The sequence below is a fragment of the Rhizobium indicum genome, from assembly GCF_005862305.2.
Classification (GTDB): Bacteria; Pseudomonadota; Alphaproteobacteria; order Rhizobiales; family Rhizobiaceae; genus Rhizobium; species Rhizobium indicum.
Map to the genome: position 1 here is coordinate 4,153,178 of NZ_CP054021.1, position 108,538 is coordinate 4,261,715.

General features: G+C 59.8%; 129 protein-coding genes, 1 tRNA gene and 1 pseudogene (2 of these 131 cut by a window edge). 88 read left to right on the forward strand and 43 right to left on the reverse strand.

Features of this window, described 5'->3' with window-relative positions:
* The 14 genes from FFM53_RS20045 to FFM53_RS20110 form a co-directional block, all read left to right on the forward strand.
* On the forward strand, window positions 1–986 hold the 3' portion of the coding sequence (locus tag FFM53_RS20045) for a glycine C-acetyltransferase (RefSeq protein WP_138386968.1). It extends 202 nt beyond the left edge of the window; 986 of the gene's 1,188 nt are visible here — the last part of the coding sequence; its start codon lies beyond the left edge, outside the window; its stop codon occupies window positions 984–986.
* A gap of 221 nt (window positions 987–1,207) precedes the next feature.
* A complete protein-coding gene (gene tdh / locus FFM53_RS20050; protein ID WP_138330444.1) occupies window positions 1,208–2,245 on the forward strand; it encodes an L-threonine 3-dehydrogenase in 1,038 nt (345 codons plus the stop codon).
* Between the two features lie 9 nt (window positions 2,246–2,254).
* Window positions 2,255–2,602: a GFA family protein gene (locus FFM53_RS20055; protein WP_138386969.1), complete on the forward strand. Its 348-nt coding sequence runs from the start codon at window positions 2,255–2,257 to the stop codon at window positions 2,600–2,602.
* Between the two features lie 468 nt (window positions 2,603–3,070).
* Window positions 3,071–5,128, forward strand: coding sequence for an RNA polymerase sigma factor RpoD (rpoD, locus tag FFM53_RS20060; protein ID WP_018074040.1), 2,058 nt, complete (start codon window positions 3,071–3,073; stop codon window positions 5,126–5,128).
* A 319-nt stretch (window positions 5,129–5,447) separates the two neighbouring features.
* The gene (locus FFM53_RS20065) at window positions 5,448–5,741 is read left to right on the forward strand and encodes a GYD domain-containing protein (protein ID WP_003541605.1); all 294 of its coding nucleotides are present in this window, start codon (window positions 5,448–5,450) and stop codon (window positions 5,739–5,741) included.
* A gap of 175 nt (window positions 5,742–5,916) precedes the next feature.
* Window positions 5,917–6,654, forward strand: coding sequence for a DUF930 domain-containing protein (locus FFM53_RS20070; RefSeq protein WP_138386970.1), 738 nt, complete (start codon window positions 5,917–5,919; stop codon window positions 6,652–6,654).
* A 35-nt stretch (window positions 6,655–6,689) separates the two neighbouring features.
* Window positions 6,690–7,784, forward strand: a complete 1,095-nt coding sequence (locus FFM53_RS20075; RefSeq protein ID WP_138386971.1) for a DUF930 domain-containing protein — start codon at window positions 6,690–6,692, stop codon at window positions 7,782–7,784.
* Window positions 7,785–7,893: 109 nt separating this feature from the next.
* On the forward strand, window positions 7,894–8,055 hold the full coding sequence (locus FFM53_RS20080; protein WP_173883608.1) for a hypothetical protein: 162 nt from the start codon (window positions 7,894–7,896) through the stop codon (window positions 8,053–8,055).
* Between the two features lie 106 nt (window positions 8,056–8,161).
* Window positions 8,162–8,959: an APH(3') family aminoglycoside O-phosphotransferase gene (locus FFM53_RS20085; protein WP_138386972.1), complete on the forward strand. Its 798-nt coding sequence runs from the start codon at window positions 8,162–8,164 to the stop codon at window positions 8,957–8,959.
* A gap of 77 nt (window positions 8,960–9,036) precedes the next feature.
* Window positions 9,037–9,843, forward strand: coding sequence for an AraC family transcriptional regulator (locus FFM53_RS20090; RefSeq protein WP_138386973.1), 807 nt, complete (start codon window positions 9,037–9,039; stop codon window positions 9,841–9,843).
* Between the two features lie 79 nt (window positions 9,844–9,922).
* Window positions 9,923–10,819, forward strand: coding sequence for a DMT family transporter (locus FFM53_RS20095; protein ID WP_138386974.1), 897 nt, complete (start codon window positions 9,923–9,925; stop codon window positions 10,817–10,819).
* Window positions 10,820–10,822: 3 nt separating this feature from the next.
* Window positions 10,823–11,515 carry a B3/B4 domain-containing protein gene (locus tag FFM53_RS20100; RefSeq protein WP_138386975.1) on the forward strand — a complete coding sequence of 231 codons (693 nt, stop codon included), beginning with the start codon at window positions 10,823–10,825 and terminating at the stop codon, window positions 11,513–11,515.
* Window positions 11,516–11,598: 83 nt separating this feature from the next.
* Window positions 11,599–11,997, forward strand: a complete 399-nt coding sequence (locus tag FFM53_RS20105) for a DUF427 domain-containing protein (protein WP_138386976.1) — start codon at window positions 11,599–11,601, stop codon at window positions 11,995–11,997.
* A gap of 75 nt (window positions 11,998–12,072) precedes the next feature.
* The gene (locus FFM53_RS20110; protein ID WP_129419781.1) at window positions 12,073–12,306 is read left to right on the forward strand and encodes a DUF6894 family protein; all 234 of its coding nucleotides are present in this window, start codon (window positions 12,073–12,075) and stop codon (window positions 12,304–12,306) included.
* Between the two features lie 164 nt (window positions 12,307–12,470).
* On the opposite strand, the gene FFM53_RS20115 is transcribed toward FFM53_RS20110, so the two are convergent.
* Window positions 12,471–12,716 (reverse strand): DUF6894 family protein, encoded by a 246-nt coding sequence (locus FFM53_RS20115; protein WP_129419782.1) that lies wholly within the window; start codon window positions 12,714–12,716, stop codon window positions 12,471–12,473.
* Between the two features lie 133 nt (window positions 12,717–12,849).
* Between FFM53_RS20115 and FFM53_RS20120 the strand changes: the two genes are divergently transcribed.
* The 3 genes from FFM53_RS20120 (at window position 12,850) to FFM53_RS20130 (ending at window position 15,602) form a co-directional block, all read left to right on the forward strand.
* Window positions 12,850–13,569: a Crp/Fnr family transcriptional regulator gene (locus FFM53_RS20120; RefSeq protein ID WP_138330689.1), complete on the forward strand. Its 720-nt coding sequence runs from the start codon at window positions 12,850–12,852 to the stop codon at window positions 13,567–13,569.
* Between the two features lie 137 nt (window positions 13,570–13,706).
* Window positions 13,707–14,927 carry an MFS transporter gene (locus tag FFM53_RS20125; protein ID WP_138386977.1) on the forward strand — a complete coding sequence of 407 codons (1,221 nt, stop codon included), beginning with the start codon at window positions 13,707–13,709 and terminating at the stop codon, window positions 14,925–14,927.
* A gap of 3 nt (window positions 14,928–14,930) precedes the next feature.
* On the forward strand, window positions 14,931–15,602 hold the full coding sequence (locus tag FFM53_RS20130) for a DUF922 domain-containing Zn-dependent protease (RefSeq protein WP_171598429.1): 672 nt from the start codon (window positions 14,931–14,933) through the stop codon (window positions 15,600–15,602).
* 122 nt (window positions 15,603–15,724) lie between these two features.
* On the opposite strand, the gene FFM53_RS20135 is transcribed toward FFM53_RS20130, so the two are convergent.
* A complete protein-coding gene (locus FFM53_RS20135; protein WP_138386978.1) occupies window positions 15,725–16,411 on the reverse strand; it encodes an HAD family hydrolase in 687 nt (228 codons plus the stop codon).
* A gap of 213 nt (window positions 16,412–16,624) precedes the next feature.
* Here FFM53_RS20135 and FFM53_RS20140 point away from each other — a divergent pair, with 213 nt between their 5' ends.
* The 4 genes from FFM53_RS20140 to FFM53_RS20155 all read left to right on the forward strand — a co-directional run bounded on the left by FFM53_RS20140 (window position 16,625) and on the right by FFM53_RS20155 (window position 18,469).
* Window positions 16,625–16,978, forward strand: a complete 354-nt coding sequence (locus FFM53_RS20140; protein WP_138330456.1) for a DUF1428 domain-containing protein — start codon at window positions 16,625–16,627, stop codon at window positions 16,976–16,978.
* A gap of 117 nt (window positions 16,979–17,095) precedes the next feature.
* Window positions 17,096–17,518: a secondary thiamine-phosphate synthase enzyme YjbQ gene (locus tag FFM53_RS20145; protein WP_138386979.1), complete on the forward strand. Its 423-nt coding sequence runs from the start codon at window positions 17,096–17,098 to the stop codon at window positions 17,516–17,518.
* Between the two features lie 124 nt (window positions 17,519–17,642).
* Window positions 17,643–17,948 (forward strand): hypothetical protein, encoded by a 306-nt coding sequence (locus tag FFM53_RS20150; RefSeq protein WP_105006826.1) that lies wholly within the window; start codon window positions 17,643–17,645, stop codon window positions 17,946–17,948.
* Window positions 17,949–18,124: 176 nt separating this feature from the next.
* A complete protein-coding gene (locus FFM53_RS20155) occupies window positions 18,125–18,469 on the forward strand; it encodes a hypothetical protein (protein WP_138330690.1) in 345 nt (114 codons plus the stop codon).
* Window positions 18,470–18,615: 146 nt separating this feature from the next.
* Here FFM53_RS20155 and FFM53_RS20160 read toward each other — a convergent pair whose 3' ends face one another.
* The gene (locus FFM53_RS20160) at window positions 18,616–19,356 is read right to left on the reverse strand and encodes an SIMPL domain-containing protein (RefSeq protein WP_138330458.1); all 741 of its coding nucleotides are present in this window, start codon (window positions 19,354–19,356) and stop codon (window positions 18,616–18,618) included.
* Window positions 19,357–19,552: 196 nt separating this feature from the next.
* On the opposite strand from FFM53_RS20160, the gene FFM53_RS20165 reads away from it, so the two are divergent.
* Window positions 19,553–19,999 carry a GNAT family N-acetyltransferase gene (locus tag FFM53_RS20165; RefSeq protein WP_138386980.1) on the forward strand — a complete coding sequence of 149 codons (447 nt, stop codon included), beginning with the start codon at window positions 19,553–19,555 and terminating at the stop codon, window positions 19,997–19,999.
* A gap of 100 nt (window positions 20,000–20,099) precedes the next feature.
* Here the strand turns inward: FFM53_RS20165 and FFM53_RS20170 are convergent, their stop codons facing one another.
* A complete protein-coding gene (locus tag FFM53_RS20170) occupies window positions 20,100–20,246 on the reverse strand; it encodes a hypothetical protein (RefSeq protein ID WP_171598428.1) in 147 nt (48 codons plus the stop codon).
* A gap of 254 nt (window positions 20,247–20,500) precedes the next feature.
* Here FFM53_RS20170 and FFM53_RS20175 point away from each other — a divergent pair, with 254 nt between their 5' ends.
* Window positions 20,501–20,698 carry a hypothetical protein gene (locus FFM53_RS20175; protein ID WP_138330460.1) on the forward strand — a complete coding sequence of 66 codons (198 nt, stop codon included), beginning with the start codon at window positions 20,501–20,503 and terminating at the stop codon, window positions 20,696–20,698.
* A 103-nt stretch (window positions 20,699–20,801) separates the two neighbouring features.
* On the opposite strand, the gene FFM53_RS36385 is transcribed toward FFM53_RS20175, so the two are convergent.
* The gene (locus FFM53_RS36385; protein ID WP_138386981.1) at window positions 20,802–20,996 is read right to left on the reverse strand and encodes a hypothetical protein; all 195 of its coding nucleotides are present in this window, start codon (window positions 20,994–20,996) and stop codon (window positions 20,802–20,804) included.
* A gap of 732 nt (window positions 20,997–21,728) precedes the next feature.
* Here FFM53_RS36385 and FFM53_RS20180 point away from each other — a divergent pair.
* Together FFM53_RS20180 and FFM53_RS20185 are read left to right on the forward strand one after the other, a co-directional pair.
* Entirely contained in the window at window positions 21,729–21,962 is a 234-nt protein-coding gene (locus tag FFM53_RS20180) for a hypothetical protein (RefSeq protein WP_173883609.1), read from the forward strand.
* Window positions 21,959–22,753, forward strand: a complete 795-nt coding sequence (locus FFM53_RS20185) for a hypothetical protein (RefSeq protein WP_138386983.1) — start codon at window positions 21,959–21,961, stop codon at window positions 22,751–22,753. The genes FFM53_RS20180 and FFM53_RS20185 overlap by 4 nt, the downstream gene beginning before the upstream one ends.
* Window positions 22,754–23,030: 277 nt before the next feature.
* Here the strand turns inward: FFM53_RS20185 and FFM53_RS20190 are convergent, their stop codons facing one another.
* A complete protein-coding gene (locus tag FFM53_RS20190) occupies window positions 23,031–24,131 on the reverse strand; it encodes a TIR domain-containing protein (RefSeq protein WP_138386984.1) in 1,101 nt (366 codons plus the stop codon).
* 735 nt (window positions 24,132–24,866) lie between these two features.
* On the opposite strand from FFM53_RS20190, the gene FFM53_RS20195 reads away from it, so the two are divergent.
* The 4 genes from FFM53_RS20195 (at window position 24,867) to FFM53_RS20210 (ending at window position 30,587) form a co-directional block, all read left to right on the forward strand.
* Window positions 24,867–27,260, forward strand: coding sequence for a bifunctional DNA primase/polymerase (locus FFM53_RS20195; protein ID WP_173883610.1), 2,394 nt, complete (start codon window positions 24,867–24,869; stop codon window positions 27,258–27,260).
* A gap of 267 nt (window positions 27,261–27,527) precedes the next feature.
* A complete protein-coding gene (locus FFM53_RS20200; protein ID WP_138386986.1) occupies window positions 27,528–28,904 on the forward strand; it encodes an ATP-dependent DNA helicase in 1,377 nt (458 codons plus the stop codon).
* Between the two features lie 112 nt (window positions 28,905–29,016).
* Window positions 29,017–29,418, forward strand: coding sequence for a hypothetical protein (locus tag FFM53_RS20205; protein WP_138386987.1), 402 nt, complete (start codon window positions 29,017–29,019; stop codon window positions 29,416–29,418).
* A complete protein-coding gene (locus tag FFM53_RS20210) occupies window positions 29,418–30,587 on the forward strand; it encodes a hypothetical protein (RefSeq protein ID WP_138386988.1) in 1,170 nt (389 codons plus the stop codon). The genes FFM53_RS20205 and FFM53_RS20210 overlap by 1 nt, the downstream gene beginning before the upstream one ends.
* A gap of 227 nt (window positions 30,588–30,814) precedes the next feature.
* Here the strand turns inward: FFM53_RS20210 and FFM53_RS20215 are convergent, their stop codons facing one another.
* Together FFM53_RS20215 and FFM53_RS20220 are read right to left on the reverse strand one after the other, a co-directional pair.
* A complete protein-coding gene (locus FFM53_RS20215; protein WP_165422119.1) occupies window positions 30,815–30,976 on the reverse strand; it encodes a hypothetical protein in 162 nt (53 codons plus the stop codon).
* Window positions 30,977–31,088: 112 nt separating this feature from the next.
* Complete coding sequence (locus tag FFM53_RS20220) at window positions 31,089–31,271, reverse strand: DUF3606 domain-containing protein (protein ID WP_128459975.1); 183 nt, start codon at window positions 31,269–31,271, stop codon at window positions 31,089–31,091.
* Between the two features lie 857 nt (window positions 31,272–32,128).
* Between FFM53_RS20220 and FFM53_RS20230 the strand changes: the two genes are divergently transcribed.
* The 14 genes from FFM53_RS20230 to FFM53_RS20295 all read left to right on the forward strand — a co-directional run bounded on the left by FFM53_RS20230 (window position 32,129) and on the right by FFM53_RS20295 (window position 41,521).
* The gene (locus FFM53_RS20230) at window positions 32,129–34,033 is read left to right on the forward strand and encodes a terminase large subunit (RefSeq protein WP_246413011.1); all 1,905 of its coding nucleotides are present in this window, start codon (window positions 32,129–32,131) and stop codon (window positions 34,031–34,033) included.
* A 37-nt stretch (window positions 34,034–34,070) separates the two neighbouring features.
* Window positions 34,071–35,324 (forward strand): phage portal protein, encoded by a 1,254-nt coding sequence (locus FFM53_RS20235; protein WP_138386991.1) that lies wholly within the window; start codon window positions 34,071–34,073, stop codon window positions 35,322–35,324.
* On the forward strand, window positions 35,254–36,051 hold the full coding sequence (locus FFM53_RS20240; RefSeq protein WP_246413013.1) for an HK97 family phage prohead protease: 798 nt from the start codon (window positions 35,254–35,256) through the stop codon (window positions 36,049–36,051). Before FFM53_RS20235 ends, FFM53_RS20240 begins: the two co-directional genes overlap by 71 nt.
* A 54-nt stretch (window positions 36,052–36,105) precedes the next feature.
* On the forward strand, window positions 36,106–37,392 hold the full coding sequence (locus tag FFM53_RS20245) for a phage major capsid protein (protein ID WP_138386992.1): 1,287 nt from the start codon (window positions 36,106–36,108) through the stop codon (window positions 37,390–37,392).
* Window positions 37,393–37,448: 56 nt separating this feature from the next.
* Window positions 37,449–37,844 carry a hypothetical protein gene (locus tag FFM53_RS20250; RefSeq protein ID WP_138386993.1) on the forward strand — a complete coding sequence of 132 codons (396 nt, stop codon included), beginning with the start codon at window positions 37,449–37,451 and terminating at the stop codon, window positions 37,842–37,844.
* Between the two features lie 199 nt (window positions 37,845–38,043).
* Entirely contained in the window at window positions 38,044–38,613 is a 570-nt protein-coding gene (locus tag FFM53_RS20255; RefSeq protein WP_138386994.1) for a head-tail connector protein, read from the forward strand.
* 16 nt (window positions 38,614–38,629) lie between these two features.
* Window positions 38,630–39,040, forward strand: a complete 411-nt coding sequence (locus tag FFM53_RS20260; RefSeq protein WP_138386995.1) for a hypothetical protein — start codon at window positions 38,630–38,632, stop codon at window positions 39,038–39,040.
* Window positions 39,040–39,204, forward strand: a complete 165-nt coding sequence (locus FFM53_RS20265; RefSeq protein ID WP_173883611.1) for a hypothetical protein — start codon at window positions 39,040–39,042, stop codon at window positions 39,202–39,204. The genes FFM53_RS20260 and FFM53_RS20265 overlap by 1 nt, the downstream gene beginning before the upstream one ends.
* Entirely contained in the window at window positions 39,201–39,554 is a 354-nt protein-coding gene (locus tag FFM53_RS20270; protein ID WP_138386996.1) for a head-tail adaptor protein, read from the forward strand. The genes FFM53_RS20265 and FFM53_RS20270 overlap by 4 nt, the downstream gene beginning before the upstream one ends.
* Window positions 39,554–40,048 carry an HK97 gp10 family phage protein gene (locus FFM53_RS20275; protein ID WP_138386997.1) on the forward strand — a complete coding sequence of 165 codons (495 nt, stop codon included), beginning with the start codon at window positions 39,554–39,556 and terminating at the stop codon, window positions 40,046–40,048. The genes FFM53_RS20270 and FFM53_RS20275 overlap by 1 nt, the downstream gene beginning before the upstream one ends.
* Window positions 40,049–40,051: 3 nt before the next feature.
* Complete coding sequence (locus FFM53_RS20280) at window positions 40,052–40,456, forward strand: DUF3168 domain-containing protein (RefSeq protein ID WP_138386998.1); 405 nt, start codon at window positions 40,052–40,054, stop codon at window positions 40,454–40,456.
* Between the two features lie 47 nt (window positions 40,457–40,503).
* Complete coding sequence (locus FFM53_RS20285; protein ID WP_138386999.1) at window positions 40,504–40,938, forward strand: phage tail tube protein; 435 nt, start codon at window positions 40,504–40,506, stop codon at window positions 40,936–40,938.
* Window positions 40,939–40,961: 23 nt separating this feature from the next.
* Entirely contained in the window at window positions 40,962–41,312 is a 351-nt protein-coding gene (locus tag FFM53_RS20290; protein WP_138387000.1) for a hypothetical protein, read from the forward strand.
* Window positions 41,313–41,350: 38 nt separating this feature from the next.
* A complete protein-coding gene (locus FFM53_RS20295; protein WP_246413160.1) occupies window positions 41,351–41,521 on the forward strand; it encodes a phage tail assembly chaperone in 171 nt (56 codons plus the stop codon).
* Here the strand turns inward: FFM53_RS20295 and FFM53_RS20300 are convergent.
* Window positions 41,518–41,844, reverse strand: a complete 327-nt coding sequence (locus FFM53_RS20300) for a YbjQ family protein (protein WP_245372535.1) — start codon at window positions 41,842–41,844, stop codon at window positions 41,518–41,520. The genes FFM53_RS20295 and FFM53_RS20300 overlap by 4 nt on opposite strands.
* 186 nt (window positions 41,845–42,030) lie before the next feature.
* Between FFM53_RS20300 and FFM53_RS20305 the strand changes: the two genes are divergently transcribed.
* The 8 genes from FFM53_RS20305 to FFM53_RS20340 are packed head-to-tail and all read left to right on the forward strand — an operon-like array spanning window position 42,031 to window position 51,979.
* Window positions 42,031–45,177, forward strand: coding sequence for a phage tail length tape measure family protein (locus FFM53_RS20305; RefSeq protein ID WP_138387003.1), 3,147 nt, complete (start codon window positions 42,031–42,033; stop codon window positions 45,175–45,177).
* A complete protein-coding gene (locus FFM53_RS20310; RefSeq protein ID WP_138387004.1) occupies window positions 45,174–45,524 on the forward strand; it encodes a hypothetical protein in 351 nt (116 codons plus the stop codon). The genes FFM53_RS20305 and FFM53_RS20310 overlap by 4 nt, the downstream gene beginning before the upstream one ends.
* Window positions 45,521–46,024: a DUF1833 family protein gene (locus tag FFM53_RS20315; RefSeq protein WP_138387005.1), complete on the forward strand. Its 504-nt coding sequence runs from the start codon at window positions 45,521–45,523 to the stop codon at window positions 46,022–46,024. The genes FFM53_RS20310 and FFM53_RS20315 overlap by 4 nt, the downstream gene beginning before the upstream one ends.
* Window positions 46,024–46,494, forward strand: a complete 471-nt coding sequence (locus tag FFM53_RS20320) for a C40 family peptidase (RefSeq protein ID WP_138387006.1) — start codon at window positions 46,024–46,026, stop codon at window positions 46,492–46,494. Before FFM53_RS20315 ends, FFM53_RS20320 begins: the two co-directional genes overlap by 1 nt.
* On the forward strand, window positions 46,409–50,050 hold the full coding sequence (locus FFM53_RS20325) for a host specificity factor TipJ family phage tail protein (RefSeq protein ID WP_138387007.1): 3,642 nt from the start codon (window positions 46,409–46,411) through the stop codon (window positions 50,048–50,050). The genes FFM53_RS20320 and FFM53_RS20325 overlap by 86 nt, the downstream gene beginning before the upstream one ends.
* Window positions 50,047–51,189, forward strand: coding sequence for a hypothetical protein (locus FFM53_RS20330; RefSeq protein WP_138387008.1), 1,143 nt, complete (start codon window positions 50,047–50,049; stop codon window positions 51,187–51,189). Before FFM53_RS20325 ends, FFM53_RS20330 begins: the two co-directional genes overlap by 4 nt.
* A complete protein-coding gene (locus tag FFM53_RS20335; RefSeq protein ID WP_138387009.1) occupies window positions 51,189–51,545 on the forward strand; it encodes a hypothetical protein in 357 nt (118 codons plus the stop codon). The genes FFM53_RS20330 and FFM53_RS20335 overlap by 1 nt, the downstream gene beginning before the upstream one ends.
* Window positions 51,542–51,979 carry a DUF7338 family protein gene (locus tag FFM53_RS20340; protein WP_138387010.1) on the forward strand — a complete coding sequence of 146 codons (438 nt, stop codon included), beginning with the start codon at window positions 51,542–51,544 and terminating at the stop codon, window positions 51,977–51,979. Before FFM53_RS20335 ends, FFM53_RS20340 begins: the two co-directional genes overlap by 4 nt.
* A gap of 14 nt (window positions 51,980–51,993) precedes the next feature.
* Here FFM53_RS20340 and FFM53_RS20345 read toward each other — a convergent pair whose 3' ends face one another.
* Complete coding sequence (locus FFM53_RS20345) at window positions 51,994–52,359, reverse strand: hypothetical protein (protein WP_138387011.1); 366 nt, start codon at window positions 52,357–52,359, stop codon at window positions 51,994–51,996.
* A gap of 23 nt (window positions 52,360–52,382) precedes the next feature.
* Here FFM53_RS20345 and FFM53_RS20350 point away from each other — a divergent pair, with 23 nt between their 5' ends.
* From FFM53_RS20350 to FFM53_RS20380, 7 genes are all read left to right on the forward strand, one after another.
* Window positions 52,383–52,580 carry a DUF7940 domain-containing protein gene (locus FFM53_RS20350; RefSeq protein WP_130657160.1) on the forward strand — a complete coding sequence of 66 codons (198 nt, stop codon included), beginning with the start codon at window positions 52,383–52,385 and terminating at the stop codon, window positions 52,578–52,580.
* Window positions 52,570–53,049 carry a lysozyme gene (locus FFM53_RS20355; RefSeq protein WP_138387012.1) on the forward strand — a complete coding sequence of 160 codons (480 nt, stop codon included), beginning with the start codon at window positions 52,570–52,572 and terminating at the stop codon, window positions 53,047–53,049. The genes FFM53_RS20350 and FFM53_RS20355 overlap by 11 nt, the downstream gene beginning before the upstream one ends.
* Window positions 53,046–53,417, forward strand: coding sequence for a hypothetical protein (locus tag FFM53_RS20360; RefSeq protein ID WP_138387013.1), 372 nt, complete (start codon window positions 53,046–53,048; stop codon window positions 53,415–53,417). Before FFM53_RS20355 ends, FFM53_RS20360 begins: the two co-directional genes overlap by 4 nt.
* A gap of 46 nt (window positions 53,418–53,463) precedes the next feature.
* Window positions 53,464–53,655 carry an anaerobic dehydrogenase gene (locus tag FFM53_RS36390; RefSeq protein ID WP_246413015.1) on the forward strand — a complete coding sequence of 64 codons (192 nt, stop codon included), beginning with the start codon at window positions 53,464–53,466 and terminating at the stop codon, window positions 53,653–53,655.
* Complete coding sequence (locus FFM53_RS20370) at window positions 53,655–53,957, forward strand: hypothetical protein (protein ID WP_138387015.1); 303 nt, start codon at window positions 53,655–53,657, stop codon at window positions 53,955–53,957. Before FFM53_RS36390 ends, FFM53_RS20370 begins: the two co-directional genes overlap by 1 nt.
* 44 nt (window positions 53,958–54,001) lie before the next feature.
* Window positions 54,002–54,265 (forward strand): hypothetical protein, encoded by a 264-nt coding sequence (locus tag FFM53_RS20375; protein WP_138387016.1) that lies wholly within the window; start codon window positions 54,002–54,004, stop codon window positions 54,263–54,265.
* An 88-nt stretch (window positions 54,266–54,353) separates the two neighbouring features.
* On the forward strand, window positions 54,354–56,138 hold the full coding sequence (locus FFM53_RS20380; RefSeq protein ID WP_246413017.1) for a hypothetical protein: 1,785 nt from the start codon (window positions 54,354–54,356) through the stop codon (window positions 56,136–56,138).
* Window positions 56,139–56,589: 451 nt separating this feature from the next.
* Here FFM53_RS20380 and FFM53_RS36395 read toward each other — a convergent pair whose 3' ends face one another.
* From FFM53_RS36395 to FFM53_RS20400, 5 genes are all read right to left on the reverse strand, one after another.
* Complete coding sequence (locus tag FFM53_RS36395) at window positions 56,590–56,826, reverse strand: DUF6894 family protein (protein ID WP_138387018.1); 237 nt, start codon at window positions 56,824–56,826, stop codon at window positions 56,590–56,592.
* A 381-nt stretch (window positions 56,827–57,207) separates the two neighbouring features.
* Window positions 57,208–57,411: a hypothetical protein gene (locus tag FFM53_RS20385; protein ID WP_138387019.1), complete on the reverse strand. Its 204-nt coding sequence runs from the start codon at window positions 57,409–57,411 to the stop codon at window positions 57,208–57,210.
* A 97-nt stretch (window positions 57,412–57,508) separates the two neighbouring features.
* A complete protein-coding gene (locus FFM53_RS20390) occupies window positions 57,509–57,883 on the reverse strand; it encodes a thermonuclease family protein (RefSeq protein ID WP_138387020.1) in 375 nt (124 codons plus the stop codon).
* Window positions 57,880–58,104 (reverse strand): hypothetical protein, encoded by a 225-nt coding sequence (locus FFM53_RS20395; protein WP_138387021.1) that lies wholly within the window; start codon window positions 58,102–58,104, stop codon window positions 57,880–57,882. The genes FFM53_RS20390 and FFM53_RS20395 overlap by 4 nt, the downstream gene beginning before the upstream one ends.
* Window positions 58,105–58,320: 216 nt before the next feature.
* Window positions 58,321–58,608: a hypothetical protein gene (locus FFM53_RS20400; protein WP_138387022.1), complete on the reverse strand. Its 288-nt coding sequence runs from the start codon at window positions 58,606–58,608 to the stop codon at window positions 58,321–58,323.
* 134 nt (window positions 58,609–58,742) lie between these two features.
* Here FFM53_RS20400 and ligD point away from each other — a divergent pair, with 134 nt between their 5' ends.
* Window positions 58,743–59,786: a non-homologous end-joining DNA ligase gene (ligD, locus tag FFM53_RS20405; RefSeq protein ID WP_138387023.1), complete on the forward strand. Its 1,044-nt coding sequence runs from the start codon at window positions 58,743–58,745 to the stop codon at window positions 59,784–59,786.
* Between the two features lie 15 nt (window positions 59,787–59,801).
* Here ligD and FFM53_RS20410 read toward each other — a convergent pair whose 3' ends face one another.
* The 10 genes from FFM53_RS20410 to FFM53_RS20455 all read right to left on the reverse strand — a co-directional run bounded on the left by FFM53_RS20410 (window position 59,802) and on the right by FFM53_RS20455 (window position 63,302).
* Window positions 59,802–60,002 (reverse strand): hypothetical protein, encoded by a 201-nt coding sequence (locus FFM53_RS20410; RefSeq protein WP_138387024.1) that lies wholly within the window; start codon window positions 60,000–60,002, stop codon window positions 59,802–59,804.
* An 89-nt stretch (window positions 60,003–60,091) separates the two neighbouring features.
* A complete protein-coding gene (locus tag FFM53_RS20415) occupies window positions 60,092–60,382 on the reverse strand; it encodes a CopG family transcriptional regulator (protein ID WP_138387025.1) in 291 nt (96 codons plus the stop codon).
* Complete coding sequence (locus tag FFM53_RS20420; protein WP_138387026.1) at window positions 60,382–60,567, reverse strand: hypothetical protein; 186 nt, start codon at window positions 60,565–60,567, stop codon at window positions 60,382–60,384. The genes FFM53_RS20415 and FFM53_RS20420 overlap by 1 nt, the downstream gene beginning before the upstream one ends.
* Before the next feature lie 150 nt (window positions 60,568–60,717).
* A complete protein-coding gene (locus tag FFM53_RS20425) occupies window positions 60,718–61,071 on the reverse strand; it encodes a hypothetical protein (protein ID WP_138387027.1) in 354 nt (117 codons plus the stop codon).
* Between the two features lie 172 nt (window positions 61,072–61,243).
* On the reverse strand, window positions 61,244–61,432 hold the full coding sequence (locus FFM53_RS20430) for a helix-turn-helix transcriptional regulator (RefSeq protein ID WP_138387028.1): 189 nt from the start codon (window positions 61,430–61,432) through the stop codon (window positions 61,244–61,246).
* The gene (locus tag FFM53_RS20435) at window positions 61,429–61,974 is read right to left on the reverse strand and encodes a hypothetical protein (protein WP_173883612.1); all 546 of its coding nucleotides are present in this window, start codon (window positions 61,972–61,974) and stop codon (window positions 61,429–61,431) included. Before FFM53_RS20435 ends, FFM53_RS20430 begins: the two co-directional genes overlap by 4 nt.
* Window positions 61,971–62,273, reverse strand: a complete 303-nt coding sequence (locus tag FFM53_RS20440; RefSeq protein ID WP_138387029.1) for a hypothetical protein — start codon at window positions 62,271–62,273, stop codon at window positions 61,971–61,973. The genes FFM53_RS20435 and FFM53_RS20440 overlap by 4 nt, the downstream gene beginning before the upstream one ends.
* Window positions 62,270–62,734, reverse strand: a complete 465-nt coding sequence (locus FFM53_RS20445) for a helix-turn-helix domain-containing protein (protein WP_138387030.1) — start codon at window positions 62,732–62,734, stop codon at window positions 62,270–62,272. The genes FFM53_RS20440 and FFM53_RS20445 overlap by 4 nt, the downstream gene beginning before the upstream one ends.
* Window positions 62,735–62,880: 146 nt before the next feature.
* On the reverse strand, window positions 62,881–63,135 hold the full coding sequence (locus FFM53_RS20450) for a hypothetical protein (RefSeq protein ID WP_138387031.1): 255 nt from the start codon (window positions 63,133–63,135) through the stop codon (window positions 62,881–62,883).
* Window positions 63,132–63,302: a type II toxin-antitoxin system antitoxin gene (locus FFM53_RS20455; protein WP_173883613.1), complete on the reverse strand. Its 171-nt coding sequence runs from the start codon at window positions 63,300–63,302 to the stop codon at window positions 63,132–63,134. The genes FFM53_RS20450 and FFM53_RS20455 overlap by 4 nt, the downstream gene beginning before the upstream one ends.
* Before the next feature lie 402 nt (window positions 63,303–63,704).
* On the opposite strand from FFM53_RS20455, the gene FFM53_RS20460 reads away from it, so the two are divergent.
* The 3 genes from FFM53_RS20460 (at window position 63,705) to FFM53_RS20470 (ending at window position 64,672) form a co-directional block, all read left to right on the forward strand.
* Window positions 63,705–64,025 (forward strand): HNH endonuclease, encoded by a 321-nt coding sequence (locus FFM53_RS20460; protein ID WP_138387033.1) that lies wholly within the window; start codon window positions 63,705–63,707, stop codon window positions 64,023–64,025.
* Between the two features lie 217 nt (window positions 64,026–64,242).
* Complete coding sequence (locus tag FFM53_RS20465) at window positions 64,243–64,404, forward strand: hypothetical protein (RefSeq protein WP_165421703.1); 162 nt, start codon at window positions 64,243–64,245, stop codon at window positions 64,402–64,404.
* Between the two features lies 1 nt (window position 64,405).
* Window positions 64,406–64,672: a hypothetical protein gene (locus tag FFM53_RS20470; RefSeq protein WP_138387034.1), complete on the forward strand. Its 267-nt coding sequence runs from the start codon at window positions 64,406–64,408 to the stop codon at window positions 64,670–64,672.
* Window positions 64,673–64,854: 182 nt separating this feature from the next.
* Here the strand turns inward: FFM53_RS20470 and FFM53_RS20475 are convergent, their stop codons facing one another.
* Entirely contained in the window at window positions 64,855–65,022 is a 168-nt protein-coding gene (locus FFM53_RS20475) for a hypothetical protein (RefSeq protein WP_173883614.1), read from the reverse strand.
* A 240-nt stretch (window positions 65,023–65,262) separates the two neighbouring features.
* Here FFM53_RS20475 and FFM53_RS36400 point away from each other — a divergent pair.
* A pseudogene (locus FFM53_RS36400) lies at window positions 65,263–65,598 on the forward strand (tyrosine-type recombinase/integrase); the annotation flags it as partial.
* Between the two features lie 209 nt (window positions 65,599–65,807).
* Here FFM53_RS36400 and FFM53_RS20485 read toward each other — a convergent pair.
* Window positions 65,808–65,883: transfer RNA gene (locus tag FFM53_RS20485), tRNA-Ile, on the reverse strand.
* A 200-nt stretch (window positions 65,884–66,083) separates the two neighbouring features.
* Here FFM53_RS20485 and FFM53_RS20490 point away from each other — a divergent pair.
* Window positions 66,084–66,452 carry a response regulator gene (locus FFM53_RS20490; RefSeq protein ID WP_064651861.1) on the forward strand — a complete coding sequence of 123 codons (369 nt, stop codon included), beginning with the start codon at window positions 66,084–66,086 and terminating at the stop codon, window positions 66,450–66,452.
* 119 nt (window positions 66,453–66,571) lie between these two features.
* Here the strand turns inward: FFM53_RS20490 and FFM53_RS20495 are convergent, their stop codons facing one another.
* From FFM53_RS20495 to FFM53_RS20505, 3 genes are all read right to left on the reverse strand, one after another.
* Complete coding sequence (locus tag FFM53_RS20495; RefSeq protein ID WP_138330462.1) at window positions 66,572–66,775, reverse strand: hypothetical protein; 204 nt, start codon at window positions 66,773–66,775, stop codon at window positions 66,572–66,574.
* A complete protein-coding gene (locus FFM53_RS20500; RefSeq protein WP_003541559.1) occupies window positions 66,772–67,437 on the reverse strand; it encodes an acyl-homoserine-lactone synthase in 666 nt (221 codons plus the stop codon). The genes FFM53_RS20495 and FFM53_RS20500 overlap by 4 nt, the downstream gene beginning before the upstream one ends.
* Window positions 67,438–67,635: 198 nt before the next feature.
* On the reverse strand, window positions 67,636–68,361 hold the full coding sequence (locus FFM53_RS20505) for a LuxR family transcriptional regulator (protein WP_138330463.1): 726 nt from the start codon (window positions 68,359–68,361) through the stop codon (window positions 67,636–67,638).
* A gap of 123 nt (window positions 68,362–68,484) precedes the next feature.
* Between FFM53_RS20505 and FFM53_RS20510 the strand changes: the two genes are divergently transcribed.
* Both FFM53_RS20510 and FFM53_RS20515 read left to right on the forward strand, forming a co-directional pair.
* Window positions 68,485–68,679: a hypothetical protein gene (locus FFM53_RS20510; RefSeq protein WP_018242928.1), complete on the forward strand. Its 195-nt coding sequence runs from the start codon at window positions 68,485–68,487 to the stop codon at window positions 68,677–68,679.
* A gap of 357 nt (window positions 68,680–69,036) precedes the next feature.
* Window positions 69,037–70,962 (forward strand): DUF5054 domain-containing protein, encoded by a 1,926-nt coding sequence (locus FFM53_RS20515; protein ID WP_138387035.1) that lies wholly within the window; start codon window positions 69,037–69,039, stop codon window positions 70,960–70,962.
* 42 nt (window positions 70,963–71,004) lie between these two features.
* Here FFM53_RS20515 and FFM53_RS20520 read toward each other — a convergent pair whose 3' ends face one another.
* Together FFM53_RS20520 and FFM53_RS20525 are read right to left on the reverse strand one after the other, a co-directional pair.
* Window positions 71,005–71,244, reverse strand: a complete 240-nt coding sequence (locus FFM53_RS20520) for a DUF2934 domain-containing protein (RefSeq protein ID WP_138387036.1) — start codon at window positions 71,242–71,244, stop codon at window positions 71,005–71,007.
* A 25-nt stretch (window positions 71,245–71,269) separates the two neighbouring features.
* Entirely contained in the window at window positions 71,270–71,476 is a 207-nt protein-coding gene (locus tag FFM53_RS20525; RefSeq protein ID WP_012758351.1) for a hypothetical protein, read from the reverse strand.
* A 362-nt stretch (window positions 71,477–71,838) separates the two neighbouring features.
* On the opposite strand from FFM53_RS20525, the gene FFM53_RS20530 reads away from it, so the two are divergent.
* Both FFM53_RS20530 and FFM53_RS20535 read left to right on the forward strand, forming a co-directional pair.
* The gene (locus tag FFM53_RS20530) at window positions 71,839–72,222 is read left to right on the forward strand and encodes a BRA0787 family protein (protein WP_012758350.1); all 384 of its coding nucleotides are present in this window, start codon (window positions 71,839–71,841) and stop codon (window positions 72,220–72,222) included.
* 121 nt (window positions 72,223–72,343) lie between these two features.
* Window positions 72,344–72,757: a DUF4174 domain-containing protein gene (locus FFM53_RS20535; protein ID WP_138387485.1), complete on the forward strand. Its 414-nt coding sequence runs from the start codon at window positions 72,344–72,346 to the stop codon at window positions 72,755–72,757.
* A gap of 63 nt (window positions 72,758–72,820) precedes the next feature.
* Here the strand turns inward: FFM53_RS20535 and FFM53_RS20540 are convergent, their stop codons facing one another.
* On the reverse strand, window positions 72,821–73,531 hold the full coding sequence (locus FFM53_RS20540; protein ID WP_138387037.1) for a GntR family transcriptional regulator: 711 nt from the start codon (window positions 73,529–73,531) through the stop codon (window positions 72,821–72,823).
* A 266-nt stretch (window positions 73,532–73,797) separates the two neighbouring features.
* On the opposite strand from FFM53_RS20540, the gene FFM53_RS20545 reads away from it, so the two are divergent.
* The 8 genes from FFM53_RS20545 (at window position 73,798) to FFM53_RS20580 (ending at window position 80,988) form a co-directional block, all read left to right on the forward strand.
* Window positions 73,798–74,886 (forward strand): ABC transporter ATP-binding protein, encoded by a 1,089-nt coding sequence (locus FFM53_RS20545; RefSeq protein WP_138387038.1) that lies wholly within the window; start codon window positions 73,798–73,800, stop codon window positions 74,884–74,886.
* A gap of 54 nt (window positions 74,887–74,940) precedes the next feature.
* Entirely contained in the window at window positions 74,941–76,239 is a 1,299-nt protein-coding gene (locus FFM53_RS20550; RefSeq protein WP_138330469.1) for an ABC transporter substrate-binding protein, read from the forward strand.
* A gap of 307 nt (window positions 76,240–76,546) precedes the next feature.
* Window positions 76,547–77,461, forward strand: a complete 915-nt coding sequence (locus FFM53_RS20555; RefSeq protein ID WP_027664196.1) for an ABC transporter permease — start codon at window positions 76,547–76,549, stop codon at window positions 77,459–77,461.
* Window position 77,462: 1 nt separating this feature from the next.
* A complete protein-coding gene (locus FFM53_RS20560; RefSeq protein WP_138387039.1) occupies window positions 77,463–78,284 on the forward strand; it encodes an ABC transporter permease in 822 nt (273 codons plus the stop codon).
* A gap of 1 nt (window position 78,285) precedes the next feature.
* The gene (locus tag FFM53_RS20565) at window positions 78,286–79,029 is read left to right on the forward strand and encodes an aspartate/glutamate racemase family protein (RefSeq protein ID WP_138387040.1); all 744 of its coding nucleotides are present in this window, start codon (window positions 78,286–78,288) and stop codon (window positions 79,027–79,029) included.
* Window positions 79,030–79,033: 4 nt separating this feature from the next.
* On the forward strand, window positions 79,034–79,645 hold the full coding sequence (locus FFM53_RS20570) for a flavin reductase family protein (protein WP_138387041.1): 612 nt from the start codon (window positions 79,034–79,036) through the stop codon (window positions 79,643–79,645).
* 88 nt (window positions 79,646–79,733) lie between these two features.
* Window positions 79,734–80,231, forward strand: a complete 498-nt coding sequence (locus FFM53_RS20575) for a heme-degrading domain-containing protein (protein ID WP_138330473.1) — start codon at window positions 79,734–79,736, stop codon at window positions 80,229–80,231.
* Between the two features lie 133 nt (window positions 80,232–80,364).
* A complete protein-coding gene (locus FFM53_RS20580; protein WP_138387042.1) occupies window positions 80,365–80,988 on the forward strand; it encodes a DUF2799 domain-containing protein in 624 nt (207 codons plus the stop codon).
* A gap of 9 nt (window positions 80,989–80,997) precedes the next feature.
* Here FFM53_RS20580 and FFM53_RS20585 read toward each other — a convergent pair whose 3' ends face one another.
* Window positions 80,998–82,257 (reverse strand): AGE family epimerase/isomerase, encoded by a 1,260-nt coding sequence (locus FFM53_RS20585; RefSeq protein WP_138387043.1) that lies wholly within the window; start codon window positions 82,255–82,257, stop codon window positions 80,998–81,000.
* 170 nt (window positions 82,258–82,427) lie between these two features.
* On the opposite strand from FFM53_RS20585, the gene metH reads away from it, so the two are divergent.
* Window positions 82,428–86,201, forward strand: coding sequence for a methionine synthase (metH, locus tag FFM53_RS20590; RefSeq protein WP_138387044.1), 3,774 nt, complete (start codon window positions 82,428–82,430; stop codon window positions 86,199–86,201).
* A 133-nt stretch (window positions 86,202–86,334) separates the two neighbouring features.
* Here the strand turns inward: metH and FFM53_RS20595 are convergent, their stop codons facing one another.
* Window positions 86,335–87,099 carry a GntR family transcriptional regulator gene (locus FFM53_RS20595; protein ID WP_011652849.1) on the reverse strand — a complete coding sequence of 255 codons (765 nt, stop codon included), beginning with the start codon at window positions 87,097–87,099 and terminating at the stop codon, window positions 86,335–86,337.
* A complete protein-coding gene (locus FFM53_RS20600; protein ID WP_138387045.1) occupies window positions 87,096–87,980 on the reverse strand; it encodes a glucosamine kinase nucleotide-binding domain-containing protein in 885 nt (294 codons plus the stop codon). Before FFM53_RS20600 ends, FFM53_RS20595 begins: the two co-directional genes overlap by 4 nt.
* 525 nt (window positions 87,981–88,505) lie before the next feature.
* Between FFM53_RS20600 and FFM53_RS20605 the strand changes: the two genes are divergently transcribed.
* The 5 genes from FFM53_RS20605 (at window position 88,506) to FFM53_RS20625 (ending at window position 93,846) form a co-directional block, all read left to right on the forward strand.
* Window positions 88,506–89,765, forward strand: a complete 1,260-nt coding sequence (locus FFM53_RS20605; protein WP_128438203.1) for an ABC transporter substrate-binding protein — start codon at window positions 88,506–88,508, stop codon at window positions 89,763–89,765.
* Between the two features lie 217 nt (window positions 89,766–89,982).
* Window positions 89,983–90,930 carry a carbohydrate ABC transporter permease gene (locus FFM53_RS20610; protein ID WP_138387046.1) on the forward strand — a complete coding sequence of 316 codons (948 nt, stop codon included), beginning with the start codon at window positions 89,983–89,985 and terminating at the stop codon, window positions 90,928–90,930.
* A 9-nt stretch (window positions 90,931–90,939) separates the two neighbouring features.
* Window positions 90,940–91,779 carry a carbohydrate ABC transporter permease gene (locus tag FFM53_RS20615; RefSeq protein ID WP_138330479.1) on the forward strand — a complete coding sequence of 280 codons (840 nt, stop codon included), beginning with the start codon at window positions 90,940–90,942 and terminating at the stop codon, window positions 91,777–91,779.
* Between the two features lie 41 nt (window positions 91,780–91,820).
* Entirely contained in the window at window positions 91,821–92,834 is a 1,014-nt protein-coding gene (locus FFM53_RS20620) for a Gfo/Idh/MocA family protein (protein WP_210273059.1), read from the forward strand.
* Window positions 92,835–92,844: 10 nt separating this feature from the next.
* Window positions 92,845–93,846, forward strand: coding sequence for an ABC transporter ATP-binding protein (locus tag FFM53_RS20625; protein ID WP_138387048.1), 1,002 nt, complete (start codon window positions 92,845–92,847; stop codon window positions 93,844–93,846).
* A gap of 75 nt (window positions 93,847–93,921) precedes the next feature.
* Here FFM53_RS20625 and FFM53_RS20630 read toward each other — a convergent pair whose 3' ends face one another.
* The 6 genes from FFM53_RS20630 to FFM53_RS20655 form a co-directional block, all read right to left on the reverse strand.
* Window positions 93,922–94,227, reverse strand: a complete 306-nt coding sequence (locus tag FFM53_RS20630) for an NIPSNAP family protein (protein WP_012758329.1) — start codon at window positions 94,225–94,227, stop codon at window positions 93,922–93,924.
* Window positions 94,228–94,423: 196 nt separating this feature from the next.
* Complete coding sequence (locus FFM53_RS20635) at window positions 94,424–95,485, reverse strand: ABC transporter ATP-binding protein (RefSeq protein ID WP_138330483.1); 1,062 nt, start codon at window positions 95,483–95,485, stop codon at window positions 94,424–94,426.
* Between the two features lie 12 nt (window positions 95,486–95,497).
* The gene (locus FFM53_RS20640; protein WP_026158775.1) at window positions 95,498–96,286 is read right to left on the reverse strand and encodes an ABC transporter permease; all 789 of its coding nucleotides are present in this window, start codon (window positions 96,284–96,286) and stop codon (window positions 95,498–95,500) included.
* Window positions 96,283–97,176: an ABC transporter permease gene (locus tag FFM53_RS20645; RefSeq protein ID WP_138330484.1), complete on the reverse strand. Its 894-nt coding sequence runs from the start codon at window positions 97,174–97,176 to the stop codon at window positions 96,283–96,285. Before FFM53_RS20645 ends, FFM53_RS20640 begins: the two co-directional genes overlap by 4 nt.
* A 70-nt stretch (window positions 97,177–97,246) precedes the next feature.
* Complete coding sequence (locus tag FFM53_RS20650; RefSeq protein ID WP_138330485.1) at window positions 97,247–98,350, reverse strand: ABC transporter substrate-binding protein; 1,104 nt, start codon at window positions 98,348–98,350, stop codon at window positions 97,247–97,249.
* 191 nt (window positions 98,351–98,541) lie between these two features.
* Entirely contained in the window at window positions 98,542–99,414 is an 873-nt protein-coding gene (locus FFM53_RS20655) for a MurR/RpiR family transcriptional regulator (protein WP_138387049.1), read from the reverse strand.
* Window positions 99,415–99,592: 178 nt separating this feature from the next.
* Here FFM53_RS20655 and FFM53_RS20660 point away from each other — a divergent pair, with 178 nt between their 5' ends.
* The 6 genes from FFM53_RS20660 (at window position 99,593) to FFM53_RS20685 (ending at window position 107,233) form a co-directional block, all read left to right on the forward strand.
* Window positions 99,593–100,363: an N-formylglutamate amidohydrolase gene (locus tag FFM53_RS20660; RefSeq protein ID WP_138387486.1), complete on the forward strand. Its 771-nt coding sequence runs from the start codon at window positions 99,593–99,595 to the stop codon at window positions 100,361–100,363.
* Between the two features lie 119 nt (window positions 100,364–100,482).
* Complete coding sequence (locus FFM53_RS20665; RefSeq protein WP_173883615.1) at window positions 100,483–102,039, forward strand: amino acid permease; 1,557 nt, start codon at window positions 100,483–100,485, stop codon at window positions 102,037–102,039.
* Window positions 102,040–102,185: 146 nt separating this feature from the next.
* The gene (locus FFM53_RS20670) at window positions 102,186–103,550 is read left to right on the forward strand and encodes a glutamine synthetase family protein (protein WP_138387051.1); all 1,365 of its coding nucleotides are present in this window, start codon (window positions 102,186–102,188) and stop codon (window positions 103,548–103,550) included.
* A gap of 205 nt (window positions 103,551–103,755) precedes the next feature.
* Window positions 103,756–105,141, forward strand: a complete 1,386-nt coding sequence (locus FFM53_RS20675; RefSeq protein ID WP_138387052.1) for an aldehyde dehydrogenase family protein — start codon at window positions 103,756–103,758, stop codon at window positions 105,139–105,141.
* Entirely contained in the window at window positions 105,138–106,289 is a 1,152-nt protein-coding gene (locus tag FFM53_RS20680; RefSeq protein WP_138387053.1) for an iron-containing alcohol dehydrogenase, read from the forward strand. Before FFM53_RS20675 ends, FFM53_RS20680 begins: the two co-directional genes overlap by 4 nt.
* Before the next feature lie 230 nt (window positions 106,290–106,519).
* Window positions 106,520–107,233, forward strand: coding sequence for a ParA family protein (locus FFM53_RS20685; RefSeq protein WP_138387054.1), 714 nt, complete (start codon window positions 106,520–106,522; stop codon window positions 107,231–107,233).
* Between the two features lie 75 nt (window positions 107,234–107,308).
* Here the strand turns inward: FFM53_RS20685 and FFM53_RS20690 are convergent, their stop codons facing one another.
* On the reverse strand, window positions 107,309–108,538 hold the 3' portion of the coding sequence (locus tag FFM53_RS20690) for a L,D-transpeptidase (RefSeq protein ID WP_138387055.1). 174 nt of this gene lie beyond the right edge of the window; 1,230 of the gene's 1,404 nt are visible here — the last part of the coding sequence; the start codon falls outside the window, past its right edge; the stop codon is at window positions 107,309–107,311.

Below are 108,538 nucleotides of genomic sequence, written 5' to 3' on the forward strand. Positions count from 1 at the left end.
CGCTCGACCGATACGGCTACGGCATGGCCTCGGTGCGCTTCATCTGCGGCACGCAGGAAGAGCACAAGCAGCTCGAAGCGCGCATCTCCTCCTTCCTCGGCATGGAAGACACGATCCTCTATTCCTCCTGCTTCGACGCCAATGGCGGCCTGTTCGAAACGCTGCTCTCCGAAGAGGATGCAATCATCTCCGACGCGCTAAACCACGCCTCGATTATTGACGGCGTCAGGCTTTCGAAGGCCAAGCGCTTCCGCTACGCCAACAACGATATGGCAGCGCTCGAAGAGGAGCTGAAGAAAGCCGAAGGCAGCCGCTTCAAGCTGATCGCCACCGACGGCGTCTTCTCGATGGACGGCATCATCGCCAACTTGGGCGGCGTCTGCGATCTCGCCGAGAAATACGGGGCGATGGTCATGGTCGATGATAGCCATGCGGTCGGCTTCGTCGGCAAGAACGGCCGTGGGTCGCCGGAATATTGCGGCGTCGAGGGCCGGATCGACATCATCACCGGCACGCTCGGAAAGGCGCTCGGCGGCGCCTCGGGCGGTTATACTTCGGCGAAGGCCGAGGTTGTGGAGTGGCTGCGGCAGCGCTCGCGGCCCTATCTGTTCTCGAACACGCTGGCGCCCGTTATCGCGGCTGCCTCGCTCAAGGTGTTCGACCTCATCGAAAACGGCGATGCCCTGCGCAAGCGCCTTTCGGACAATGCCGATCTCTTCCGCAGCGAAATGACCAAGCTCGGCTTCACGCTTGCCGGCAAAGGCCATCCGATCATCCCCGTCATGCTGGGTGATGCCAAGCTTGCGCAGGACATGGCAAGCCTGATGCTGAAGAAGGGGATCTATGTGATCGGCTTCTCCTTTCCTGTCGTGCCGAAAGGCCAGGCCCGCATCCGCACGCAGATGTCGGCGGCGCATTCGCGGGCAGATGTGGAGCGGGCGATCGCGGCCTTTGCCGAGACAGGGCGGGAATTGGGTGTGATTTGAGTGAGGCTTGCTCCCTCTTCTCCCCAGCGGGGAGAAGCTGGCCCGAAGGGGTCGGATGAGGGGGTGAGCGAAGCGAAGTTTCGAGCGGCAAGCGAGAAACAAAGTAAGCGTTATATGGCGTGCCGTGCCGCCCCCTCATCCGCCCTACGGGCACCTTCTCCCCGGTAGGGAGAAGAGGGGATAGCAAAGTCGAGCACCAGAACAAGGGCGGGATATCATCGATGTCGAACATGATGAAGGCGCTGGTCAAAGCAAAACCCGAGGTCGGGCTCTGGATGGAGAATGTGCCGGTGCCCGAGGTCGGGCCGAACGATGTGCTGATCCGGGTGAAGAAATCGGCGATCTGCGGCACCGACGTCCATATCTGGAACTGGGACCAGTGGGCGCAGAAGACCATTCCGGTGCCGATGGTGGTCGGCCATGAATTCTCCGGCGAGATCGCCGAGATCGGTTCGGCGGTCACCCGCTATCATGTCGGCGAGCGGGTTTCCGGCGAGGGGCATATCGTCTGCGGCAAATGCCGCAACTGCCGGGCGGGCAGGGGGCATCTCTGCCGCAATACGCTCGGTGTCGGCGTCAACCGCCCGGGCTCCTTCGGGGAGTTTGTCTGCATTCCCGAAAGCAATGTCGTGCCGATCCCGGATGATATTTCCGACGAGATCGCCGCGATCTTCGATCCGTTCGGCAATGCCGTGCACACCGCGCTCTCCTTCGATCTCGTCGGCGAGGACGTGCTTGTCACCGGCGCCGGGCCGATCGGCATCATGGGCGCGCTGGTCGCCAAGCGATCCGGCGCCCGCAAGGTCGTCATCACCGATATCAATCCGCACCGGCTGGAGCTGGCGCACAAGCTCGGCATCGATCACGTCGTCGACGCATCGAAGGAAAACCTCGCCGACGTGATGAAGGCGATCGGCATGACGGAAGGATTTGACGTCGGGCTGGAAATGTCGGGGGCCGCACCTGCCTTCCGCGATATGATCGACAAGATGAACAATGGCGGCAAGATCGCCATCCTCGGCATCGCGCCTGCGGGCTTCGAAATCGACTGGAACAAGGTGATCTTCAAGATGCTCAATCTCAAGGGCATCTACGGCCGCGAGATGTTCGAGACCTGGTACAAGATGATCGCCTTCGTTCAGGGCGGCCTCGATCTCGCGCCCATCATCACCCACCGGATCGGCATCGACGATTTCCGCGACGGCTTCGAGGCGATGCGGTCGGGCAATTCCGGCAAGGTTGTGATGGATTGGATGTGAGGAGACGACATGCTCTATGAAGGAAGCTGCCATTGCGGCAATGTGGCTTTCGAGGTCGAAGGCGAATTCACCGAGGCGCTCGACTGCAATTGTTCGCTTTGCCGCAGGCGCGGCGGACTTCTCGCCTTCGTGCCGCGCGAGAAACTGGTGCTGACAACACCGGAGGACAATGTCTCGACCTATACTTTCAACCGGCATGTCATTCAGCATCACTTCTGCGCCAATTGCGGCATCGCACCGTTCGGCGAGGCTGTGGGTCCGAACGGCGCGGCCATGGCTTCGATCAATCTGCGCTGCATTCCCGCGGTGGATATCGGCGCGCTGACGGTGAAGGCGTATGACGGCGCGGCGCGTTAGCCGATATCCGTCAGGCAATGGCGAATAGTTCCTCGGCGTGACTGCAAAAATGGTGGAAACGACTGGTGCGGCGGGCAAAATATTTGCTGCCCTTGTCTTTTGTTCGCCGCATCTTAAATAAGGGTTCGCAATCGCTGCCGCGGTTCAAAGCCTGTGGATAAGGCTTTTTCCGTATTTTTGTGGGCTTTTTTTCGGGAAAAGCTTGACGAGAACAAAAAATGTGGGAATCACCGTTCGACTTGTTGAATGGTGAACTGGGTCAAAGGCGGATCGCGCAACCATGGCCGGAAATCCAAGAGCAAGAAAGCTTTGCTGTCCGGTGCCGGTAATCGTGGTTAATCAGGCTTTAAATGTCATCCCGTTAGGTGGGCAAAGGTGATTCGAGGGCGGCGCGTGCGGCGCGTCAGGCCCTGAGACAACCCGTTCACCGTAGCGAGATTGGATAGCGTCAGGAAGGCGACGATATAAATGGCAACCAAGGTCAAAGAGAACGAAGACGCGGAAGTCGAACGCGACGGCGCAAGCGACGGCCCTCTTCTCGATCTTTCCGACGACGCGGTCAAGAAGATGATCAAGGCCGCCAAGAAGCGCGGCTATGTGACCATGGACGAGCTTAACGCGGTCCTGCCGTCCGAAGAAGTGACGTCCGAGCAGATCGAAGACACGATGTCGATGCTGTCCGACATGGGCATCAACGTCATCGAGGACGAGGAAGCCGAGGAAGCCGGTGCTTCCGGCGGCAGCGATGACGACGACGCCGGCGGCGACGAGGAGAGCGAAGGCGGCGAACTCGCGCCTTCGAGCGGCACGGCACTTGCGACCGCCAAGAAAAAAGAACCGACCGACCGTACCGACGATCCGGTTCGCATGTACCTGCGCGAGATGGGCTCGGTGGAGCTTCTGTCCCGCGAGGGCGAAATCGCGATCGCCAAGCGCATCGAGGCTGGCCGCGAGACGATGATCGCGGGTCTCTGCGAGAGCCCGCTGACCTTTCAGGCGCTGATCATCTGGCGCGACGAACTCAACGAAGGCACGACGCTGCTGCGCGAGATCATCGATCTCGAAACGACCTATTCCGGTCCTGAAGCCAAGGCTGCGCCGCAGTTCCAGAGCCCCGAGAAGATCGAAGCCGATCGCAAGCTCGCAGAAGAGAAGGAAAAGACCCGTCGCGCCCGCTCCGGCGACGACGACATCACCGATGTCGGCGGCGAAGGCCTGCCTCCCGAGGAGGAGGAAGAGGACGAGGACGAATCCAACCTTTCGCTGGCGGCGATGGAAGCCGAGCTTCGCCCGCAGGTGATGGAGACGCTCGATACGATCGCCGAGACCTACAAGAAGCTGCGCAAGCTGCAGGACCAGCAGGTCGAGCAGCGGCTGTCGGCTTCCGGCACGCTGTCCACTGCCCAGGAGCGCCGCTACAAGGAACTCAAAGATGAGCTCATCAAGGCCGTCAAATCTCTGTCCTTGAACCAGAACCGCATCGACGCCCTCGTCGAGCAGCTCTACGACATCAACAAGCGCCTCGTTTCCAACGAGGGCCGCCTGCTGCGTCTGGCCGAATCCTACGGCGTCAAGCGCGACTCCTTCCTCGAGCAGTATCAGGGCGCTGAGCTCGATCCGAACTGGATGAAGTCGATCGGCAATCTGGCCGCCCGCGGCTGGAAGGAATTCGCCAGGGGCGAAAACACGACGATCCGCGACATCCGCCAGGAAATCCAGAATCTGGCGACCGAAACCGGTATCTCGATCTCGGAATTTCGCCGCATCGTCCATATGGTGCAGAAGGGCGAGCGCGAAGCGCGCATCGCCAAGAAGGAAATGGTCGAAGCGAACCTTCGCCTCGTCATCTCCATCGCCAAGAAGTACACCAACCGCGGCCTGCAGTTCCTCGACCTCATTCAGGAAGGCAATATCGGCCTGATGAAAGCGGTCGACAAGTTCGAATACCGCCGCGGTTACAAGTTCTCGACCTATGCGACATGGTGGATCCGTCAGGCGATCACCCGTTCGATCGCCGACCAGGCCCGCACGATCCGCATTCCGGTGCACATGATCGAGACGATCAACAAGATCGTCCGCACATCGCGCCAGATGCTGCACGAGATCGGTCGCGAGCCGACGCCGGAAGAACTGGCCGAAAAGCTCGCCATGCCGCTCGAAAAGGTCCGCAAGGTCCTGAAGATCGCCAAGGAGCCGATCTCGCTCGAAACCCCTGTCGGTGACGAAGAGGATTCGCATCTCGGCGATTTCATCGAGGACAAGAACGCGCTGCTGCCGATCGACGCCGCCATCCAGGCGAACCTACGCGAAACGACGACCCGTGTTCTCGCCTCGCTGACGCCTCGCGAAGAACGTGTGCTGCGCATGCGCTTCGGCATCGGCATGAACACCGACCACACGCTCGAAGAAGTCGGCCAGCAGTTCTCGGTCACCCGCGAACGTATCCGCCAGATCGAGGCGAAGGCGCTGCGCAAGCTGAAGCATCCGAGCCGCTCCAGGAAGCTCAGAAGCTTCCTCGACAGCTAAGGCTTCGGCCACACCGTTCTGATTTGGAAAAGCCGGGCTTCGCGCCCGGCTTTTACTTTTCCTGATTAATACCAATGATCCCTGCGCCTTTCTTGTCCCTCCACGGTGACAAGCCTATAATCCGGCCACGGGGGAAGGCATCGATCGCAACGCGCGACCGAGGGTCGACGTATACCTGCATGACCCAGCCTCCCTAGATCCGAATAATTTTAGGCTTGACCGGCCAAAATCTGAATTTGGATCTACGCCAGAAAAATAGAGCATGACGTTGTCCGGAAAGCTCTCACACTCTTCGGCATCATGCTCTGGGAGGTGCGACATGACCACTTACATTCTTTTGATCAATTGGACGGATCAGGGCATCCGCAATGTGCGCGACTCGGCAAAACGGCTCGATGCCGCGAAGAAATTGCTCACCAGCGTCGGAGGCTCCATAAACCAATTCTACCTGACGATGGGCGGGCATGACATGGTCGCCGTCTGCGAGGCGCCCGATGACGCCGTCATGGCGCATTTTACCCTGTCGCTGGCGATGGGCGGCAATGTCCGCACTGAGACGCTGAAGGCATTCCCGGAGGCCGCCTACCGGGATCTCATCGGCTCGCTCGGGTAGCCGGAGCCGGAGATCGTCGATCTTAGATGTTGCGGAGCACTCGCTGCGCTGGCAGTGTCGCGGCGTGCTTCAATTTCCGCGGCAGGCTCCGGCCCGACTTTTCGGCAAGCTCATGATGAAAGCGCTCCTCAGTTTCATGATCGTCACCGGTCGTTCGACAGCCGCTTCCTGACCGATGGAACTGGCGGCGGACACATGGGATGACGGGATCCGGCGAGGCGCTGCGGTGTCGTTCGCACTGCATGTCATCGCGATCCTGCTTCTGCTGCTACTGCTGCCGAAGGCGGAGCCGCCGCTGCCATTGCCGGATGACGGTCTCTCGGTGGAGATCGTCCCGCAGGCTGTGGAACAGCTGAAAATGCCAGAGCCCGCCAAGACGCCTTCGCCGGAACAGGCAAAGCCTGAGGCGGCAAAACCCGAAGCCGAGCCGGCGGCGCCGGTGACAAATAATCCGCCAGCTGCGGTAATGCCTTCTGTGGCACCGATTACTTTGCCGGTGCAAAAGCCGGCGGAATTCGTCGAGGCAAGACAGCTGTTTTCCGACAAGCTCCTTGCCGATCCACGCAGCCGCCGCGCCCGCGAGGCACTGCGTGACCTTGCCGGCAGCGAGCGCAATCTGCAGCTCTGTGATCTCGAGGCGCTGGAGCAGGTCCGCCGGGCGCAGCCGGCTATGGCGCCGGATGTGCTCGCCCCCTATGCGATGGCGGCGGAGAAGGTCAGCGGCAACAGCGTCGAGGTCAGCGGCGGCGCCTTCCGCAGCAAACGCAAGTGGTACAACATCCAGTTCAAATGTGAGCTCGATGCCGGCTCCGGCAAGGTCGCGTCCTTCGCCTTCCTCGTCGGCGATGCCATTCCCCAAGATGAATGGCAGGAGCACAATCTGGTGGCCGACGATGGCGCGGCCGACCAATAACCCTCATCGCTGCTCGATCACGCGGTTTTTTTCTTTTGTGGCTTGATGCTGCCGGCTTTAGAGGCCACATCGCTGCTGTGACAGAAGAAGACGTAGAACCGGCGGAAGCGCAGCACGAAACGGGAAAGCAGCGGCCTGAAATCCGCTGGGGCGTCGTCGCGTCCGTTGCTGCGCATATTCCTATCGTTGCTCTTCTGATTTTCGGGCTGCCGAAGATCGAGCCGAAGCCTGTTGAAGACGAGAGCGTGAAGGTGGAACTCGTCCCGCCGCCGGAGGAGAAAAAGCCGGAGCCCAAGCCCAAGGAAAAGCCACCGGAGCCGAAGCCGCCGGAGCAGGCCAAGAAGGAACCGCCCCCACCGCCTCCGCCACCTCCGCCGGCCAGCAAGACTCCCAAGCAAGCTAAGCCGAGGCCTATGCCGACCCTGAACCCTGTCATCGAGTTTGGTGACAGGAATAGCGGCCCCGAAAAATCGTTCGCGGGAAATTCTTCTCAAGGCGAAACCAAACCCGCAACAACTCCGCCGCAGCACGATGCCGAACCTGAGCAGATGCCGACACAGGCTGCTGCGGAAAAACCTGAAACTGAAACGCCTGCTTCAAAGCCCGTGCCAGATGATGTGAAGCTTCCAGAGGTTGCGACAACAGACGTTTCTCCGAAGCCCAACGGGCCGCCGACAGACGTGTCTGGCGAAGCCACGACCAGTATCGAGCAGGCCAAGCCGCCGGAGCAGAAGACCGCTGAAAAGCCGAAAGCGGTCGCTAAAAACAACGACCTGCCCAAGGCAAAAACGCTGTTTTCGCGCATGGGAGATGGTAATTTGCTTGCGCAGACTGCGATCGATGGCCTTCCGCGCAAAGAGCGAGTGGCCACGCTTTGCACTACCGAACTTCAGGGCCAACTGGTTCATGGTTCGCCGAGTTATTTCCCGTCCGCATTGCCTAGTTTCGGGTTGCGAAGCGGGACCGTCCTTGATGTGCCGGATGCAGCCTTTGGCACAGCTAAAGGCTGGTACCAGGTTCGCTTCCGTTGCGAGTTGGATGAGGACGCCACGAAAGTCGTGTCGTTTGCCTACGAAGTTGGTGGATTGATCCCCCGCAGTCAGTATGCGAAATATGAAATTCGTGACTAGTCCTAGCGATCCCGGATTGCGTCTCATCGGGAACAAGCCACGCGCAAGGAACCGCACCTAGCCTCTTTTCATGGCCGTGATGATTCCGGTGAAGTAGAGGACAGATGATATGTCGAACGAGATCGAGCATTTCTTTGAGCGTCAGGACGAAGCCGTGAGCGCGGTGTTCCTGGAAAACAAAGGCGACGAGCTGACCGATATTCTGGTGGCGGCTCTGGAAGAGGCTTTCGAAATCCTTGTCGAAGCGGCACCAGCCGAAACCGTTCACTGAGGTCGCAGAAGGATCGTTCAGTCTGCCAATGTGTGCTGACCGATCGTGCCGCTTGCGGTGCCCCGCCTTGTCGGGATAATGCGCCAGCATCAATGGCCTAGATATCATGTCGATTTTCCAAGAGGATCAACCGCCGTCGGCGGGCGCGCTTGATGCCCGTCTGGCCGGTTACCGGTTCGAACGCGATGCACTCGGCCGCTCCGCCGCAAGTGTCTTCCGGCTGGAAGCTCTCGGATTGCCGACACTTTATCTGAAGGTCGAAGAGGTCGGTCCTTTTGGCGAACTCGCCGATGAAGCAGCCAGGCTTCGTTGGGTCAAGGCTTCCGGTCTGTCCTGTCCTGGTGTCATTGCAGAGGATAGCGACGGTGCGCACAACCGGCTGCTGATCAGCGCGCTGCCCGGGAGTGACCTCGCCAGCGCACCGGTGCTGACGCCGCTTGCGCGGGTTGAACTGCTGGCTGCGGCACTTCTTGACCTGCATCGCCTGCCGATCGCATGCTGCCTGTTCGATCATCGGCTGGAGAGGCGTATCGCGGCGGCAAAAGCGCGGATGCAGGCCGGCATCGTCGACGAGACCGATTTTGACGAGATGCGGCTTGGAAAGAGTGCTGAGGCCTTGTTTGCCGAACTCGAGCGCCAGAGGCCGGATGGCGAGGATCTCGTCGTCACCCATGGCGACGCCTGCCTGCCGAATTTCATCGCGTCGGAAGAGGGATTTTCGGGCTACATCGACTGCAGTCGTCTCGGCGTCGCCGACCGCTATCAGGATATCGCGCTCGCCTGCAGCAGCGTCGCCCATAATTTCGGCGAGGCGCTAGTGCAGCCCTTCCTCGAACGTTACGGATTGACGGCACCAGATCCGGCAAGGCTGGATTATTATCAGCTGCTCGACGAGTTCTTCTAGGCAGCCCAGTCTAGCTACGATTGCGTCATCTCACTGCGGCTGGCAGAGTGGCTGGCGATCGGACCTGCGGACAGGTGATGGCGAGAAATCAGTTCAGGATGTTGCGCTCGGCGCTATCAGGCGTCGAAGCGGTGGTGGCGGAAACTCATCACAGCTTCGCGCGCCACACCCATGAGCAGTTCGGCATCGGCTTGATTTCCGCCGGTGCGCAGTCGTCCCTCAGTGGCCGCGGAATGGTGGAGGCCGAGGCCGGCGACATCATCACGGTCAATCCGAACGAGGTGCATGACGGCGCGCCGATCGGCGAGGGGCGGTCATGGCGCATCCTCTATTTCGATCCCGCCATCGTCACTGGTCTGTCGCGAGAGATCAGCGAAAGCGGGGCAGGGCGATCGGAAATCCCGCATCCTGTCATCCGCAATGCGGCGATCGCCGGCCGCTTCGAAACGCTGTTTGGTGCGGTGACCGGCGGCAGGGCGGCGGATGGGTTGTTCTGCGAGGAACTGCTTCTGCAACTCGTCGCCGACGTCATGCGGGAGTGCTCTGGTACCGAAGAGCGACCACTGGTGCCGGCGTCGATCCGCGCGGCTCGAAACCTGATTGACGACGACCCGCTTGCCGCCGTCTCGCTCGCCGATCTCTCCAGGGAAAGCGGGCTCAGCCGCTTCCAAGTGCTGCGCGGTTTTGCCAAGGCGACCGGATTGACGCCGCACGCCTATCTCGTCCAGGCACGCATCCATATCGCACGGCGGCTGATTGCTCAGGGCATGCCGCTGGCGGAAGCGGCCTTTGCCAGCGGCTTTGCCGATCAGAGCCATATGACGCGCGTCTTCGTGCGCAAATACGGCCTGTCGCCGCGTCTCTATGCCGGCGCCTTTCTCTGATCTCGCTAAGCCTGCAATTTCATTCAAGACCTCGACAGGCTCCTGCTGTTTTCTCGGCGCATCCAACAGGAGACGCTGAATGTCGAGGCAGGTTCAAGGGTATGTCTATCTGGCGCTGGCCATGCTGACTGTGGGAAGCACGGTCGTTGCCAGCAAACTCATCGCCTCAAGCCTGCCGCCGTTCAGCGCCACCGCATTGCGCTTCGCCATTGCCTTTCCCGTCTTTCTCGTGCTGATGTGGGCGACCGGCGCGCGGCTGCCGAAACTCTCCAGAGAGGACCGCCTCATCCTTGTCGTTCAGGCGGGGGCCGGCAGCGTCGGTTATACGACGCTGCTGATCTCCGGCCTCAGCCTGACCTCGGCGGCCGATGCCGGCGTCATCATCGGTACGCTGCCGGTGGTGTCGGCCGCAATCTCCATCCTGCTGCTTCGGGAACGGCCGCAGCGTGCCCTGCTTCTTGCCGTGGCGCTTGCAACGGCGGGCGTGCTGTCGATCGCCTTCACGCCGGATGCGGCCGGAGGGGCGCTCTCCGGCAATGCGCTGATCTTCCTGGCCGTCGTCTGCGAGGGGCTGTTCATCCTGCTCAACAAAAAGCTGAAGACGGAGATTGCGCCGCTTGCCCAATCGACGCTGATGGCCGGCATCGGCTTCATCGTTGCCGTCATCCCGGCTATTTTCGAAGCGCCTTTCGCACATGGTATTTCCGGAAGCGCTGTCGCCGCCGTCGTCTATTATGCGCTGGTGCCGACCGTGGGCGGATTTCTGCTCTGGTATGCGGGGGCAGAAAGGGTGAGCGGTACGGAAGCCGCGCTCTTTACGGCGCTAGCTCCGGTTTCCGCCGTCATGCTTGCCTTCATCATCCTTGGAGAGCCGGTCGGGCTCGCCCAGGTCGCCGGCATCGCCTGCGTGCTTGCGGCCGTGCTCGGGCTTGCCTTTGCTGGGAGCCGTACAGTGAAACTTGCCAGGGAGAGATAGACCATGCAGTTCAGCCATTCCGATGCCATATGGCAGGCCTTTCCGGAGCTTCGCGCCGGCACGCTTCATGCGGAAGGGATCGATGTGGATGCCGATGTCGAGGCGGCGATCGCAGGCTTCAGCGCGATTGCCGAGGCCCGGCTGGCCAAAGCCCAGGAAGGCGAATTCCCCGAAATCCAGGCCTGGCGGCGCGGCTTTTCCCGTATGGGGCTGAAGCCGACACAATATCGCTGCGCGTCCGAGGCGCTGCTGCGCCGCTTCCGCCAGGAACATGCGCTGCCGCGCCTGCATCCGCTCATCGACCTCTGCAATGCGGTTTCACTCGCCTTCGCCATTCCGGTCGCCGTCTTCGACGCCGAAAAGATCGCCGGCAATCTCGAAGTCCGGCGAGCCAGGGGTGACGAGACCTATCTGACTTTCGGGGGCGACAGCGAACATCCGGAGCCGGACGAGGTGATCTTCGCAGACGGTGCGGGAAACGCGCATGCGCGGCGCTGGACGAACCGGCAGAGCGGGCTTTCGGCCGTGCGGGAGACGACGCGTTCGGTGCTGATTGTTGCGGAGGCCCTGCATGTTTCCGCCGGCGAGGATATGGGGAAGCTGGTCGCCACAGTTGCGGATGCGCTCGCGGGGCATTGGCCGGTGGCAGCCAAAACGGCGCTGCTGAGCTTGGAATCGCCGCGTTTCGAATTCTAAGCGAAGGTGGCATTCGAGGCCTTGGGCCAGCGGCATGGCCGCCCTATCTCCATGGGGCCGATATCTCCTGGAGACGAACCACCATGTCAGACAAGTCGATCAAGATTCCGGGGCCGGATCATCCGATCACCGTCGAGCACAATCCCTCCCGTGTCGTCGTCACGCTTGGCGGCAAGACTATCGCCGACACCCATGACGCACTGACGCTGCGCGAAGCCTCCTATCCGCCGGTGCAGTATATTCCGCGGAGGGATGTGGACATGTCGCTGCTTCGGCGCACCGACCACACCAGCCATTGCCCCTATAAGGGCGATGCCTCCTATTACAGCATCATTGCGGGCGGCGACCGCTCGAAGAATGCCGTCTGGACCTACGAGGCGCCGAACGCCGCGGTCATCAACATAAAAGACCATCTCGCCTTCTATCCCGATCGCGTCGACGGCATCGAGGAAATGGCCTCTCCGGAAGCCGGCACCTTCTGACGACACGCATTGCAGCCGTTCCGGCGGAACATGTTTGCTTCCGGGCCGTTAGGGTCATCTAGCGGGGGATGTGTCGTGCCGAAATTCTACTTTCAGCTCTTCGATCGGGATGGTGCCGGGGCGACCGAGACGGGATATGATTTCGACTCTATCGAGGCTGCCAAAGCGGAGGCGCGGCGTGTTCTCGCGGAGATGGCCGCCGAAGGCCTGCCGACTGCACCATTGAATATGATGTCGGTGGAGCTCTTCGATGAAAGCCGGCGACCGCTTGCGGAAATCCGGCTGATTCTCGAGGAAATTGCGAAATAGCCACGCGGGCGTCCCGGCCTGTGAATGCCTGTCGATCGCGCCAAGCAATCGAACGACTATGTCAAATTTAATTGCCGGCTATGAAGGCGGGTCTTAGCGTCGCGCAATCGACCGAGTCGGATTGATGCGTATGTGTGAGTGGCGGCAGCCCTTAACGGCCGCCGCTATCGCAAGACGTCGAGCCATTCATTGTTGAAGACGAGACTGGCAACCGTGACCGGATCGCCCTTCTCGTTGCGGACGGTGATGGCGATGGTCATGCGATCACCCGCAGGCAATTCGTCACGGGCCACATCCAGCAGGATGCGGGTCACTTCTTTTGGAATGTCTTCACGAGATCTGAGCTCGGTGCCGTGCTCATCGCGCGTGGGACCTTCCCCGTTGTGTAGATCGAAATAGTAGCGAGCCATGTTTTTTCCTGCGCGTCACAGGGAGAAATCACAGATGAAGACAATTGTTCCCGAGGCTAGGCATTGATTCTTATAGAAAATATAGGTCGCATCGAAATGGGGCCGGCTTCCAGCGATATCGGTGGGCATGCCCGTGATTGAATCCCTGCTGCTCAACCTTGGAAGCCGTGATCTGCTGTCGGCCGAAGAGGAAAGCCATCTCAGAGCGATCATCGTCAAAGACAGGTATTTTGCTGCCGGGGAGGATCTCGTCTCCGAAGGAAGCAGGCCTGGCTACAGCACGCTGCTGCTCGATGGTTTTGCGGCGCGCTACAAGGTGATGGCCGATGGCAGCCGCCAGATCACCGCACTGCATGTTGCCGGCGATTTCGTCGATCTGCATGCTTTCCCGATCAAGAAGATGGATCACGGCATCGTGGCGCTGTCGTCCTGTCATGTCGCCTTCGCCGATCATGCCGATCTCAAGGCTATCACCGAACGCATGCCGCACCTGACCCGGCTGCTCTGGCTCGACACGCTGGTCGATGGCGCCATCCACCGCGAGTGGATCGTCGCCATGGGCCGGCGCTCCAAGCGTGCCCATATCGCTCACCTCGTCTGCGAACTCTTCGTGCGGCTGCAGGTGGTGAAGCGGACGCGCGGCGCAAGCTTCCAGTTTCCGTTGACGCAGATCGAGATGGCCGACGTGCTCGGCGTCTCTGTCGTCCACCTCAACAAGACGCTGCAGGCGCTGAGGCGCGAGGGCGTGTTCACCTGGGAGAACCGGACGATCACCATCGTCGACTGGGAACGCCTGCAGGAAATCGCCGAATTCGATCCCGGCTATCTCAGCATCTTCAGGGAGCCGCGGTAGGACAGGGCTGGAGGCATCACACAATCCGGTGACGGCGCTTCATTGCGATTGACAATTCGCCCATTCGGGCAGAACACCGCTCCGATCTTGAAAACTCTCCTAAAGGCCGGCGACCGCTGCCGGCCGGTGACATCGCAATGGACATATCCCAAAGCCCGGGGAGCGTTCTTCGCCACCCCGGCTATCTGAACTTCGCTGCCTCCCGCGTCTTTTCCTCGCTTTCCTTCCAGTCCATTGGCATCGCCATGGGGTGGATGATCTACGACCAGACGCATAGCGCCTTTGCGCTCGGCCTCGTCGGCTTGTGCCAGTTTCTGCCGATGGCGGTGCTGACCTTCGTCGTCGGCCATGTCGCCGACCGGTTCGATCGGCGGCGCATCGGACTTGTCTGCCAGTTGATCGAGGCGGTGACGGCGCTGGTGCTGGCGGTTGCCACCTGGCAGCAATGGCTGACGCCGGCCGGCATCCTTGCCGCCGTCACCGTGCTCGGCGCCGTCGTCGCCTTCGAGCGTCCGACCATGGCGGCGCTGCTGCCGAACATCGTGCCGGCCTCGATGCTGCAGAAGGCGGTCGCAACCTCGACCTCGTTGATGCAGACGGCGATGATCATCGGCCCCTCGCTCGGCGGCCTGCTTTATGGCCTCCACCCCGTTGCGCCTTTTGCTATATCCGCGCTGCTCTTTGCCGTCGCAAGCTTCAACGTCATCTCGATCCGGATGCAATGGAGCCCTGCCAAGCGTGAGCCGGTGACGCTCGCCTCGGTCTTTGCCGGCGTCTCCTTCATCCGCAGCCGGCCGGTGATGCTCGGGACGATCTCGCTCGATCTCTTCGCAGTGCTGCTCGGCGGCGCGACTGCGCTGCTGCCGATGTTTGCCAGCGATATCCTGCATGCCGGTCCCTGGGGCCTCGGTTTTCTCCGCGCGGCCCCGGCGGTCGGCGCGCTTGCCATGTCGATCATGCTCGCTCGCCGGCCACTGAGCAGCAATGTCGGCCGCAAGATGCTTGCCGCCGTCGCCGTGTTCGGCGTCGCCACCATCATCTTCTCGCTCTCCACCAATATCGCGCTTTCCGTGCTGGCACTGTTCGTCATCGGCGCGTCCGATACGGTGAGTGTCGTCGTGCGCAGCTCGCTGGTGCAGCTTTTGACGCCGGACGAGATGCGTGGCCGCGTCAGCGCCGTCAACTCGCTGTTCATCGGCACCTCCAACCAGCTCGGCGAATTCGAATCCGGCATGATGGCGGCAGCCCTCGGACCCGTCGCCACAGGCGTTGTAGGCGGGCTCGGCACGATCGTCGTCGTGCTCCTGTGGATGCGGCTCTTCCCCGATCTCAGCAAGGTCAAGACGCTGCAGGGCTAGCACATGCATGACGCGTTGAAAGCGGCGACCGCTCCCGTTAGGTTCGGCCCGAAACATCATTCGGTGGGGATCGGCGTGACGAAAAGTTTTCTATCTTGCGTGCTGGCCGCGTTTTTCGCCTTAGTGCCGGCCGTGGCACTGGCCGAGTGGCAGGCGGTCGAAGAGGTGCGGCCCTATTCGATATCAGGTACCTCGGGGGCCGGGCTCTATGCATCGATCGGCGAGCGTGGGCCGAAGGCGGGCGGCTTCGGCCGGGCAATCGCGCATACCACGTTCAAGCTGACCTGGACCCGGAAATACGAACCGCAGGGCAATGCCTGCGTTATCGTGACCAACCGGCCGAAGCTCATCATCACCTATACGCTGCCGAAACCATCTGCTGAGCTGCCAGCCGCCGTGAAGAGCAGCTGGCAGGCCTTCATATCAGGCATGCAGGCGCATGAGCGGGTGCATGGCGAGACCATCAAGGAGATGGTCAAGGAGATTGAGGTGACGAGCATCGGCCTCACCGTTGCCGACGATCCCGATTGCAAGAAGATCAGGATCGAGCTGACCCGGCGCCTCGGCGAGATCTCCCAAAGACAGCGCCAGCGCGGCCGCGACTTCGACAAGATCGAAATGGGTGACGGCGGCAATATCCAGCAGCTCATCCTCAAGCTGGTGAATGGGCCCTGAGTGGGCCGAAGCGGATAACGGGCGACGTTCTCAAAGCGGTATAGCCAGAAAGCTCCGGTGCGGTTATCAGGCCGCAGCCAGATGCATGGCCATCCCCTTTCGGAGCGGGCGCTTCGTCCCTATCAAGTCTCGGTGGGTGCGTTCAGATCGCGGACAAGGGCTATCAGGTGCGGCAGCAGCTCTATTCGATACCGCGGCGAGGGCAGCGAAGCGGGCCAGGCGTTTTTCGGGCCGAAATAGACGGCATGTATGCCGGCGTTCTCTGCTCCAAGAATATCGGCCTCGGGATTGTCGCCGACGAAGAGACAGTTGTCGACGGGCAGGTCGAGACGGCCAGCAGCCAGCTCGAAAATTTCCCGTGCCGGTTTACGAAGGCCGATATCTCCTGAAATGACCACCAGGTCGAGCCCTTCGTTCAGTCCCGCCGCCGCGATTTTCGGTCGCTGCACATTGCCTTCGCCATTGCTGACGACGCCGACTAGAACGCCGGATTGCTTCAGCGCCGAAATGGTCTGTTTTGCTCCTGACATGGGAACAGCCATGCCGGGATACACTGTCTCGAAGTCGTGGAAGAGGGCCTCAGCAAGCTCGCTTGGAAGACTGAATGTCTCCGCCAGGCGCGGATAAAGATCGCGCTTTCTTACCAGGCCGGCCTTCTCCAGTTGCAGGAATTCAGCAATGTAGTGCTGTTCCTCGACACCGTGCTCGCCAAGACGAAATCGCTGATATTGGAGCGGCAGGAAGGTGAAGACGGTAGCGGTCTTGTCGATGAGGGTTTCGTCAAGATCAAAAAGGACCGCTCTAATCATGGTGTCCCGCCCGATGCTCGCTCAAAGGATTGTTCCGCAAAGCCGGTAAAGCGGAAAACCGGATCGGGGTCAAACCTCACGAGTCGAGTGGACGATCGACAGCGGCGCAATCAGAGATGAAAAGGCGGTTGAGCGCTTCGTCCCTGGACCTGCCTGGCCGCCGTCCTATCTCCTCCGCCATAACAAGGCGCAGACGCGCAGAGGAGGAGCGAGATGTCCTATGTCGATGGTTTCATCGTGGCGGTTCCGAAGGGGAATATCGAGGCCTACAAGGAATTCTCGACCTTCGCCGGCTCGATCTGGAAGGAATATGGCGCGCTCGAATATGTCGAATGCATCGGCGACGATGTGCCCTATGGCGAGCTGACCTCCTTTCCCCGCGCCGTGCAGGCGAAGGAGGATGAGGTGGTGGTGTTTTCCTGGATCGTCTACGGCTCGCGCCAGGAGCGCGACGATATCAATGCCAAGGTGATGGCCGATGCCAGGCTCAAGGGCGACCAGTGGCAGATGCCGTTCGACGGCAAGCGGATGATCTACGGCGGCTTTGAGACGCTGCTCAAGCTCTGATCGCCCGAAGCAAGCATTGACTTGCCCGGGCAAGCTTGACTTTGCCCGGGCAAGCTTGACTCGTGCCAAGCAGCGCGCCAACTCGCGAGAGATGTCATCTCGAAGCAGGAGAGCGCCTTGCCCCAGACGATCCTCACCTTGTCCACACGCGGACAGGGCCTTTACGAGTTCACCCACCAGGCGGAGGCCTTCGTCAGAGCGTCGGGGCGGGAGGAGGGGCTTCTCACCGTTTTCGTGCGCCACACCTCCTGCTCGTTGCTGATCCAGGAAAATGCCGATCCTGACGTGCGCACCGATCTCCTCGCCTTCTTCCGCCGCCTCGTGCCGCCGGCCTCCGATCCTGACATGGGCTGGGTCGTGCACAGGGCCGAGGGGCCGGACGACATGCCGGCGCATATCAAGGCGGCGCTGACGCAGGTCTCGATCGGCATTCCCGTTGCCGATGGGCGGTTGATGCTCGGCACCTGGCAGGGCCTTTATCTTTTCGAACATCGCGACCGGCCGCACCGGCGCGAAATCGTGCTGCATCTCAGCAACTGAAACCGGTTAATCCTTGTGAATGCAAACTGAATGCCCGGTTCGAACACCATTCATTTTGCAACGTTTACTGTCGAGACAATCCCTGAAGGGAGAGCTTGGGAATACCAATCGACGGAGACACAACATGACGCATTTCCTGACCAAGGCTTCGCTTGCCGCTCTGCTCGCCCTCTGCACTATTCCGGCCACTGTTTCCACGGCCGCCGCCGCAGGGCCGCAGACGAGCTTTGTCGTCGAGGCGCAATATCATCGTCCGATCCGCGGCTGCTCGCCGATGCACGCGGTGCGCAAGGCGCGTGATTTCGGCCTGCGGAGAGCCCACATCACCCGCATGTCGCCGCGCGTCGTCGTCGTTGCCGGGCGCGACCGCCGCGGCTGGGACAGGATCACCTTCGCGAATGTCCGCGGCTGCCCGCTGATCCGGCGCTGAGGACTGCAGCCGGAGGCGCCGAAGCGGCGCTTCCGGTCTGTTTTGCCTTGACGGTGACACTTTCAGCCGTCTCTTCTCTGACCTGTATGAGTGATTCCCAAATGACGCTTCGGCGTGATGCGGACCAATGGGGAGGGCGGCTCGACCGCACCGACTTTCAAACGAAAGGTTTTTCGATGATGCAGTTTCTGGCAAAGGCGGGTCTTGCCGTCATGCTGACAGCCGGTACGCTTGCCGGCACGGTGGTCCCGGCCGCCGCCCAGTTGAATATCATTATTGGCGAGCCGGACCGTGGTCCGCCGCAGGATTACCGCCGCCCGCCTCCGGGGCAGGGCTACGGCCGGCCGTCGCGCGGTTGCGATCCGCGGCTCGCCGAAAACCTCGCCCGGGATTACGGCTTTCGCCGCACGCGCGTCGTCGACATCACGCCGCGCCGCGTGATCGTCCAGGGCTGGACGCGTCGCGGTCCCGGTGAAATGAGCTTCGGCAATGTGCGCGGTTGCCCCGCCCTGCGCCGCTAATCGTTAGAAGAAAATGCCGCCCCGTCTCCCCGATGTGGCGGCCAAGAACCGCCTTTGCCCGTCTCCCCGGATCGGCAAGGGCGGTTTTCTTTGTGAAAATCTTTTTACAGCGCCGCGCATCTGAAAAGACGCGCGGCGCTTTCATTTTACTGTTCGATCGCGAAGGTCACGGTGACGCTGACATTGTAATTGTTCTCGCCGCCCTGGACGGGAACGGCGGCGTCGGAGGCCTCCTTCATCATCGTGGCGCGATAGACCGGCTGCGGCATTGCGCGCGGCACATTCTCGTTGATCTCAAGAATGCGGCCGAGCTTGACGCCGGCGGCTTCGCTCAGCGTCTTTGCCCTCTTGACGGCATCGGCGACCGCGGCCTTGCGTGCCTCTTCGATCGCGGCGTCCGGCTTGTCGTTGGTGAACTGGATTTCGCCGCCCTGGTTGATGCCGAGGGTGACGGACTGGTCGATCACCGCGCCGAGCTTGGCGAGATCGCGCAGCCTGACGGTGACCGAATTGATGGTCTGGTAGCCGATCAGCTGCGGCGGCGGCTGCTGGCCGTCGACCGGCTGCGGATAATTGTACTGCGGCTGGATGGAAAAGCCGGAGGTCTGCAGGTCGCGCTCGGCGATGCCGCCGCTCTTCAGCGCGGCAAGCACGTCGTTCATCGCCTTGTTATTTTCGTCGAGCGCTTCGCGGGCGGTTTTCGCCTGTTTGACGACGGCGAGATTGACGATGGCCATATCGGGAGCGACGGAGGATTCGCCATCGCCGGTCACCGAAATCACCGGCTCGCGCGGCTTTGCATCCTGCGCGAAGACGGGCGCTGCAGCGGCGAGCGGCAGGGCCAGAAGGGCGGTCATCAGGACAGTTCTGGTATAGATCGGCGCCATGTTTTCATTCCTTGGTTGTCGTTTCCCGGAACAGCTTTCTGTCGGTTGATTGTGAAGCTATTACGGCGGAAAAGACAGGCGCATGCTTAGCGAGAAAAAAATCTAAGGGGCGCATGCGTTGGAGCTGAACCCGGAGGACGTCCGCCGACCCTTAAGAGCCGAAACGGCTGGACCGGAACCGACGGCTCGCTATCATATGGCGATCATCGACGACGAGGAAGCAATGTTCGAAACGCTCGATCCCGTCCCGTCAGAGATCGCCACCGCGATTTCCGATGGCCTGAACGCCTTCAACGAGAGCGCTGAGATCAGACGCGAGGCCTTCGCCATCGTCTGGCGGGAAAATGGAAGGCTTATCGCCGGAATAACGGCGTCCGTTTCCTTCTCTGTTCTTTTCATCGGCAATCTGTGGGTCGAAAAATCGCTGCGCCTGAGCGGCATCGGCAGGAAGCTGATGGCGGCGGCGGAAGAAGAAGGGCGCCGCCGCGCCGCCGTCACGGACTGCGTCGACACGCTCTCGACCCAGGCCCCGGATTTTTACCCGAAGCTCGGATATGTCGAATTCGGCAGGGTCAGCGGGCATGCCGGATGCCGGCCCGTTGACCGGATCTGGTTCCGGAAGGAATTTTCCGCCGCAACTTGATCAGGAGCCGCTGGCGGCTTCCCATCAGATATCAACTGAAATGACATTGGAGGACGTAATTGCGGGGGCAGACGAGTCGGTTGACTCGCGAATTGTCCTACTAGGCGCCGAAATCGTCCATGAAGGATGGGTGGATGGCGGGCTTGCGCTCTTCGCGTGCGTTGCGAATGCGCTGGGGAACCGCACCGAGACCAGCGACGAAGCGGGTCAGGAGATTGCGGTTGAAAAGTTTATGTATGGCACTCATGGCAGTTCACTCATTCTTTTTTTTGTTAGCCGGCAGCATATATTTTGCCCAGGCTGCCATAACAATGGGCAATTTTGCATGACAGTTATGTGACGGTGCATGGCTTGGGCGAAACTGGCCTAAAGGGCGATCACATTGGCGTTAGAAGCGGCCGCCGAGAGCGGTCGGCCGCTATAAATCCTCGTCTGTATTCGCCGTGGCATGATAGATTGCCCGCTTGGGGTAAAACCATCCCCTCCGAAGGAGAAGCTCAGATGAACCGATTTTTCGCATTTATCGCGACCGGAACGCTGATCAGCCTTGCCTCGATCATCTCGGCCTGCACATCAACAAGCCCCGATCAAACCTCGTCGATCGGCGGCGGTTATGGCGGTTATTATGAGCGTCAGCCGCTTAATCCGGCGTGTGGGGGTGGATTCAGGCCGAGCGATGGACGCTCTTGTAGCTATTAGGAATGTGCGCCGATCAGGCATGATGCCGCCGGACGAAGTCGCGTGATACTGGCCATCGCCGGAGGCGAACTATCGCGGCAATCAGACTTCTAATTCTCCAGCGCTAATAGCTGCACGGACGATCGTTGCCGAATCCATTGCGGCAGGCAGGCCGAAGGGCAAAGTCGGCGCTCTGAGCGGTATAGCCGACAGAACCGGTCTGCACTGAGTCGTTTGGGCTCGTGGTGCAGGCCGATGCCGACATGGCAATGACGAAGACGGCTGCTATGGCTGCCGATAATTTGCGAGTTTGAAGCATCTCCCCACCCCTCACTGTCCAAAGTGTCCTTATAATCCTGGCAAGTAGTGCCGATGAGGGACCTGATAACTGTCGTTGTCGATCAAGATTTTGTTATTTGCTGAAAACCCCTTCGCCAGCGCTCGCTGCCACGATCAAGGTTGCCACGGCCACGCCTACAGATGTTTGTTTGGACATCGACGATATGGGGAGCCGCAGCCTGTCGAAGAGGTCCCATTTACCGTGCTCGATTGCCGATCTGGAGTAGGTAGGAGGCTCATGGGTGCGGCCATGAATCCAGAGCGAAGGTCAAGCCCGGTCGGCGACGAATTCGCCGAGGTGGTAGCCTTTCGCAAAGGAGATAAGGCGGCCGAATAGGCACACTGCTCCAGGACATCCGCCATCTGCGCCAGCAGCTTGCATTGGAAGAAGGCGCCTTGAGGCGCGGATGCCATATCCTGCGCACACCGGGTCAGGTCGCATTGAAACGCTTGGGTTCCACGGCAAAAGAACAGCAAGCGGCAACGAACAGGGCTTTGGAAAACAAGGCAGAAGTCCTGTCGCAAGTCCTTCCAACCAGTAGAGAACTTAAGTTTATGGGGAGAACAACCTGCGACAGGGAAATTCGGCAGCTATTCAGCGGATGCCAAATTACGCCCGTCGAATTGACCTATTCTATTTCCAGCGGAGTTGGTACCAACGCGAAAGCGTTGATCGTTGGGGGTAATTATGCGTTGCGCGGGATATGGGGTTTTGGCCGTCGCGTTATCAGTATGGGGCGGTGAGGCAGCGGCCGATATGGACCTTAACGGACAGGAACTTGCTGGCGGCCTCGTGCAGATCATCGCTTATGCTGATCCCTGCGCTTACGATATCGACCAGAATGCTCAGTTCATTGGCACAAGTGTGCCGTTGATGGCGAAATCGAACGCGTCGCTGCGCACGATCACAAAGGCTACAGCTAAGTCGCTCGGGTTGCTTAGATGACAGAGGTTACCGCTGCACGGCTTGCCGAACTGGACGATGAGATAGTACGCCTGCAGGCAGCTCTATTAGAGCACGCAGAGCGTTTAGCGCGTGGTGAAGAAAGCGAGCAGCCTCAGCCGCCAACCTGGTCGATCGAAGAGCAAAGAGCTTGGTCTGAAGCACTTCAAGCCAAAGTAAGAAACACAATGATCGAGGCCTACGGAGGAGAGGCAACATACAATGCTGTTACCGCTCAAGGCGAAGCGGTGAGGCAGGCTCGCCGCGAGGCGGACCGCTCGATTGCCATTGTTCACGTGACCGTCGTCGAGGAGCAGTTGCGATCAGCAATTGAACGCTATTTCCCTGGAATGCATTCTGATCCACAGGCAATTGATCGTCTATTCGACCCGATGCGATATGGGCCGCTCAGCACTTTCACTGCACGAGTGGATATCGCTTTTGCATTGGGCATAGTCGGATCGGGCGCCTGCAAAGCCTTGAAGCTAATAGCTCAGATCCGGAACAAATTTGCCCACAAGCTTGAGATACATTCATTTGACCATCCCGACGTGACAAGGTTGATCGACAAACTTACATATATGGACTTCGCGATTACCGGGCCGGACGCCGAAGGCCTAATGCACTTGTGGAATCGTTCACCGAACTCGGAGCTGAAGTCTGGAAGCGGATGGCGTGCATCCGACAATCCTTTCGACCATCGGGGAAAGTTTGAGAAGACCTGTGGGTTTCTGCAGGATTCCTTGCGAACGAGCGTGCCGGGAACGACGCATCCAGATCTGCACGAAAAATGAGTACGCCCGGCGAAGGGCGGTTTGTGCGGCTCAGGACAGGGCTTTCAAACGCTCGCCATGCCCGTCTTTTGAAACCTCAAAATTCCGAAACCTAGTGTCAAAATTCCGGAATTTCGCGTCCGGCTACACAGGGCATTGCAGCGGAGTGGTGGGCCCGGAGGGCTAACCACTAATCCCGAAAATCAATGAGTTGGCAGAAAGTGGGACCGGAAATTGCTCCGCCTGCTTCTTATGTTTTTCGGCGCCAATGTCCCACCGAGAGGGCAGTAAAGCAGCGCTAAAGACGGCGGTGCCAATGATCCAAATATTTATCACCAATGTAGCTGGACGCAACCGACCACGGCATGTGGGCTTCATGGTCTCCATAGACATATGGAAGGATGACGTATGGGCTAAAGTTGAATGTCAAGCCACGACTATCGAAATTAAAGTTTTCGAGAGCGCGCCAAACGTCTTCAAGGTCTTCCGCGTTAATCAACCATTCCGGCGAATCGTCGAGTCCTGCTTCAACGACTTTAAGGCAATAGGCCAGCACCCGTTTGGCCCTTTCGTCGTCATTTTGTAGGAAGTCGCGAATATGTACGGAGCCAATGGCGCCGCTGAAGAAGTTGGAAGTCAACGTCCAATGGTTTCCATGCGCCCCGCCGGTCTCCATGTAGACAAAGTACCTGATTGAGACAAATTCCTCGGAGCGGAAAAATTCCTCGGTTGTGATTTGGAATTCCCACGGCCGGAAAAACTCTTTGTCGAGCCCCTCCACGGCGGGGACATCCGCCTTGAAACTGTAATACTGATCAAGGACCTTAGCCTCAACGTGTGATGAAACAAGCCTCCAAAATCGATCCGGCGAGCTGAATTCCAGATACTCTATCGAGAGTTCGTATGTTTCCTCTTTCTCTTCAATTTGATGCCGAGATATTCCGTCGGTGACCCTAACGTTGTCGCGTTTGAATGCGATCGGCGCTGTCGGAGATTGCTGAATCTGGCCGGCTTTCTTACCAACGGCAAGCGCAATCGCCTGTTGCCAGTCATCATCGAAGTCAATGTAATGATAGCGCATAAACTGGGCGGGAAGGCGCACTCCCCCAATACGAATGAAAATCACGAAAGTGCTACCGAACGGCTTGTCATCCGCTAAGCGCAGTGTCTCTCGAATTTCCCTGTTGACTACGCCTGGTCGGCTCAAAATTTGCTCCGAGCACAAATGAACTATGAGGTCCGCACTCTGCTGCGCCGCGAGCCGCTCGTCATCCCAATTGTCGCCGGCTACCAGGGATTTCTTGTCGAACCAAACATCCAGTCCGAGGGTCTCCAAAAAGGCCACGACTTCGTTAGCGACGTGTTTGTCTTCTTTGGCGTATCCGACGAATACTTTCATGTGCAGCCCCCGACTCAGGAATCCAGCTTATCCAGATTCCTCGTTGAATGCCTAGGTGCCACTAAGGGTAGCGACCACTCAATGCCCGCCGGCCAGCGCAATGACAGCAACGACGTACGACACGGCGATCATGAGGTAGGCGAGCTGCAAGAGGGTCATGGTCCATCCTTTCGTTGGTGGACCCCTACATATTCCGAGTTTTTGAGTCACGGACATCACAAGATCTGTAGTTGACTTTTCAGTAAAACTGTGAAGCGGCGTTGACAAATTTGTATATATACAGCACATTCAAGGCGTAGTTCGAGAGGGTCTGTGGACCTTCTTGCCGCCCCGTGCTTCAGCGCCAACTTGCACCCGAGCCCGCCCAAGGCGGTTATCTGAGCCCAATTTCTGGACATTTGTCGAGCATCTGCCGACATAGCCCCAGCCACCCATTGTTACTACATTTGCCGACCGGCTACGTGCCGGCGAGAGGAGGATTTTTGCGCATTCTTAGAATTGAGCCTGCGTCACCGAGTGGTGACGATGGATTCTCCACGATAGCTACGTTCGACGTCTCCCTCTCCGATCACGTTCGTGTCTTCGGCATGCGACTGGTTGCAGGGCCACGTGGCACCAGACTCGCGTACGGGCCGAATGCCTCTGGCGGAAAGCGGTGTGTCACATTCTCGCGGGAAGCCGCTTTGCAAATTACCCGCGCAGCAATGGAAGCCTTGGCAGGAGACCGAAAGTCCCATGAACGCATCACAGCAGAAGTCTGAGCCCACGCCACTCGAAACACGCCTTGGGCTATTCGAAAACGGCTATCACCCTGTTCTCGCCAGAGGGAAGATCTCTGATGTCACCGGATGGCGCACGCCAGTCGCATCCTTTGACGAAATTATCGAAAAGACGCGCGACAATCCTCATTATGAAAACACCGGGCTTCTATGCGGTCGCCTGGTCGCACTCGACATTGATGCTCCGGAGCCTGAAACGGCCGCAGCCCTACTGGCCATGGCCGAGGCTATTCCTAGCGCCGATCGCGCGTTACGCCGAGTCGGCAAGGCTCCCAAAATCTGCCTATTTTTCCGCGCGACCGAGGTTAGAAAGAAGCGCACCACGAAGGCGTACATGGTGGACGGCATAAAATGCCAAGTCGAAGTGATGGGCGATGGTCAGCAGGTACTGGGGTTTGGCGATCACCCCGAAACGGGCCTTCCATATCAGTGGATCGGCTCATCGCCGCTCGATATTCACATTGATGACCTTCCCGAAATTACGGCAGAGGCGATCGACGCCTTTGTTTCCGCGGCTGGCCAATATCTGGCCGCTCATGGTGTGCCGCTGATCCAGCCGAGGGAGGGGGCCACTCAACACGAATACCAGCCCACGGAACTGCGTGCACCCGCAGGTGATGGGATCTGGGCAGAGTTAAAGGCAAAGGCGATGGCCAACCTTGGCGCTTGGGTGCCTGCACTCGGTCTGTCTGGCACGCGCACATATGAGCAAGGATATTTGGCCCGCGCGGACTTCCGGCCGTCGACCTCGTCAACTGGGAAAACAGGTGCCAAGCGCGGTCTGTCTCTCTGCTTTTCGCCTGAGGGCATCGTCGACTACGCCGACGGAAACAAGGGTTTCAACCCGATCGACATATCCGCGGTCGCTCTCGGAGTGAGCCCAACGGAGGCGGCCGACTGGCTGCGTTCAAAGTTAGGGGATGAGCGGCCGCCAGGAGATTCACAAAGGTACTCAGGGCTAATAGCCAGGGCTCTCAGTGGGAACAAGCACAAGCGCCCAGAGGCTGGGGTGGCTGCGGCGCCGGTGCGAGAGATGGTGCCAGTAAACGACAACAACAGTCTGTTGCCAGCAACGCCAGCGATGCACCCAGATCCCTACAATCCATCTGCCGCAGGTGGCTTGATCGCTGATATTGCAAAGTGGATAACATCGACGTCGGTCGTGAAGGTAGCGGAACTATCCCTGGCCTCATCTGTGGCACTCATGGCTGGGATCTTTGGCAGTCGCGCGCTTACACCAACCCGTTCGGGCGTCAATATCTTTGCAACAACGATCGTCAGGACTGCTGGCGGTAAGGGCAGGCCTCCGAGCGCCATCCGAGCTTTGGCGGATAAGGCTGTTCCGGGAGGTGTTGTTTCAAATTCTGATCCGACGTCATTCGCTGCCTTCGAACGAATACTGCGCAGGAACTCATCCGTTGTGGCTGTGATGGACGAGTTTGGTCTCACTCTCCAGGGCGTCAACTCCAAGAAGCAAGACCCTGCGGCTTCATCAATACGGAAGTTCTTGCTCAGCGTCTACGATCAGGCCGACGGTGTGTTCGACGGCAAGGCATATGCCTCAGCCGACACCAAAAAGGACGACACACCCATCATTGGCCCTGCTTTGACCGTGCTCAGCATGACGACGGCAGAAACGCTCTACAAGGGGGTATCAAAGGAAAGCGTCAGTGACGGGTTCCTGAATCGGTTCGTCTTCGTCGAGTCCTCATTGCACCCTGACGGTGTAAAGCCACCAGACCTCAGTGCCGACAGCTCGCCGCCGGCTTCGATTGTCCATGACCTACAGAAAGCTGTGACGAGCTTTCCCGTGAAAGTAGAAATGCCCGGAAGGTCAGCGAAGGTGAAGCACCGTGTCCCGTTTGATGATGGCATTGGAAGTGCCGCCCATAGGGCTTGGGAAGAGGTCTTCCTCTGGCAGCACAGCCGAGCATGGGATGACACGGAAAGCAAGATCCGCGGTCGCGCGGCTGAGAACACAATCCGTCTCGCCACGCTGCGCGCCATCAGCCGCAATCCATGGAGACCTTTCGTAACCGTCGAAGACGTGCAGTGGGGCTGGGCCATCGTGTTTAAGTCGATAAACATCATGGAAGCCGGGGTCAAAAACATGGCTGGCTCCGAACAGGAGGAACTGAGAAACGCCATACTGGCGGCGCTCGGAAAGGCGAAGAACGGAGTACTGTACCGAAGCCGATTGATGAGGCTGGCGGATATTAAACACGCAACTATGTCGGACTACACCGCGGCAATGGCTTGGCTGTATGCCTCCGGCGACGTCATCGACATTTCAGAGGATGGGGACGGCTCAAAGCTGATGCTGAACAGTTCCCAAGGGAACGACGAGTGACGGGAACTTGGGAACTGAAGTGGCATAAAACGGCCTTTCAATTCCCAAGTGTACGGCCAGTTCCTAAACTTTGGGAACTGAAAATTTAGAGAAAATACATAATAATATCATATAGATAATATCTATATATATGTGTTTTTTTCTATCAGTTCCCAAATTCCCAAATTCCCGAAAAACCAGTTTTCACCCCCCAAAATACTAGCCCTTTCCACACTGTGTGGGAAATGGGGAAACTTCGGAAACAGCGAACAAGAGAGGGAGAGCGTAGTGAGAAATTCGATCGTCCTATCGATGGATCAAAAGGCGGCCATCGCCAAGGCAAAGGCATGGTTCGTCAAGGGCCGAGAAACACAACAGGTATTCAGGCTATTCGGATATGCGGGCACCGGAAAGTCCACCGTCCAGCAGGCTCTCCTTCAAGAGCTCAATGTCGACCCATCAGAGGTGCTGTTTTTGGCGCCAACTGGTAAAGCGGCGTCAGTGCTGATCAGCAAGGGTCACGACGCGAAAACGATCCACAAGGCCCTCTACACTCAGACCGGCGAGGATGATTCTGTCTACGAAGCCCTTGAGCGTGAGGCACTCAGCATTCGCGCGAAGCTAAGGGCGATTTCGCTTGAAAACCGTTCCGCGTATTTGCGGCGGCTCGCCGCAGTTGAGGCTCAGATGAACGATTCATCATCTCGACCGAAACCTCAGTTTTCTTTCAGGGGGACAACAGCGATCGGCTCTGGTGTGAAGATCATCATCATCGACGAGTGCAGCATGATAAGAAACGACACTTACAGTGATCTGCTGTCGCTCGAGTTGCCTATCATGTTGGTTGGCGACCCTGGTCAGCTTCCGGCAGTCGAAGGCAGCAACCCGCCACCTTCTCTTGTCACAGATACCCATGAAGCGGACGTGATGCTGGAGAATGTCGTCCGTCAGCACGGCAACTCGTCGATACTTGAGTTAGCAACAATAGTTAGGCGGGGCGAGATTCCGGAGTTCGGTGAATCCAAGAGAGATGGCGAGCACGTTGTTTACAAGGACGCAAGAGGGTGTCGTGGAAACATCGAGAAGATATTCGAGAAGGCCGGTGTAGAATATCCCGAGTGTTTCGATCAGATCATATGCGGCAGGAACGTCACCCGCTTTGCTATTAACGATTACATGAAGCGCAGGCACGGCATCCGGCATATATTCCCCGTCGGAGAAAGGGTTGAGAAGCTGATTGTCTATCGGAATATTTTCATCGACGAGCATTTCATCGCAAATGGCGCCGAAATTCGCGTGGAAGAAGATAGGACGCGCGAAGGGGAGATTAAGCCATACAGCCGAGACGATCGCTCCATAGATCACCCTGTAACGATCACGTCATTGGACGGCAAGCCAGTTCGCATCGGTGGCGCTTCACTTTGGAAGCTCCCCTTCGAGGGGCGTGCCGAGTTCGAGGACCGCGAACGCGTTGAGAAGAACGCGGCAGCGCCTCTAGTATACGCGCAATGGTCATGGGCGATCACCGCGCACAAGTCGCAGGGGTCTGAGTGGGGCAGGGTCTGCGTGTTCGATGAGAGCGACGTTTTTCGCGACCACCGATCGCGGTGGCTCTATAGCGCGGTCACGAGATCCAGCCGAGACTTGCTGATGATCAAGGTCTGAGGTGACGCAATATGCAGTGCGCGCCTTTGTGATTCTGGCGAAAAACCACTATATATAGTACTGATCCTTGATAGGTGTACGCAGCCATGATCCGCATCGGAGTTCAAAACGTATGAGCCGCCGAATTCGAACTTTTGAGGAATCGGCGCGCCGCGAGACCGCAGCCGCAAAGCTGGCCACCTACACGCAGATGGCCGACAGCACGGCGCCCAGAGATCCGCGAGGGCGGGGCGATCATTTCCGCAAGCATCTGGCCGATGCACATCGAACGATAGAAATCCTTCAGTTGCGCATCAAAGATCTGGAGCAGGAGCGGGATAAGATTAAGCAGGCTCGCGAATACGATCTTTCCTTATGTGTCACCAGGACCGTCGCAGAAGAGGCTCGGCAAGATGCTTTCCGACTCGCCCGACGAAAGGCCGCAATCCTAGCCGAATGGCCGCACGGCGTGCCGACCATGCTGTCTGAGGAGATCGACTGCATTCCCGACCCGAAACCGAAGTGGACAAGATGATGTCAGCACCCGAAAAGCACCGCGACCTTTCGAGACTTTCTGAGCTCCTCGCGACCAAGACCGCCACGGTGTCCGCTGTCCGAGGACAAGGGACGGCGCTTAAACTCGTCGCCCCTGCCAATGACAACAAGCCGGTGCGTTTCAGACTGGCTTGGCCGGCATTCGAGCGCTTAGCACATCGCGGAGATTATGCACGGCTGTTTGCTCTCCGCCATTGGAAGAATATGATCTTCCCGGGATCCGAAATTAATGTGACCGACGAGGGGGATTATGATCCGGAGGTCACGATCGAGATGCGGCCATCTGAAGGAGAGCTGCTTACTGCCGTCGGGTGGAAGATCGTCGATCGTGAGCGCTGGTATTGGACCAGAGAGAACGTCAACATCTACCAGCCCACGCCGTCGGTCGAAACCCACCATAAGAACAGAAACGGCGGCACGGATACCTCGATCGGCGCGCTGCTCTTCCGTGACGGCAAGCTCATTCAATGGGGCGAGACGCGAAAGGGCTCGGCTCTTCGACCCGTCGAGCGCTCTCGTGGTGCCAAGGGTGGGGCAGACCCATCACGGTCTGAAAGTGCGATCCTTTCTTATCTCGAACTGCAGGGCGCTGTCTCACCGTTGACCGCGCGCCCATACGTAAAGCCTATGTCAGCCGAACCTGCCATCCGCGACTATTATGATCCATTGCCGCGCGAGGCCCCAAGCGTAAAAGACAAGTGCGGGAGGTTCGGTGTGGAGGAAGCACGCCAGTTGCTGCGCGAATTCGGCGTAGACGGTAGCGTGGCGTTCGATAGCTTGCCGTCGCCCGCCACTCGTTGCCCGGATGGTCTCGTTGCTGGAGACCAGTGGATCGGCGGCGTGAAGAAGCCTAAGCCGCTGGGTGAAATCTCGTCATCGGCCGGCCGCGAGCCTGAGTTTGTCCGCCGTGTCGAGACCACGTCGTATGTAGATTATCTGCGACGCCGCCTTCGAGAGCACGCGTCGGTGCTCGATCTCGCGATCACGGACGCATCCGCAAAGTCGATCGGCATAGCAATGGGCCAGGCGCCAGCGTACGCCGAGAAGAGGGGACCGGCTCTTATCGATGCCGCTATTGACGCCCTAATTGCACTCGACGAGACGGCGCGCGGGGAGTTTCTGCCCACCAACGAAAAAATAGCAGCCTGATGTCCGGTCGGCGATACTGCCGGGTCGTATAGTTATGAATGGATGAATTCCCCAGCGGCCGCCATGTGCGGCCGTTTTAATTTGAGGCGCTGAATTCGAGCGGACGATCAAACTCGCGATCGATGCCGGGACTGCCTCAATACCCCATTACCTGGCGCGCCTCCTCTCGCGACAGGTAATCCTGCGGCAGGTTGAGGCTTCATCGTCTCCCTGCCGCTTTTGCTTTATCAAGCCGCTATGCGACGTGCGGCCTTATCAGATGCCTTTCGGTCGGAGCCGTATTGGTCGATGATTTTCTTCGCGTCCTCGATATCGATCCGATGCTTCTTAGCCAGTGTCTTGGCGTCATACGGCTGTACGGACGCAGCAGCGTCTACTTCTTCAGTCATGGTGGTCTCCTTGGATTGTGCGGCAGTCATGGGCGCCTCTGGGGCGCGCGCCGGGCCGTCGGTTCGCATATAGGTAGCCGCGACCCACCGTGCAACAGCGGGCGTAGGAGCCCTATTTCAGGCGCGCTGCGGCCTTGTCCGCTGCATCCCTATCGGGGCCGTGACGTTTGACGATGCGCTCCGCGTCATCTTTGCTGATCCCGTGCTTCTTCGCGAAGTAACTCACTTCGTATGGTTCGCCTGCTGCGACCTTATTGCGGTCTGCTGCGCCACGCTTCGATTTGTCGTCGGCCATCTGTAATCTCCTCTATTGCATGGGCCACAACGCATGGCGGAATCCACGGTTCCAGATCGGCGCTCAGAAGAAGCCGCGATCTATCGTCGGCTCTACCAATCATCTCGATGGCGTCGCGCCCGTCACCACCAGCTAGCCGCCCAACCGCTTTGCGAGTGGTGTCTCGAATCGGAGACGATCACCGAGGCGACAGAGGTGCACCATGCCACGCCTCATAGAGGCGACCTTGACCTGTTCTGGTCCGGTCCATTCATCAGCACGTGCAAGCCATGCCACGCTTCCCGAGGGCAGCTCGAGGACAATGGCAAGACCGTGGTGCGGTATGGGCCGGACGGCTGGCCCCTCTGACGGGCAGGGGTGGTCCATTGTTATGGAACATCGCCGCCGCCTTACCGGTGTCCCCCATTCATACGTATTTTTTCAATTCAGATGTTGAGGGTCGATAGTGGCTAGGCCGAGAACGCCAAAGGCGAAGGCTGAGATAACTGGTCACGCCGACAAACAGAAAACGAAATTCAAGGGCCGCAACGAGCCGATCGTCGACGAGACGCTTGGCGATGCGCCTCACTGGATCAAAGACACCGATACGAACAAGGCTCACGAAGCGTGGGAAACGCTACGCTTGGAGATTCCTTGGTTGAATAGCAGTCACCGGATTTTGGTGGCGACGGCAAGCAACATCTTAGGACGCATGATCGCCGGGCAAGAATGCGGCGTGCAAGCCATGAACTTGCTGAGGCAGTGCCTCGGCCAGATGGGTGCGACGCCGGCTGATGCTTCGAAGGCGGGAGCGAAACCGGATGGCGAAAAGACGGATCCGGCAGACGAGTTCTTCGACTAGCGCCGCTGGCGTTGAGTTGCCGGCACATTTCAACCCAACCTATCCGACTGGTCCTGTAGACGAATACGCTGAGGCCGTGATTAACGGCACCATCATTGCTGGCCCGCATGTGCGGAATGCCTGCCGCAGGCACAAAGCAGACCGCCTAACCGGGCCGAGCCGCGGCATCCACTGGGATCCGGAGGCAGCCAGCCGCGTCCTGCGGTTCTTTCCTGCGGTACTACGCCTGAACGGCGGCCAATTCGAAGGTCGCCCTTTCCACCCGCATATCTCGCAGCAGTTCAAGATCGGCTCCATCTTCGGTTGGAAGCGCGTCGAATCCGATGGCGCAATCCTGCGACGCTTTCGGCGCGCTTATATCGAGGAGGGCAAAGGCAACGGCAAGTCGCCATTGGCGGCGGGCATTGGCCATTATTGCCTGACCGCCGACGGCGAGGCCGCCGCCGAGATTTATGCCGCCGCGGCAAACAAAGACCAGGCTTTCGTCCTCTTCCGCGACGCTGTCGCGATGTACGAGCAGTCGCCTTCGCTGAAAACGAAACTGACGCCGTCGGGCGGCAATCCGGTCTGGAACCTGTCTTACCTCAAGAAGCGGTCCTTCTTTCGGCCGATTTCGCGGGAGGGCGCTCACTCCGGCCCGCGTCCTTATGTGGCGCTCTGCGACGAAATCCACGAGCACCCCGACGGCAAGGTCGTCGAAATGCTCGAGCGCGGCTTCAAGTTTCGCCGGCAGCCGCTTCTGTTCATGATTACGAACAGCGGCACGGATCGAAACAGCATTTGCTGGGATGAACACCAGCATGCCGTGAAGGTTGCCGCAGGCACACAGACGCCAGACGACGATTTCACCTATGTGGGTGAGGTGGTCGACGACACGACGTTTAGTTATGTGTGCGCGCTCGACAAGGACGATGATCCGTTCACGGATCCGACTTGCTGGCAGAAGGCTAACCCGCTTTTCGGCGTAACGCTAAAGCACGATTATCTGGCTGGTGTCGTCAACCAGGCGAAGGACATTCCTTCGAAGCGCAACGGCATTCTGCGCCTGCATTTCTGCGTTTGGACTGAAGCCGACACGGCGTGGATTCCACGCCCATTGCTTGAAAAGGTGATGTTCGACTTCGATCCTTACGAAGAGCACAAGGGCAAGAAGATCAACTCGGCCGGCCTGGACTTGTCCGGCGCGAAGGATTTGACTGCCGCGGCGTTCACTGTCGAGACCGGCACCAAGCGCGTCACGCGTGAGGACGGTACAGAGGCTGATCTTCCGACCTACGACTTGTGGATCGAGGCTTGGACGCCTCGTGACACGATGGATGAGCGCTCGAAGGTCGACCATGTGCCTTATCGGCTGTGGATGGATCAGGGCTACATCAACGCTCCAGAAGGCGCTCGCATTCGGTACGACCATGTTGCTGCACTATTCGCGCGTCTCAATACCGAGCATGGCATCGGCGTTCTGGCTTTCGACCGTTATGCGTTTGACAAGTTCGAAACCGAGCTCGACGACTACGGCGTCGACATCAAGACGGTAGCCCACCCCCAGGGCGGCAAGAAGCGGGCAAAGCCAGACGAAGAGAAGGTGAAGGCGGCAAAGGATGCCGGCCTTGAGCCTCCGCTTGGTTTGTGGATGCCTGGTTCCGTGTCGGCACTTGAGACGTTGATCCTTGAAGAGCGCATTCGCTTGAAGCGGTCACCGGTTCTTCTCGGCGCGCTGATGGGCGTTGCGATCGAGACCGATCCGCTCATGGGCAACCAGTGGTTTTCGAAGAAGAAGAGCACTGTGCGCATCGACCCGGCCGTTGCTGCTGCAATGGCGGTTGGTGCTGCGGTTGATGGTGCGCCGCCTACGCAAGGCCAGTCCTTCTGGGAAACACTAGATCCGAATGTCGACTATGCGGCGCTACCGCAAGCAGCCTGATCAGCCCATCGGGCATCAATAATACAAGGAATGCCTGATGGGTATGTGGGATTGGTTGCCCGGTCGCAAGTCGACCGAGCAGAAAGCTGTGTCTTTCGATCCGGTGTGGCTCGATTTCTTCGGTTCGCGCACTTCCAAGGCCGGCGTTCCAGTATCTTGGGAGCGGGCGATGGATGTCTCGACCGTCTTCGCCTGCCTTCGCGTGATCGCCAATGGCGTCGCACAGGTGCCGTTGCGGGTCATGAAGGAACTACCTGATGGCGGCGGAGAGCCGGCGACGGAACACCCTCTTTATACCGTCCTGAATCGCCGTCCTAACAAGTGGATGACGTCTTTCGAGCTTCGCGAGACGTTGATTTTCCACGCAGCACTGACCGGCAACGCTTTCTTCTATAAGAACATCGTACGCAAGCAGGTCAAGGAACTCATTCCGATCGATCCTGGCAGCGTGACCATCACGCGGCACAATGATTATTCGCTGACCTACCGCGTCACCGGCCTTGATGGCAGCTCGATTGAGCTCCCGCAGTCGATGATTTGGCATGTCCGCGGCCCTTCGTGGGACACATGGCGCGGTTTGGACGCTGTCCAGCAGGCGCGCGAGGCCATCGGCCTGACGATCGCCACCGAGAATACCCAGGCCGAGATGCACGCCAACGGCCTGCAGGCTTCCGGCACGTATTCGACCGAACAGAAAATCGCGCCGGAAGAATATATCAAAATCCAGAAGTGGATTGCCGCCCAGATTGGTGGCGCGAACAAACACAAGCCGTTTGTGATCGACGCTGGGTTCAAATGGACCCAGCAGACCATGACCGGCGTCGACGCGCAGCATCTCGAGACCCGCAAGTTTCAGACGGAACAGGTTTGCCAGGCTCTCGGCGTCTTTCCGCAAATGATCGGCCATGCTGGCCAGGCAATGACATTCGCGAGCGCCGAGCAGGTGTTTCTGGCGCACGTCGTGCACACGCTTGGTCCCTGGTGGGAGCGTATCCAGCAGTCAATCGACGTGAATTTGCTTGATGGCCCTGAAGACGATGGCTTTTACTCGAAATTTAACGCCAACGGACTGCTCAAGGGCGCCCATAAAGACCGCGCTGAGTTCTATTCCAAGGCTTTGGGCACGGGCGGCTCGCCTGCCTACATGACGCCGAACGAGATTCGCGCGCTGGAAGACCTCAATCCGATCGCTGGTGGCGATGAATTGCCGAAACCGACCAATGTTGGCGGCGCTCCTGCGCCTGACAAGCCGTCACCCGGCGCACAGGATTCACAAAATGACGACAGATAAGGCTCTCGGCGCCGTCGAGCACCGTAGTTTTGACCTTGGCGAGGTAAAAGTCGCCGAATTGGCCGTTTCCGACGGTGAAATGACCTTTTCCGGCTACGGCGCCGTATTTGGCAACGCCGACTCCCAGGATGACGTGATCATCAAGGGAGCCTTCACGGCGACCATTTTGGAGGCAAAAAAGACCGGCGTTTGGCCGGCCATGCTGTCTCAACATGGTGGTTACGGCACCCAATTGACGCCAATTGGCGTTTGGACGGAGATGCGCGAGGACAATGTCGGGCTCTACGTCGAAGGAAAGTTCGCCAACACCGAGCGCGGGCGGGAAGCCTACGAGCTTCTAAAGATGAAGCCTCGCCCGGCAATTTCCGGGCTGTCCATCGGCTACCGCGCCAAAGAATGGACGATGCGGAGCACGCCGATCGAGCCTCGCAGGACGCTGAAGGCGGTTGACCTCGTCGAGGTGTCGCTGGTCACGTTCCCGTCGAATGGCAAGGCGCGCGTGACGAACGTAAAATCAGAATTCAATCCGCGAGAAATCGAAGACGCCCTGCGTGAAGCCGGGTTGTCGCGGGCGGACAGCGTAAAAGCTGTCTCGGTCTTCAAGAATGCGCTTCGCGACGAAGCGGAACAGGACACGACTCCTCGTGATGAGGATGAGACGGCCAAGAAGAGCGAAGCCGAGCTTTCCAGGCTGGCTGCGCGCATCAAAGCGCTGATCGCCGGCTAACCAGCCGCGGCACGCTCACCAACCACCACCACATCACCAAATTAGGAGACCCGAATGTCGGATAAAACCGCTGTTGAACAGGTCATGTCTGCCTTCGAAGAATTCAAGGCTGCCAATGACAACCGCCTCAAGGAAATCGAGAAGAAGGGCACCGCTGACGTCGTCCTCTCGGACAAGGTTGAGCGCATAAACACCGCTCTCGACAAGTTCGAGAAGGATAATCAGAAAGCCACTGCCGAGCTCCTGGAGACCAAGAAGGCTCTGGACGACGAGAAGAAGCACGTCGACGAGCTCGAAGAAAAGCTTAACAGGCTTTCGCTGACAGCGGCGAATGACAATTTCCGCCGCGGCGAGGTTAAGTCGAAGGCGAACATCTGGGCGCGCGCTGTGTTCGATGCGTCGGTGCTCGGTCAGGCTAGCATCCGAGCCGAACAGCAGAAGGCGCTCGCCGACGTTGTCGCAGAATACAAAGCGCTCGGTATCGCAAACGATACGACCGGCGGCTACCTTGCGCCTGCCGAGTACATCCGGGAAATCATCAAGGGCGTCACCGATGTATCTCCGGCACGCGCGCTTGCCCGCGTTCGCCAGACTGCATCAAAGGCGATCTTGATCCCGAAGCGCACCGGCCAGTTCGCCGCGCAGTGGGTCGCTGACCAGGGCACCAAGTCTGAGACCGACGGTCTGCGCTACGGCATGTGGGAAATTCCGACCCACGAGATGTACGCGCTCATCGATATCTCGAACCAGAACCTCGAAGACTCCGCTTTCAACATGGAATCGGAAATCTCCTTCGAAGCCACCGAGCAGTTCGCTGTTGCAGAAGGCGCCGCCTTCGTATCCGGCACGGGTGTCGGCCGGCCGGAAGGATTCCTTAGTGCATCGGGCGTTACCGGCAATAACTCCGGTTCCGCCTCCACGATCGCCGACGCTGACGGCCAGGCTAACGGTCTGCTGACGCTGAAGTATGGGCTGAAGACCGCATACGCACGCAATGCGACCTGGGCTCTGAACCGCACCACCCTCGGCTCCGTCCGCAAGCTCAAGACGGCGGAAAAGCAGTATCTGTGGATGCCTGGCATTTCTGGCCAGCCGAACACCATCGACGGCGACCCCTACGTCGAGGTGCCGGACATGCCGTCGGAAGGCGCAGGTCTCGTGCCGATCGCTTACGGCGACTTTGCCCGCGGCTACACGCTGGTTGACCGTATCCAGATGGAGATGCTTCGGGATCCCTACACGCAGGCCACCAGCGGAAATATCCGCTTCATCTTCCGCCGTCGTCTCGGCGGTCAGGTGACGCTTGCGGAAGCCATCCGCAAGCTGACTTGCTCGGTCTAACCACAGGCGGGCGGCCTTAGTGCCGCCCATTCTTTCTAGAAAAAGGAGATAGCCTGATGGCTTCGAAAGACACTTACGACAATATCAAGCTGGTTTCGACGGTCGTTCCCGCCGTCAACGCAGCAGCTACCGTCACCGGCACGACTGTGGACACGGTAGGCTTCGAATCTGCCACGCTTCTTGTCAATGTCGGCGCAGTCGCCGGGGCTGGCAACGTTACGCTTAAGCTGCAGCACAGCGACACCACGACTGACGGCGACTTCGTTGATGTTCCGGCAGCTCAGTTGCTTGGCGTCATCCCCGCCGTTCTCGTCGCCGCCACCGTCTACAAGCAGGGCTACATTGGCGCAAAGCGTTACCTGCGCGCCAAGGGCACACTGAACAGCGGCACGTCTGTGGCTTATGACGCATCGTTCGTGCTCGGTCACGCACGCAGCAAGCCCGTCGCCTGATGCATAGAGTTGTGAAGCCATTCCCATGTTCGTGGGATGGCTTCACGCTCGTTGACCTGAATGTGGGGGACGAGCGTGACTTCGGTTCAATGGCCGATGGCCTTGTCGCCGAAGGCTTTATCGAGGCGGTCGACGCCGTTGCCGTAGCTACGGATGCGGTCCCACCTGTCGCCAAGCCCGCGAAAAGGACGAGATAGCCATGAGTTTGCGCCTTGTTTCGGTAATCGCGCCCATTGTGAGCTCTGCCGAAGCCAAGGCGCATCTTCGGGTTTTTCACTCAGATGACGACGCCTACATCGATGGTCTGATTGCCACCGCTAGCGATCACTTGCTCGGCGAAAACAGTTGGATTGGTCGCGCGTCGGCCGCTTCTGAATGGGAATTGACGCTTTGCCAGTTCCCGGCTGACCGCCTTGATATCCCAAAGCCGCCTTTGGCGTCCGTCGACGGCGTGTTCTACACGCCTGCGGATGGTGGCGCTGAAGTTGAGTTGACGGAGTTTCGCACGCTCGACGTCGGCGTGAAGAACGGCGGCTATATCCTTCCAGCCAAAAATACGAGTTGGCCATCGACCGACGGCGAGCCGGGTTCGGTTCGCATCGAGTTAACGGCCGGCTACGCGGAAACGCCCGCATCTATCAAGCACGCAGCGCTCCTCATGATCGGCCATTGGTACGAAAACAGAGAAGCTGCCACCGAGGCAAAGTTGAGCGACATGCCGATGGCAGTTGATGCGCTCCTTCTGCCCTACAGAAACTGGCCCTCGTAGGGCAGAAGGAAAACCAATGACAGACATCGTAATTACGGCCAGCGCGGTCCTGGCTGCCAGTAACGCTGAGCGCGATCAGGGCATCGCCGGGGAGGCAATTACCGCCGGCAAGGCCATTTATCTAGCAGCGGCAACCAATCGTTGGATGCTCGCCGACAGCAACTCGGCCGCGGCCGAAGCGCGGCAGGCCAAAGCAATCGCGCTTAACGGTGCGTCGGCCGGCCAGCCGGTGGCGTTCCAGAAGTCTGGCGATATCACAATCGGCGGCACGCTTGTTGCTGGGCAGGCGGTGTACCTCAGCGATACCCCCGGCGGGCTGTGTCCCCTCGCAGACGTCGGCTCCGGCGAATACGTCGTTCTTATAGGCATCGCAAAGTCGACGTCGGTTCTGCAGTTGAGCTTCCAATATCCCGGCGTCGCGCTCTAATGCCATGGATCCGCTTTCTGGCGGACTATGACTGGCGGGCCACGCCCGCCGTCACCTTCGCCTACAAGGCCGATACGGTTGCCAATGTGACCACCCCATGCGCAACGGCGGCAAAAGCTGCCGGCAAGGCTGAGACGTTCCATCGTCCAAAGGACAGCAAATGACCGACACGCGAGGCGCAGGAAAGTTGCGTGAAAAGCTGCTTTTTCAACGTCGCGCGATCGTGGACGACGGATTTGGCAATGAGTCTGGCGACTGGGAAACGGAGTTTACTGCAGCGGCCGAACTAATCCCGCTCAAGGGCGGTGAGCCGGTTATGGCGGCGCGCTTATCAGGCGTGCAGCCGTTCATCATCAAAATCCGCGGATGCAATGCCGCCAGATCGGTGACGCCCGCATGGCGGGCCGTTGACGCGCGCAACCCTGCTAGGCTTTTCAACATCACGGCTGCGGTCGATCCAGACAACAAGAACGCATGGATTGATATCATGGCTACGCAGGGAGTCGCGACCTGATGGCAATTACCGCTGATTTGAAGGGCCGCGAAGCCCTTATGCGACGGCTGAATCAATTGGCGCCGAATGTCGAGAAATATGCAGCGCAGGCCAAGTTGGAGGTCGCCGACGAGGCTGCCGAACTGATGCGGGAACGCGCGCCGACCGGCGCAACGCTAGAATATCGCGAGAGCTTCAGCGGTGAACTCCTGGCCAACAATCCCAACAAGCAGCAAGTCGGACTTTCGCAGACGAAGGATCCGTCTGCCGCGGGCGTGTTCGCTCAATACATTTGGCGCTTCTTGGAATTCGGGACCTCGCCACATAGCACCGCTAAAGGCGGCGGAACGGTTCTCGGCAAGAAGAATGCAGCGGCAAGCGGCAAGGGAATGCATCCCGGCACGGCTGCGCAACCTCACATCTTCCCGACCTGGCGCGCTTACAAAAAGAAGGCTTCCGCCAGGATACGGACGGCGGTGAATAAGGCCGTTCGCGAGGCCATGGGTAAAGGATAGCCGATGGCCAGCGCAGAACTTGAACTACAGGGCGCGCTCGTCGGGCGCCTGAAGGCGGATGCGCCATTGACAGTGCTCGTGCAGGGCAGGGTGTACGACCAGCCGCCGGCTCCTGTCGTCTATCCGTACGTCACGATCGGCGAGGCGCAGACACTACGCGACGACGCAACATGTGTCAGCGGCGCGCAAGTTTACCTGACCCTGCATGCGTGGTCGACGCAGGTCGGGTTTCCAGAAGTTCGCAAGGTTGCCGACGCCGTTGTTGAAAGCTTGCACATGGCGCCGATCACGCTGCCGACCAATCGTTTGATCTCAATCATGCACCGGCAGACGCGGACTTTCCGCGATGCTGACGGGCTGACCAGCCACGCGGTTATCGAATTCGTGGCCAACACCGAAAAGCCGTAGCTTTCGCGCCGGCCACCACCAATCACACCAAATTTGGAGACTTGCACATGGCAGATGGCCAGCAGCTTGGCCGCCTCCTGCTGATTCAGATCGGCGACGGCGGAAGCCCCACGGAAACTTTCACCAATCTTTGCGGCCTCAAGACCCGCAGCTTCAACATGTCCGCATCCGAGATCGACACCACGATCCCGAGCTGCGCCAATCCCGGCGGCCCGGTCCAGAAGACCAGCCGGCCAGGCATTTCGAACCGCACGTTCAGCGGTTCCGGCAACTTCGTGTCCAGCGCGGCATCCGACATCTTCATGAACCACGTCCGCGCGGCTGAGGCGTTCAACGCCAAGGTCATCGTACCCGGCGACGGCACCTATACCGGCTCGTGGATGGTTACCGACTTCTCGTTCAGCGGCGACGTCGAGCCAAACATGGAATTCAGCGCGACCTTCGTTGCTGCTGACGTCCTGTCGTTCACGGCCGAAGCTTAATCATGACAAAAGAGGAGAAAACCATGGCTAAGCCTATCTTCAAGCACGCAGTCAATGAGGCGCGCGGAGAAGCGCGCCTCATCATCGACGGCGTAGAGCTCGTTCTTGCTGCCGAAATGGGGCGCCTGTCGGCCGTTTCCAGCCGGCTGCAGTGCAAGTCACTGAACGACCTGTTTATGCGCCTGTCTGGCGTTGAGGCGGCGGCCACACTGGCTGGCATTGAGCTTCTGACGGTTAAGGGCAATGCGCTCGAGGCCATCACCAAGATTAAGTTGAAGCACTTCCCGGCGTGCGCCGCTGCATTCTCGACGATCCTGGCTCACCACTTCGACGGTGACGAGGGAAACGTGGAGGCCGTCGGAGAGACGGCGTAGACCACAAGCCCCATGAAGAAATGCCTTTCCGCCAATGGATGCGGACAGGGCTTGGCGGATTGGGGTGGAGGCCAGCAGACTTCTGGTCTGCGACGCTGACCGAATTCTTTGAGGCCATCAATGGTCACAACGAGGCGCAGGGCGGCGAGCAAGACGCGGCGGCACCAAGTGAAGACGAGGTGGCGGCTTTGGTCGCGAAGTATGGCTAGAGCGGCGCGAGTTTGACAGCCGTGCCGCTGGCGGCCACGAACAGAATGCCACCACTGCCGGACGTAGAGAGCTCGTTATAGTCCAAATCGACTGCAATCACAGCATCGGCGCCAACCGCGGCCGCTTCTCGACGCAGTTCTTCCAAGCATGCAAGTCGTGCTTCCCTCAGAGACTTCTGAGAGGAGTTTGACCGACCGCCGACAAAGTCTCGCCAGTTATTGGCGATGTCGCGGAAGATGTTCATTCCGAGAGCAGCCTCTGCGGCGATGATAGATATCACGCTTTCTACCTTGCGGTTCGGAACGTCGATCGAAGTTGTCAAGACGATAGCCGCGAGTTGTTTCGCTCTCGCCTCTTGCTCCGCGAGATCCCTGCAGTCCATGCAGAGGGTATTTGCAGACCCAGACCCCAAATAAAAGCTTTTCCCACAGCTGCTGCAATTTGGCACGAAAACCCCTCCCAAGGCCCGCAACCATGCGGGCTTTTTCAATTCTAGGATGCGCGCAGCATGGCTGACAATACCGATGATCTGATTATCAGTATCTCGACTGATCAGGCCACACTCCGCCGCAGCATCAAGCGCATTGAGCAGGATCTCGGCACGCTTGCCGGAAGTGTTCAGAAACAGTTCTCGGCTGTCGGCAAATCGATCGACAACTCCGTCTCCTCGACGCTTCAAAACCGCATCAACGGCATGGTTGGTATCGGCAAGGCGGCATCCAAGGAATGGACCGGCGCGCTTGCGGATCAGGGCAAGGAGCTTGATCGGCTTCGTGCTCGCTATTCTCCGCTATTTGCGACAATCAACCAATACAAGACCGCTGTTGCCGACATTAAGCAGGCACATGCGCTCGGTGCAATTTCCGCCAACGAGATGGCGACTGCGATCAGCAGAGAGCGGCAGGCTGCACTCGCGTCGACGGCTGCCATCAAGGGTCGCAATGCAGCCTTGGCGGCGACGCCATCGCAACGCAACGGCGGTGGATTTCAGACTGCAAACATTGCGGCACAGTTTCAGGACATCGCAGTAACATCTGCGATGGGCATGAACCCGCTGCAGATCGCCCTACAGCAGGGCACGCAGCTTTCATCCGTGCTCGCCACGATGGGCAACGGCAAGCAGGTAATCGGCGGCCTGGCTGCGGCGTTCACCAGTCTGGTGAGCCCGGTTTCCCTGGTGACGATCGGCCTGATAGCCGGCGGCGCCGCGGCCATCCAATATTTTTCGTCCGTCGCAAGCGGCGGTGACCAAAGCGCCGAGAAGCTCAAGGAGCAGGCGCAGCTTGTTCAGGATCTTGCGGCGCGATGGGGCGATGTAATCCCGGCCCTTCGCGAGTATGCCAATGAACTTGCCCGTGCGAAGGATGCTGCCGACATTAGGCAGGGCGTCAGCCTCGTCAATGAGAAAACGCTCGAGTCGGTTCGCAAGGGTATAGATGACACACGCGCCACATACGCTGCGTTTGTCGCAGACTTGCGTGTCGGTGGTGAAGAACCGGAAGTTATCAAGCAGTTCGAGGATGCCTACCAGCAGTTTGCCAAGGCAGCAAACGAGGGCAAACTGGAAGCCGCTGACGTTCAGCGTGTTCAGGATGCCCTTGCTGCGGCGATAAATAGTTCCGGCATACCCGCCGTCTCAGAGTTCAAAAAAGCATTCGACGAACTATCCGCAAGCGCTGAGACGGCCGCTAAAAAGGTCGGAGAATCCAACGAAGCGTTGCGCGCGATCCCAGAGTCAACGTGGCGCAGTTTTGACCCGCAAACCGGGAAGCCGGGAACCAACGCCCAGCCATGGGACCAAAACATCCAAAACCCTGGCTTTATGACGCCGGAGATTGGACCGACACCACAGAGCCGACCAAACATCGAGCTCGAAGGCTTGCCGGGCGCCGACAAGGCGATGAAGAGCGCTGAAAGCGCCGCCCAAAAAGCCGCCAACGCCTACCGTGACCTGCAGAAGGCTGCAGATGATCGCATTGGCCAGGTTAAGCAGGAAATAGACCTGCTTGGCAAATACGGCATCGAGGCGGATGCTGCACGCTTTTCGTTGGATCTGTTCCAGCAGGCGGAAGACAAGGGGCGGTCGCTCTCGGCTACGCAACGCGCCGAGATCCAGAAGAAGGTCGATCTTTACAAGCAGTATTCTGAGACGCTCTCAAAGGCGAAGCTCTCGCAGGATCTGCTGAACGACATGCGATACAATTCGCTGTCGAAAGAAGACCAGAAGATCACGACGACGCTCCGTCAATACGGGTTGCCGGAAGATCTCAATAGCGATCAGGCCAGCCAGATCAGGCAATCGGTCAAAGCCGAAGATCTGCGTGGCGACCTCAAGGATTTTGCGTCCGACTTCAAGAGTGCTCTGCTCAATAATGGCGGTGACATCGGCAAGGCCTTTGGCGACGCCATCCAGAATGCTGCGCTGAACCAGATTTCGAAAATTGCCGATCGGTTCATTGACCAGATTATCAACGGGATCATAGGGAGCGTCACGGGCCAGCCCGGCGGCGCAACGAACGGCATCAGCGCGGCGATAACTGGCGCCATAGGTGGCGGTTCGTCCACCGGTAATGCAGTGGCAGCAAGCAAAGCTGTGGTTTCCAGCGCCGGATCTGCGGTTGACAAGGCTTTTACGTTATTCGGCGCCAACGAAAACACGAATACGTCTTCGATCAACTCCTTCCTGAAGCAGGGCGGCGTTGATCTTAATGCGGCACAAACGAAGTGGTGCGCGGCGTTCGTCAACTCTTCGCTCGAGCAGGTCGGCATCAAAGGAAGCGGTTCGCAGGTTGCAAACAGCTTCCTTGATTGGGGTACGAAGGTAGATCCAAGCCAGATCCTCAAGGGTGACGTGCTGGTGCAGAACCGTGGGCTCGGCGCCAATCAGGCCGGTGGGCACGTCGGCTTCGCCACGGGCGCGACCCGGTATTCCGGCGGCCAGCAGCAGCTTGAGATGCTTTCCGGCAACCTCAGCGATGGCGTTGGCAAGGAGTGGGTCAGCGCCATGGAAGTCCAGGCGCGGCGCGCAACCGAATCCGCCGCTTCTCTAGGTGGGCTCACCAGTTCTTCGCGCACAGCGATCGATGGCCTCGGCCAGCTTGGCAATGGTCTGAACAAGTTTGGCAGCAACCTTAGCTCGGGCGGGGGCGGATGGGGGCAACTTGCCGGCGGCGCTGGCGGCTTCGATTGGGCATCGCTTTTTAGCCCGTCATTCAAGCCGAACACGACATTTGGGGCGTTCCTAGGGCTGGCCGACGGCGGCCACGTAGCCGGCGCAGGTGGTCCGACTGACGACGCTATCCCAGCAATGCTTTCCAACGGCGAGTACGTCATCAACGCTTCGGCGACGCGAAAGCATCGCCGACTACTTGACGCCATCAACTCAGGCTCTGTCGCCAAGTTGGCGAAGGGTGGACTGGCCGGGCCGTCGCTAGCTCCATCGGGTCGCGCGTACGGCAACGACAACGTTGAGATCAAAATTATCAACAACAACGGGTCGAAGGTCTCGCAGACAAAGCGAAAGACCAGTTCTGGCCAGACCATTGAAATGGTCATCGACGACATGGTCGCCGACAAAATGTCGACGCCAGGATCTCGCTCGAGATCGGCGGTGCAGTCGCAGTTTGGTCTTCAAGGTGGATTGGCAAGACGATGACAGCTTTTTGGCCATACGACCTGCCGAAGCGTTTCACGGTTCCCTCCTATCAGGAGACGCGGCCGGACAACGCCATGTACTCTGATGTGTCGGTCGGTCCTGCAAAGGCTCGCCGGCGCACCACATCAAACGTCTGGGATCAGAGCGGCACGATGGTCATGACTTATGGCCAATACCGTTCGTTCCTGGCCTTCCTCTCCGAAACGCTCAGCGATGGCGCGGCAGCCTTTTGGTTTCCAGACAGGCTTGGCGGTCCCGATTTGCTCGTGCGCGTCAAAGAGCCGCCGAAGGCCTCCCTTGATGGGAACCTTTGGCAGGTCTCGATAACTCTTGAGGTGCTTCCGTGAGCCGTAACGTCTCGACGACATTCATCGCCGCGGCAAATGCGCAGGAGACAGATGAGGTTGTCATTTGTCTCCTAACGGTGACACACGAAGACCTCGAAGCGCCGATCTACCTCTCCAGCAACGCCACGACCCGCCTTTCCGAAGACCCGCTCGTCTACGGGACTGAGAGCCGCGGCGAACAATATTTCTATCTGCCGTTCGAATTCACGCTTCCTGATGATCAAAGCGACAACCCGCCTCGCGTACAGCTGAAGATGGACAACATCGAGCGCTCGCTCGTTGCCGTCCTGCGCAGCTTTGCAACCCCGGCCAGTGTCCTGATGGAGATCGTGCTGGCATCGGACCTCGATATGGTCGAGATCACCATGCCGGCGCTACAGATGTCCGACGTCTCAATTGACGATCACACTGTTTCGGCAACGCTGGTTGCGGATGCTTTGATCAATGAGCCGCACCCGGCCGGCCAGTTTACCCCAGGCTCATTCCCTGGACTGTTCTGATGGAGCGGTTCATCGGGATACCATACGTCCCGCACGGCCGAGGCTACGACGGGGCGGACTGCTGGGGCGTTCTCTACCTCTATTACCGTGACATTCTTGGCATCCTTGTGCCCACCTATGTGGCGGAGATGGAGGTGAGGCGGTTCGACCGTCGCGACATCGGGCCGCTGATGAGGGCGGAGCGCGACCGTGATTGGGTTCAAGTCGAAACTCCTGCCATTGGCGATTGCGTCCTGATGCGCGCCGGGCGGCACGACAGCCACGTCGGGGTGTTTCTCGGCGCCGGGCGCATGCTGCACTCCGAAGGGCCTCACCCCTCTCAAATTGAACGGATGGCCGACGTGCGATGGCGCGACCGGATCACCGGGTTCTACAGGACAATCCATGTTGATAGCCCGAAACGTGACGCCCGAGATCATCGGGCCGAACGAGATGGTCGACGTCTACCTGCGCCGCTCTCCTCTTCGTGAGCAGCGCGAGCATTTCGAAGTCCCAGCCTGCCTGTCGATCGAGGAAATCATCGCTTTCTGCGATCTGAAGCCTGTTCGCCTGCACGTCACGATCGGCGGCCACGTCATCGAGCAGAAGAACTGGCCGCGCGTGCGGGTGAAGCCGGGCGTTTCTGTCACCATCGTCAAGGTGCCGGGGAAGGGCGCCTTGAAAGCCATCGCCGGCTTGGTCGTGGCTCTTGTCGCAGCCGTCGCTGCTCCTTGGTTGGCCGGCGCGCTGTTTGGACTAACCGCCGGGACGACGGCATTTTCTGTCGCGACAGGCCTTATCGGCGCTGGCATCTCGCTTGCTGGCTCCATGGCCCTCAATGCGCTGTTTCCTGTGGCCAAGCCCGCGTCGCTGCCCAACACGACAACGCTTTACTCGATCGGCGGCGCGCAGAACCAGGCGGCGCAATACGGCGCCATTCCGGAAATCTTCGGAACTCACCGAATTTCGCCGCCATATGCGGCAGCCGCGTACACCGAACTCGTCGGAGACGACCAGTATCTACGCATGCTCTTCGTGGTCGGCTACGGGCCGATCTCCGTTTCGGATTTGAAGATCGGCGAGACCGAGATCTCGAAATTCGAGGACGTCAAATACGAAGTCATTCAGGATCACACCGTCACGCCAGTGACGCTCTACACGAAGCCAGTTTTTCAAGAAGACGTCTCTGTTGAGCTGGACGCTGTCACCGGGTGGGTACAGCGGACAACGGCAGACAATGTCGACGAAATATCGGTCGATGTGAGCGCCCCGAACGGGGTTTATCGGCTGAAGGCGAAAGATGGTTCTCGTGTCAACTACACCGTCACGATCGATGCCCAGTATAAACTCGCGAGTAGCAGCACGTGGCTGTCGCTCGGCACATTCGACCTAACATCGAATTCTCCGCAAGCAATTCGCCGGACCCTTTCAAAGTCTGTGCCGCGGGGGAAATACGATGTCAGGCTGAGCAAGTCTTCGCCGGACTATGATGGCAAGGACACGGTTGCCGAGACGGTCTACTGGACCGCAGTCCGCGGCCGGCGCAACGAGCCTGTCATCAGCTTCTCCAAGCCGCTGACAGTGATTGCAATGCGGATCAGGGCGACGGGCCAGCTTAACGGCGCCGTCAACACCCTGAACTGCATTGCCAGCCCCAAGATCAGGGCGTGGAACGGTACGACGTGGTCATCTGGGCAGACTACCAGAAACCCGGCGGATCACTTCCGGCAAGTCCTGCAGGGCAACGGTAACGCGCGCCCAGTTGATGGAGCCTCGATCGATCTCGAAAGCCTGCAGGATTGGCACGCCTACTGCGAAGCGAAAGGCTTCACCTTCGACCTCGTCGCGACGGAGCAGAAGTCGGTCTATGACCGGCTCACGGAGATCACGGCCGCTGGCCGCGCCGCCGTTTCGTTCCGTGATGGGAGATGGGGTGTTGTCTGGGACGTCGCCGACTCGCCGATCGTTCAGCACTTCTCGCCGCGGAACTCTGCCAACTTCTCGTCTGTTAGAGCCTATGTGGACATGCCACACGGCTTCCGCGTGTCGTTCATTAATCGTGAAAATGGCTATCTGAACGATGAGCGCGTCGTCTATGACGACGGTTACACGGAAGCCAACGCCACAAAGTTTGAGGGGCTGGACTTTCCAGGCGTCACCGACAAGGATCTGGTCTGGAAGCACGGACGCTACCACATCGCCCAACTTCGGCTGCAGCGCGAGACCTACTCGCTCGACACCGACTTTGAAAACCTCGTCTGCACACGCGGCGATCGCGTGCGCGTCAATCATGACGTCGTGCTGTGGGGGACAGGGGCGGCTCGAGTTAGATCGGTATCGGCGGCGCCTGAAGGCGTTGTGCTGGACGATCTGCTCCGCATGGAGGCCGGAAAGACCTATTCCATGAGGTTCCGCCGGCCGGACGGCTCGTCGCTCTTGCGAACGGTCACCGGCATCGACGGCGAGTTCCGCTCCTTTGTGTTTTCGGACACTGGCGACCTGCCGTCGGCCGGCGACTTGGCGCTGTTCGGTGAAAACGGCTTTGAAAGCGTCGTTCTTCGCGTCAAAAGCATCCTCGCTCGCCAGGATCTTTCAGCCAGGCTAGAACTGGTCGACGACGCTCCTGCGATCATGTTGGCCGACACTGGCGACATTCCGCCGTTTCAGACAGGCATTGCGCCTGTTCCGGATTATCGGGCGTCTGCTCCGTCAGGATTCTCTTATGTAGAATCGATCTGGACCACGTCGCCGGCGACATCGGCTGTTGATATGGCGTGGCAAGCGCCGGATGTTGGGGCTGCCGCGTCCTATATCGTGCAATATAAGGCGAACGGCGATGCGCAGTGGATCACGGCTTCAAGCGTCAGTGCTCCATCAATCCGCTTTGTAGATCTGGCGACTGGCGTTTATGACGTTCGCATCCGTGCGGTCTTCGCCAACGGCGAGGTTTCCGGACCGCTTGTCGGGTCGTGCATCTGCAGCATCTTCGCGTCAAACCCGGCCGATGTAACGGATTTCCGCATCTCCATTAGTGGCGATATCGCCATGATGCAGTGGGCGCTGCAGCCTGATCAGGCTCTTTCCCATTGTGAGATCAGGTTTTCGCCAGCTATCACCGGAGCCACTTGGCAGACAGCCTCACAGCTCCGGACGAATGTGGTCGGGTCGCAGGCGCAAGTCCCGGCCATGGTTGGCACCTACCTCATCAAAGCTGTCAACTACGCTGGCCTGCTGTCTGAGAACGCAGCGCTTATCGTCAGTACCGTCAATCCTCTCACGGCCTTCAATGCCGTCGAGGCTTTGCAGGAAGATCCGGCGTTTGCAGGAAGCAAGACCAATGTCGTGGCCGCAAGTGGGGCTCTTCGCCTCGATACGGCAACCGACATATTTGAGCTCGTCGACTGGTTTTCGGTGGACGACTTCTTCCTGTCGATCGGGGGCTTCGCCAGCGAGGGAACCTACGAGTTCGCCGACATCGTTGACCTCGGGGCGGTCTACACGTCTCGCGTTTCTGCGAGCGTCAGCGCGTTCGGCGAGGTAGCGAGCCTCGATTTATTCGCGCGCTCCGACTGGTTCGGCGTGTCAGAATTTTTCGGCCTGGCATCCGACTCCTTATGGAACGTGCGGGTCGAGGTCTCCTCAACGGAAGACGATCCTTCTGGATCGCCGGCATGGGCGGATTGGGCCGAGTTGACCACGGCGGACGTTTCGGCACGCGCTTATCGTTTCCGTGCCAAGCTTCAGTCGCTGCAGTTTGATGTCACTCCGGTGGTTGAACTGCTGGGTGTCACCGTCGACATGCCAGACCGCGTGATCGCCGAAAACGACCTGTTGGTGACGACCGCCGGGCGTGTGATCAGCTTCTCGTCGCCTTACTATGTCCTCAGCGGTATTTCGATCGCTGCCCAGGACATGCTGACCGGCGACTATTCCGAGATAACGGCAAAGACCGCTTCGGGCTTCACCATCAGATTTAAGAACTCGTCGGGCACGCCTGTCGCGCGGACCTTCGACTATGTCGCAAAAGGGTATGGATACCTCCAATGAGTCAAGCAACCACCTTCAGCGTTCCAACGACAGGACCGGCGACGCCGAGCCTTATGGCGGCGCGCATGGACGACAGCCTTCGGGCGCTGCTCAGCGGCAACTCCGGCGCTTCGCGGCCAGCCTACGCGGTCGCCGGAACGGTCTGGGTATCGACAGCAACGGCAGGCCAGTTGAAACTCTATCTGTACGATGGAGCAGACGATATTCTGCTGATGACCGTCGATACGGCAACGAACGCTGTCACCCTCAGCGGTCTCGGGGCTGCGATCAATGCCGCAACAGCAAAGTCCCCGCCGGTCGGCGCCGACAAGTTGGGAATATGGGATAGCGCGGCAGGCGATACAAAGAGCTTGACGCTCACTGCGTTGAGCACTTTTCTTGCGCCGCTCCTCGGTCCTGATTTTGTGCAGGGCGGTATCGTACTTCCCAACGGGTCGACGCCACTAACGCACCTGGATATTGCCGCCTTCACGGTGAAGGCGCTGAGCAAGTTCGCATCCACGATCAGCACGCTCACCAAAAACATCAATGGCACTTGGGTGGCCGGTAACGGCGGCGGCCTGGACACGGGCACGAAGGCGGCGAACGCCACCTATTTCGTCTATGCGCTTCGTAAGGCGTCGGACGGAAGTGGCGAGGTTGTGCTTTCCACATCGGCCACGGTCGGCGGTGTCAATCTCTCGCTGCTGACTGGCTATGATGTGCTGGCGCCGATCGGTGTTGCGCTGACCGATGGCAGCTCAAACATCCGAGAGTTCATAATGAACTCTCGAGACGAGTACACATACACCGCGCCCATCAGGGAAGTAACTAACGCTGCAATCTCGACAACGTCGGCGCTTTTGGCGATCACCGTACCAAATGGGGTGAAGGTCAAAGCAAACCTGCGATTTATGTTTTCATCTGGTGCCACAACCAATTCGGCCCTGTTCCATGATCCGGCGCAAGGAACGCTTGTCGCTGGCGGCAATGATGCAGGCGGAAATGTTGGCACGATTCAGGTTGCAAGTGGCTTTGCCGTTGGCTCCGACGAAATCTGGACGAACACAAGCATGCAGATCCGCCGGGTGTCTGGCGCCTCTGGCAGCATTTGGATTTGGACCGACGGCTTCACCTTCCCATGCAAGAGGATTGCTTAATGCCCTATGTGATGCGAAATGTTGACGGCGATATCTGTGGCCTTTTCGAGCAACTTCAGGAAGGTTTTGCAGTAGAATTGCTGGCCAATGACGATCAGGCTGTCGTTGAGTACCTGAACAAGCCGCTGCCGGTCTCCTCCGTCTCGGCGCGACAGTTTCGAGTGATGCTTCGCCGCGCCGGCCTGCTTGATCAGGTCAAGGCATGGGTGGCAATGCAGGACGGCGAAACTCAGGATGCGTTCGAATACAGCGGCACATTCATGAAGGAGAGCCCCATGATGGTGGCCGGCTTCGCTGCAATGGGCGTCACGCCGCAGCAGATCGACGAGTTTTTCGTTGCAGCGTCGCAGTTATGATCTGGCCGATCGTTCGATATCTCGCCTATCTTCCCGCGAACCTTGCGTTCGTTGGCTTTGCTTACGTCCTGTCACCATTCCTGGCCGCATGGTCAATGAAGCACGGCCCGGTTCTTCCCGGCCGCTGGCGGTGGTTCTCGACGCTGAACGCCGATCTGGATGGCTACATCCCGCAGCGTGTCGCAGGCTTCGATCCTGCCGCCAAGGGTTTCAAACTCTGGTGGCAGCGGACCCGCTGGACATGGAGAAACCCATGCAATGGCTGGCAATCCGAAGCGCTAGGCGTCGAGGACATCGCCTCTGCCTTCACCGTCAAGCGTGATCTACCGCTGCCGTTCGGCTTCTATCTTAAGCTCTGGCTTGGCTGGAACCCGGAGAAGCGGGGCGGCAACTACTTCCCTTACATGCTGCAGTGCGGCCTCAAACGCCGCTGATCACTCCATACACCCTAGCATTTCACATAAACCGTGTAGATCCGGGTAGGGCGACCGTCAGATGTGCCGGTCCCGCTCACAGCTTCCTTTACGACGCGTGCGGAAGGGCATTGCGTCTTCTTATAATCGAGAGCGACGCGCTCGCGGTTTTGTTTATCGTCCAGATCGTGCCCGACTGTGTTTTGCATTTGGACAGCATAATCCGCTCCGGCGACCGGAGGGACGTCTACCCAGTGACCGCTGGTTTCCTGCGTCTGGCATCCAGCCAGCGCAACCGATAGTGCCAGTCCAAGAGCCTTTGCCTGCATGATCGGGTCTCCTTCCCCAAGTCGGTTGTAGATCAGGTAGACATTCAGAAACAAGCGCGCCTCATCGGCCATCACCCACAATCTGGAGTTTATCCATGCTCGTCCATAACTGGCGGCGCGTTCTCGCGCGCTCCCTGTCGCTTTGGTGCGTCTATTTCGCGGGAGCCTTTGAACTCGCGCCGTACATCGTCCCGTATCTCGACGGCTACATCCCACCGTGGCTGTCGATCGTCCTCCTGCTGCTTTCCGTACCGGCTCGGGTAATCGACCAGAGGCTTTCCAATGGCAAATAGAATGAAGAAGGGCAGCGCGGTCGCAGTGGCCGTCGCGCTGTCGATCGGCACGCTGATCAAGCCGTGGGAGGGGCTGTCGCTGACGTCCTATCCCGATATCGTAGGCGTCTGGACCGTCTGCCACGGCGAGACGCTCGGCATCCGTCCCGGCATGAAGTTCACGAAAGCGGAATGTGAAGAAAAACTGCTGACGCGCGTGACAAACGACTACTACCGCCCGCTGACGCAGTGTATCGCCGACTTCGATCGCAAGCCGGTCGAATGGCAGGCGGCCGCCATCTCGGTGACCTACAACATCGGCGTCGGGACCGCATGCAAGTCTTCGTTCGCCAGGCTCGCCCGCGCAGGCAAGCTCAAGGAAAGCTGCCAGGCCATGACCCTGTTCAATCGTGCCGGTGGCAAGGTGGTTCGGGGGCTAGTGAACCGGCGCGCCGCAGAGCTTAAGCTCTGCCTGAAGGGTGTCGCATGATCGCCTTCCTCCTAAGCCCCGTCGGTCGTTGGGTCGCCGGGGCGCTGGCTGCGCTGGCGCTGCTGCTGGCCGCATACGCCTATGTCGACCACCGCGGCTATGCCCGTGCTGAGGTCCACTACAAGGGCGTCATTGCCGCCGAACACGCCGCAGCCGTCACGGCCCGCAACGCCGAGGTCGAGCGCCAGGCGGCACGCCAGAACGAAGCGAAGGCGCGCGAGGCCGAGCGCATCGCCGCGATGCAGGCCGAGGCCGAATCCCTGAACCAAAAGATTGAGGAGCTGCAGCGTGAAGCCAGCGAAGATCCTGATGCTGGCCGCACTGCTCTCGGTGCTCCCAGCGTGCAGCGCATTAACAAGATCCGATAGACTGGTTGTCGTGCCGCCGCCGCCAGTGCTGCGGAAGGCCGACAGCATGTTGCTCGAGCGGTGCATCGGCCCGGTCGACCTTGGCAGCAAGCCGCTGACGCAATCTCAGCTTGAGCGGCTGTGGATTACCGATCGCGAGCGGCTGCTGTCATGTGCGCGACGTCACCTCGCGCTGATCGACTTCTACGCCGATCGCGACGCTGGCCTTGAGGGCACCACCACCGGAAAGGCCAAATAATGGACGGCTGGTTTTCATATATTGGGCCGCTCGTCGGCGTTATCGGCCTCATTCTTACAATCTGGTGGAAGGTCGAGGGCAAGATCGATGGCGCCAAGGCGAGGGCTGAGAAGGTCGAGCAGGATCTCGCCGCGCACAAGCTGCACACGGCCGAGCACTACGTTTCCAAGCAGGGGCTTCGCGAAACGCGCGACGAAATCATGGATGCCATCCAAGGCGTCAAGGCGGCCGTGGATCATATGACGGCTCGCGTCGATCGCATTGTCGAAAATCAGGTAAAGCGGCCGGCCACGCGCGCTTAGCCGACACCACCACCAAACATCACCACAATTTACCGGAGACCACCATGGCAACCGAACTTCTCGCGGTCGGATCGACTGCCGCCGATTCCTCTGACTTGGTCGTCGCCTCTGGCTCGACGGTGACAGTTGGAATCAAGGGCGCAACAACCTCCCAGGCGCGCGTACGAATCACACTCAAAGATGATGCCGGCGGCTATACCGACGTAGGCGAGCTTACGCCGTTCCGTCCAGCAATAGCCGTCACGGCGCCAGGAACATACCGCTTTACGCGCGTCGCAGGCGAAACGTGTGGGGTATTCAGTGCTTAGTCCTCTTTTTGCTCAGCTGTTCTCGCCGATCGGCAGGTATAGCGTCGCGGGCCGCGGGCAGGGCGGCGGCGGCGACCCTGACAGGTTTATGTTCTTCGGATCTCGCGCCCGCGCTCCATCCGGCAACATCGTGACGGCGCTTGCCGGGACCAACTATTATTGCTGCAAGATCGTCGTTCCCTCGCCGCAATTCGTCACGCGAACGTTCAAGTTCCATCTGCCGGGCTTTGCCTCGACTGAGGGCGGCAACTCGCCGCAGGAAACCACCGTGACCGGCACGATCGGCGCGCCCGGTAATTCCGTGGTTGTTGACGCGCTGTACGCGATAATCTCCGGCGTCCCTCATCAGTGTAAGTTCGGCGGCAACGATGGCGTGACAGTCGCCGACCAGACCAACGGCCAATGGACGGACGATCTCACGACGCCGGACGTTCCGCCCGAAACCGACGTCGAGCTTTGGCTTTTCTACCATGTCGCCGTTGGTGAAAAGGTTTGGCCGATCTACCGCATTCAGAAGCATCGCGGCGAACGGATATGGGGCGCGAACGATAATGCGTCGCTCCTCGGCTTCCTGACCGACCCTCTGGCGGACAGCACGGCGGCGCTCGATACCGCCTATGGCACGCAAAACCAGCCGCAATATTATGCGCCCGACTGCTTCATGATGGCCAAGGGCGGCTGGGACGGCCGGCCGGTTGGTCTCGCCTTCGTGGACAGTGTTGGCGAAAGCCGACAGGAATACAGCGCCGCCGCCGACTTGCGCGGTATGCTCGGTTATCTTCGCCGCTACTTAGACAAGGACGCCGGCATTGGCCGCATTCCGTTCTGCATGATCGGTATGCCCGGCGCTGGATCGGTTCGCGAATTTACCGGCACGGGCGCGGCGATCGCGACCAGGCGCCGGGATATCATCCGTGAAGCCATTGCCTTCAATAACGGCAAGTGGCCGTTTACCGTCGTCATCAATCAGCTCGGGCAGAACGACACGTCGACGCTTTATAATACGTGGTTCAACACGAACTACCGTTCGAACGTCACGCGCATTCGCGCCGAATATCCGGGCGTCAAGATTGTTGCTTTCCCGCCGCTCGGGCGCACGGACATTCAGCGGACAATCACGCTTACCTCTGTCGGCACGGTCGCGACGGCCGCCATTGCCAGCGGAACCACGGGTCTCCAGTCCGGCCAAACCGTGAGCATCAGCGGCGCGACGCCGGCCGCCTATAACGGCAGCTACGTTATCACCGTGGTCGACGCCAACACCTTCACCTACAATTTTGCCGGCGGCACCTCGCCGGCTACCGGAACCATTCGCGCCAACGACCTTGGCCTAAATGCGCTCTATCAGCTCTACACGGCGCAGAACTCCTATCCGGCTGACGGCACCGACGCCTCTGGCAAATGGCGATTGCGCGCCGATATCCTCGCCAAGACGTCGGCGTGCTGCGACGACGCGATCGACACCTATGCGGCTTGGGTCTCTGGCGTGAAGGCCGGGTGCTGGCCGGGAATGCTTGAGTTTCCAAGCACGACCTTGACCGCGCAATCTGGAACTGACGGGATCGTGACCTACAACACAATCACGGTTGCGGATGCCAGCATATTCAGGCCGGAACAACAGTTAAACATCTATACCGGGCCGGAAGGGATCGCGCGCTTGAGCACGCAAACCATTGCCAGCATTGCCGGCAACGTCATCACCTACCAGGCAAGCAGCGCCGTTGTCTTGCCCGCGGGTTCCGTCGTTCGGCCGTCTGCCGCGCCGCAGGAAAGCTCGACGCCGGTTTCGTACGTCCACCCGTTCCCTATCATGATCGACCGCATTGTCGCCAATATGGACCAGGGCGAGAAGGTAAAGCTTGTGGCGGCCTAACCAACTCCATTTCACTGGTTCGGTGCTGCACAGGTGGCATAGCCATTACGCTACAAAGCCGCCTCTCCTTAATCGGGGAGGCGGCTTTTTTACTTGACCCGAAAAAAGCCCCGCCAAGAGACGGGGCAAGTTCATGGATCGCACAGGAGGAACAAACACCCGTGCTTTCCTGCAGATATAACAAGAAAGGGACCGGTTGCGTTCCCGTCATTGCTCGCCGCGGATCAAAAAGGAGCCCCGCCGAAACGGGGCAATTTGTGGAAAGGACGGACCGCACAGGAAGGAAGGGAAGCGGACAACCCCAGTATGGGGCGCCTGTGCGATCCTTGTGGCCTAACCGTAGATCGTCGGAAAAGTTCCCAACGTTGCACTTCTTCGGTTGCCTATGCCAGGGAGGGGCGCAGGTGGTTGGTTGAGGCACTGGCTGAAGATAAATTGACCTCAGGAGGCTCTAGTCTAAGCCGACTGCTGTCCGGAAGGACACAGTGGCGACCAATGTGCCGTCCTCTGTCATAATCTCGAAGGTGTCTCCGTTTGCCGGTTGCCCCATGCGAATCCTCTCCGCCACTATCTCACGAGCGGCAGCGATTGCTTCCTTCAAAGCGTGTTCAGGTGACGCTAGGTCAGTGCCTTCTAGATCTTCCTCAAAGGCACCGTGCCGGCGGACGTGGAAAAAATACTTCGGCAATCCTTCTTCCTCGATGACTAGATAGCCCGCCCAACCTCTCGCAAAACGAATTGTTCCGAGATTGAGGCAGGCCGGGTGATAAAGAAAACCCCGCGTGAGCGGGGATTAGGCAGGGGGGTGGTTTCTAGGCAAGAACGCGTCGTGGCGCTGCAAAGACTATGTTGCACAAGCTTAATACGTGGGCAATAATACTGCTTTATTTCCACAGGCTTGCTCGGAAATAAATCGAATATCGTACGGTTTCGCTCTGAAGGATAAAGTGACTTCAGCTTACAAGTATGTTGAGTATAATTCCGCAGGCCGCTCAGCGATCATTGCTACCCCAAGCATCGCTTCTCCTGTGCGTGCGTTGGGCGGCCATCTAAACCCGAGACTAATGAATTATTTTTCGTCCAATTTCTCTGAGAGATGCTGGAGCAAGCTCTCAGGGTTCGGTGAACTCTGGAGCGCATCGACAGCCGTCGTGAGGGCAAGCTGCCCGCGACCGCTCTGAATGTCGCAATGATGCTGCGAACACCATTCCGTCACGGCATCGACCACAACTTCAATATCATGGTCGGAAAGGGAGGTCAGCGCTGGAAACATCTAGGTGGTCCATAGATCTGTGGACGAGACTGTTGGACTAGTTTCGGCGATCCAACCTGAACATCAGATGAAGGGGCAACGGGGAGGGGCAGTATGCTCAATCACACCAGTCGTTGCGCCGCTTCGGGCTCCATGTCCTTGCAAACCCTTCCTTGAGCAGCCTTTTGCCGATTTCTTCACCATTCGTTCGGTAGATGTTGATGAGCGGCCGGTGCGTAGGTGTCTTGTCCACCGCGCCGCTGAACACCACTTTAAGGCCGCGCTCGGCCAGCAGCTCTTTCAGCCGGCCTTTGGCGATCAGCGCCAGCTTCCGTTCCTTGATGCACTTCGCGTGCGATCCAATCTCCGGCGTATCGATGCCCGAAATGAACGGAACACCTTCCCCCAGCAGCCGCATGTTCTGCCCGTCGCATTTGACCGTGTCCCCGTCGACGACGGTCAGCGATGCGCAGATAATCAGTCCAGCAATCATTGAACGATATTCCCACGCTCCGCCGCGTCGCGCTTCCGCCTGAGCACCTGTTCCTGTTCGTAAGATTTATGCGGGAAGTGCTCGAAGCACCACCAGCGAGTCGGCACGACTGGGGACGGGCTGTTTCCCCAGCCTCCCCACTCCTTGCATCCCTCTTCCTCGCAATAGTGGACATACATTTGCGGCGCGTTTGTCAGCGCCGGCTTGTCGGTATCGCTCATTTTTCCTCCCCGAATGTCGATGCCGGATCTATCGACCATGTTTTGGCCGAAAACGCCAATGCCAAAAAAGCCCCGCCTTAGGTAGGACGGGGCTAGTTCTGGGTTGCGGTGGGCCGCACATCCAAGTGTCGAGCGGCTGCTGTGGAACAAATCTCAGCACGGCCCGAGGTCTTACGATCGGCGGTGCCTATTGTTCCCATGCCGACAGATTTTTTATCAGCCTTTCGCCCGGCCGTGTAATTCCAACAATTTTTCGTAGTGCTCCTCGACCCTCCGGCATGCCTCCCGCGAGGTATCTTCCCATCCGGTGTGCGGCATTATGTGCTCTTGTACCCACGGGATGTGGGTGACGTTCCATTTCCACATGCCCGTCTTGCCGTGGCTCGTTTGGTCCAATTGGATGCGGCCGAAACACTGCTCACCGTCGAACCCGCTGAAGTCCTGATATCCTTCTCCTGGCCATGTCTGACGCCATTTGTAGATCGGTTGGTATTGATCTGCCACCGGGTACCCTCATCGAAATTACCAGCCAACCCGGGCTTCCGCCGAGCGATATTGCTAGATGTTCTTGTCTTTGCCGAAGTCAATAACTCGTATTGGGCAATTGCTTTTTAAGACATTGCTGATGAAATTTCCGCATGACAAAGCCGCCCCGTAAGTCTTCGAAGCCATTGCTGCGCGATGATGCGCCTATCCGCGGTAGACCTCGCCGCCAACGCGATCCCGCGCAGCCGAACCTTCCCCTCGACCCTATGCCGGATCGCATTGATCCGTGCCTCGCACTCCTCAAGCCGAGGCCACCCAAAGGCCCGCAATGGGCTTTCGAAGTAAAATGGGATGGCTATCGCCTGGCAGTCCACATCGAGCCGACTGGCATTCGCATCCTGACGCGCGGCGGCCATGACTGGACGCATCGTTTCCCGGCGATCAAACTGGCGGCCATGTGGCTTCCCGTTGGCTCGGCAATCCTCGACGGCGAGGCCGTGGTTCTCGACAAGCAGGGCCGGTCGGATTTCGGCCTGCTGCAACAATCGCTCGGCGGTCGAGGCGGCAAGAAGAGTTCAAACGACGCCATCTTCATGGCTTTCGATCTGCTCTATTTCGACGGCCATGATCTCAGAAACTCCGAACTCGACATGCGCCGGCATCTGCTCGAGGATTTGGTGACCGTCGTAGGGCATGGCGACATCCGGCTCTCGGAGGAGATCGAGGCCGACGGGGATCAGTTGCTGGCAAGCGCCTGCGAACACGGGTTGGAAGGCATCATCGCCAAGCGCCGGGACGCCCCTTATCGCTCCGGCCGGCTCGGCGACTGGGTGAAGGTCAAGTGCATCCAGAGCGACAGTTTTGTGATCGTCGGGTATGAGAAGTCGACGGCGGCGCGTGCCGGAATCGGTCGGCTTCTGCTAGCCGCGCGCAAGGGTAAGAAGCTGGTGTACGTCGGCGGGGTAGGGACCGGCTTTAATGAGCGGAATGCCTATGAGCTTCGTGAGAAGCTCGACGGCCTCATCACATCCACGCCGGCTGCGGCCGTCGATCGCAAGGGAGCGATATTCGTGAAGCCGACGCTCATCGCCGAGATCGAATATCGAGCCTGGACGGACGACGGCAAGCTAAGGCATGCTTCTTATAAGGGACTGCGGGAAAAGCAGGACAATGCGGCGGTTTATGAGGTGGAGTAGGTGCCCTTAGGACCGTCAGATTAGCAGCCTCATCAACGCGTCCTCATCCTTCACCCCATGTTGGAACGACTGGATAACTCGCGCAGCCAACTCTTCGCGCTCAGGGTCTGTTTTGATTTGGCGAACCAAGACGACGTGGTCATAGACTCTCTGGCAGAGGGCGACTTCTTCATCGCTCAACACGGTTTGTGCTTCTGTTATATGGAAACGGATCATGATCGCCCTCACTTCCTGCGACAAGGTAGGGCGAAACAGCGTCTATTCAACGCAGGAACTCCGACACAAACACGTGAATAGCAATATGCTCAAGCCGTCCCATCCACTTCGCCGTCTTCATCCAACGCATGCACCGGCAGATAGGTGTTCTTCTCCATCCACTCCCGCACGATGTATCTGATCATGTCGTTGCGCGTTACGCCGAACTCGCTCGCGAGATTGGCCAAGGCTTCCTCCACATCATCCTCCATCAAGACGAAGCCGGCATTGCGTAGCCGCAGTGCCGCGCGGCGTAGCATGATCTGCAGATCCGCTCGCGAAATATCGGCTATCCGATCGGCGGCGTCATCGAGGAGTTTGGCAGTCCCGAACGAGCTCATCAATGTACGCGCTTCGGCGCGTCCTCAATTTGCTCCAAGATCTGGATTAACCCCAGAACAACATTGCCGTTCAGGCGAGCCATGATGAGACCAGACCGCTGAGCCGCCTTGCCGGTGCGGCGGTCAAAAATGGTCCAAGTCTGGTCTTGATCTTTGCGAGCGCCGTAGCGCGGTATCTCGATCATTTGTCTGCCCCCTCTCATGGCCATCTCTAATTATGTTCGTTAGACGCGCCGACGCAAGAGCGTCACCTGGCTGCAACGAAGGCTGGTCGCCGAGATGGAATTCGAGTTGGACAGAAGACGGCAAGCTGAGGTGCAGGATAACGCGGCGGTTTATGAGCCAGATTTCTGACGGTGAAAGGATCGAGTCGGAGTTTCGTGGTGATATTTCGACCCCCTACCGCCACGGCTGGGAGAAAATAATCCACGAATGGCATCCTTATGCAACTGCCCTTCCACGGGAGCTGCCATTTCTGTCCGGCCAAAACGGCGCACCAGCTCGTCGGCTAGATCTATCGGATCGGTCATGCCGTTTTGGAATAGGCGGATGAGCAATGTCGCGGCCAGGTTGGGACCGGCAGACTGCCCACCTGCAATCTCACACTTGTATCCGCAATCGATGAGCACCTTCTGGAGGAGGCGCAGATCGTCGGTGTTTAAGGAACAAGAAGTCAATTCCGAAGACATCGAACCCTCCTTTTATGCGAGCTTGGGCAGCTTATGGCGTAACTTTCCAGCGAAGGAAAAGTTCCGCCCCTTAAGATGGGCGATGCGATGTGGAGCGGTCCGCTGTACGGGCCCAAGCGCAGGCGTGAGGTCGCTCTGACGACCTCACAGCAGGTCAGAGAACTACGACAAATCAGTTGTTGTTGCCGAGGCCGCTAATTTCATTAAGCTTCGCGTCGATCGCTCTCTTGTCCCATTTGCGGGTGCCCGGTATCGTCGGCGGCATTTTGTGGCTCGCCACCCACATCGAGAAGCATGTCGGCGATATGCCGCAATATTCAGCCGCTTCCTTGCGACCGATGAGGCGCGGGGGGATGATCATGATGCTGACTTCCCGTAGTGCCAGAGATTGATGCGTTTCGCCTCGTCCATCCCGAGGTCGGTCACAAGCCAAACTGTGTCACCATCCCGATCTGTCCCTTGTGCAGTAATCGCCCCCTTTTCGGCGAGCTTATCCATCGTAAAGGCGCCCGCATCCGGGATGGCGGCATGAGTTTTCGCGTCGGGGCGCGCGACCATGTAGAGCAAGGTCTTCTGGCCACGGTAATCAAGGTTGAGTTTGGGCTTTCGATCATCTCGCCGCTCTCGCTTCGACCGGGTCCAAACGTCACTATCTTCGGCTACGGCAGGTGCTTGGATGTAGCTCTTCTCGATGCCGAGATATTGATTGTACCATTTGCGCACCAGCGGAACCGGCCGTCCGCCATGAAGGGCATCGACTCGAGGAAAACCCTTAGCGTCAAGTAAGCGCAGAGCGCCGCGTTTCCATTCCGATGCACGTTTCCGTCCGACGATAGCAATTGCGATCTCATCGTCCGTTGCGAAAAGCGGCAGACGATCGAATAGGCTCGGTGGAAACGTCATTCACCCTTGCCCTTGTTCCTCGCCAAGCGGGCCTTTCGAAGCGCGGCCAGGTTCCTTTTCTGCTGGAAGTCTGCCGTTTTGTTCTCCCGCTGCTGGCGTTTGTCGGCCTTGGTCTCTTCTTTCAGCAGCAACGAAATGTCGGCGGCGGATATCAGCATCAATCGCCCAATCTTCTTGGCAATGCCGAGCCGCTTTGCCTTCTCCCATACGGTGCGCCCGGTAAGGTGTATTCCACTCGCTGCTGAAATGCGCTCGGCGATCGTATCTGGCGTAACAAGGCTATCGAGACCGTCGGTCATTTCTTCTTCGCCTCCTTCGCTGCCGCGCGCCGGGCTTCATACTGGGCCATGAAGCTGCCCTCATCTGAAGTAGCCCGCTCCACGGCCAGTTCATGTGCGCGCTTGCGCGTCCCGTACCTCGAGGTTTTGGGTGCCGAAACGAGATAGTCCCGCTGCGTGTGGCGCTTGATGAAGCTCGCGACCTCGTCTTGGCTGAAGGTTAGGCGTCGTCGCTCAGTGCCGCGGCCAGCATGCACAAATGCCAGCTCGCCGTAGCGCACGAGGTCGTGGATTGTCGATGCTGATACATTCAGCGTTCGCGCGACCTCGGGAAGAGATAGAAGCCGAGGAATTGCCAGCGATTGCATCCCAGCCATGAATGCGAGTTGGACGTCTTCGCGGCGCCAACCCTGATCGGGATCCAGCGGCTGGGTAGCGCCGGCGTAGGTGAGGGCGGCTTGCTGAAAATAGGTTCTATTCATGGCCCACCAAAGGACGGTTGCGCTGACGCTTCCGGCGCGAACGCCGGCTGCCTTTGCCCCGTGTGGTGGGTCGGGATGCCTTGCGGATTGGTGGGCCGCGATAAAGAGCTAGGCGAGTCGGGTGAGGGTGGTCAAGGCCAGTAGGTCTATTGCTCTCCGCGCATCTTCAAGAGGCGGAAGCTGATTTCAGCCAGCGTGCCTAGCGCGACAGCAACGACGAGCTTGTAGATCCCCTTGTCAATCACGGATCCAGAACTCGGTGCTCCGGGTGTGTAGCGGCGCAGCGCCTCCTCGTATGGCAGCAAAAGCTCGTTCGCGATCACTAAACCGATCACAACCTGCCAGGCGCCAACGAGAAGTATGAGGTAGGCGAGAATTCTAGCCGCGTAAGAAAATGTCATTGGCCACGAAGCCCCGTCGAGGTTAGCAGTCCCCGTTTTTCCAGATCGTCGGCAATCACCTTCTCGATATACGACGCCACAGAGCGTCGCTCGGCTTTGGCAGCCGCTTCAATCGCGTCTTTCAGTTCTGGCTCTATGCGAATGCCGATCGCGGCCGTCTTCGCCATTATTCTTCATCTCCGTAATTGCGGCATGTTCGCAGCATGCAAACATTTATCGCATTTCGCTGTTGACCGCCATGAAATCATTCGATATACAAATACTAACATTTACCAACGCAACGAGGAGCACCACAATGACCATTCATGGACCGATAGGCCACGCCGACAGAAGCCTGCTGCCGCGCTCTTTGCTTGGCAGACGACCTACCAGAGTTTATGTCGCCGCCGATTTCCGTTTCGCTACAGGCGACAGCGTAGCCTTCGGCGACCATGTCGCGATCGTAATGACACGCTCTCGGTCGGCGTTCGGCAGAGAAATCTATTACATCCAACTTATAGCTGGTGACATGGCTGGCCGCCCGTTCCGCACGGTCGAAGGAAGCCATCTCACGCCCTGCGAGAATCCATATGAAAACCGGAGTGAAGCGGGCTCTCGTTCTTGAGCTATTCAACAAGCAGGGCGGGCGCTGTTGCTACTGCGACCGCCCGATGGTCATCCTGCCTCGCGGCAAGGAGCAGAACCGACCAGACGCCGCAACGCTCGAACATCTGATGACCAATCGCCGCAGGGGCTGGACGCGACGCGACAACATGGCGGCCGCTTGCCGCGAGTGCAATGGAATGCGCGGATCCGGAATGGATTGGCTGATGTTCAAGACTTACCGCCGCGGCGAGTTCTGGGAATTAATCGAATGTGCGCCGCCCTGCGCGCATCGGCGTGGGTCGTAGACCGCGCTAACCCGCTGCCGAGCCGCATCGGCGGCGGGACCAACACCATAGGCCGGCGCGATCACCACCCGCGACTACACCAGCGGCGCGCCGGCTGGTTCTCCTTGACCAAAGTGCCCTGTTTACACTTTCATCATTCTGCAGCCGACCGCTAAGCATTGCAAAATTTGTAAATCGGTCGCTTCTCAATCAACGCGCACCCAAAGAGGAGAGAAGAGTGACAGAAAAGCAGACAAAGTTTGTCCCCCAAAGCGAGGCTTCGAAGAAAGCTAGCAACGCGGCGTTTAAGCGCTTCGCTGTTACGCTAACGGAACTTCATAAAGCACAGCAGGAAAAAGCGCCCGAGAAGGACGCAAAGAAGCCAAAGGGCAGCAAGTAAAATGCCCGCTGCAGCCAACGACAACCGCTTGCCCTATGGCATGATCCCACGCGGTCTTTCGCGCGTGGCCGCTGCGGCTTATGTCGGCATCGGCGCAACTCTGTTCGATCATATGGTGGGGCAGGGTGCCATGCCCTGTCCGCGAAAAGCCGGCGGCCGCATTCTATGGGATCGTTGCGAGTTGGACGAGGCATTCGACGCGCTTCCTCGCGACGACACGCGCCATCTGCCGGCGACAGGGGAAAACCCTTGGGATGACGTAGCTTGAAACTGAACCTAAAGGGCATCATCGAAGACACAGACCGGCACGGCAACGTCCGCGTCTACTTCCGTGCAAAGGGTAAAAAGAAGGTCCGACTTCGTCAGAAGCCGGGCACAGCCGCGTTTCTGCGCGAGTATGAGTGCGCCGAAAAGGGCATACCTTATGGCGACTCTCCCGTCGTTTCCGATTCATCGAAGCCTGTTGTAGCGCGGTCCTTTCGTTGGCTCTGCCAGCAGCATTTCAAGCGCGCAGCAAACTCGGTCACGGTTGATACTATGAGCCGCCGGCGGCGTATTCTCGAGGAAATTTGCGTCAAGCATGGCGACAAGCCTTTTGAGCTTCTTGAGCGAAAGCATGTGACCGCTATCCGCGATACAAGGATCGATAGCCCGGGCGCCGCCAACAACATCGTAAAAGCCATAAGCGCGCTGTTTGCTTGGGCAATCGAGGTCGGGGAGGCGAAGACGAATCCCTGCATGGGTATCAAACGCCTGAAGTCAGGCGATGGCTTTCATACATGGACGCTTGAGGAGATCGAGCAGTACGAAGCCAAACACGCCCCTGGCACGACCGCGCGGCGAGCTCTCGCCGTTTTCATGTTCACCGGCCTCCGACTATCGGACGCCGCCATCCTCGGCCGGCAGCATCTCAACGACGGTTGGATTCGCATTCGGCCTGGCAAGACCAAGAAGTCGAGCGGGGTAGAGGTCAACGTGCCAATCCTACCCGACCTCGCCGAGGAATTGGATCGGGTGCCCGTCGGTCAGCTGACCTTTCTCGTCACCGAATACGGCAAGCCTTTTTCGGATAAGGGTCTCGGGAACAAGATGCGCCAATGGTGCGACGAAGCCGGCCTGTTTCACTGCTCGGCGCATGGCCTTCGAAAGGCGGGTGCTTCGATCGCCGCAGAGAACGGCGCAACGTCTGACCAGCTCAAGGCAATTTTTGGATGGACGACGAGCCAGCAGGCCGATCTTTACACACGTGCCGCTCGTCGAAAGAAGCTGGCCGGAGATGCCACAAAGCTTCTTTTGCCGGATCGGAACGAGAACAAAAGTGTCCCACTTGGGGAGCCCATTGTTGAAAAGTGGGACCTCGAAGCTAAAGAAATGGAGGAAAAACAGGAGCTTGCAAGATTGAATGGTGGGCCCGGAGGGACTCGAACCCCCAACCAAGCGGTTATGAGCCGCCGGCTCTAACCATTGAGCTACAGGCCCTGGCGCCGGGTATCCGGCGCTTGGGTGCCGGGGCAATGGTTCCCGCAGCACGGGTTCCGCTCTAACGCAAATCCGGGGGAGCCACAAGCGGGCAGCGCAAGCATCTGTGGACGATGCATATTTCGTAGGCAGCCACTGGAACCTTCTCGCGCGGGCTACACTTATTCAAGTCACATTCCGCATGAAGAGGGCGATCGCAGATGGTGGCTTTGAACAGTGCCGTGGTGCTCATCGTGGAGGACGAGCCGCTGATCCGGTTCAATATCCTCGATGTGCTGGAGGAGGTCGGCCATGTGGCGCTGGAGGCGGCGAATGCCGACGAAGCTCTGGTGGTGCTGAAGGGCAGGCAGGATGTCGATATCCTGTTCACCGACGTCAACATGGCGGGTTCGATGGACGGCCTCCAGCTTGCCAATCGGGTGCGGGCGATGCGGCCGAATATCGGCATCATCATCACCTCCGGCATGGTGCGGCTCGATCCGATGGCGCTGCCCGCCAATACCGCCTTCCTGCCGAAGCCCTACATGCACGACACGCTGATTTCGACCATCAATTCCCTGATGACGTAACGGCAATGCCCTGATGAGGTGACAGGGGCGCGCAGCCGCAAAACGGGGACTGTTTTTGCGGCTGCGCGCGAGGCGCCGGGAGACATGCTCGTCTTCAGGCGGCGGAGGGGAACCGGCCCTCAGCTGAAGCTGCTCCTCAGCGCCTCATTCTCGTGATGGGCCTTCTTCTCGTAGATCGTAAACAGCGCCATCGAGAGGAGATAGGAGAGGAAGGGATCCCCTATCTGCGTGGCGATGTCGCGGGATGCGAGAACATGGCGCTCCAGCGCGCCGATATCCTTCTGTATTGCAGTCTGCGTGGTGGTTTCAGCGAGGCGGTTCATGCTGCCATCTCCAGGAATTGGGTCACGACCGAGCGGGCCGGCACGTGCCTGACATAAAGGGGTAGGGTGAGGCCGAGGGCGGCGCGCATCTTGCGCAGCACGCGGTCCGATACTTCGAAGGCGCCGCAGCAGACGGGGTATTTGCCGTAACCGTCTGCACGGCCGAGTTCTTCCACTTCGGCGCCGGCGCGCTTGTAGACACGCTTGAGGTAGGGCTCGTAGTTGGAAATCATCGTATGGATGCCGTGATCGAGCGCGCATTCGCAAAGCGCAAGCAGCATCATGGAGAAGGCGCGGCCGGCATCGACATTGGAGAAATCCTTGGCGATCGCCTCCTCGTCGATGCACATGCGCGTGCCTTCCCAGATGCCTGGAGCGATAAGATTGGCGGCATCGGGAAACGTCTCGCGGAAGACGTCGTAGAGAAGGGTCGGGCCTGTCGTCGGCATCAGGCGCATGCCGCCATAAAGACGGGTGCGGCTGTCGTTGCACCAGACGAGATAGGCGGGAGCCAGCGAATCGTAGCTGTCACGTTCGTAAGGGCCGATGACGGGAACATCCCAGCCGAGCGTATCGGCGAAGACCTTCTTGCGCAGGCGAAACATCTGGTCGAGTACGGCAGCGTATTTCTGATACTCATGTGCCTGAATGATAACGAACATTTTGCCCTCCAGCGTTTTCAAGTTCGTGGAAAGCAGAATGGTTCATGCGGGCCGGATCGGAAATTCCCTCAGATGGGCCCCCCCAGATGAGGGGGGCAGAGCATGTCGCGCAAAACTGTGCAGCGGTTTTGCGATAACGACATGCGTAAAAACAAAGAGCTAAAGCGGGAAGAGCGAATCTGAAGATCGCGATGCGCTTTAGGGATTGATTATGCGCAATTGAACGGCCCGGGAGGCGGCCGCCGAAATGGTGGCGCATCCAAGCTTGAAGCGGGCGGTCTTCAGATAATCGCGCGTGGTGTGTTCCGATATCCCGAGGATCACCGAAATATCCTTGTAATCCTTGCCGAGCGCCGTCCAGTGCAGACACTCGATTTCGCGCGGCGACAGTGACGGCACCGGATCGTTCTCGCCATGCAGCTCGTAGACGGCCTTGCGGTGGATGAGATGGGCGATCTCGATCCATTCGTTGCGGCAGCGGCGGACGAGTTCGGTCCATTGCTCGACCGGTATCCGGGCATTCAGCGACAGGAGGGCGCGGCGCTGCGCCTTGTCGGCGACGGGAATGGAGTAGCCGTTGCCGCCGATGCCGTGCTTCTGGGCGTCGACCAGCATGGCATAGGCCTCCGGCGTCGGCTCGACCTCGCTCCAGTCGAAGGGCAGCTGGCGTTCGAAGCCCTGCTTGACGATAGGATCGACCTTCACATAGCTGTTCAGCAGGTAACGGGAGACCCAGGCATCCGGGTAGGTGGTGCGCACGAAGGGCGAATCGATCTTGCTCGCGATCGTCTGGGCGAGATGGTAGGTGACGAAATCGAGGCCATATTCAGCCTGGAGAATGCGGATGGCGGCATCCACATTGGCTGCAGCCTTGATCTGTTCGAAAGCGGACTCGAACTTTTCGCTATAGGTATTCTCAATCATTTCCACTGCCCCAATCCCCTCAATCCTACCGCGAGGGCCGTCATAAATACAAGGCATCCCCACATATGCGGGGAATGACAATCCGGGTTCCATCTGCTAGCGCCTGTCATGAGGAGACCTCATATGGACAGCAAGAGACCATTCGAGATTGCCGAATGCCAACAGGCCGCCAAGGGCCTGAAATCCAGCTGGCAGGACATGGCGGGCTCCGAAGCGCTGATCCGCGCGCTCGTTGCCGAACGCAACGGCGACAGGCCGCTGGCGCTGTTCTGGACCGAGGTTCACAGGGCGCTCTGCCAGGAAACCAACGCCTTCTGACAATCAGCCTTGCGGAGGAACGGCTCAGGCTTTTTCTCCTTGGCTCAACAACGCACCCCGGGCGAGACGGCCAGGAAATCCCGCCGCCCTTCTATATAATTATCGATGAACACGTCTTCATTCTTGTCGCGATTCGATTCTACGATGAAAGCGCCGGACGGCGACGTTTCCGAATTCATGGTTAAGAAATCCCGTTCATTTCATTGATCTGTGCCAAAATCGCTTGACGGCGCGTTTGCGGCAGGAGCAATGGTGTTTGTGGAAACGGTTACACTCCGATGGCCTATGGCAGCGCTGATGCAGAAACGTTTCGGATGGCATCCCCGATGTGTGAAATGGCCCGATGTGTGAAATGGAATGACTGAAAAGCGCGTGCATCTGGTCTTCAAGACCCATCTCGATATCGGCTTTACCGACCATGCCGAGAAAGTCCGCCGGCAATATCACGAGCGCTTCATTCCGCAGGCGATCGAAACGGCCAAGCATTTTCATGCCGAAAATTCCGACGAGCCGAAATTCATCTGGACGACGGGCGCCTGGCTGATCTGGGATCATCTGAATTCGCGCTCTGCGGGAGAGGTCGCAGCGCTGGAACAGGCGATCGAGCGCGGGCTGATCCGCTGGCACGGGCTGCCGTTCACCACCCATACGGAGCTGATGTCGCCGGATCTCTTTCGGGCCGGGCTTTCCTATTCGCAGGAGCTCGACCGGCGCTTCGGCAAGACGACGATCGCGGCGAAGATGACCGATGTGCCCGGCCATACGCTCGGCATGGTGCCGCTGCTTGCCGAGGCGGGCATCCGCTTCCTGCATCTCGGCGTCAATACGGCCTCACCGCCGCCCGATGTGCCCGACATCTTCCGCTGGCGGGCGCCCAGCGGCGAGGAGGTGGTCGTCATGTATCAGCGTTCCTATGGCGAGACCTGTTTCCCCGACGGTTTCGAGGACGGGCTGAGCTTTGCCCATACCAACGACAATATGGGGCCGCAGAGTGTGCCGCAGACGGCCGAAGCCTATCGCGAATTACGCGCTCGTGAGCCGGATGCGATCATCCGCGCTGCGACGCTCGAGGATTACGGCGCCATTCTTTGGGACGAGCGTGAGCGCTTCCCGGTTGTCGAGCTGGAACTCGGCGACAGCTGGATCCATGGCAGCGGCAGCGATCCTGTGAAGACGGCGCGGTTCCTGGCGCTGCAGCGGCTCTACGACCGTTTCGCGGCGGATGGGCTCGACGCGCGACGTCTCGCCTTCGGGCGCGGACTGGCGATGGTGGCCGAACATACCTGCGGCGTCGATATCAAATCCTATCTGCGCGACGATAAGGCGTGGTCGCGGGCCGATTTTGAGGCCGCGCGCCGATCCGATTATCGCTTCGCCTATACCGAAGCCTCGTGGGACGAGCAGCGCGCCTATCTCGACCAGGCGGTCTCGCAGCTCGACCAGACGGACCGGCAGGCGGCCCAGGCGGTGCTTGCCGAATTCGCCACGCCCGCCGTGATCGAGGGCGGCGGGCGGGAGCTCCGCCTGCAGACCGGCGGCTGGTCGATCGCGCTCGACGGTGCGAGCGGCGATGTCGCCGAAATCACCTCGCCCTCCGGCCGGACGATCTCTGGCTGCGACGGCTCGCTGATCGCCTATCGATATGAGAGCTACGATGCCGGCGACGTTATCAGGCACATGGAGACCTACCTGACCCATCGCCAGGAATGGGCGGTGCTCGACCATGACAAACCGGGGCTTGCCCGGTCGGGGGCAGCACTTTCGAAGGTCTTTCTGCCGGCGCTGGAAGCGACGCAAGAGGCGGGCATCCTTTTGTCGATGCCGGCCGAGGCCGTGCAGAATTATGGCGCACCGCCGCATGTGATGCTGCATTTCACCGCCGAGGGCGATCGCCTCCACCTCAGCCTGACATTACACGACAAGCCCGCCAACCGCATGCCGGAGGCAAGCTTCCTCTCCTTCACGCCTGAGGGTGCCGGGGACTGGAATTTCCGCAAGATGGGCCTCTGGCATCGATCCGGGAACATTGCGACGAGCGGCGGCGGGCAATTGCAGGCGGTGACATCAGCACGCTGCGATCTTGCCGATGGTCTGCTGACGATCGAAACCTTCGATGCGCCGCTCGTGGCGCCGCAAGGCTCGGATTTCATGTCGTTCTGCAGGACGCTGCCGGATTTTAACGCCGGCATCCGCTTCAATCTGCACAACAATAAGTGGGGAACCAATTTCCCGATGTGGTGGCAGGGAGATTTTCAGGCGCGCTTCCGGCTCAGGCTCGACTGAGCCGCTCGATCCGCAAGCGACCCGGCCGAGGTGAGAAAGGGTTCAGCCGACGTTTGCGGTTCGGTTGAACCAGCCGGCGCGTGGCACTTCGGGCCGCTGCGGCTTCGGGCGAAACTTCACCAGCACCTCGCGGCCATCGGAGGAGGCCTGCGTGCGCTCCAGCGCGTCGCGTTCGGCAACTGCCTGGCGCCAGTGCTCGTCGTCGCGGCCATCTGGCCGGCCGCTTTCCTCCCAAATCGCGTAAGCTCGTTTGCTGATCCATTCGTGGCGTCTGTCGCTCATCTCTCTATTCCATTCGTCAAAAGTGCTATTCGGCAATTCCGTCCTGCAGAACCGGCGGCCGGCGCTTGGCTGCCATCAGCAGGTCGAGTTCGATCGAGGACGGCCCGAAACGGGTGAACAGGCTTTCTGCCTGCTCGTTTCGGAGGCCATATTTGGAGGCGAATTCATCAAGGCTATAGGGGCGGCCGCGCAGGATCCTGCTGCGGCGCTCCGGTTCACGGATTTGCGTCATTGGTGGTAACCCCAGTGTGTGTTGCGAATTGTGAGAACAAAACAGATTACAGCTACAAAAGTTCCGTGAGTTTTCAGGGTTTTTTCGCCCTCGCCGTGCCATTTCGGAGCGATCGCAGGCGGGTGGCATAGATTTTTAAGGCTGGTGTGCGCGGAGAAAATTTCGTCTAAAACACGCAAGAATATCAGGGTGTTATGGAAATCGCTTCCGCGGCGGCGGATAAATGGGCTTTACCCCGGCGCGTTACTCTATAGAATCAATAGTGTTATTCGGTTCGCAAGGGCAGCGAAATGTTCCGTTCCCCGCGTTGGCGCGACCGAGACCGGAGGACTTTGGCTTCAACCCATCAAGAGGAGACAGACATGATGAATGCACTGCCGCCACTTCATGACGGCCACGCGCCGTTCAACCTCCAGCAGCTGTTTCGCGAAGCGCTCTATGCCTTCGAGGAATGGGACAGCGAATTGACCGAACCGATCGTGACCTACGAAGGACGGGTCATGCCCATCAGCTTCGTTTTTGAAGCCATGCGCGAATGCACCGACATCGTGCCGATGAACATCGTCGGCGCCGTCACCGAACGGCTGACCAAGCCGTGGGAGGGCGAAGGCCCGCTCGACCAGATGACCTTCTCGACGGCGGCGCGTGTGATGCGCGTTTTGGTGCGCAAGCGCCTTCTCGTCACCGGGGCTGCGGATCTCGTCGCCGTTTCGGCCCACGCGTCCGAAGACCAGGGCCGCGACTGATAGGATAAGGATCGCGGCCATGGCTGCGATCCTTTTCCGCTTTTGGCGGAACCTCGCTTATTGCCAGCCGTTTAATCCGGCAGGCACGGCCACATCAAGCGATGGCCGAGGAATGAGCACCATGCTGAGATCTTTTGTTCATGAAATTATCGGTACACCCAGGCGTGAGCCTGAGCTCCCGCAATCGCTCGAGCAGTTTCGGGATCGCAAGCGCGTCCTGATCATCTTCGCCGATGCGCAAGATGACCGCGCGCTGATCCAGGACGAATGGCTGCGCAAGGCGCATATGCGCTTGATCGAGGAAGACGTCGAGGTGTTCAGCATTGCCGGCGGCGGCGCGTTTGCGCTGTTCGACGATGACTGGGAACTCGATGCGGACGATATTCGCAATCGGCTGCAGGGACCGCCATCCGGCGAGTTCGGACTGATCCTGCTCGGACGGGACGGAATCGTGAAGCTGCGCTCGAGCGAGCCAATGACCGCCGAGGATATCTTCGCGGCTTTTGAGTTGCTGCCGAAGAAGACGCCCTGGTAGCGTTTCGAGAGTCCGTTTGAAGCGGCGGGCGGTGGAGCATCCGCGCCCGCAACCTTTGCATGTTCAGAGTTCGAAGGCTTCCCTGAGGCCGAGGCTCTTGCGTTCGCGCAGGTCAAGATCGGCCTCGATATGGGCGATGTGATGCAGCATCAGCTGGCAGGCGCGGTCGAGTTCGTCGGCTTCGATCGCCGAGATAATGTCACCATGTTCGGAATGGCCGCAGCTCGATGCGGTCGACTGCCCGTAGAGCGCAATCACCAGCGACGAGCGGGCGACGAGTTCCTCCATGAAGCGCTGCATGATCGAATTTCCCGATATGACTGCCAGCGTCAGATGAAAATCGCCCGATGCCTTGATTTCAGCGCGGCGCGCGGTCTGACCACGCTCGCTCATCAGGCGGCCTTCTTCCAGCAGAAGCTGTCGCAGATGAGTAATATCGTCAGGCGTGATCCGTGCCGCTGCCTCGCGCAATATGCCTGGTTCGACCAAGCGGCGGGCGGAAAAGATCTGGCGAGCCTCTTCCGGCGAGGGATAGGCGACGAAGGCGCCGCGGTTTTTCTCGACGCTGACGAGGCCTTCATAGGAGAGCGCCTGCAGGGCGGCGCGGGCAAGCGTGCGGCTGACGTTGAAGAGATTGCCGACATCGCTTTCCGAAAGCTTGGTGCCGGGCGAGAGCCTGCGCTCGACGATCGCTTCGCGAATGGCATCGCGGATCTGTTGCGCGCCGGTATCTGTGGAGTCTTCGGCCTGCTGAGCCTTGGCGGCGGATTTCATGAAATTTACTTCCTGATGGTCGGCAAACCATATCCGGCTTCGCGCCAAAGTTAAACAGAATTTGTGCCCGAAACAGCGGCCGGATTGTATACGATGTTTTGCACAAATTGAGCACGATAGCCTAAATCATGTGCAGATAGCGACGCGCCTATAATTTGCTCTCTTAACTGCAGTTTTGATAAAATCGTTATTTCGCAATGGCTTGCTGCAGGCAACGGAGTCTGGCACGGCAGATGCATCGTCTTTTCCAAACAGGGGAAGGCATGATGTCGAAAGCGGCAGAGATCGATATAGTATCCGTTTCGAAGGTCTATGGCGCGACGACGGCGGTCCATGCGATCAGCCTGAAGATCCCCGCCGGCTCCTATTGCTGCTTCCTCGGCCCGTCGGGCTGCGGCAAGACTTCGACGCTGCGCATGATCGCCGGCCACGAGAGCATTTCGTCGGGCGATATCCGTCTCGGCAATGTCGTCGTTACCGATTTTCCGCCGGCCAGGCGCGGCACGGCGATGATGTTCCAGTCCTACGCGCTCTTCCCGCATCTCGATTTGATCGACAACGTCGCATTCAGCCTGAAGATGAAAGGCGTCGATAAGCAGGAGCGGCAGGCCAAGGCACTCGAGATGCTCAAGCTGATGCAGATGGAGGCCTATGCCAACAGGCGTCCGGCCCAGCTTTCCGGCGGCCAGCAACAGCGCGTGGCGCTGGCGCGCGCGCTGATCACCGATCCGGAAGCGCTGCTGCTCGACGAGCCGCTATCGGCGCTCGATCCGTTTCTGAAGATCCGCATGCGCGCCGAACTCAAGAAACTGCAGAAGTCGCTCGGCATCACCTTCGTGCACGTCACCCACAGCCAGGAAGAGGCGATGGCGCTCGCCGACGTCATCGTCATCATGAATGACGGTCGGATCGAGCAGGCGGCAGCCCCGCGCGAAGTCTTCGAGCGGCCGGCGACGGCCTTCGTCGCGCGGTTCATGGGCGACCACAACGTGTTGTCCGGCCGGGTGACTTCGAGCGAGAACGGCGTGCTCGTCATGACCGTGCCTGAGGGGCAGAGTTTTTCCGTGCGCGGAACGGGCAGGGAAGTCGGCGAGCCCGTCGACATCGGCATCCGCACCGATCGCGTGCGCCTGGAGGTGGCGACCGAGTGGACACTCGGCTTCGACGGCATCGTCTCCAACATCGAATATCGCGGCTCTTCCGTGAAAATCACCGTTATCGGCGCCGGCAGCGACGACTTCACCGTCATTGCCGAGGACGGCGACTATTTCGCCCGGCCGGTCGCCGTCGGCGATGCCGTTTCGCTCAGTTGGGCGCTCGAGGATGCCGTGCTTCTCGGCCGCTCTTCCGCATGAGCCATCACCATCAAGAACACTGAACCTTCCATATCCAAGAAAAGGGGAACTGACATGACGACTGAAACGACATCGACTAAGGCGGAGAAGGGTCTTTCCCGCCGCACGCTGCTGAAGACGGGTGCTGCCGCCGTCGGCGCCATCGCCGGCTCCGGCGCCATCACCGGCTTTCCCACCATCTGGGCGCAGACGAACATCACGCTTCGCCAGTTCGGCACCGGCGTTTCGAACATCAATGCCATTGCCGAGAAGTGCAAAGCCGATCTCGGCATCACGCTGGAGATGACGGCGACCGATTCAGACGCCGCCGCCCAGCGCGCCGTCACTCAGCCTGACAGCTACGACATTGCCGACATCGAATACTGGATCGCCAAGAAGGTGTTCCCGACCGGCGTCATGCAGCCGATGGACGTCAAGAAGCTGAAATATTACGACAAGATCGTGCCGCTGTTCATCAACGGCAAGCTGAAGGCAGACAGCGTCATCGCCCAAGGCACGGCGCCGCACACGGTCGGTTTCGTCGAAGCGCAGGATTCCAAGAAGTTCGCCAAGGAGGCGACGCAGTGGATGACGATGGTTCCGACCATCTACAATGCCGACACGCTCGGCATCCGTCCTGATCTCACCGGCCGTCCGATCACCAGCTGGGCCGACATTCTCGATCCGGCCTTCAAGGGCAAGACCGCGATCCTCAACATCCCGTCGATCGGCATCATGGATGCGGCGATGATCATGGAAGCCTCCGGCAAGATCAAATATGCCGACAAGGGCAACATGACCAAGGAAGAAATCGACAAGACGATCGAATTCCTCATCAAGGCCAAGGGTGACGGCCAGTTCCGTGCCTTCTGGAAGTCGTTCGACGAAAGCGTCAACCTGATGGCGTCGGGCGAAGTCGTCATCCAGTCGATGTGGTCGCCGGCCGTCGCCGCCGTCCGCTCGAAGGGCATCGCCTGCACCTTCCAGCCGCTCAAGGAAGGCTACCGCGCCTGGGGCGGCGGTCTCGGTCTTGCTTCGCACCTCAAGGGCGCGCAGCTCGATGCCGCCTATGAATACATCAACTGGTACACATCGGGTTGGGTCGGCGGTTACCTCAACCGCCAGGGCTATTATTCCGCCTGCATGGACACTGCCAAGCAATTCATGTCGGCCGACGAATGGGGCTACTGGATCGAGGGCAAGCCGGCTGCCGGCGACATCCTGTCTCCCGAGGGCAAGGTCATGGAAAAGGCCGGCGCCGTTCGCGACGGCGGCTCCTTCGAAGCCCGCATGGGAGCGGTGGCCTGCTGGAACTCCGTCATGGACGAGGACCGCTACATGGTCCGCCGCTGGAACGAGTTCATCGCAGCATGATCTCCGCTGAGAGGGCGGAGCGCCACTGTCTTTCGCGATGCTCAAGACGTCGCTTCGCTCCGCCCCCTCATCCGACACTTCGGGCCACCTTCTCCCCGCTGGGGAGAAGAGGGAGTCCGTGGCCGCGTCGTTAGACAAAATCAAGGTTCGCGGTGGCCTAGGCGCTGCCGCGAGTCTCTTCTCCCCAGCGGGGGTCCGAAGGACGGGGCGAGACCAGTGGCTCGACCCAGGCAAGGGTGCCGGCAGTCGGATGAGGGGCGGCACGCACCGTCGTTCCACTTGACGTAATCAGAACGGAGAACCGGATATGGCGACCATCGCAGCGGAAACGGAGGAGGATGGCCAGGGCGCGCGCGGCGGGCGCGGACTGAAGCTTTCCCCATCGGCGATATCCTATCTCCAGGCGACGCCGCTGTTCGTCATTCTCGGCTTGTTCTTCCTGCTGCCGATCGCCATGATCGCGGTCGTCAGCTTCTGGGACTACGATTTTGCCGGTCTCTATCCCGATTTCCTGACGATGAACTACACCGACACGCTCGGTTCGTGGGTGACGTGGAAGATCTATCTCAACACGCTGAAATTCACCGCGATCGTCTGGGCGCTGACGCTCGTCATCGGTTTCTGGGTCGCCTATTTCCTGGCCTTCCACATCCGCAAGACGTCGACGCAGATGATCCTCTTTCTTGTCTGCACCGTGCCGTTCATGACGTCGAACATCATCCGCATGATTTCGTGGATCCCGGTGCTTGGGCGCAACGGCCTCGTCAACTCGACGCTGATCAAGATGGGCATCATCCCGCAGCCGATCGAATGGCTGCTCTATTCCGATTTCGCCGTCGTGCTCGCCATGGTGCATCTCTACACGCTGTTCATGGTGACGCCGATCTTCAACACGCTGATGCGCATCGACCGGTCGCTGTTCGAGGCGGCGCGCGATGCCGGCGCCTCCGGCTGGCAGGTGTTGTGGAATGTCGTCATCCCGCTTGCCAAACCCGGCATGGCGATCGGCACGATCTTCGTCGTGACACTTGTGATGGCTGACTTTTCGACGGTGCAGGTGATGTCCGGCGGCCAGAGTGCTTCGGTGGCGCTGATGATGAAGAACCAGATGTCGCTGCTGCAATATCCGGCCGCTGCCGCCAATGCCGTGGTGCTGCTTGCGGTGGTGCTGCTGATGGTCGCGGCCATCCTGCGTGTCGTCGATATCCGCAAGGAGCTTTGAGGTGAACCACGAAAAACGCGGCCTGGAATTCTATCTGCTGGCGCTCTTCTTCATCATCTTCGTGCTGTTCCTCTACGGCCCGCTTTCGGCGATCCTGATCCTCTCCTTCCAGGGGCCGGACGGCGGTTTGACCTTCCCGATGAACGGCGTTTCCACGCACTGGTTCTTCAACCTGTTCGAGAAGCAGGCGGTCGGCGATTTTGGCGCCTCGTTCCGCCGCTCCTTCACCCTCGGGCTGATGGTGATGGCGGTGACCGTTGTCGTCTCGCTGCTCGCCGGCCTTGCCTTCCGGCGCCGTTTCCGAGGTTCGACCGCGCTGTTCTATGCCACGGTCGCCAGCCTCGTCGTGCCGTCGATCATCATATCGCTCGGCATCGGCGTCGTCTTCCAGGAGGGAGGGCTGAAGCCCGCCTGGTATTCGTCGGCCTTCGGCGCGCATCTGACCTGGACACTGCCCTTCGGCGTGCTGATCATGTTTGCCGTCTTCAACCGCTTCTCGCCTGCCTATGAAGAGGCGGCGCGCGACCTCGGCGCCAGCTCCTGGCAGACGTTCCGCCATGTCGTGCTGCCAATGATCGCGCCGAGCCTCGTCGGCGTCGGCCTGTTCGGCTTCACGCTCTCTTACGACGAATTCGCCCGCACGCTGATGACATCAGGCACCTACAATACGCTGCCGCTCGAAATCTACGGCATGACCACCAACGTCACGACGCCGGTGCTCTATGCGCTCGGCACGGTGACGACGCTGTTTTCCTTCACCATCATTCTCATCGCGCTCGGCATCATGACGATGCTCAGCCGGCGGCAGGCAAAGATAAACTGACATGCGCATCCTCATCGTCAATCCGAACACCACGGCCTCCATGACCGAGAAGGCCGCCACCGCCGCGCGAGCGGTGGCGGCATCCGGCACGGAGATCATCGCGGCCACCTCGCGCATGGGGCCGGTTTCCATCGAGGGGCACTACGACGGGGCCTTAGCAATCCCCGGCCTGCTCGCCGAACTCAAGGAGCGGCAGGGTGTGGGCTACGACGCGGCTGTTATCGCGTGTTTCGACGATACCGGTCTCGAAGCGGCGCGAACCTTTGCCGATGTGCCGATCCTCGGGCTTTGCGAATCCGCCGTGGTGACGGCGGGCTTCCTGGCGCAACGCTTTACCGTGGTGACGACGCTGGAGCGCTCGCGGGTGCTGATCGACAATCTGGTGCGCCGCTACGGCATGGGCGACCGCGCCAAGGTGCGCGCTTCCGACATCCCGGTACTGGAGCTGGAAGATGCGGCCCCGGGCGCGATCGGCAAGCTCAGGGCCGAGATCGAGCGGGCGCTTTTGGAAGACGGCGCCGAGGCGATCGTGCTCGGCTGTGCCGGCATGACCGATCTGGCGCGCGAGCTGCAAGAGATTTATGGCGTGCCTGTTGTCGATGGCGTCGCAGCCGCCGTCAAGCAGGCCGAAGCGCTGGTGTCGCTCGGGCTTTCCACCAGCAAGCGCGGCTCCTACGCCTCGCCGCTGCCGAAACCCTTCACCGGGGCGATGAGCGGTTTCTCGCCGGTCCTGAAGGTTGGCTGAACCGATGGCCGTTTCCTTCGATTTCGAGCAGCTGACCGAACGCGAACGCTACAAGCTGATGATCGGCACGATCATCCCGCGCCCGATCGCGCTGGTGACGACGGTCGACGAGAACGGCCGGATCAATGCTGCGCCCTTCAGTTTCTTCAACTGCCTTTCGGCCGATCCGCCGATCCTGGCAATCGGGGTCGAAAACAATGCCGACATGTCGTTCAAGGACACCGGCCACAATATCCGCATGACCGAGGTCTTCACGGTCAACATCGTCTCCTTGGCGATCGCCGAGGCGATGCATGTCTGCGGCGCCAGATATCCGCGCGGCGTCGACGAGTTGAAGGAAGCGGGGTTGACGGCGATGCCGGGCGAGAAGGTCGCTTCGCCCTTCATCGCCGAGGCACCGGCCGCCTTCGAATGCAGGCGGCATGTGACGCTGGAGCTCGGCCGCTCGCGGCAGATCGTCATGGGCGAGATCGTTTACGCGCATTACCGCGACGGGGTGGTCGATCCTGAACGGCTGCATGTCGATCCGGCCGCGGTCGATGCCATTGCGAGGCTCGGCGGCGATACCTGCGCCACCATCCGCGACCGTTTCGAGATGCTGACGCCGAAGCTCTGACATCAGGGGTAGGCCCAAGTTTTGCTTTACTTTTTCTCTTCTGATGAGAATGGTCTGCAGCGGATCATTGCAGGAGAGGGCGCCCATCATGACAATCGAGAACGATCTCAGCCGGATCGCGGAGCAGGAGAAAGCGCTGAGCTTCGACGCCTTCGACCTGACGACGGCATGGCAGCTCGGCAAACTCCTGCAGGAACTCGCCACCGAGCGCGGCCTCGGCATCGCGATCGACGTGACCCTGCATTCGATGCCCGTCTTCTATGCGGCGCTCCCGGGTGTGACACCCGATAACGTCAACTGGGTCCGCCGCAAGCGCAACATGGTGCTGCGTTATTTCCGCAGCAGCTATGCCTCCGGCCTGAAGCTGCAGAAGGACGGCAAGACGGTCGAGGATAACGGGCTTGATGGCGCCGACTATGCGCCGCATGGCGGCAGTTTCCCGATCAATCTCAAGGGTACCGGCTGCATCGGTGCCGTCACCGTCTCAGGACTGCCGCAGCGTGACGACCACAATCTCGCCGTCGAGGCGCTGGCGCTGATGCTTGCCAAGGATCTGGATACGCTGCGGCTCGCCCCACCGCTCTGATGGCGGCCTCTTTCGCCGTAATTTTGACAGAAAAAAGCCATGAAAACTGCAAAATCGCGTCGCCGCTCCGGTGACGTGGGCTTATCCTGCGGCTAAGCTGCGGCATCGCACTCCTCATCCTACCCGGGACGCCATGATCCGCTTGTTTCTTGCGCTTGCCGCCACCATCGGCTTCGGCCTTTTCCTTGCCTCCTGCAACACGCTGTCCAAGGAGGAATGCGTCGCTGCAGACTGGCGGGTGATCGGCGAGAGCGACGGCGCGGCGGGCCACGAGCCGCAACAGCGCTTCGCCGCACATGCGAAGTCCTGCGAGCGGGTCAAGATCGTGCCCGATCAGACGATTTGGTTTCAGGGGTATCAGGCAGGTCTCGTGCGCTATTGCACGCCGCTTAGCGGGCTTGCGCGCGGCCAGGCAGGTAGCGGATACGCCAATGTCTGCCCACCCGAGACCGCGCCCGGTTTCCTGCGCGGCTTCGGTCTCGGCAGCAAGCAGCACGAGCTGCAGACGCGCCTCAGCTCGATGCAGAACGACTACAGTTTCAAGGAGACCAGCATCGACGAGCTCTCCGACAAGCTGAGGGATGCCAAGGACGGTGACCGGTCGGAACTGCGCCGGCGGATCGAGGATCTGGAGGACGACCTGCACGACATCCGCCGCGACCAGCGCGACGTGCAGGACGATCTCGACCGCGTCAACGAGGATGTCGAGTGGTTCCAGCGCAACCCGAGCGCCGAGCTGCCGGCGCCGGGCTACTGATCCCCGACCTCAGAGCTTGCCGCCGGCCTCGGCGATGCCTTTCGTCAGGCTGCCCGTGGCCGGGAAGAGCGGGATGAGGCAGGCCTGCAGGGCGTGATAGATATCGCCCTTGCCGGGAAACAGCGAGTGCGAGGGAACGAGATCTTCGGTCAGCTCCTCGTGCCAGCCGCCGTTCTTGTGGTCGATGAAGGCGCGTTCGATCACATTCCAGATTTTGCGGTAGCTCTCCTCATGGAAATCGCTCGGCAGGTGCTCGTTGAGGAAATGCGCGGCAGCCGCACCTTCGCAGGCTGGCCACCAGAGCTTGTTGCGCTTGGCGGGCTTGTCGTCCCAATCAAGCGTATAGAAGAAGCCGCCCTTGTCGTTGTCCCAGCCGAGCGCCATGGATTGCGCAAACAGCGCCTTCGCCGCATCCGGCATCCACTCGATCCGCTTGCCGCCGAGCGCCCAGAGCTGCAGGATGAGGCGAGCCCATTCCAGCCAGTGGCCGGGCGTCGTGCCGGCCGGGCGGAACATTTCGTTCGGATGATAGTAATTCTTGTCGAGGTTCCATTCGGCGTCGAAATGCTCGGCGACGCGCCAGTCGACCGAACCGGCGACGCGGCGGATGACGAGATCGGCGATGCTTTCGGCCTTGGTCAGATAGTCCCGGTCGCCAGTCGCCTCGAAGGCCGCCATCAACGCTTCGGTCAGGTGCATGTTGGAGTTCTGGCCGCGATAGGCGCCGCCGTCGAGCGGCTGCCAGTCGGCGGTGAACTCCTCGGCGATCGCGCCGTGCTTCGCCTCCCAGAACTTCGTGTTCAGGATCTTGGTGATATCGGCGAGCATGCCGTCGGCAAGCGGATGACCGATCGTCTTTGCGGATGAGGCGGCGAGCAGCACGAAAGCATGGCCATAGCCCTGCTTGTTGGAATCAACGGGACCGTCATTGTTGAGCGACCAGAAATAGCCGCCATTTTTCCGGTCGCGATGATGGTTCCAGATATAGTCCATGCCGTGGTCGACGACATCGGCAGCGCCGGGACGGCCGAGCAGGGCGCCGATCGAAAAGCAATGCACGGCGCGCGCGGCGATATGGATGCCGCGAACCTGGCCATCGGCGTCGAGAGGCTTGCCTTCGTCGTCGAGATCGTAGAAGCCGCCCTTGGGGTTGACCGAATTGTGCTGGAAGAAATCGAAGAGACCATTCGCCTGGGTCAGCAGCCAGCCGCGATGATAGGCGCGGGTCGTCCAGTTTCCAAGCACGGCGTTGCCGGTTGCGGGTGCCATGATGCTCCTCCGATTTCGTGCACAAAGCGTTGTAAACGCCTATATAGGCGTCGTGCGAGTCTGTCATCCGGCGAGATTTGCAAAGCACGAAATCGATAGGCATATATTGACATAAAGATATCTTTATGTGATTTGGACTGTCTGGTCTTATGACGTCAAGGAGCCTTCCCGTGTTTGACAATCTCTTTGGTCCGGAAACGGGCAAGCGTGACGGAACTGAAGTGTTCGCAGCTTTGAGACAAGCTGCGAGCGAACGCATCCTTGTTCTCGACGGCGCCATGGGTACGCAGATCCAAGGGCTCGGCTATGACGAAGACCAGTTTCGCGGGACGCGTTTCATCGGCTGCGCCTGTCACCAGAAGGGCAATAACGACCTTCTGATCCTGACCCAGCCGGACGCGATCGAAGAGATCCATTACAGATACGCCAAGGCCGGCGCCGATATTCTCGAGACCAACACCTTCTCCTCGACCCGCATCGCGCAGGCCGACTACGAGATGGAAGGTGCGGTCTACGACCTCAACAAGGAAGGTGCCGAGATCGTGCGCCGGGCAGCACAGCGCGCCGAGCGTGAGGATGGCCGCCGCCGCTTCGTCGCCGGCGCCATCGGACCGACCAACCGCACCGCGTCGATCTCGCCCGACGTCAACAATCCCGGCTTCCGCGCCGTGACATTCGACGATCTGCGTTCCGCTTATGGCGAGCAGATCGACGGGCTGATCGACGGCGGCGCCGACATCATCCTCATCGAGACGATCTTCGACACGCTGAACGCCAAGGCTGCAATCTTCGCCTGCGAGGAGCGCTTCCAGGCCAAGGGCGTGCGCCTGCCTGTGATGATCTCGGGCACGATCACCGACCTTTCCGGCCGCACGCTGTCCGGCCAGACGCCGTCGGCCTTCTGGAATTCCGTGCGCCATGCCAACCCCTTCACGATCGGGCTCAACTGCGCGCTCGGCGCCAATGCGATGCGCCCGCACCTGCAGGAGCTTTCGGGCGTCGCCGACACCTTCATCTGCGCTTATCCGAATGCCGGCCTGCCGAACGAGTTCGGCCAGTATGACGAAACGCCGGAGCTGATGGCGGCGCAGATCGATGGCTTCGCTCGCGAGGGCCTCGTCAATATCGTCGGCGGCTGCTGTGGCTCGACGCCCGAGCATATCAAGGCGATCGCCGAGACCGTTGCCAAGTACAAGCCGCGGCCGATCCCCGAGCATCGCCCGTTCATGTCGCTGTCGGGACTCGAACCCTTCGAGCTGACCAAGGACATTCCCTTCGTCAATGTCGGCGAGCGCACCAACGTCACCGGCTCGGCCCGCTTCCGCAAGCTGATCACCAACGCTGATTTCACCGCAGCGCTCGATGTCGCCCGCGACCAGGTCGAGAACGGCGCCCAGGTGATCGACATCAACATGGACGAAGGCCTGATCGATTCCGAAAAGGCGATGGTCGAGTTCCTCAACCTGATCGCCGCCGAGCCTGACATTGCCCGCGTGCCCGTGATGATCGACTCGTCGAAGTTCTCGATCATCGAATCCGGCCTGAAGCGCGTCCAGGGCAAGCCGATCGTCAACTCGATCTCGCTGAAGGAAGGCGAAGAGAATTTCCTCGCCCAGGCGCGGCTGCTGCACAATTACGGCGCTGCCGTCGTCGTCATGGCCTTCGATGAGACGGGGCAGGCGGACAGCTACGAGCGCAAGGTGGATATCTGCACGCGCGCCTACAAGCTGCTGACCGAGAAGATCGGCTACCCGCCCGAGGACATCATCTTCGACCCGAACATCTTCGCGGTCGCGACCGGCATCGAAGAGCACAATAATTACGGCGTCGACTTCATCGAGGCGACGCGGACGATCCGTGAGCGCATGCCGCTGGTACACATTTCGGGCGGCGTCTCGAACCTGTCCTTCTCGTTCCGCGGCAACGAGCCGGTGCGCGAGGCGATGCACGCCGTGTTCCTCTACCACGCCATTCAGGCGGGCATGGACATGGGCATCGTCAATGCCGGCCAGCTTGCCGTCTACGACAATATCGATCCCGAGCTGCGCCAGGCCTGCGAGGACGTGGTGCTGAACCGTCGTCCTGATGGTACCGAGCGGCTGCTCGAAGTGGCAGAGAAATTCCGTGGCGGCGCGGCACGCGAAGGCCGGGTCCAGGATCTTTCCTGGCGCGAATGGAGCGTCGAGAAGCGTCTCGAGCATGCGCTGGTTAACGGCATCACCGAATATATCGAGGCCGATACCGAAGAAGCACGCCTGCAGGCCGCGCGGCCGTTGCACGTCATCGAAGGGCCGCTGATGGCCGGCATGAATGTCGTCGGTGACCTCTTCGGCTCGGGCAAGATGTTCCTGCCGCAGGTGGTCAAGTCGGCACGCGTGATGAAGCAGGCGGTCGCCGTGCTGCTGCCCTACATGGAAGAGGAAAAGCGCCTCCACGGCGGCGACCAGCGTCGGTCGGCCGGCAAGATCCTGATGGCGACGGTCAAGGGCGACGTGCACGATATCGGCAAGAACATCGTCGGCGTCGTGCTTGCCTGCAACAATTACGAGATCGTCGACCTCGGCGTCATGGTGCCGGCGACGAAGATTCTCGAGACGGCCATTGCCGAGAAGGTCGACGTCATCGGCCTCTCCGGCCTGATCACGCCGTCGCTCGACGAGATGGTGCATGTTGCAGCCGAGATGGAGCGCCAGGGTTTCGAGATCCCGCTGCTGATCGGCGGGGCGACGACCAGCCGCGTGCATACGGCCGTGAAGATCCATCCGGGCTACAATAAGGGGCAGACGGTTTATGTGACCGATGCCAGCCGCGCCGTCGGCGTCGTCTCGGCTCTGCTGTCGCCGGAGAGCCGCCAGGGCTATGTCGATGATGTAAGAGCCGAATATGCCAAGGTGGCGGCCGCCCATGCGCGCAGCGAGGCCGAGAAGGTGCGCCTGCCGTTGCCCCGGGCGCGCGAGAATGCGCACAAGATTGACTGGTCCGCCCACCAGCCGGTGAAGCCGCAATTCTTCGGCACGCGGGTGTTCGAGGATTACGATCTGGCCGAGCTTGCCAAATACATCGACTGGACGCCGTTCTTCCAGACCTGGGAGTTGCGCGGCCGATATCCTGCCATTCTCGAAGACGAGAAGCAGGGCGAGGCGGCGCGCGCGCTCTGGGCCGATGCGCAGGCGATGCTGAAGAAGATCATCGACGAGAAGTGGTTCCGCCCGCGCGCCGTCATCGGCTTCTGGCCGGCAGGCGCTGTCGGCGACGACATTCGCCTGTTCACCGACGAGAGCCGCAGCCAAGAACTCGCCACCTTCTACACGCTGCGCCAGCAGCTTTCCAAGCGAGACGGGCGGCCGAATGTGGCGCTTTCCGATTTCGTGGCGCCGGTCTCAAGCGGTGTGCAGGATTATGTCGGCGGCTTCGTGGTGACGGCCGGCATCGAGGAAATCGCCATCGCCGAACGTTTCGCGCGGGCGAACGACGATTATTCCTCGATCCTTGTCAAGGCGCTGGCGGACCGCTTCGCCGAAGCTTTTGCCGAACGTATGCACGAGCAGGTGCGGCGCGAATACTGGGGCTATGCCAAGGACGAGACGCTCAGCAAGGAGGATCTCATTACCGAAGTCTATGCCGGCATCCGCCCAGCACCCGGTTATCCCGCCCAGCCCGATCACACGGAAAAGGCAACGCTCTTCAAGCTGCTCGATGCTGAAAAAGCCGCCGGCGTGAAGCTGACGGAGAGTTATGCGATGTGGCCGGGTTCCTCGGTCTCCGGCCTCTATATCGGCCATCCCGACTCCTATTATTTCGGCGTCGCCAAGGTGGAGCGCGATCAGGTGGAGGATTATGCGGCCCGCAAGGATATGGCGGTTTCCGAAGTCGAGCGTTGGCTCGGGCCGGTGCTGAACTACGTGCCGCGCAAGACCGAAACCGAGATCGAGGATGCGGCGTAAGCGGCCGCTTGGCGTCGTCCGCTGATAAAGTGATTCAAGAAACGAGGAAGCCGGAAAGTGATTCACTTTCCGGCTTCCTGCTTTTGAAAATCAAGAAGATTTTTCTGTTGAACCGGTGATGTCGGCTTTGCGGTCAAGTCACCGCGATCGTCAGCTCCGCGACGAAATCATAGGCGTCGCCGCGATAGAGTGAGCGGGTGAATTCGACGGCGCGGCCGGAGCCGAGATAGGAAATGCGCTCGATCGACAGGCCGGCCGCACCGACGGAGACACCGAGAAGCTGGGCGTCGGCTTCCTTCATGTTGGTGGCCGAGATGCGCTGCACTGCGCGCACCGGGCGGACCTGGAGGCGTTCGAGTTCGGCATAGAGCGAATTGGTGACGGCCGACGGATCGGGCAGGAATTCGCCGGAGACGCTGGCATTCTCGATCGCCAGCGGCTGGTCGTCGGCGATGCGCAGGCGGGAAAGGCGCGAAACCTTGACGTCGGTGCCGAGGCCAAGGATCATCATCTCGTCGGGCGAGGGGGTGTGGATGCCCTTGTGCAGCCATTCGGAGCGGGAGGACATGCCGCGGCGCGCCATATCCTCAGTAAAGGAGGTGAGCTGCGACAGGCGTTGCTCGACCTTGGAGACCGGCTTGGCGACGAAGGTGCCCGAGCCGTGGCGGCGCACCAGCAGGCCATCGGCGACAAGTTCGTCGATCGCCTTTCGCACGGTGACGCGGCTGACGGCGGCGAATTCGGCGATGTCGCGTTCCGGCGGCAGCGCATCGCCGTGGCCGAGCGTGCCGGTGCGCACGGCCTCTTCGAGCATGCGGCGCAGCTTGACGTAGAGCGGGCCGGTGCCGGCGGCCTGCAAGCGCTCCAGGGATAGGATGGTAGCGAGGTCGTCGCTCATGCCGCACCTCTCTGCCTGTCGTTCAAGAGCTTCACCGCAAGTTCCACCGCGCCGTGCAAGGCATCGTTCTTCGGTCTGGCGAGCAGCGGCCTGTAGCGTTCGGAAAGCCAGGGTTCATAAGCTTCGGCAAGACCTCCGAGCAGGCAGATCGACGGGCATTCGGACCAGAGCAGCGCGTCGAGGCTTTCGCCGATCGCCGTTGCCGCATCCGTGACGATGCCGACCGCGATAGCATCGCCCTTGGCCGCATGTTCGAAGACGATCGGTGCGTAGCGGGCAAAGTCCTTCGGTCTTGCCGAGTGCGCGAATTCGACGATGTGCTCGGGATCGTTGCCATATTCGGTCATGACCGCTTCGGTGATCGGCGATGCTGGGCGCACTCTGTCGTGGGCGAGCAGCGATCTTTCCAGGAGGTCGCGGCCGAGGCGGGCGCCGCTTGCCTGGTCGCCGACAACGGAACCCCAGCCGCCGATGCCGTTCAGCCGGCCGTCCTTGCGGGCATTATAGACGGAGCCTGTTCCGAAGGCGCCAACGATGCCGTCGGCATCGCCGAGCGCGCCCTGCAGGGCGATCAGCGCATCGGTGACGACGCGGCCTTCGGCAAAGGGCAGGGCCTTTTCGATTCGCCTGCCGTAATCCCCGACATTGGCGCCGGCAACGCCGACGACGGCTGCGACAGAGGAAAGGGTCTCAGCATCGAGCCCGGCATCGCGTAGCGCCTGCCGGGCGGATTCGACGATATTGAGAAGAGAGTTTTCGAGATCCGACAGAATGTTGGCAGGGCCGGCCTTGCCGCGGCCGATGACTTTGCCGTTCCTGTCCGCGACTGCGGCCCGGCAGCTCGTTCCGCCGCCGTCTATGCCGATTGCAAGCTCCGTCATCGGGCCTCCGAATATGCCGTTCCCCATGTTTTTTAATACAATACCAAAAAAATACCATTTACCAAGTGGGAATGAGGAAGAAAATCAATCTTTTTATCTTATTGATTTTGCTTGATTAAATTTTTTAATGAATTTTATCAGGCCGAAAAGTTAAATTAGTCTGGACAATTGGTATTTTTTTGGCATTAATTCGGCAAAAGGGAACAGCACTTCGAGGCCCGCGAAAATCAGCAGTTAAGCCAAGCCGGAACCGCTTCGAAGGTGATCGAGATGACGACCCGCCGGTCTATCAGCTGGTGGCGAATTCAGGCGTCCATCGGCTTTCCCCATCATTTCGCCGCCCCGGTGCAGCCACCGGGAAGGCGCGCAGTCCGGCCGCAGGCGATCCGCCTTCGTGTCCGTCGAGCTTTCGGGACCGGCATTACTGGCGGTCCTCCAAGGGGCGTTGGGTGTTACCTCAAACACGCCAATTGCTTGTTTCAGATCGAAAACAGCGCCTAACGGCGCTTAAAACAGGAGAGGGAAATGAAAAACACTGCTCTGAAAAGCTTGCTGCTTGCCTCCAGTCTGCTGAGTTCAGCGGGCCTCGTCCATGCCGCCGACGTCACGCTGACGGTCGAAAGCTGGCGTAACGACGACCTGCAGATCTGGCAGGAAAAGATCATCCCGGCTTTCGAAGCCAAGAACCCGGGCATCAAGATCGTTTTCTCGCCGACCGCGCCGACCGAATACAACGCCTCGCTGAATGCCAAGCTCGATGCAGGCTCCGCAGGCGATATCATCACCTGCCGTCCGTTCGATGCCTCGCTCGAACTCTTCAACAAGAAGCAGCTCACTGACATCACCAGCCTGCCTGGCATGGAGAACTTCTCGCCGGTCGCCAAGGCCGCCTGGAGCACCGACGACGGCAAGTCGACCTTCTGCGTGCCGATGGCTTCTGTCATCCACGGCTTCATCTACAACAAGGATGCCTTCGACAAGCTCGGCATCTCTGTGCCGAAGACCCAGGACGAGTTCTACGCAGCGCTCGACAAGATCAAGGCCGACGGCACCTACATTCCGCTCGCCATGGGCACGAAGGACCTCTGGGAAGCCGCTACCATGGGCTACCAGAATATCGGCCCGAACTACTGGAAGGGTGAGGATGGCCGCGCCGCCCTGATCGCCGGCAAGCAGAAGCTGACGGATGCCGACTGGGTCAAGCCCTATGAAGAGCTTGCAAAGTGGAAGCCCTATCTCGGCGACGGCTTCGAAGCCCAGACCTATTCGGACAGCCAGAACCTGTTCACGCTCGGTCGTGCCGCGATCTATCCGGCCGGCTCGTGGGAAATCTCGCTGTTCAACAGCCAGGCGCAGTTCAAGATGGGCGCCTTCCCGCCGCCGGTTCCGAAGGCCGGCGACACGGGCTACATCTCCGACCATCCGGATATCGGTGTCGCTCTGAACACCAAGAGCACGCATGCCGAGGAAGCCAAGAAGTTCCTTAGCTGGGTCGCTTCGCCTGAGTTCGCCGATATCTACGCCAACGCGCTGCCGGGCTTCTTCAGCCTGAACTCTAACCCGGTCAAGATGTCCGATCCGCTCGCTCAGGAATTCGTCTCCTGGCGCGGCCCGTACAAGTCGACGGTGCGCTCGACCTATCAGATCCTGTCGCGCGGCACGCCGAACCTCGAAAACGAGACCTGGGTCGAATCGGCCAATGTGATCAACGGCACGGATACGCCGGCGGTTGCTGCCGAGAAGCTCCAGAAAGGCCTCGACAGCTGGTACAAGCCGGCCAAGTGATGTGATCAGGGGCGGCTTTTGCTGCCCCTGATCCGGCCTGCCGGCCACCTTCTCCCCGCTCGCGGGGAGAAGGAGACTCGCAGCGACCTCCCAGCCCGATATGGCATCTCAGCAGGGCGTGTTCCCTCTCTTCCCAGGTGGCAGAGAGTTAGGGTGAGGCGCAACGTTTTCCACCTGTGCTGCCCTTGCAGCCAGTCGACAAGAACAGGCAAAAGCCATGAGCGAAACCGACAACGCGGCCGATATCGTCCCGATCAAGCGCCCGGTGCGCTGGCACATTTTCGTCTTCATGCTGCCGGCCCTAATCGTCTATTCCGCGGTCATGGTGCTGCCGCTCATCGAAACGCTTCGGTTGTCGCTCTACAATACGGTCGACGGGCAGCCGGCCTTCGTCGGTCTTGCTAATTTCAAGGTGCTGTTCGGTGATCCGCGCTGGGCGCGTGATTTCTGGAACGCGCTCGTCAACAACCTGATCTTCTTTGCCATCCACATGTGCGTGCAGAACCCGATCGGCGTGGCGCTAGCCGCCCTGCTTTCGGTGCCGAAGCTGCGCGGCGTTGCCTTCTACCGCACGGCGATGTTCCTGCCGACGCTCTTGTCCTTCGTCATCGTCGGTTTCATCTGGAAGCTCATCCTTTCGCCGATCTGGGGCGTGGCGCCCTGGATGCTCGATCTCATCGGTTTGAAATTCCTGTTCGCGCCCTGGCTCGGCCAGTCCGGCCCGGCGCTGATCGCAGTGTCGCTGATCTCGAACTGGCAATATATCGGCATTCCGATGATGCTGATCTATGCGGCCCTTCTGAGCATCCCCGAGGAAGTGATTGAGGCGGCCGAATGCGACGGCATCACCGGCTGGGCGCAATTCTGGAAGATCAAGCTGCCGCTCATCCTGCCGGCGATCGGCATCATCTCGATCCTGACCTTCGTCGGCAATTTTAACGCCTTCGACCTGATCTATACCGTGCAGGGGGCGCTTGCCGGGCCTAACATGTCGACCGACATTCTCGGGACGCTGCTCTACCGCACCTTCTTCGGTTTCCAGCTTCAGCTCGGCGACCGCTCGATGGGGGCGACGATCGCCACAGTGATGTTCCTCATCATCCTCGCCGGCGTCTCGCTTTATCTCTTCGTCATCCAGCGGCGCATGCGTCGCTATCAATTCTGAGGAGCGCGCATGTCCAAGGCACGCACATCTCCCATCCGCACCGGCCTCGTGCACCTGGCACTGAGCGCCTATACGCTGGTCGCGCTGTTTCCGGTGTTTCTGACCATCATCAACTCGTTCAAGGATCGCGCCTCGATCTTCCGCGAGCCGCTGATGATCCCGACACCATCGACCTTCAGCCTCGTCGGCTATCAGACGGTGTTGGGGCAGGGCGATTTCGCCACCTATTTCCAGAACAGCTTCATCGTCACGATCGTCTCGATCCTGCTGGTGCTGCTCTTCGGCGCCATGGCCGCCTTTGCGCTTTCCGAATACCGTTTCCGCGGCAATATGCTGCTCGGGCTCTACATGGCGATCGGCATCATGATCCCGATCCGTCTCGGCACGGTGGCGATCCTGCAGGGCATGGTGGCGGCGGGCCTCGTCAATACGCTGACGGCGCTGATCCTCGTCTATACCGCGCAGGGCATACCGCTGGCGATCTTCATCCTGTCGGAGTTCATGCGCACGGTTTCGGATGATCTGAAGAATGCCGGGCGCATCGACGGGCTTTCCGAATATGCGATCTTCTTCCGCCTGGTGCTGCCGCTGGTGCGCCCGGCCATGGCGACGGTCGCCGTCTTCACGATGATCCCGATCTGGAACGACCTCTGGTTCCCGTTGATCCTGGCGCCCTCCGAGGCCACCAAGACGGTGACGCTCGGCTCGCAGATCTTCATCGGCCAGTTCGTCACCAACTGGAACGCGGTGTTGGCGGCGCTGTCGCTGGCGATCCTGCCGATCCTCGTCCTCTACGTCATCTTCTCGCGGCAGCTGATCCGCGGCATCACGTCAGGAGCCGTCAAGTGACTGAAAAACCGATCCGCGTCCTCGTTGCCGGCCTCGGCAATATGGGCCGCAGCCATGCGCTCGCCTATCACAACAATCCCGGCTTTGAGATCGTCGGTCTCGTCAACCGCTCGACGCCGCAATTGGAGCCTGAGCTGCAGGGCTATACGATCCATCCCGACTTCATGGCGGCGCTGGCCGAGCTGAAGCCGGACCTCTGCTCCATCAACACCTATTCCGACAGCCATGCCGATTATGCGGTCGCTGCCTTCGAGGCCGGCTGCGATGTCTTCGTGGAAAAGCCGCTGGCAACCACCGTCGCCGATGCCGAGCGCGTCGTCGCGGCAGCTGGGAAGGCGGGGCGCAAGCTGGTGATCGGCTATATCCTTCGCCATCATCCTTCCTGGATGAAGCTGATCGAAGAGGCGCGCAAGCTCGGCCCGCCTTACGTCTTCCGCATGAACCTCAACCAGCAGTCCAGCGGCCCGACCTGGGCGACGCATAAGTCGCTGATGCGCACCACCTCGCCGATTGTCGATTGCGGTGTGCATTATGTCGACGTCATGTGTCAGATCACTGACGCGAGGGCCGTCGAGGTGCGCGGCATGGGGCTGCGCATGTCCGACGAGATCGCTGCCGACATGTATAATTACGGTCACCTGCAGGTGCTGTTCGAGGATGGTTCCGTCGGCTGGTACGAAGCCGGCTGGGGTCCGATGATTTCGGAAACCGCCTTCTTCGTGAAGGATGTGATGTCGCCGAAGGGCGCGGTGTCGATCGTCATGGATCCGAACGCCAAGTCCGACGATATAGACACGCACACCAAGACCTCGGTGATCCGGCTGCATACGGCAGAGACCGGGCCTGACGGCAAGTTCATCCGGCCCGACCAGGACATGACGATGGAAGGCGAACCTGGCCATCAGGCGCTCTGCGACCTGGAACAGGCCTTCATGCTGAGGGCGATCCGCGAGGATCTGGACCTCGACCGCCATATGGCGGATGCGGTGGCGTCGCTGCGCATCTGCCTTGCCGCCGACGAGAGCGTGCGTACCGGCCAGCCGGTCAGATTGTAAGGGAAAGACAGTGGGATCGCTTCAACTCAAATCCATCCGCAAGACCTATGGCACGCATGAAGTGCTGAAAGGCATCGACCTCGAGGTCAAGGACGGCGAATTCGTCATCTTCGTCGGGCCTTCGGGCTGCGGGAAATCGACGCTGCTGCGCAGCATTGCAGGCCTCGAAGACGTTACCTCGGGCGCCGTCGTCATCAACGGCCGCGATGAGACGCTGACGCCGCCGGCCAAGCGCGGCATCGCCATGGTGTTTCAGTCCTACGCGCTTTATCCGCATCTGACGGTCAAGGACAATATGGGGCTCGGGCTCAAGCAGGCCGGCACCGCCAAGGATGAGATCGAAAGGCGTGTCGGCAAGGCGTCCGGCATGCTCTCGCTGGAACCCTATCTCGCGCGCCGGCCGGCCGAACTCTCCGGCGGCCAGCGCCAGCGCGTCGCCATCGGCCGCGCCATCGTGCGCGAACCGGAACTCTTCCTGTTCGATGAGCCGCTGTCGAACCTCGATGCGGCGCTGCGCGTCCAGACCCGCCTCGAAATCGCCCGGCTGCACCGCAGCCTGAAGGCAACGATGATCTATGTCACCCACGACCAGGTCGAGGCGATGACGCTTGCCGACAAGATCGTTGTCCTGAATGCCGGGGCGATCGAGCAGATCGGTTCGCCGATGGAACTCTACAAACGACCGGCCAATGTTTTCGTTGCCGGCTTCATAGGCTCGCCGCAGATGAATTTCATCGCGGCCGAGAAGGTCGGCGATCATAGCGCCAAGACGATCGGCGTGCGTCCCGAACACGTGACGTTATCGCGCGAACAGGGGACTTGGGCTGCGAAGGTCGTGCATGTCGAGCATCTCGGCGCGGACACGATCATCTATCTGGAATCCGACCAGTGCGGCCTGTTGACGGCGCGCCTGTTTGGCGAGCATCAGTACGAGCCGGACGAGATCGTCTATGCGACGCCGGACCAGGCGCACGTGCATCGTTTCGATGTCGACGACCAGGCGATCCGCTAAGCGCATGACAGAACGAAAAAAGCCCCGCCAGCCAGCCTGGCGGGGCTTTTTCATTTCCCGTCGTGCATGGTTCGCTCAACCGAGCACGGGCCGCATGAAGCTGCGTTCATAGCTGACGATACTGCGGTTGCGTTTGTCGAGCTCGAAAGCGGCCTGACATTCCGGATCGCTGGCCATGCGCGTGCGATAGTCCTCGTAGGCGGCAAGGCTCGGGAAGGAAAACAAGGCAACGGCAATGTTGTTGGCGCCTTCGGACGGCAGGAAATAACCGTGATGGGTGCCACCCATCCTGTTGACGATCGGAATCCAGAGCCGGGCATATTCTTCGAATTCGGCTAGCTTGTAGGGATCGATCACATAACGCAGGTGGCAGGTAATCATTGAAATATCCCATCAGGTAAGATGCTGGGCGGAAGGCTGCCCGGCTGATTTGGTTTGCTCAACTTCTGACATCGAGCTGGGGGAGTTCAAGTGCTTTGTGGTGATGGCTGCATCACGATTGCTGACGGCTCGAACGAGCTGAAATGAAAAAAAGCGCTGTTTTGCGGCGCCTTTTGTCTCAGCGGTATTGGCGAAATCAGTCGCGGATGATGAGCAGGTCGGCTGCCATGAAGCGCAGGGTTACCGTTTCGCCGGCCTGCGGCGGGGTGGTGCCCGGGCTGTTGAACATGTCGAAGGAGATGACGTTGCCGCCGACATTCATGCGCGTGCGGATGACCGACCCCAGGAAGTGGGCCGAAACGACATGGCCGGTCAGCGCCGTGTCGCTCTTGACGCTGTCGGAGAGCGAGCCCGCTTCCGGGCGCAGCGCCAGCGAGATGGTTTCTCCGGCCTTGTGGGCAGCGACCGACTGCTTCAGCGTTATGCCCTGATCGCCGATCTGGATGCGGTTGGTATCGGGATCGACGACCTTGGCCTCGATGAGGTTCAGCGTGCCGACGAAGGAGGCGACGAAGCGCGTTGCCGGCGTATTGTAGATCTCGAAAGGCGAACCGATCTGGTCGGCCTTGCCGGCATTCATGACGACGATGCGGTCGGAGATCGAAAGGGCTTCTTCCTGATCATGGGTGACGAAGACCGTGGTGATGCCGAGCTGCTGCTGGATCTGGCGGATTTCCTCGCGCAGCGACACGCGGATCTTGGCGTCGAGTGCGGAGAGCGGCTCGTCGAGCAGCAACACTTGCGGCTTGACGGCGAGCGCACGGGCAAGGGCGACTCGCTGCTGCTGGCCGCCCGACAGTTGATAGGGGAAGCGGTCGGCCAGGTGATCGAGCTTGATCAGGCCGAGCATTTCCTTGACGCGGGCGTCGATCTCAGGTTTTGGGGCGCCGGCGACCTTGAGACCGAAGGCGACATTGTCGTGTACCGTCATGTTGGGGAAGAGCGCGTAGGCCTGGAACACCATGCCGATATTGCGCTGGTTCGGCTTCAGCGCGCTTTGGTCCTTGCCGTTGATGGTCAGCGTGCCGCCGGTTGGCGTTTCGAAGCCGGCGATCATGCGCAGAACGGTCGTCTTGCCGCAGCCCGACGGCCCGAGGAAGGAGACGAACTCACCCTTCTCGATGTTCATGTTGAAGTTCTTGACGACCTGAACCGGGCCGAAGGATTTTTGAATGTTGTTCAGCGTGAGAAAAGACATGAGCCAGATACCTTAAGCCTTTGCCGGGCGGGCTTTGCCGACGCGGGAAACGATGTTGAGCAGGCCCATGCTGAGCCAGGTGATCGAGAAGGCGATGACGGCAAGCGCCGAAGGCTCATAGGCCTTGTTGGCGCCAACGAGCTGCAGGTAGGGACCGAAGGCCGGACGGTTCAGAAGTGCGGCAAAGGTGAATTCGCCCATGACGATCGCGAGCGTGATGAAAGCGCCTGAGAGCACGCCGCTCATGACGTTGGGAAAAATGCATTTGAACATGATGGTCGTCCATCGGGCGCCGAGGCTTTCGGCCGCTTCCGTCAGCGTGCGGACGTCGATGGCGCGCATGGCGGTATCGACGGCGCGGTACATATAAGGCAGGGACAGGGTGATATAGGAGAAGACCAGCAGGATATTGGTGCCGGTCGTCGAACCCGTCAGCGGCAGGTAGGACGAAGAATTATACATCCTGAGGTATCCGAAGACGATGACGATCGCCGGAATGACAAGCGGCAGCAACGTGATGAATTCGACGACCGGACGCATCTGCGGCAGCCGCAGCCGCACCCAATAGGCCGTCGGCACGACGAGCAGCATGCCGAAGACGATGGTGAGCAACGCCATCAGCATCGAATAGCCGAAGGTCTCCCGGAACTGAATGTCGGAGAATACCGACTCATAAGCATCGAGGCTGTATTCGCCACGGCGCATGCGCAATGAAAACTCGATTGTGCCGATCAACGGGATGATAAAGTAGGACGCGCCGAGAATGATGGCGATCCAGGCTCCGAGACGTTGAGCTTTCATTTCTGCCACCGTTCGGCGCGCATGCGCAGCATGAGGTAAAGGACGTTGGAGACGCCGGTGATGACGATCATGCCGAGCGCGATGGCGTAACCGAGGTTGGCATTGTGCAGAACGTCGCCGCGGATCTGCGCATAGAGCAGGATCGGCACGATGTTCAGCGAGCTGCCGGTCAGCGCGAAAGCGGTGGCAATGGCGCCGAAAGCGTTGGCGAAGAGCAGCAGCGTCGTGCCGAGCAGGCTCGGCCAAAGGATCGGCAGCGCGACCATCGTCCAGTACTGGCGGTTGGTGGCGCCAAGAATCTGCGAGGCTTCGCGCCATTCCTTCTTCATGCCGTCGAGGGCCGGCGTCAGAATCAGCACCATCAGCGGGATCTGGAAATACATGTAGGTGATGGTGAGGCCGAAGAAGGACAGCAGGTTGAAGCCGGTGCCGTAGAGATTGAAGCCGAACCATTCGCGCAGGAAGATCGTCACAAGGCCGGTGCGGCCGAGCGTTGCGAGGAAGGCGAAGGCGAGCGGCACGCCGGCGAAATTCGAGGCGACGCCGGAGAAGGTCAGCAGCGTCGAGCGCACGGAGGCGGGCAGGCCGCCGAGCACGACGGCCCAGGCAAGGAAAAAGCCGATCAACGCGCCGCCGAGGGCGGAGGCGACCGAGATACGGATACTGATCCAGTAAGCGCTCATGATCGATGGCGTAAAAAGATCGCCGATATTCTTCAGCGTGAAATCGCCCTCGGGCGTCAGGAACGCGCCCACCACGAGATAAAGCGTGGGCATGATCAGGAACAGCAGGGAGAATATAATGAAGGGTGCGATGCCCAGCCAGTCGATCACGCGGTCTTTGTTGATCAAGGGGGCACTGCTCGCCATCGGCGTTGAAACGGTGCTCATGGAAAAGCTCATCCTGGGACGTCGGAGTGAGAAAACCTCCCCGCCTTGCGGCGGGGAGGCAGGATCAAAGTTACTGAACGTTGGCGCCGACGACGGAATCCCAGTTCTTGGTAATGGTTTCCTTGCCGGCGGCCTGCTCTTCCAGCGTCGGGAAGACAGCCTTTTCATAGGCTGCTGCTGGCGGCAGCTTATCGAGCAGTTCCTTCGGGATCTTGTTGTTCTTGGCAAGATCGTTGAACCGGATCGGGTGGCAATAGCCCTTCAGCCAGCCGAGCTGACCTTCGTCGGAGTAGAGGTATTCCATCCAGAGCTTGGCAGCGTTCGGGTGCGGAGCGAAGGCGGAAATCGCCTGAACGTAGACGCCGGCAACGACGCCGGTCTTCGGAACGACGACCTCGAACGGAGGATTGCCCTTCAGGCCTTCGCCCCAGGAGAGGGCGTTGTAGTCCCAGGCGATGACGATCGGCGTGGAGCCCTGCGCGAAGGGAGCAGCCTTGCCGACGACCGGCACGAAATTGCCGCTCTTGTTCAGTTCGGCGAAGAACTTCAGGCCTTCCTCGCCTGCCTTGGCCGCGTCGCCGCCGGATGCGGAAAGACCAGCGGCATAGACGCCCTGGACAGCCTGGTTGGCGCTGCGCGGATCGCCTGCGAGGGCGACGCTGTTTGCATAGTCGCTCTTCTTCAGGTCGGCCCAGTCAGTCGGCGATTCCTTGACGAGATCCTTGTTCACCAGGAGCGCGAGAACGCCGTAATAGTCGCCGTACCAGTAGCCTTCAGCATCCTTGGCGGTATCCGGAATGGAATCCCAGGTGGAGACCTTATAAGGCTGGATCAGGCCGTCTTTCTTGGCGGACGGGCCGAAAGAGAGGCCGACGTCGATGACGTCAGGAGCCTGCGGGCCGGTGTTGCCCTTGTTGGCCTTGATGGCTTCGATTTCGTCGCCCGAACTTGCATCCGGGTTCAGTTCGTTGACCTCGATGCCGTACTTGGCCTTGAAGCCGGCAATGACGTCGCCATAGCCGCACCAGCTGTGCGGCAGAGCGATCGTCGTCAGGCTGCCTTCCTTTTTGGCGGCGGCGATAAGTTCAGCGCTCGGCTCGGCGGCGGCAATCGCGGTCGAAGCCATGATCATCGCAGTAGAAAGCGACAGAAGTCGAGAAATGTTAGAGATCACTGTTGTTCTCCTTCGGGTTTTCAGTGTCTGGCGATGCTGTTAATGAGATTACATGAAGCTTGTGTGACAGTTCGATGACGTTAATTCTGCTGTGAATAACGGGGGTTGCGACAAATGTTTTATTTGCGACAACGCCGTCTGTTTCCGCGAAAAATCCGCCATTGTTTTTCTTCTGTTTTAGTCTTGTCCTCCTAACCCGGTTTACGGAAAAGCCTGGTTTGCTCGAACAGGCCTTCCAGTGTCTTCATGCGCTCCTTCGTCTCGTCCCAGGTCGAGTTCTGAACGGCCTCGATCAGCGCTTCGACGATGAAAAGGGTAACGACGGAGGAATCCCAAGCCGATGGCGCCTCGATCCGGACGCGGAAGGCATGCCTGGCGAGCTTGGCGGCCGGCGAACCCCACTGGTCGGTGAAGACGATGATTTCGGCGCCGCGTTTGCGGGCGGCGGTCGCAAGGCTCACCATCTCCTGCTCATAGCGGCGGATGTCGAAGATGATCAGGATGTCGCCGGCATTCATGTTGAGGGCATATTGCGGCCAGCTGCTGGAATTCGACGATAGCAGCGTCGTTGCCGGCCGGATCACCTGCATATGGGTGAAGAAATATTCGGCAAGCGCGCCGGTGATGCGGCCTCCGACGAAATAAAGGCCGCGCTTGCGGTCGGAGAGCAACGCGGCGACGCTGTCGAACGTCGCGGTGTCGAGATCAGTCAGCGTCTGGCGCAGATTACCCATGATGGCATCGGCGAAACGGTTGAGAATATGGGTGCCCGGCGCGTTCTGCGCCCAGCGGTCGTGCTTGGCGATCGGATTCGAGATCGTCGCCTCGACTTCCTGATGCAGATGCGCCTGAAAGTCCGGATAACCCTTGAAGCCGAGCTTCTGCACCATGCGCACGACGGTCGGCGTCGAGACGCCGGCGTTTTCGGCGATCGTGGTGATGCTGCCGAGGCCGGAGACCGGATAGTTGTCGAGCAGGCTTTCGGCCAGCTGCTTCTCGGCACGAGTCAACACCCCCAAATGCGAGTGTATGACGTCCGAAACCGTCTTCGACGCAATTGTCACTTAATATGCTCCCCGGGATGGTCTGGCGCCACTTTCCCACTCAAAGTTAACAACGCTGTCATAATCCATGTCAACCACTGTCATGAAAAGAAATTTTCAGTGGATGCTTGACACCGACCGAAACCTGAAGAATTCTTTTCTTCATCAAGAATTTGTTAAGGGATAAGGAGTGGCGCCTTTGGTGCTGGCCCGGCCGAAAATCCTCAGTGAAGCGGACGGTGACTGCGTCGGGATCGAACGCATCCACGGCCGGAGCCCGGTGCTTCTGGTCTGCGAGCACGCTTCGAATGCGCTTCCAGCCCTTTTCGGCGATCTCGGCCTGCCCAGCGAAGCGCTCTCCACTCACATTGCCTGGGACCCGGGCGCGCTTGCGGTCGCCCGCATCCTATCGGAAGCGCTCGACGCGACGCTCGTTTACCAGCGGTTCTCCCGGCTTATCTACGACTGTAACCGGCCGCCCAGTTCACCCGGCGCCATGCCGGAGACCAGCGAAATCTACGACATTCCCGGCAATAGGGATTTGAGCCCCGAAGAACGGCTTGCGCGCACAGACGCGCTCTATGTGCCTTTCCACGACGCCATTCGCGGGCTGATCCGCGATCGCCGGGCGAGGGGGCAGGACAGCATCATTGTGACGATGCACAGCTTCACGCCGGTCTATCACGGCCGCGAACGCGCGGTCGAACTCGGTATATTGCACGATGAAGATAGCCGGCTCGCCGACCGCATGCTGAGGGCAGCGGCCGAGGCGCCGCTTTACAGAACGGAACGCAACGAGCCTTACGGGCCTGAGGACGGTGTGACGCACACGCTGATCCTGCACGGGCTTTCGAACGGCTTGCGCAATGTGATGATCGAGGTCCGCAACGACCTCATCGCAAACGATATCGGCCAAGGGGTCATGGCCGATTATTTGAAAGGGCTGCTCCAGCAAAGTCTGGACGCCTGAATAATAAGAAGACCCGAGGGAGCAGTTTAACTGCGAACGTCCGCATGGCGCAAATGCCGCGGACAATTGGCACTGAATCGGCCCGCAATTCCGCGGCCAATCGTGAACAGGGGGAAGTCATGTCGGATTATACCGAACTGGACAAGAAGCAGGATGTGCACATCCTGCATTCCATGGGTTATGCCCAGGAACTCGAACGGCGCATGAGCTCGTTTTCGAACTTTGCCGTCTCATTTTCCATCATCTGCATTCTCTCCGGCGGCATCAATTCGCTGGCGCAGGCGACCTCGGGTGCCGGCGGCGCCGCCATCGGCATCGGCTGGCCGGTCGGCTGCTTCATCTCGCTCGTCTTCGCCATCGGGATGGCGCAGATCAGCTCGGCCTATCCGACGGCCGGCGGCCTCTATCACTGGAGCTCGATCCTCGGAAACCGCTTTACCGGCTGGGTGACCGCCTGGTTCAACCTGCTCGGTCTCGTCACCGTGCTGGGCGCCATCAATGTCGGCACCTATTATTTCTTCATGGGGTCGTTCGGCACTAGCTATTTCGGGCTGACCGACACGACGACGGTGCGCATCATCTTCCTCGTGGTCATCACCGGCGCGCAGGCGCTCGTGAACCACATGGGCATCGGACTGACCGCGAAGCTGACCGATTTCTCGGGTTATCTCATCTTCGCGACCGCTATCGCGCTTTCGGCCGTCTGCCTCATCGCAGCGCCCTCCTACGAGATCGGCCGCCTTTTCACCTTCGCCAACTATTCCGGCGAAGTCGGCGGCAATGTCTGGCCTTCCACCTCCGGTGCCTGGGTCTTCCTGCTCGGCCTGCTGCTGCCGATCTACACCATCACCGGCTATGATGCCTCGGCGCATACGTCGGAAGAGACGGTCAAGGCTGCCGAATCGGTCCCGCGCGGCATGGTCGCCTCGGTGCTCTGGTCGGCGCTTTTCGGCTATATCATGCTGTGCGCCTTCGTGCTCATGCTGCCGAATATGGATGATGCGGCAAAGCAGGGCTGGAACGTGTTCTTCTGGGCGATGGACAGCCAGGTCAACCCGATCGTCAAGGACATTCTCTATCTTGCCATCCTCGTCAGCCAGTGGCTGTGCGGCCTTGCGACCGTTACTTCGGTCTCGCGCATGATCTTCGCCTTCTCGCGTGACGGCGGTCTGCCGGCGTCGAAGGTCCTGTCGAAAGTCAGCCCAAAGCACCGCACGCCGGTGGCTGCGATCTGGACCGGCTCGATCCTCTCGGTTCTGTTCGTCTGGGGCTCCTCGCTCGCTACGATTGGTGACACGCCGGTCTATACGATCGTCGTCTCGTGCACGGTCATCTTCCTGTTCTTCTCTTTCGCCATCCCGATCACGCTCGGCCTGTTCGCCTGGGGCACGTCGAAGTGGGACAAGATGGGACCGTGGAACCTCGGCGAAGGCGTCTTCAAGCTCTTTGCCGTGCTGACCGTCATCGCGATGATCCTGATCTTCATCCTCGGCATTCAGCCGCCGAACGAATGGGCGCTCTACATCACCGTCGGTTTCCTGGTGCTGACGGCGATCGTCTGGTTCGGATTCGAAAGCCGCCGCTTCAAGGGGCCGCCGATCGGTGCGGAAGTGGCAAAGCGTCAGGCCGAGATCGCGGCCGCCGAAGCAGCCGTCGGCGAAAGCGGCGAAAACTAAGCATCGAGGCTTCCCTCTCAAATGGCGGGGCCGCATCCTGCGGCCCCATCACCGGCACAACGAAAAGGCATCAGGCCGCAAAGTCCGGCCGAGCGCATGCGATTTCGTTGCCCCGATTTTCTCAATTCAATTCAGGCGGATCAATCATGAGCAGCTACACAATCGACGATCTCAGGAAGGATGTTGCCGAAGGGCGCATCGACACGGTTCTGGCCTGCCAGGTGGATATGCAGGGCCGACTGATGGGCAAGCGCTTCCAAGCGGAATATTTCGTCGAGAGCGCCTGGAAGGAAACGCACAGCTGCAACTACCTGATCGCCACCGACATGGAGATGGAGACCGTCTCCGGCTACAAGGCGACGAGTTGGGAGAAGGGCTACGGCGACTACACGATGAAGCCGGATCTTGCGACGCTGCGTCGTATTCCCTGGCTGGAAGGCACCGCGCTGGTGCTTTGCGATATGCTCGATCATCATACGCACGAGGAGGTCGCCCACTCGCCGCGCGCGATCCTGAAGAAGCAGGTGAAGCGGCTCGAGGATATGGGCATGAAGGCCTACATGGCCTCGGAGCTCGAATTCTTCCTGTTCGACCAGAGCTACGAGGCGGCGCAGGCTTCCGGCTACCGCAACCTCAAGCTCGTCAGCGCCTATAACGAGGACTACCACATCTTCCAGACCACCAAGGAGGAAGAGGTGATGCGGGCGATCCGCACCGGGCTGCAGGGCGCCGGCATCCCGGTCGAGAACTCCAAGGGTGAGGCGTCGGCCGGCCAGGAGGAAATCAACGTGCGCTACGCCGATGCGCTCGCCATGGCCGACCGGCACGCGATCATCAAGAACGGCTGCAAGGAGATTGCCTGGTCGAAGGGCAAGGCTATCACCTTCCTCGCCAAGTGGAATTACAATGCTGCCGGCAGTTCCTCGCATATCCACCAGTCGCTCTGGAGCCTGGAGGAAAAGCCGCTTTTCTTCGACCATACCGGCAAATACGGCATGTCGCCGCTGATGCATAATTACGTCGCCGGGCTTCTCGCTCATGCGAGCGAGATCACCTATTTCCTGGCGCCCTACATCAACTCCTACAAGCGCTTCATGGCCGGCACGTTTGCGCCGACCAAGGCGATCTGGAGCAAGGACAACCGCACCGCCGGCTATCGCCTGTGCGGCGAAGAGACCAAGGGTATCCGTATCGAGTGCCGCGTTGGCGGCTCCGATCTCAATCCCTATCTCGCCTTCGCCGCGCTGCTTGCCGCCGGCATTGACGGCATCGAGAACAAGCTCGAACTGGAAGCCCCCTTCGTTGGCGACGCCTATGGCGGCAAGGGCGTTCGCGAGATCCCGCGCACGCTGCGCGCGGCCACGGCGGCGATGACGGAATCGGCGATGCTACGCAAGGCCTTCGGCGACGACGTGATCGACCACTATACGCGCGCCGGCGAATGGGAGCAGGAAGAATACGACCGCCGCATCACCGATTGGGAAGTGGCGCGCGGTTTCGAAAGAGCTTAATAGGCATTTGCGATTTGCTTGCCCCTCACCTTAACCCTCTCCCCGTAAAAACGGGGAGAGCGGACGTGCCAAACGCAGCGTCGATGTTAGGGAAAGCCGGTGCGGCATATCCCCTTCGCCCCGTTTGCGGGGAGAGGTGCCGGCAGGCGGATGAGGTGCCACGGCCTCACTCAAATTTTGAAGAATACGAGGATAGGAACAGATCATGGCAATGATCCAATGCATTTCACCGGTTGACGGGTCGGTTTATGCCGAGCGCGCAGCCCTTTCTTTCGATGCCGCCAAGGATGTGGTGGCGCGCGCCCGCAAGGCGCAGAAAGCCTGGGCGAAACGGCCCCTCGAAGAGCGTGTGCAACTGGTGCTGAAGGGTGCTGCGCGGCTGAACGAGATGTCCGATGTCGTCGTGCCAGAGCTCGCCTGGCAGATGGGCCGGCCGATCAAGTATGGCGGCGAATACAAGGGTTTCAACGAGCGTTCCAACTATGTCGCCTCGATCGCGGCGGACGCGATGGCGCCTGTTGTCGTCGAGGAGAGCGATCGTTTCGAGCGGCGCATCGAGCGCGAGGCCCATGGCGTCGTCTTCGTCGTAGCACCATGGAACTATCCCTACATGACGGCGATCAACACGATCGCGCCGGCGCTGATGGCCGGCAATACCGTGGTGCTGAAGCATGCCTCGCAGACGCTGCTGGTCGGTGAGCGGCTGGTGCAGGCCTTCATCGAGGCCGGCGTTCCCGAGGATGTGTTCCAGAACGTCTTACTCGATCATGAAACGACGTCAGCGCTGATTGCCGCCGGCAGCTTCAATTTCGTCAACTTCACCGGATCGGTCGAAGGCGGGCGGTCGATGGAGCGGGCGGCTGCCGGCACCTTCACCGGCCTCGGCCTCGAACTCGGCGGCAAGGATCCGGGTTATGTCATGGAGGACGCCGATCTCGAGGCGGCCGTCGACACGCTGATGGACGGCGCGACCTACAATTCCGGTCAGTGCTGCTGCGGCATCGAGCGCATCTACGTGCATGAATCGCTCTACGACGCCTTCGTCGAGAAATCGGTTGCCTGGGTATCGAACTACAAGCTCGGCAATCCGCTCGATCCGGAAACCTCGCTCGGGCCGATGGCGCATAAGCGCTTCGCCAAGGTGGTACGCGAGCAGATCGCCGATGCGGTCGCCAAGGGCGCCAAAGCGCTTGTCGATCCCAAGCTTTTCCCTGAGGATGACGGCGGCGCCTATCTCGCCCCGCAGATCCTCGTCGATGTCGATCACTCCATGGCCTTCATGCGCGAAGAGACTTTCGGCCCGGCAGTCGGCATCATGAAGGTGAAAAGTGACGAGGAAGCATTGGCGCTGATGAACGACAGCCAATACGGATTGACGGCTTCACTCTGGACCCGGGATGTTGGGCGGGCGGCACGGCTCGGCCGCGAGATCGAAACCGGCACTGTTTTCATGAACCGCGCAGACTATCTCGACCCGGCGCTTTGCTGGACCGGCGTCAAGGAGACCGGCCGCGGCGGCTCGCTGTCGATCATCGGCTTCCACAATCTGACGCGTCCGAAATCCTTCCATCTGAAGAAAGTCACAGCATGAGCAGCAACATCACCGCAAACTGGAGCTACCCGACATCGGTCAAGCTCGGCCGGGGCCGCATCAAGGAACTGGCCGATGCCTGCAAGAGCCTCGGCATCAAGAAGCCGCTGCTCGTCACCGACCGCGGCCTTGCCTCGATGGCGATCACCAGGAACGCCCTCGATATCCTCGAAGATGCCGGTCTCGGCCGGGCGATCTTCGCCGATGTCGATCCGAACCCGAACGAGAAAAACCTCGAAGCCGGCGTTAGGGCCTTCAAGGACGGCGGCCATGACGGCGTCGTCGCCTTCGGCGGTGGCTCCGGGCTCGATCTCGGCAAGTGCGTCGCCTTCATGGCCGGCCAGACGCGGCCGGTCTGGGACTTCGAAGATATCGGCGACTGGTGGACGCGTGCGAACCTCGAGGGTATCGCCCCGATCGTCGCGGTGCCGACAACGGCAGGCACCGGTTCGGAAGTCGGGCGCGCCAGCGTCATCACCAATTCCGAAACGCATGTGAAGAAGATCATTTTCCATCCGAAGTTCCTGCCTGGCGTCGTTATTTCCGATCCGGAACTGACGGTCGGCATGCCGAAGATCATCACGGCCGGGACCGGCATGGATGCCTTCGCCCATTGCCTGGAGGCTTATTCCTCGCCCTTCTATCACCCGATGTCGGCCGGCATCGCGCTCGAAGGCATGCGCCTCGTCAAGGAGTTCCTGCCACGCGCCTATAGGGAAGGCACGGATCTGGAAGCCCGCGCCAACATGATGGCCGCCGCCGCCATGGGCGCGGTCGCCTTCCAGAAGGGGCTCGGCGCCATCCACGCGCTGTCGCACCCGATCGGCGCCGTCTACAACACCCATCACGGCATGACCAATGCGGTGGTGATGCCGGCGGTGTTGCGCTTCAACCGCAAGGCGATCGAGGAGAAGATCGGCCGCGCCGCCGCCTATCTCGGCATTTCGGGCGGTTTCGACGGGTTCTACGACTATGTGCTGAAGCTCCGCTCCGAACTCGGCGTGCCGGAGACGCTGTCGGCGATGGGGATCGCTGCCGACCGCATCGACGAATTATCGGCCATGGCGATCGAAGATCCGAGCGCCGGCGGCAACCCGGTTGCACTGACGCTTGAAAATACCAAGGCCCTATTCAAAGATTGCTTCTGACGACATAAGAGCGGACCAACAGACTGGCCTGGAAAACCGCGGTTTCCCAGGCCTTTTTCGTTTCGGGCAGCATCCCTATTTTTAGGGATGTGAAAAATACCGGCTGCAATTTCGCCGCGCGTCTTTCGAATTTGTTAACCATGATTAGAAAGAATGAATTAACCGCACGATGCTCCGACGGTGCGTAAAAGAGCGATTCCGGCTCGCACCATTCCTTCCGAGGACCGAACATGCCTGTCATCACATTCGCAAATACCAAGGGCGGCGCCGGCAAGACGACCGCTGTTCTGCTGCTCGCGACCGAGCTTGCCCGCAAAGGTTATCGCGTCACCATTCTCGACGCCGACCCGCAGCACTGGATTTCGCGTTGGCACGAAATATCAGGTCATGTGCCCAATCTTTCGGTGATCGATTTCGTCACAACTGCGTCGCTGCCGGTGCATATCAGCGAGAACAAGCACAATACCGACTATTTCATCGTCGATCTGCCCGGTGCGCGCAATCCGCTGCTTGCCACTGCCGTTGGCCTTTCCGACCACGTGCTGATCCCCATTCAGGGCTGTGCGATGGATGCGCGCGGCGGTGCGCAGGTGCTCGAACTGCTGCAGTATCTGGATGAGAAGGCCGGCATCAAGATCGGCCATTCGGTGGTGCTCACCCGCGTCAATTCGATGGTGACGACGCGGGCGCTGCAAGTCGTCAAGTCGCTGCTCAGCGAGCGGCATGTGCCGGTGCTCGATACGGCGATCATCGAACGCTCCGCCTTCCGCGACATCTTCGACTGTGGCGGCACGCTGCACACGATCGATCCGACGCGCGTCAGCAACCTCGACAAGGCGCGTGAGAACGCCACCTGTTTTGCCGAGGAAATCATGCGCAAGCTGCCGGTCAGGCTGACGGCATCCGCCCGCGTGACGAGCCCGATGGTCCGCTCGGCCGCTTGAATATATCCCCCACCTGAAACGACAAGCCCGCCGGAGCGATCCGGCGGCCTTGTCGTTGTTATCGTCAGAATGATTTCAGTCGACGAATTCGACCGTCACTCCCGGCTTGACCATCTTGGCAAGCTCGGTGGCATCCCAGTTGGTCAGCCGGATGCAGCCGTGGCTCTGAGTGCGGCCGATCTTCGAGGGCTCGGGCGTGCCGTGGATGCCGTAGGTCGGCTTGGAAAGCGCCATCCAGACGGTGCCGACGGGGCCGTTCGGGCCGGGCGGGATATTGAGGATCTTGTCGTTGGCGCCCTGCTGGAAATTGATCTTCGGATTGTAGGTGTAACCGGGATTGAGGGCGACACGCTCGACGTTGACGGTGCCTGACGGAGAGGGGGTATCGGTGGAGCCGATCGACGCCGGATAGGCGGCGAGGAGATTGCCGGCGCCGTCATAAGCGAAGACCTGCTTACGGCCCTTGTCGGCGATGATGCGCGCGACCGCGCCGCTCTTCGGCTCGCCCGGATTGACGACCTTGATAACGGTGCCAGGAACGGTGAAGTCGGCGCCGGGGTTCATCTCCTTGAGGAAAGCCTCATCCATGTGGAAACGCTCGGCCAGCATCTCGGTGGTCGAGGTGTAAGCCAGCGACGGCAGCAGCGCCTTATGCGAATAGTCTTCCGGAATCTCTGCGACGAAGGGGCCTGCCGCATCGGCCGGCGTGATCGTATAGCTGACGACGGGCAGCCCGCCGGTCATGCGCAGCTCTTCCAGAATGGCGTCAGTGTTGTTCGGGTCGAGCTTCGAGCCGGTCATCTGATCGTAGGCTAAGATCGCCTTGGTGACGTTCGAACCCATATGGCCGTCGATGACGCCGGGGGAGACGCCGGCGCGGTCGAGGAAGACCTGCAATGCGACGATCTCCGGCTTCGATTTGTTGTTCAGCGTGATGACAGGTTCATCGGGTGCGGCCGCCCTCGGCTGATCGGCGGGCGGGATCTGCTGGTCGGGATCAATCGCGGCATAATCGTCGCCGGGCTGCGGATTGCCGATGCTGTTATCCTCGGGATAGGGCTGGTCGCCGAGCGGATGGCGCTCGATCGCGGCATCGCGCGGAATACCGCCGGTGACGGCGCCGCGCTCGGAATAACGTGTATCGCCATCGGGATTGTTGTCGGAATAATAGGGGTCGTTGCCGTACTGGTCGTTATAGACTTCGCGTGCGCCGGGCCGCGGCGGATAGTAGCCGCGGGCGCGCATCTCGGTAGCGACGACGTTGCCATAGTCGTCGATCAACACGCGATTGCCGCTACGGTCGCG

Bases quoted from the DNA above. Each gene is read 5' to 3' on its own strand.
- FFM53_RS20370 (WP_138387015.1), top strand. From the start codon at position 53,655: ATGGACGGCTGGTTTTCATATATTGGGCCGCTCGTCGGCGTTATCGGC.
- FFM53_RS20545 (WP_138387038.1), top strand. From the start codon at position 73,798: ATGTCGAAAGCGGCAGAGATCGATATAGTATCCGTTTCGAAGGTCTAT.
- FFM53_RS20275 (WP_138386997.1), top strand. From the start codon at position 39,554: ATGGCAATTACCGCTGATTTGAAGGGCCGCGAAGCCCTTATGCGACGG.
- FFM53_RS20510 (WP_018242928.1), top strand. From the start codon at position 68,485: ATGGACAGCAAGAGACCATTCGAGATTGCCGAATGCCAACAGGCCGCC.
- FFM53_RS20290 (WP_138387000.1), top strand. From the start codon at position 40,962: ATGGCTAAGCCTATCTTCAAGCACGCAGTCAATGAGGCGCGCGGAGAA.
- FFM53_RS20555 (WP_027664196.1), top strand. From the start codon at position 76,547: ATGGCGACCATCGCAGCGGAAACGGAGGAGGATGGCCAGGGCGCGCGC.
- FFM53_RS20195 (WP_173883610.1), top strand. From the start codon at position 24,867: ATGAACGCATCACAGCAGAAGTCTGAGCCCACGCCACTCGAAACACGC.
- FFM53_RS20600 (WP_138387045.1), bottom strand. From the start codon at position 87,980: ATGACGGAGCTTGCAATCGGCATAGACGGCGGCGGAACGAGCTGCCGG.
- FFM53_RS20205 (WP_138386987.1), top strand. From the start codon at position 29,017: ATGAGCCGCCGAATTCGAACTTTTGAGGAATCGGCGCGCCGCGAGACC.
- FFM53_RS20375 (WP_138387016.1), top strand. From the start codon at position 54,002: ATGGCAACCGAACTTCTCGCGGTCGGATCGACTGCCGCCGATTCCTCT.
- FFM53_RS20335 (WP_138387009.1), top strand. From the start codon at position 51,189: ATGCCCTATGTGATGCGAAATGTTGACGGCGATATCTGTGGCCTTTTC.
- FFM53_RS20325 (WP_138387007.1), top strand. From the start codon at position 46,409: ATGTTGATAGCCCGAAACGTGACGCCCGAGATCATCGGGCCGAACGAG.
- FFM53_RS20310 (WP_138387004.1), top strand. From the start codon at position 45,174: ATGACAGCTTTTTGGCCATACGACCTGCCGAAGCGTTTCACGGTTCCC.
- FFM53_RS20360 (WP_138387013.1), top strand. From the start codon at position 53,046: ATGATCGCCTTCCTCCTAAGCCCCGTCGGTCGTTGGGTCGCCGGGGCG.
- FFM53_RS20215 (WP_165422119.1), bottom strand. From the start codon at position 30,976: ATGACTGAAGAAGTAGACGCTGCTGCGTCCGTACAGCCGTATGACGCC.
- FFM53_RS20105 (WP_138386976.1), top strand. From the start codon at position 11,599: ATGTCAGACAAGTCGATCAAGATTCCGGGGCCGGATCATCCGATCACC.
- FFM53_RS20635 (WP_138330483.1), bottom strand. From the start codon at position 95,485: ATGTCTTTTCTCACGCTGAACAACATTCAAAAATCCTTCGGCCCGGTT.
- FFM53_RS20080 (WP_173883608.1), top strand. From the start codon at position 7,894: ATGTCGAACGAGATCGAGCATTTCTTTGAGCGTCAGGACGAAGCCGTG.
- FFM53_RS20505 (WP_138330463.1), bottom strand. From the start codon at position 68,361: ATGATTGAGAATACCTATAGCGAAAAGTTCGAGTCCGCTTTCGAACAG.
- FFM53_RS20620 (WP_210273059.1), top strand. From the start codon at position 91,821: ATGGGCCGCAGCCATGCGCTCGCCTATCACAACAATCCCGGCTTTGAG.
- FFM53_RS20610 (WP_138387046.1), top strand. From the start codon at position 89,983: ATGAGCGAAACCGACAACGCGGCCGATATCGTCCCGATCAAGCGCCCG.
- FFM53_RS20090 (WP_138386973.1), top strand. From the start codon at position 9,037: ATGGCGAGAAATCAGTTCAGGATGTTGCGCTCGGCGCTATCAGGCGTC.
- FFM53_RS20565 (WP_138387040.1), top strand. From the start codon at position 78,286: ATGCGCATCCTCATCGTCAATCCGAACACCACGGCCTCCATGACCGAG.
- FFM53_RS20595 (WP_011652849.1), bottom strand. From the start codon at position 87,099: ATGAGCGACGACCTCGCTACCATCCTATCCCTGGAGCGCTTGCAGGCC.
- FFM53_RS20670 (WP_138387051.1), top strand. From the start codon at position 102,186: ATGAGCAGCTACACAATCGACGATCTCAGGAAGGATGTTGCCGAAGGG.
- FFM53_RS20320 (WP_138387006.1), top strand. From the start codon at position 46,024: ATGGAGCGGTTCATCGGGATACCATACGTCCCGCACGGCCGAGGCTAC.
- FFM53_RS20385 (WP_138387019.1), bottom strand. From the start codon at position 57,411: ATGTTTCCAGCGCTGACCTCCCTTTCCGACCATGATATTGAAGTTGTG.
- FFM53_RS20490 (WP_064651861.1), top strand. From the start codon at position 66,084: ATGGTGGCTTTGAACAGTGCCGTGGTGCTCATCGTGGAGGACGAGCCG.
- FFM53_RS20175 (WP_138330460.1), top strand. From the start codon at position 20,501: ATGAACCGATTTTTCGCATTTATCGCGACCGGAACGCTGATCAGCCTT.
- FFM53_RS20455 (WP_173883613.1), bottom strand. From the start codon at position 63,302: ATGGCGAAGACGGCCGCGATCGGCATTCGCATAGAGCCAGAACTGAAA.
- FFM53_RS20340 (WP_138387010.1), top strand. From the start codon at position 51,542: ATGATCTGGCCGATCGTTCGATATCTCGCCTATCTTCCCGCGAACCTT.
- FFM53_RS20140 (WP_138330456.1), top strand. From the start codon at position 16,625: ATGTCCTATGTCGATGGTTTCATCGTGGCGGTTCCGAAGGGGAATATC.
- FFM53_RS20475 (WP_173883614.1), bottom strand. From the start codon at position 65,022: ATGCTTTCGCTCAAGAAGCTCAAAAGGCTTGTCGCCATGCTTGACGCA.
- FFM53_RS20185 (WP_138386983.1), top strand. From the start codon at position 21,959: ATGACAGAGGTTACCGCTGCACGGCTTGCCGAACTGGACGATGAGATA.
- FFM53_RS20125 (WP_138386977.1), top strand. From the start codon at position 13,707: ATGGACATATCCCAAAGCCCGGGGAGCGTTCTTCGCCACCCCGGCTAT.
- FFM53_RS20355 (WP_138387012.1), top strand. From the start codon at position 52,570: ATGGCAAATAGAATGAAGAAGGGCAGCGCGGTCGCAGTGGCCGTCGCG.
- FFM53_RS20675 (WP_138387052.1), top strand. From the start codon at position 103,756: ATGGCAATGATCCAATGCATTTCACCGGTTGACGGGTCGGTTTATGCC.
- FFM53_RS20150 (WP_105006826.1), top strand. From the start codon at position 17,643: ATGACGCATTTCCTGACCAAGGCTTCGCTTGCCGCTCTGCTCGCCCTC.
- FFM53_RS20270 (WP_138386996.1), top strand. From the start codon at position 39,201: ATGACCGACACGCGAGGCGCAGGAAAGTTGCGTGAAAAGCTGCTTTTT.
- FFM53_RS20520 (WP_138387036.1), bottom strand. From the start codon at position 71,244: ATGAGCGACAGACGCCACGAATGGATCAGCAAACGAGCTTACGCGATT.
- FFM53_RS20135 (WP_138386978.1), bottom strand. From the start codon at position 16,411: ATGATTAGAGCGGTCCTTTTTGATCTTGACGAAACCCTCATCGACAAG.
- FFM53_RS20130 (WP_171598429.1), top strand. From the start codon at position 14,931: ATGCATGACGCGTTGAAAGCGGCGACCGCTCCCGTTAGGTTCGGCCCG.
- FFM53_RS20540 (WP_138387037.1), bottom strand. From the start codon at position 73,531: ATGAAATCCGCCGCCAAGGCTCAGCAGGCCGAAGACTCCACAGATACC.
- FFM53_RS20525 (WP_012758351.1), bottom strand. From the start codon at position 71,476: ATGACGCAAATCCGTGAACCGGAGCGCCGCAGCAGGATCCTGCGCGGC.
- FFM53_RS20395 (WP_138387021.1), bottom strand. From the start codon at position 58,104: ATGAGCGATACCGACAAGCCGGCGCTGACAAACGCGCCGCAAATGTAT.
- FFM53_RS20345 (WP_138387011.1), bottom strand. From the start codon at position 52,359: ATGGCCGATGAGGCGCGCTTGTTTCTGAATGTCTACCTGATCTACAAC.
- FFM53_RS20530 (WP_012758350.1), top strand. From the start codon at position 71,839: ATGATGAATGCACTGCCGCCACTTCATGACGGCCACGCGCCGTTCAAC.
- FFM53_RS20645 (WP_138330484.1), bottom strand. From the start codon at position 97,176: ATGAGCACCGTTTCAACGCCGATGGCGAGCAGTGCCCCCTTGATCAAC.
- FFM53_RS20420 (WP_138387026.1), bottom strand. From the start codon at position 60,567: ATGATCGAGATACCGCGCTACGGCGCTCGCAAAGATCAAGACCAGACT.
- FFM53_RS20495 (WP_138330462.1), bottom strand. From the start codon at position 66,775: ATGAACCGCCTCGCTGAAACCACCACGCAGACTGCAATACAGAAGGAT.
- FFM53_RS20305 (WP_138387003.1), top strand. From the start codon at position 42,031: ATGGCTGACAATACCGATGATCTGATTATCAGTATCTCGACTGATCAG.
- FFM53_RS20210 (WP_138386988.1), top strand. From the start codon at position 29,418: ATGTCAGCACCCGAAAAGCACCGCGACCTTTCGAGACTTTCTGAGCTC.
- FFM53_RS20570 (WP_138387041.1), top strand. From the start codon at position 79,034: ATGGCCGTTTCCTTCGATTTCGAGCAGCTGACCGAACGCGAACGCTAC.
- FFM53_RS20605 (WP_128438203.1), top strand. From the start codon at position 88,506: ATGAAAAACACTGCTCTGAAAAGCTTGCTGCTTGCCTCCAGTCTGCTG.
- rpoD (WP_018074040.1), top strand. From the start codon at position 3,071: ATGGCAACCAAGGTCAAAGAGAACGAAGACGCGGAAGTCGAACGCGAC.
- FFM53_RS20085 (WP_138386972.1), top strand. From the start codon at position 8,162: ATGTCGATTTTCCAAGAGGATCAACCGCCGTCGGCGGGCGCGCTTGAT.
- tdh (WP_138330444.1), top strand. From the start codon at position 1,208: ATGTCGAACATGATGAAGGCGCTGGTCAAAGCAAAACCCGAGGTCGGG.
- FFM53_RS20580 (WP_138387042.1), top strand. From the start codon at position 80,365: ATGATCCGCTTGTTTCTTGCGCTTGCCGCCACCATCGGCTTCGGCCTT.
- FFM53_RS20415 (WP_138387025.1), bottom strand. From the start codon at position 60,382: ATGAGCTCGTTCGGGACTGCCAAACTCCTCGATGACGCCGCCGATCGG.
- FFM53_RS20255 (WP_138386994.1), top strand. From the start codon at position 38,044: ATGAGTTTGCGCCTTGTTTCGGTAATCGCGCCCATTGTGAGCTCTGCC.
- FFM53_RS20055 (WP_138386969.1), top strand. From the start codon at position 2,255: ATGCTCTATGAAGGAAGCTGCCATTGCGGCAATGTGGCTTTCGAGGTC.
- FFM53_RS20550 (WP_138330469.1), top strand. From the start codon at position 74,941: ATGACGACTGAAACGACATCGACTAAGGCGGAGAAGGGTCTTTCCCGC.
- FFM53_RS20630 (WP_012758329.1), bottom strand. From the start codon at position 94,227: ATGATTACCTGCCACCTGCGTTATGTGATCGATCCCTACAAGCTAGCC.
- FFM53_RS20460 (WP_138387033.1), top strand. From the start codon at position 63,705: ATGAAAACCGGAGTGAAGCGGGCTCTCGTTCTTGAGCTATTCAACAAG.
- FFM53_RS20450 (WP_138387031.1), bottom strand. From the start codon at position 63,135: ATGACATTTTCTTACGCGGCTAGAATTCTCGCCTACCTCATACTTCTC.
- FFM53_RS20515 (WP_138387035.1), top strand. From the start codon at position 69,037: ATGACTGAAAAGCGCGTGCATCTGGTCTTCAAGACCCATCTCGATATC.
- FFM53_RS20535 (WP_138387485.1), top strand. From the start codon at position 72,344: ATGCTGAGATCTTTTGTTCATGAAATTATCGGTACACCCAGGCGTGAG.
- FFM53_RS20390 (WP_138387020.1), bottom strand. From the start codon at position 57,883: ATGATTGCTGGACTGATTATCTGCGCATCGCTGACCGTCGTCGACGGG.
- FFM53_RS20330 (WP_138387008.1), top strand. From the start codon at position 50,047: ATGAGTCAAGCAACCACCTTCAGCGTTCCAACGACAGGACCGGCGACG.
- ligD (WP_138387023.1), top strand. From the start codon at position 58,743: ATGACAAAGCCGCCCCGTAAGTCTTCGAAGCCATTGCTGCGCGATGAT.
- FFM53_RS20160 (WP_138330458.1), bottom strand. From the start codon at position 19,356: ATGGCGCCGATCTATACCAGAACTGTCCTGATGACCGCCCTTCTGGCC.
- FFM53_RS20640 (WP_026158775.1), bottom strand. From the start codon at position 96,286: ATGAAAGCTCAACGTCTCGGAGCCTGGATCGCCATCATTCTCGGCGCG.
- FFM53_RS20430 (WP_138387028.1), bottom strand. From the start codon at position 61,432: ATGATCATCCCCCCGCGCCTCATCGGTCGCAAGGAAGCGGCTGAATAT.
- FFM53_RS20250 (WP_138386993.1), top strand. From the start codon at position 37,449: ATGGCTTCGAAAGACACTTACGACAATATCAAGCTGGTTTCGACGGTC.
- FFM53_RS20065 (WP_003541605.1), top strand. From the start codon at position 5,448: ATGACCACTTACATTCTTTTGATCAATTGGACGGATCAGGGCATCCGC.
- FFM53_RS20070 (WP_138386970.1), top strand. From the start codon at position 5,917: ATGGAACTGGCGGCGGACACATGGGATGACGGGATCCGGCGAGGCGCT.
- FFM53_RS20410 (WP_138387024.1), bottom strand. From the start codon at position 60,002: ATGATCCGTTTCCATATAACAGAAGCACAAACCGTGTTGAGCGATGAA.
- FFM53_RS20260 (WP_138386995.1), top strand. From the start codon at position 38,630: ATGACAGACATCGTAATTACGGCCAGCGCGGTCCTGGCTGCCAGTAAC.
- FFM53_RS20100 (WP_138386975.1), top strand. From the start codon at position 10,823: ATGCAGTTCAGCCATTCCGATGCCATATGGCAGGCCTTTCCGGAGCTT.
- FFM53_RS20190 (WP_138386984.1), bottom strand. From the start codon at position 24,131: ATGAAAGTATTCGTCGGATACGCCAAAGAAGACAAACACGTCGCTAAC.
- FFM53_RS20235 (WP_138386991.1), top strand. From the start codon at position 34,071: ATGGGTATGTGGGATTGGTTGCCCGGTCGCAAGTCGACCGAGCAGAAA.
- FFM53_RS20585 (WP_138387043.1), bottom strand. From the start codon at position 82,257: ATGGCACCCGCAACCGGCAACGCCGTGCTTGGAAACTGGACGACCCGC.
- FFM53_RS20685 (WP_138387054.1), top strand. From the start codon at position 106,520: ATGCCTGTCATCACATTCGCAAATACCAAGGGCGGCGCCGGCAAGACG.
- FFM53_RS20245 (WP_138386992.1), top strand. From the start codon at position 36,106: ATGTCGGATAAAACCGCTGTTGAACAGGTCATGTCTGCCTTCGAAGAA.
- FFM53_RS20425 (WP_138387027.1), bottom strand. From the start codon at position 61,071: ATGTCTTCGGAATTGACTTCTTGTTCCTTAAACACCGACGATCTGCGC.
- FFM53_RS20575 (WP_138330473.1), top strand. From the start codon at position 79,734: ATGACAATCGAGAACGATCTCAGCCGGATCGCGGAGCAGGAGAAAGCG.
- FFM53_RS20615 (WP_138330479.1), top strand. From the start codon at position 90,940: ATGTCCAAGGCACGCACATCTCCCATCCGCACCGGCCTCGTGCACCTG.
- FFM53_RS36390 (WP_246413015.1), top strand. From the start codon at position 53,464: ATGTTGCTCGAGCGGTGCATCGGCCCGGTCGACCTTGGCAGCAAGCCG.
- FFM53_RS20280 (WP_138386998.1), top strand. From the start codon at position 40,052: ATGGCCAGCGCAGAACTTGAACTACAGGGCGCGCTCGTCGGGCGCCTG.
- FFM53_RS20115 (WP_129419782.1), bottom strand. From the start codon at position 12,716: ATGGCTCGCTACTATTTCGATCTACACAACGGGGAAGGTCCCACGCGC.
- FFM53_RS20435 (WP_173883612.1), bottom strand. From the start codon at position 61,974: ATGACGTTTCCACCGAGCCTATTCGATCGTCTGCCGCTTTTCGCAACG.
- FFM53_RS20295 (WP_246413160.1), top strand. From the start codon at position 41,351: ATGCGGACAGGGCTTGGCGGATTGGGGTGGAGGCCAGCAGACTTCTGG.
- FFM53_RS20680 (WP_138387053.1), top strand. From the start codon at position 105,138: ATGAGCAGCAACATCACCGCAAACTGGAGCTACCCGACATCGGTCAAG.
- FFM53_RS20170 (WP_171598428.1), bottom strand. From the start codon at position 20,246: ATGAGTGCCATACATAAACTTTTCAACCGCAATCTCCTGACCCGCTTC.
- FFM53_RS20500 (WP_003541559.1), bottom strand. From the start codon at position 67,437: ATGTTCGTTATCATTCAGGCACATGAGTATCAGAAATACGCTGCCGTA.
- FFM53_RS20095 (WP_138386974.1), top strand. From the start codon at position 9,923: ATGTCGAGGCAGGTTCAAGGGTATGTCTATCTGGCGCTGGCCATGCTG.
- FFM53_RS20470 (WP_138387034.1), top strand. From the start codon at position 64,406: ATGCCCGCTGCAGCCAACGACAACCGCTTGCCCTATGGCATGATCCCA.
- FFM53_RS20440 (WP_138387029.1), bottom strand. From the start codon at position 62,273: ATGACCGACGGTCTCGATAGCCTTGTTACGCCAGATACGATCGCCGAG.
- FFM53_RS20445 (WP_138387030.1), bottom strand. From the start codon at position 62,734: ATGAATAGAACCTATTTTCAGCAAGCCGCCCTCACCTACGCCGGCGCT.
- FFM53_RS20285 (WP_138386999.1), top strand. From the start codon at position 40,504: ATGGCAGATGGCCAGCAGCTTGGCCGCCTCCTGCTGATTCAGATCGGC.
- FFM53_RS20165 (WP_138386980.1), top strand. From the start codon at position 19,553: ATGGCGATCATCGACGACGAGGAAGCAATGTTCGAAACGCTCGATCCC.
- FFM53_RS20665 (WP_173883615.1), top strand. From the start codon at position 100,483: ATGTCGGATTATACCGAACTGGACAAGAAGCAGGATGTGCACATCCTG.
- FFM53_RS20350 (WP_130657160.1), top strand. From the start codon at position 52,383: ATGCTCGTCCATAACTGGCGGCGCGTTCTCGCGCGCTCCCTGTCGCTT.
- FFM53_RS36385 (WP_138386981.1), bottom strand. From the start codon at position 20,996: ATGCTTCAAACTCGCAAATTATCGGCAGCCATAGCAGCCGTCTTCGTC.
- FFM53_RS20220 (WP_128459975.1), bottom strand. From the start codon at position 31,271: ATGGCCGACGACAAATCGAAGCGTGGCGCAGCAGACCGCAATAAGGTC.
- FFM53_RS20380 (WP_246413017.1), top strand. From the start codon at position 54,354: ATGTTCTTCGGATCTCGCGCCCGCGCTCCATCCGGCAACATCGTGACG.
- FFM53_RS20265 (WP_173883611.1), top strand. From the start codon at position 39,040: ATGCCATGGATCCGCTTTCTGGCGGACTATGACTGGCGGGCCACGCCC.
- FFM53_RS20240 (WP_246413013.1), top strand. From the start codon at position 35,254: ATGTTGGCGGCGCTCCTGCGCCTGACAAGCCGTCACCCGGCGCACAGG.
- FFM53_RS20155 (WP_138330690.1), top strand. From the start codon at position 18,125: ATGATGCAGTTTCTGGCAAAGGCGGGTCTTGCCGTCATGCTGACAGCC.